General features: G+C 55.7%; 81 protein-coding genes, 1 pseudogene and 1 riboswitch (1 of these 83 running past the window's edge). Of the genes and pseudogenes, 44 read left to right on the plus strand and 38 right to left on the minus strand.

The window, feature by feature from the left end; all coding sequences use genetic code 11:
- The 3 genes from IEX74_RS11450 to IEX74_RS11460 form a co-directional block, all read right to left on the minus strand.
- Nucleotides 1-1,770: PKD domain-containing protein (locus tag IEX74_RS11450; RefSeq protein WP_262892035.1), on the minus strand; the 1,770-nt coding region annotated here is incomplete at its 3' end.
- Nucleotides 1,771-1,893: 123 nt separating this feature from the next.
- Nucleotides 1,894-2,544: an exopolysaccharide biosynthesis polyprenyl glycosylphosphotransferase gene (locus IEX74_RS11455; RefSeq protein WP_188814140.1), complete on the minus strand. Its 651-nt coding sequence runs from the start codon at nucleotides 2,542-2,544 to the stop codon at nucleotides 1,894-1,896.
- Between the two features lie 726 nt (nucleotides 2,545-3,270).
- On the minus strand, nucleotides 3,271-3,672 hold the full coding sequence (locus IEX74_RS11460; RefSeq protein WP_188814141.1) for a hypothetical protein: 402 nt from the start codon (nucleotides 3,670-3,672) through the stop codon (nucleotides 3,271-3,273).
- A 242-nt stretch (nucleotides 3,673-3,914) separates the two neighbouring features.
- On the opposite strand from IEX74_RS11460, the gene IEX74_RS11465 reads away from it, so the two are divergent.
- The 6 genes from IEX74_RS11465 to IEX74_RS11490 all read left to right on the plus strand — a co-directional run bounded on the left by IEX74_RS11465 (nucleotide 3,915) and on the right by IEX74_RS11490 (nucleotide 9,470).
- A complete protein-coding gene (locus IEX74_RS11465; RefSeq protein WP_188814142.1) occupies nucleotides 3,915-4,145 on the plus strand; it encodes a hypothetical protein in 231 nt (76 codons plus the stop codon).
- 186 nt (nucleotides 4,146-4,331) lie between these two features.
- Nucleotides 4,332-5,009 (plus strand): response regulator, encoded by a 678-nt coding sequence (locus IEX74_RS11470; protein ID WP_188814143.1) that lies wholly within the window; start codon nucleotides 4,332-4,334, stop codon nucleotides 5,007-5,009.
- A gap of 154 nt (nucleotides 5,010-5,163) precedes the next feature.
- On the plus strand, nucleotides 5,164-6,561 hold the full coding sequence (locus IEX74_RS11475) for a sensor histidine kinase (RefSeq protein WP_188814144.1): 1,398 nt from the start codon (nucleotides 5,164-5,166) through the stop codon (nucleotides 6,559-6,561).
- Between the two features lie 626 nt (nucleotides 6,562-7,187).
- On the plus strand, nucleotides 7,188-7,904 hold the full coding sequence (locus tag IEX74_RS11480; protein WP_188814145.1) for a carbonic anhydrase: 717 nt from the start codon (nucleotides 7,188-7,190) through the stop codon (nucleotides 7,902-7,904).
- 157 nt (nucleotides 7,905-8,061) lie between these two features.
- Nucleotides 8,062-9,006 (plus strand): NAD(P)-dependent alcohol dehydrogenase, encoded by a 945-nt coding sequence (locus IEX74_RS11485; protein ID WP_188814146.1) that lies wholly within the window; start codon nucleotides 8,062-8,064, stop codon nucleotides 9,004-9,006.
- A gap of 161 nt (nucleotides 9,007-9,167) precedes the next feature.
- Complete coding sequence (locus IEX74_RS11490; protein WP_188814147.1) at nucleotides 9,168-9,470, plus strand: hypothetical protein; 303 nt, start codon at nucleotides 9,168-9,170, stop codon at nucleotides 9,468-9,470.
- 102 nt (nucleotides 9,471-9,572) lie between these two features.
- On the opposite strand, the gene IEX74_RS11495 is transcribed toward IEX74_RS11490, so the two are convergent.
- Nucleotides 9,573-10,691, minus strand: coding sequence for an NAD(P)-dependent alcohol dehydrogenase (locus IEX74_RS11495; RefSeq protein WP_188814148.1), 1,119 nt, complete (start codon nucleotides 10,689-10,691; stop codon nucleotides 9,573-9,575).
- A gap of 252 nt (nucleotides 10,692-10,943) precedes the next feature.
- Nucleotides 10,944-11,774, minus strand: a complete 831-nt coding sequence (locus IEX74_RS11500; RefSeq protein WP_188814149.1) for a DUF1206 domain-containing protein — start codon at nucleotides 11,772-11,774, stop codon at nucleotides 10,944-10,946.
- 305 nt (nucleotides 11,775-12,079) lie between these two features.
- On the opposite strand from IEX74_RS11500, the gene IEX74_RS11505 reads away from it, so the two are divergent.
- The 7 genes from IEX74_RS11505 to IEX74_RS11535 all read left to right on the plus strand — a co-directional run bounded on the left by IEX74_RS11505 (nucleotide 12,080) and on the right by IEX74_RS11535 (nucleotide 18,704).
- Nucleotides 12,080-12,394 (plus strand): hypothetical protein, encoded by a 315-nt coding sequence (locus IEX74_RS11505; RefSeq protein ID WP_229755231.1) that lies wholly within the window; start codon nucleotides 12,080-12,082, stop codon nucleotides 12,392-12,394.
- Nucleotides 12,395-12,490: 96 nt separating this feature from the next.
- On the plus strand, nucleotides 12,491-15,028 hold the full coding sequence (locus tag IEX74_RS11510; RefSeq protein WP_188814151.1) for a type IA DNA topoisomerase: 2,538 nt from the start codon (nucleotides 12,491-12,493) through the stop codon (nucleotides 15,026-15,028).
- A 192-nt stretch (nucleotides 15,029-15,220) separates the two neighbouring features.
- On the plus strand, nucleotides 15,221-16,723 hold the full coding sequence (locus IEX74_RS11515) for a sensor histidine kinase (RefSeq protein ID WP_188814152.1): 1,503 nt from the start codon (nucleotides 15,221-15,223) through the stop codon (nucleotides 16,721-16,723).
- Nucleotides 16,692-17,087 (plus strand): response regulator, encoded by a 396-nt coding sequence (locus tag IEX74_RS11520; protein ID WP_188814153.1) that lies wholly within the window; start codon nucleotides 16,692-16,694, stop codon nucleotides 17,085-17,087. The genes IEX74_RS11515 and IEX74_RS11520 overlap by 32 nt, the downstream gene beginning before the upstream one ends.
- Nucleotides 17,088-17,155: 68 nt before the next feature.
- The gene (locus IEX74_RS11525; protein WP_188814154.1) at nucleotides 17,156-17,428 is read left to right on the plus strand and encodes a hypothetical protein; all 273 of its coding nucleotides are present in this window, start codon (nucleotides 17,156-17,158) and stop codon (nucleotides 17,426-17,428) included.
- A 27-nt stretch (nucleotides 17,429-17,455) separates the two neighbouring features.
- The gene (locus IEX74_RS11530) at nucleotides 17,456-18,493 is read left to right on the plus strand and encodes a hypothetical protein (protein ID WP_188814155.1); all 1,038 of its coding nucleotides are present in this window, start codon (nucleotides 17,456-17,458) and stop codon (nucleotides 18,491-18,493) included.
- On the plus strand, nucleotides 18,474-18,704 hold the full coding sequence (locus IEX74_RS11535) for a DUF2905 domain-containing protein (protein WP_188814156.1): 231 nt from the start codon (nucleotides 18,474-18,476) through the stop codon (nucleotides 18,702-18,704). Before IEX74_RS11530 ends, IEX74_RS11535 begins: the two co-directional genes overlap by 20 nt.
- A 4-nt stretch (nucleotides 18,705-18,708) precedes the next feature.
- Here IEX74_RS11535 and IEX74_RS11540 read toward each other — a convergent pair whose 3' ends face one another.
- Nucleotides 18,709-20,202: an SDR family oxidoreductase gene (locus IEX74_RS11540; protein ID WP_188814157.1), complete on the minus strand. Its 1,494-nt coding sequence runs from the start codon at nucleotides 20,200-20,202 to the stop codon at nucleotides 18,709-18,711.
- Nucleotides 20,203-20,333: 131 nt separating this feature from the next.
- Between IEX74_RS11540 and IEX74_RS11545 the strand changes: the two genes are divergently transcribed.
- On the plus strand, nucleotides 20,334-21,992 hold the full coding sequence (locus IEX74_RS11545) for an ArnT family glycosyltransferase (RefSeq protein WP_188814158.1): 1,659 nt from the start codon (nucleotides 20,334-20,336) through the stop codon (nucleotides 21,990-21,992).
- A 209-nt stretch (nucleotides 21,993-22,201) separates the two neighbouring features.
- Here the strand turns inward: IEX74_RS11545 and lysA are convergent, their stop codons facing one another.
- On the minus strand, nucleotides 22,202-23,344 hold the full coding sequence (lysA, locus tag IEX74_RS11550; protein WP_188814159.1) for a diaminopimelate decarboxylase: 1,143 nt from the start codon (nucleotides 23,342-23,344) through the stop codon (nucleotides 22,202-22,204).
- A gap of 254 nt (nucleotides 23,345-23,598) precedes the next feature.
- A riboswitch (SAM riboswitch) is annotated at nucleotides 23,599-23,690 on the plus strand.
- A 284-nt stretch (nucleotides 23,691-23,974) separates the two neighbouring features.
- On the opposite strand from lysA, the gene IEX74_RS11555 reads away from it, so the two are divergent.
- The 8 genes from IEX74_RS11555 to IEX74_RS23455 all read left to right on the plus strand — a co-directional run bounded on the left by IEX74_RS11555 (nucleotide 23,975) and on the right by IEX74_RS23455 (nucleotide 36,677).
- Nucleotides 23,975-24,754 carry a phosphoadenylyl-sulfate reductase gene (locus IEX74_RS11555; protein ID WP_188814160.1) on the plus strand — a complete coding sequence of 260 codons (780 nt, stop codon included), beginning with the start codon at nucleotides 23,975-23,977 and terminating at the stop codon, nucleotides 24,752-24,754.
- 116 nt (nucleotides 24,755-24,870) lie between these two features.
- Nucleotides 24,871-25,782, plus strand: coding sequence for a sulfate adenylyltransferase subunit CysD (gene cysD, locus IEX74_RS11560; RefSeq protein WP_188814161.1), 912 nt, complete (start codon nucleotides 24,871-24,873; stop codon nucleotides 25,780-25,782).
- Between the two features lie 131 nt (nucleotides 25,783-25,913).
- On the plus strand, nucleotides 25,914-27,203 hold the full coding sequence (locus IEX74_RS11565) for a sulfate adenylyltransferase subunit 1 (RefSeq protein WP_188814162.1): 1,290 nt from the start codon (nucleotides 25,914-25,916) through the stop codon (nucleotides 27,201-27,203).
- Nucleotides 27,204-27,389: 186 nt separating this feature from the next.
- On the plus strand, nucleotides 27,390-29,228 hold the full coding sequence (locus IEX74_RS11570; protein WP_188814163.1) for an assimilatory sulfite reductase (NADPH) flavoprotein subunit: 1,839 nt from the start codon (nucleotides 27,390-27,392) through the stop codon (nucleotides 29,226-29,228).
- A 477-nt stretch (nucleotides 29,229-29,705) separates the two neighbouring features.
- Nucleotides 29,706-32,609, plus strand: a complete 2,904-nt coding sequence (locus tag IEX74_RS11575) for a TonB-dependent receptor (protein ID WP_188814164.1) — start codon at nucleotides 29,706-29,708, stop codon at nucleotides 32,607-32,609.
- 13 nt (nucleotides 32,610-32,622) lie between these two features.
- Nucleotides 32,623-33,405, plus strand: a complete 783-nt coding sequence (locus IEX74_RS11580) for a DUF2490 domain-containing protein (protein WP_188814165.1) — start codon at nucleotides 32,623-32,625, stop codon at nucleotides 33,403-33,405.
- A 1-nt stretch (nucleotide 33,406) separates the two neighbouring features.
- Nucleotides 33,407-35,143, plus strand: a complete 1,737-nt coding sequence (locus tag IEX74_RS11585; RefSeq protein WP_188814166.1) for an NADPH-dependent assimilatory sulfite reductase hemoprotein subunit — start codon at nucleotides 33,407-33,409, stop codon at nucleotides 35,141-35,143.
- Nucleotides 35,136-36,677: a TSUP family transporter gene (locus IEX74_RS23455; protein ID WP_188814167.1), complete on the plus strand. Its 1,542-nt coding sequence runs from the start codon at nucleotides 35,136-35,138 to the stop codon at nucleotides 36,675-36,677. The genes IEX74_RS11585 and IEX74_RS23455 overlap by 8 nt, the downstream gene beginning before the upstream one ends.
- Nucleotides 36,678-36,766: 89 nt before the next feature.
- Here the strand turns inward: IEX74_RS23455 and IEX74_RS11595 are convergent, their stop codons facing one another.
- From IEX74_RS11595 to IEX74_RS11640, 10 genes are all read right to left on the minus strand, one after another.
- Nucleotides 36,767-37,525, minus strand: a complete 759-nt coding sequence (locus tag IEX74_RS11595) for a slipin family protein (protein WP_188814168.1) — start codon at nucleotides 37,523-37,525, stop codon at nucleotides 36,767-36,769.
- A 372-nt stretch (nucleotides 37,526-37,897) separates the two neighbouring features.
- Nucleotides 37,898-38,821: an MBL fold metallo-hydrolase gene (locus IEX74_RS11600; RefSeq protein WP_229755232.1), complete on the minus strand. Its 924-nt coding sequence runs from the start codon at nucleotides 38,819-38,821 to the stop codon at nucleotides 37,898-37,900.
- Nucleotides 38,822-38,954: 133 nt separating this feature from the next.
- Nucleotides 38,955-39,509 (minus strand): hypothetical protein, encoded by a 555-nt coding sequence (locus IEX74_RS11605; RefSeq protein ID WP_188814169.1) that lies wholly within the window; start codon nucleotides 39,507-39,509, stop codon nucleotides 38,955-38,957.
- A gap of 158 nt (nucleotides 39,510-39,667) precedes the next feature.
- On the minus strand, nucleotides 39,668-41,032 hold the full coding sequence (locus tag IEX74_RS11610; protein ID WP_188814170.1) for a M28 family metallopeptidase: 1,365 nt from the start codon (nucleotides 41,030-41,032) through the stop codon (nucleotides 39,668-39,670).
- A 193-nt stretch (nucleotides 41,033-41,225) separates the two neighbouring features.
- Nucleotides 41,226-42,431: a beta-ketoacyl synthase N-terminal-like domain-containing protein gene (locus IEX74_RS11615; RefSeq protein WP_229755233.1), complete on the minus strand. Its 1,206-nt coding sequence runs from the start codon at nucleotides 42,429-42,431 to the stop codon at nucleotides 41,226-41,228.
- Nucleotides 42,432-42,605: 174 nt separating this feature from the next.
- A complete protein-coding gene (bioA, locus tag IEX74_RS11620; protein WP_188814171.1) occupies nucleotides 42,606-43,898 on the minus strand; it encodes an adenosylmethionine--8-amino-7-oxononanoate transaminase in 1,293 nt (430 codons plus the stop codon).
- A 182-nt stretch (nucleotides 43,899-44,080) separates the two neighbouring features.
- Nucleotides 44,081-44,710 (minus strand): dethiobiotin synthase, encoded by a 630-nt coding sequence (gene bioD / locus IEX74_RS11625; RefSeq protein WP_188814172.1) that lies wholly within the window; start codon nucleotides 44,708-44,710, stop codon nucleotides 44,081-44,083.
- A 59-nt stretch (nucleotides 44,711-44,769) separates the two neighbouring features.
- The gene (locus tag IEX74_RS11630) at nucleotides 44,770-45,921 is read right to left on the minus strand and encodes an aminotransferase class I/II-fold pyridoxal phosphate-dependent enzyme (protein WP_188814173.1); all 1,152 of its coding nucleotides are present in this window, start codon (nucleotides 45,919-45,921) and stop codon (nucleotides 44,770-44,772) included.
- A gap of 181 nt (nucleotides 45,922-46,102) precedes the next feature.
- Complete coding sequence (gene bioB / locus IEX74_RS11635) at nucleotides 46,103-47,092, minus strand: biotin synthase BioB (protein WP_188814174.1); 990 nt, start codon at nucleotides 47,090-47,092, stop codon at nucleotides 46,103-46,105.
- A 122-nt stretch (nucleotides 47,093-47,214) separates the two neighbouring features.
- Nucleotides 47,215-47,772 (minus strand): sugar O-acetyltransferase, encoded by a 558-nt coding sequence (locus tag IEX74_RS11640; RefSeq protein ID WP_188814175.1) that lies wholly within the window; start codon nucleotides 47,770-47,772, stop codon nucleotides 47,215-47,217.
- Between the two features lie 485 nt (nucleotides 47,773-48,257).
- On the opposite strand from IEX74_RS11640, the gene IEX74_RS11645 reads away from it, so the two are divergent.
- From IEX74_RS11645 to IEX74_RS11665, 5 genes are all read left to right on the plus strand, one after another.
- On the plus strand, nucleotides 48,258-49,274 hold the full coding sequence (locus IEX74_RS11645) for an acyltransferase family protein (RefSeq protein ID WP_188814176.1): 1,017 nt from the start codon (nucleotides 48,258-48,260) through the stop codon (nucleotides 49,272-49,274).
- 965 nt (nucleotides 49,275-50,239) lie between these two features.
- Entirely contained in the window at nucleotides 50,240-51,274 is a 1,035-nt protein-coding gene (locus IEX74_RS11650; RefSeq protein WP_188814177.1) for a glycosyltransferase, read from the plus strand.
- 551 nt (nucleotides 51,275-51,825) lie between these two features.
- Nucleotides 51,826-52,803: a glycosyltransferase family 4 protein gene (locus tag IEX74_RS11655; protein ID WP_229755234.1), complete on the plus strand. Its 978-nt coding sequence runs from the start codon at nucleotides 51,826-51,828 to the stop codon at nucleotides 52,801-52,803.
- 188 nt (nucleotides 52,804-52,991) lie between these two features.
- Nucleotides 52,992-54,479, plus strand: coding sequence for a lipopolysaccharide biosynthesis protein (locus IEX74_RS11660; RefSeq protein WP_188814179.1), 1,488 nt, complete (start codon nucleotides 52,992-52,994; stop codon nucleotides 54,477-54,479).
- A 31-nt stretch (nucleotides 54,480-54,510) separates the two neighbouring features.
- Nucleotides 54,511-56,226: a hypothetical protein gene (locus IEX74_RS11665; protein WP_188814180.1), complete on the plus strand. Its 1,716-nt coding sequence runs from the start codon at nucleotides 54,511-54,513 to the stop codon at nucleotides 56,224-56,226.
- A 79-nt stretch (nucleotides 56,227-56,305) separates the two neighbouring features.
- Here IEX74_RS11665 and IEX74_RS23485 read toward each other — a convergent pair.
- From IEX74_RS23485 to IEX74_RS11680, 3 genes and pseudogenes are all read right to left on the minus strand, one after another.
- Nucleotides 56,306-56,602: pseudogene (locus IEX74_RS23485) on the minus strand (transposase); the annotation flags it as partial.
- A 239-nt stretch (nucleotides 56,603-56,841) separates the two neighbouring features.
- Nucleotides 56,842-59,247, minus strand: coding sequence for a T9SS type A sorting domain-containing protein (locus tag IEX74_RS11675; RefSeq protein ID WP_188814182.1), 2,406 nt, complete (start codon nucleotides 59,245-59,247; stop codon nucleotides 56,842-56,844).
- 528 nt (nucleotides 59,248-59,775) lie between these two features.
- A complete protein-coding gene (locus IEX74_RS11680) occupies nucleotides 59,776-61,173 on the minus strand; it encodes a T9SS type A sorting domain-containing protein (RefSeq protein WP_188814183.1) in 1,398 nt (465 codons plus the stop codon).
- A gap of 293 nt (nucleotides 61,174-61,466) precedes the next feature.
- Here IEX74_RS11680 and IEX74_RS11685 point away from each other — a divergent pair, with 293 nt between their 5' ends.
- Genes IEX74_RS11685 through IEX74_RS11695 form a run of 3 tightly spaced genes read left to right on the plus strand, consistent with a single transcriptional unit; the run spans nucleotide 61,467 to nucleotide 62,851 of the window.
- Nucleotides 61,467-61,619 carry a transposase gene (locus IEX74_RS11685; RefSeq protein ID WP_188814184.1) on the plus strand — a complete coding sequence of 51 codons (153 nt, stop codon included), beginning with the start codon at nucleotides 61,467-61,469 and terminating at the stop codon, nucleotides 61,617-61,619.
- A 48-nt stretch (nucleotides 61,620-61,667) separates the two neighbouring features.
- Complete coding sequence (locus tag IEX74_RS11690; RefSeq protein ID WP_188814185.1) at nucleotides 61,668-61,970, plus strand: transposase; 303 nt, start codon at nucleotides 61,668-61,670, stop codon at nucleotides 61,968-61,970.
- Complete coding sequence (locus tag IEX74_RS11695) at nucleotides 61,967-62,851, plus strand: IS3 family transposase (RefSeq protein ID WP_188814527.1); 885 nt, start codon at nucleotides 61,967-61,969, stop codon at nucleotides 62,849-62,851. The genes IEX74_RS11690 and IEX74_RS11695 overlap by 4 nt, the downstream gene beginning before the upstream one ends.
- A 791-nt stretch (nucleotides 62,852-63,642) precedes the next feature.
- Here the strand turns inward: IEX74_RS11695 and IEX74_RS11700 are convergent.
- Nucleotides 63,643-66,054, minus strand: coding sequence for a T9SS type A sorting domain-containing protein (locus IEX74_RS11700; protein WP_188814186.1), 2,412 nt, complete (start codon nucleotides 66,052-66,054; stop codon nucleotides 63,643-63,645).
- A 1,216-nt stretch (nucleotides 66,055-67,270) separates the two neighbouring features.
- Nucleotides 67,271-68,005 carry a YebC/PmpR family DNA-binding transcriptional regulator gene (locus tag IEX74_RS11705; RefSeq protein WP_188814187.1) on the minus strand — a complete coding sequence of 245 codons (735 nt, stop codon included), beginning with the start codon at nucleotides 68,003-68,005 and terminating at the stop codon, nucleotides 67,271-67,273.
- A 202-nt stretch (nucleotides 68,006-68,207) separates the two neighbouring features.
- Here IEX74_RS11705 and IEX74_RS11710 point away from each other — a divergent pair, with 202 nt between their 5' ends.
- Complete coding sequence (locus IEX74_RS11710) at nucleotides 68,208-68,846, plus strand: NUDIX hydrolase (RefSeq protein WP_188814188.1); 639 nt, start codon at nucleotides 68,208-68,210, stop codon at nucleotides 68,844-68,846.
- Between the two features lie 110 nt (nucleotides 68,847-68,956).
- On the opposite strand, the gene IEX74_RS11715 is transcribed toward IEX74_RS11710, so the two are convergent.
- Both IEX74_RS11715 and IEX74_RS11720 read right to left on the minus strand, forming a co-directional pair.
- Complete coding sequence (locus tag IEX74_RS11715) at nucleotides 68,957-70,375, minus strand: hypothetical protein (RefSeq protein ID WP_188814189.1); 1,419 nt, start codon at nucleotides 70,373-70,375, stop codon at nucleotides 68,957-68,959.
- 58 nt (nucleotides 70,376-70,433) lie between these two features.
- Complete coding sequence (locus IEX74_RS11720) at nucleotides 70,434-70,967, minus strand: 5' nucleotidase, NT5C type (RefSeq protein WP_229755235.1); 534 nt, start codon at nucleotides 70,965-70,967, stop codon at nucleotides 70,434-70,436.
- A gap of 284 nt (nucleotides 70,968-71,251) precedes the next feature.
- Between IEX74_RS11720 and IEX74_RS11725 the strand changes: the two genes are divergently transcribed.
- From IEX74_RS11725 to IEX74_RS11735, 3 genes are all read left to right on the plus strand, one after another.
- Nucleotides 71,252-72,646 (plus strand): Gfo/Idh/MocA family protein, encoded by a 1,395-nt coding sequence (locus IEX74_RS11725; protein ID WP_188814190.1) that lies wholly within the window; start codon nucleotides 71,252-71,254, stop codon nucleotides 72,644-72,646.
- Between the two features lie 259 nt (nucleotides 72,647-72,905).
- Nucleotides 72,906-77,327, plus strand: coding sequence for a CusA/CzcA family heavy metal efflux RND transporter (locus tag IEX74_RS11730; protein WP_188814191.1), 4,422 nt, complete (start codon nucleotides 72,906-72,908; stop codon nucleotides 77,325-77,327).
- Between the two features lie 165 nt (nucleotides 77,328-77,492).
- Nucleotides 77,493-78,698, plus strand: coding sequence for an efflux RND transporter periplasmic adaptor subunit (locus IEX74_RS11735; protein WP_188814192.1), 1,206 nt, complete (start codon nucleotides 77,493-77,495; stop codon nucleotides 78,696-78,698).
- Nucleotides 78,699-78,817: 119 nt separating this feature from the next.
- On the opposite strand, the gene IEX74_RS11740 is transcribed toward IEX74_RS11735, so the two are convergent.
- On the minus strand, nucleotides 78,818-79,993 hold the full coding sequence (locus tag IEX74_RS11740; RefSeq protein ID WP_188814193.1) for an MBL fold metallo-hydrolase: 1,176 nt from the start codon (nucleotides 79,991-79,993) through the stop codon (nucleotides 78,818-78,820).
- Between the two features lie 311 nt (nucleotides 79,994-80,304).
- Here IEX74_RS11740 and IEX74_RS11745 point away from each other — a divergent pair, with 311 nt between their 5' ends.
- Entirely contained in the window at nucleotides 80,305-80,727 is a 423-nt protein-coding gene (locus IEX74_RS11745) for a hypothetical protein (protein WP_188814194.1), read from the plus strand.
- A gap of 95 nt (nucleotides 80,728-80,822) precedes the next feature.
- Nucleotides 80,823-81,218, plus strand: coding sequence for a hypothetical protein (locus IEX74_RS11750; protein ID WP_188814195.1), 396 nt, complete (start codon nucleotides 80,823-80,825; stop codon nucleotides 81,216-81,218).
- A 24-nt stretch (nucleotides 81,219-81,242) separates the two neighbouring features.
- On the opposite strand, the gene IEX74_RS11755 is transcribed toward IEX74_RS11750, so the two are convergent.
- A complete protein-coding gene (locus IEX74_RS11755) occupies nucleotides 81,243-82,082 on the minus strand; it encodes an ion transporter (RefSeq protein ID WP_188814196.1) in 840 nt (279 codons plus the stop codon).
- Between the two features lie 92 nt (nucleotides 82,083-82,174).
- Between IEX74_RS11755 and IEX74_RS11760 the strand changes: the two genes are divergently transcribed.
- Nucleotides 82,175-82,612 carry a hypothetical protein gene (locus IEX74_RS11760; RefSeq protein WP_188814197.1) on the plus strand — a complete coding sequence of 146 codons (438 nt, stop codon included), beginning with the start codon at nucleotides 82,175-82,177 and terminating at the stop codon, nucleotides 82,610-82,612.
- A gap of 110 nt (nucleotides 82,613-82,722) precedes the next feature.
- Complete coding sequence (locus IEX74_RS11765) at nucleotides 82,723-83,370, plus strand: methyltransferase domain-containing protein (protein WP_188814198.1); 648 nt, start codon at nucleotides 82,723-82,725, stop codon at nucleotides 83,368-83,370.
- Nucleotides 83,371-83,439: 69 nt separating this feature from the next.
- Here IEX74_RS11765 and IEX74_RS11770 read toward each other — a convergent pair whose 3' ends face one another.
- Nucleotides 83,440-84,015 (minus strand): DUF1003 domain-containing protein, encoded by a 576-nt coding sequence (locus IEX74_RS11770; protein WP_188814199.1) that lies wholly within the window; start codon nucleotides 84,013-84,015, stop codon nucleotides 83,440-83,442.
- Nucleotides 84,016-84,266: 251 nt separating this feature from the next.
- Here IEX74_RS11770 and IEX74_RS11775 point away from each other — a divergent pair, with 251 nt between their 5' ends.
- A complete protein-coding gene (locus tag IEX74_RS11775; protein ID WP_188814200.1) occupies nucleotides 84,267-85,403 on the plus strand; it encodes a glycoside hydrolase family 43 protein in 1,137 nt (378 codons plus the stop codon).
- A 169-nt stretch (nucleotides 85,404-85,572) separates the two neighbouring features.
- Nucleotides 85,573-86,490 (plus strand): citrulline utilization hydrolase CtlX, encoded by a 918-nt coding sequence (gene ctlX / locus IEX74_RS11780; protein ID WP_188814201.1) that lies wholly within the window; start codon nucleotides 85,573-85,575, stop codon nucleotides 86,488-86,490.
- Nucleotides 86,491-86,614: 124 nt separating this feature from the next.
- Here the strand turns inward: ctlX and IEX74_RS11785 are convergent, their stop codons facing one another.
- The 11 genes from IEX74_RS11785 to IEX74_RS11835 form a co-directional block, all read right to left on the minus strand.
- Nucleotides 86,615-88,405: a RagB/SusD family nutrient uptake outer membrane protein gene (locus IEX74_RS11785; RefSeq protein WP_188814202.1), complete on the minus strand. Its 1,791-nt coding sequence runs from the start codon at nucleotides 88,403-88,405 to the stop codon at nucleotides 86,615-86,617.
- Nucleotides 88,406-88,418: 13 nt separating this feature from the next.
- The gene (locus IEX74_RS11790; RefSeq protein ID WP_188814203.1) at nucleotides 88,419-91,670 is read right to left on the minus strand and encodes a SusC/RagA family TonB-linked outer membrane protein; all 3,252 of its coding nucleotides are present in this window, start codon (nucleotides 91,668-91,670) and stop codon (nucleotides 88,419-88,421) included.
- Nucleotides 91,671-91,717: 47 nt separating this feature from the next.
- The gene (locus IEX74_RS11795; RefSeq protein WP_188814204.1) at nucleotides 91,718-92,398 is read right to left on the minus strand and encodes a DUF3826 domain-containing protein; all 681 of its coding nucleotides are present in this window, start codon (nucleotides 92,396-92,398) and stop codon (nucleotides 91,718-91,720) included.
- A gap of 206 nt (nucleotides 92,399-92,604) precedes the next feature.
- Nucleotides 92,605-93,945, minus strand: a complete 1,341-nt coding sequence (locus tag IEX74_RS11800) for a bile acid:sodium symporter family protein (RefSeq protein WP_188814529.1) — start codon at nucleotides 93,943-93,945, stop codon at nucleotides 92,605-92,607.
- 76 nt (nucleotides 93,946-94,021) lie between these two features.
- Complete coding sequence (locus IEX74_RS11805) at nucleotides 94,022-94,681, minus strand: aspartate/glutamate racemase family protein (protein WP_188814205.1); 660 nt, start codon at nucleotides 94,679-94,681, stop codon at nucleotides 94,022-94,024.
- Between the two features lie 62 nt (nucleotides 94,682-94,743).
- The gene (locus IEX74_RS11810) at nucleotides 94,744-96,078 is read right to left on the minus strand and encodes a four-carbon acid sugar kinase family protein (RefSeq protein ID WP_188814206.1); all 1,335 of its coding nucleotides are present in this window, start codon (nucleotides 96,076-96,078) and stop codon (nucleotides 94,744-94,746) included.
- The gene (locus IEX74_RS11815) at nucleotides 96,075-97,319 is read right to left on the minus strand and encodes a ribulose-bisphosphate carboxylase large subunit family protein (RefSeq protein ID WP_188814207.1); all 1,245 of its coding nucleotides are present in this window, start codon (nucleotides 97,317-97,319) and stop codon (nucleotides 96,075-96,077) included. The genes IEX74_RS11810 and IEX74_RS11815 overlap by 4 nt, the downstream gene beginning before the upstream one ends.
- A gap of 157 nt (nucleotides 97,320-97,476) precedes the next feature.
- Nucleotides 97,477-98,376 (minus strand): sugar phosphate isomerase/epimerase family protein, encoded by a 900-nt coding sequence (locus IEX74_RS11820; protein ID WP_188814208.1) that lies wholly within the window; start codon nucleotides 98,374-98,376, stop codon nucleotides 97,477-97,479.
- A gap of 137 nt (nucleotides 98,377-98,513) precedes the next feature.
- Complete coding sequence (locus IEX74_RS11825) at nucleotides 98,514-99,953, minus strand: sialate O-acetylesterase (protein ID WP_229755236.1); 1,440 nt, start codon at nucleotides 99,951-99,953, stop codon at nucleotides 98,514-98,516.
- A gap of 156 nt (nucleotides 99,954-100,109) precedes the next feature.
- Nucleotides 100,110-101,822 carry a pectate lyase family protein gene (locus tag IEX74_RS11830; RefSeq protein ID WP_229755237.1) on the minus strand — a complete coding sequence of 571 codons (1,713 nt, stop codon included), beginning with the start codon at nucleotides 101,820-101,822 and terminating at the stop codon, nucleotides 100,110-100,112.
- A gap of 600 nt (nucleotides 101,823-102,422) precedes the next feature.
- Nucleotides 102,423-106,841, minus strand: coding sequence for a DUF7619 domain-containing protein (locus tag IEX74_RS11835; protein WP_188814209.1), 4,419 nt, complete (start codon nucleotides 106,839-106,841; stop codon nucleotides 102,423-102,425).
- 597 nt (nucleotides 106,842-107,438) lie between these two features.
- Here IEX74_RS11835 and IEX74_RS11840 point away from each other — a divergent pair.
- The 4 genes from IEX74_RS11840 to IEX74_RS11855 all read left to right on the plus strand — a co-directional run.
- Entirely contained in the window at nucleotides 107,439-110,498 is a 3,060-nt protein-coding gene (locus IEX74_RS11840; RefSeq protein WP_188814210.1) for a SusC/RagA family TonB-linked outer membrane protein, read from the plus strand.
- 13 nt (nucleotides 110,499-110,511) lie between these two features.
- Nucleotides 110,512-112,266: a RagB/SusD family nutrient uptake outer membrane protein gene (locus IEX74_RS11845; RefSeq protein ID WP_188814211.1), complete on the plus strand. Its 1,755-nt coding sequence runs from the start codon at nucleotides 110,512-110,514 to the stop codon at nucleotides 112,264-112,266.
- A gap of 119 nt (nucleotides 112,267-112,385) precedes the next feature.
- Nucleotides 112,386-115,172, plus strand: coding sequence for an alpha-d-galacturonidase (locus IEX74_RS11850; RefSeq protein ID WP_229755238.1), 2,787 nt, complete (start codon nucleotides 112,386-112,388; stop codon nucleotides 115,170-115,172).
- A gap of 109 nt (nucleotides 115,173-115,281) precedes the next feature.
- Nucleotides 115,282-115,343: the 5' portion of an MGH1-like glycoside hydrolase domain-containing protein gene (locus IEX74_RS11855; protein WP_188814212.1), read on the plus strand. 1,510 nt of this gene lie beyond the right edge of the window; the window shows 62 of its 1,572 coding nt (coding positions 1-62); the start codon lies at nucleotides 115,282-115,284; its stop codon lies beyond the right edge, outside the window.

The raw sequence follows: 115,343 nt of genomic DNA on the forward strand, positions 1-115,343 counted from the left end.
GCCTGCTACCGCATTCGCCGGGTTTTCCGGCGTGCGTAGGTTACTGTTTGCATTCACCGTTACGGTTACCTGCGAAATGGCACTCTGGGCACCTAGGTTATCCGACACAACCAGCCCGAACACGTAGGTGCCGGCTACTAAGCCGGTTACGGTAGGCGTAGCTACGGTTTTGCTGCTGAAGCCAGCCGTATTAGGTCCGCTCACCTGACTCCAGAGGTAGGAGCTGATGGTGCCATCCGAGTCGGTGCCGCTGCCGTTGAGCGTCAATGCGCTGGTGGGCAGCGTAATCGTCTGGGCCGCGCCGGCATTGGCTACGGGAGCAGCATTGGCACCCGCCGCCGAAACGCGCGAGTAAGCCGAAGCCGGAATAAGCTGTTTGGCGATGTTTGGTCCGGCATAGCTCACTTGCAGGTTCTGGCCGCCGTAGCCTTGCAGATAAGCCACGGTAAGGGCGTGGGTACCGGCTTTCAGACCGATGGTGCTGGCAATCTCCCGGTCGCCGTGCGCACCGTCGTTGTCCACCAGCAAGGTCGAACCCATATAAATACGCGAGCCGTCGTCGGAGTTCGAGTAGAAGGTATATTGGCCGTCCGTTGGTACCGTCACGTAGCCAATGAACTGCATAGCGTAGCCATAGTCGCGCAGAGCAGGCGTGAGAGCGGGCGTCGAGATGGTACCGGTTTTAGTTGGCGTAAGCGTGCTGAAGGCGGGCAGTAAATCCCAGTAGCCTTCGTAGTATTTGTAGTCCAGACCGGCCACGGCATTCGCCGGGTTTTCCGGTGTGCGCAGACCTGAGGCTGCATTCACCGTCACGGTTACCTGCACGGGGTTGCTGAGTGTACCTAGGTTATCAGCAACCACTAGCCCAAACACATAGGTGCCGGCTACCAGGCCGCTTACGTTCGGTGCCACCACGGTTTTGCTGCTGAAGCTGGCGGTGCTCGGTCCGCTCACCTGGCTCCAGAGATAGGAGTTGATGGTGCCGTCGGCGTCGGTGGAAGCCGCGCCGCTGAGCGTCACCGAGCTGGTGGGCAACGTAATCGTCTGGGCCGCGCCGGCATTGGCTACGGGAGCGGCATTGGGCCCCGCCGTCGAAACGCGCGAGTAAGCCGAAGCCGGAATAATGGTCTTGCCAAAGCTAGGTCCGGCGTAGCTCACATCCAGATTCTGGCCACCGCCATCCTGGAAGAAGGCCACAGTAATAGCATGCGTACCGGCTTTCAGACCAATAGTACCAGTTAGCTCCCGGTCGCCGTGCAAGCCGTCATTGTCGACCACCAACGTGGAGCCGATGTACAGGCGCGAGCCATCATCGGAGTTGGTGTAGAAGGTGTACTGCCCGTCGGTGGGCACGGTCACGTAGCCGCTGAACTGCATGGCATAGCCATAGTCGCGCTGAGCCGGGGTGAGCAGTGGAGCGGTGATGGTGCCGCTCTTGGTAGGAGTGAGCGTGCTGAAGGCGGGCAAGGCACTCCAGTAACCCTCGTAGTATTTGTAGTCCAGACCTGCTACCGTGTTGGTCGGATTCTCTGGCGTGCGCAGGTCCGCAAACGCTGCAGAGGCTGCCGCGGTGGGCAGGCTCATCTTGCTCGTAGCGGCAAGGGCGCGGGGTGCTTTTGGCTGGTACGTCTTGGTTACAGCAACAATAGCCCGGGCCACGAATGGGCGGGCTATTGTGGTAAAGCTAAACGCAACCGCAAAGAGCAGCGGGAGCAGTAAGTACAGAATGAGGGGCCTTCTACGGTGGTAGAAGTTGTAAAAAGGATGCATGAGGGTGTGGTTGGTAAAATCAGTTAATTGTACTCTGGATAAAAAAAAGTTTGTTCTTAGATGTTTGGGATAGAGCGAGTATACCTAGGTGGGATAGATAAAAGAGCAGGAGAGAGCAGGGTACTAAAAAGCGTTTTCGCTGCCTTTGGCAGCTTGGTAAACAGTAAGAAAAATGATCTTCAGATCGAGGAAGAACGACCAGTTTTTGATGTAGAAGATGTCGGCATTCACGCGCTTGGCCATAGCGGCAATTTCCTTGGTCTCACCACGGTGGCCTGATACCTGCGCCAAGCCCGTGATGCCGGGCATCACGGCGTGGCGCACCATGAAGTTGCTGATGACGCGGGCGTAATCCTCGGTGTGCTTGAGCATGTGCGGGCGCGGACCCACCACCGACATCTCGCCGCGTAGCACGTTGATGAATTGCGGCAGCTCGTCCAGGCTGGTCTTGCGCAGAATGGCACCCAGGCGCGTGATGCGGCTGTCGCCGCGGCTGGCTTGCTTGTGGTCGGCATCGGCACTGGTGCGCATGCTGCGGAACTTGAGGCAGTAGAACGGCAGCCCGTTTTTGCCCGTGCGCAGCTGCTTGAAGAACACCGGTCCTTTCGAGTCCAGCTTGATGAGCAGCGCAATCAACGGAATCAGCCAGCTCAGCAGAAAAATCAGCACCAGTGATGCGAAGAAGAGGTCGAACGCCCTCTTGCTAAAAGAGGGGTGATGTACAGCAGAATTAGCCTGAAGTGCGACCGAAGGGAGAGAGAGAACTTGGTCCATAGCTTAACAGTTACGTCATATTTTTTATAAACATAGTGTAAAACTATTATACCTGCAAAAATTTGTGCAAAAATTTATTGCAATAAGGCTATTGCTGCGGCCAGAGAAAAGCGTTTATCGCACTTATCCAAGTATTTATAGAAAGTAAGCTAGGATGCAAGATGTTGTCAGGCTTTGGACGACGACCAGGTACTGCCTCATCTTGGCTAAGGAGTAGCATACTGGCAAAAGACAGCAACGGGAGGTGGCAGTCTTGTTCAAAAAATAGCCGGTTTTCCCGCTCTCCGAACAGCCAGCAGCGGCCGTGTACGATCATAAAAAAGCCTCTGCCACAGGCGGAGGCTTTTTCTAAAAACATACCAGCAGAAAACGGATTGTTACCTGCGTCGCATACTTACGAAAAGCAAGAGGCAACCGGATTGCGCAGGGCAGTTGTAAGCAGAGTTTTTTCGGTTAACCTAGGTATGCCGGAGGTAGGGGGCTGCGCAGAGCGGTGGGTCATCGGACCACCCAGGGCATTGGAAAAGTTTACAACTGCCAGCGGCCGGTGATGTAAAAAGCTGGCTTGAAAAAATACCATTCGCCGTTCTGAGTAGCTCGCAGCAAACTGCGGAGTGTGCCGCCCGAAGGGAAGCAGAAACGAACCTGCTTTGTCCGAGGCAACGCTCTGGGTCTGAGGGCTCTAGATTGCCCGCGCTGGGGCATTGCCTAGGGTGCTCAGGGCCACTATAAGCTTTGTTTCAGCCACGCGTAAGCAGTAGCCAGCTCCTCGAACATGATGACGATAGGACGGGCTACGAATTGCAGCCGGGCATCAATAGCACGGCGGTTCGACCACTGCGGCGAGTAGACCCAAGCCACATAGCGCACACTTTGTTGAACCAGGCAATCAAAAAAATTCTGGTTCAGCACCTCCGCGGCTACTTCCCAGCTGCTGGTTACCTGGCTGCTGTCGTTGAGGATCTTTTTGCACTCCCAGGCTTGCAGGCAACGCAAAATCAGCTCGAAGCCGGTGCGAACGGTGGTCTTGTCATGGTCGCCTTTCCATTCAATATACAGCCACTCATTCGGGTTGTCGTAGGAGATGGTAAGAGCTTGAGTATCAACTAATTTTCGGAAGGGTTGCATCTTAAACGAATGCGCGCGAAGCGCTTCACTGAGGGAAAGAGCTGCTGTAGGCTATCAGCAGTAAGCGGGCAGATAAAGAGCAGGAAAGAAAGCGCGTGCTGGTAGGATAGAAGCTTCCCTGGTGAAGGTAAGCAAGCAGACGGAGTACGGCAAAAAAGCAACAATCAAAGACAAGGTAGAATCTTTGCCAGTTGTACTTAATTTAAATAAATTTGGATAACAGCCGGCTAGATTCTACGCAAATGTCAGAGAATGAGGTTAATCTTCGCACAGCATTATACAAAGGAAATCAGGTGCAGGCTGGTCGCTGGCTGTCTGAGTTCGTGCAGGAGCACTACGCCACGCTCAAACTCACGGTGAAGCAACGTGCCTCGCTCCTGGTTATCTGTCAAACGGTCGTGGTGAGCAATCAGTTTCTTACGCCCGGCGAATTGCAGCAGCAAGTTTTGTCCTGCCTAAGCTATATCGTTTAGCTCATTGATGAGCTATTGATAATCAGGATATTGTGCAAAAGTAAGCTTAGGGCTAGGCTCTGGTCGACGACCACGAAAAGCTAGGTCGGTATGGTTGAGCTGCGCCGCTGCTCGGTGTGGTGGCGTATCTTGGGCGCGCAACCGCCGTAAGCTGTTGCATTGTGTGCCTGCCTACTGCTCCCTCCAATGAAGATTCTGCTGGTTGAAGATGAACCCAAAGTAGCTGCCTTTCTGCACCAAGGCCTGACTGAACAGCACTACTCCGTCGACCTCGCGCCGGATGGCTTGGTGGGGTTGCGCATGGCCTTAGCCAGCAACTACGATCTGCTGATCTTGGATACGCTGCTACCTAGCCTCAGCGGGCTTGATGTGTGCCGGCAGGTGCGGGCCCAGAATACGGCGGTGCCCATTCTGATGCTCACGGCCCTGGGCGAGACCGACGACAAGATCCGGGGCCTCGACGCCGGCGCCGACGATTACCTGGTCAAGCCATTTGCTTTTCAGGAACTACTGGCCCGCATTCGGGCGCTGGCCCGGCGCCGCCAGGAAACGCCCGCTACTACTGCCGTTCTGCGCTTAGCCGACCTGACGCTGGACCCTTCCCGTAAGCTGGTGCAGCGCGCCGGACAGCCCATTCAGCTTACAGCTCGTGAGTTTGCGCTGCTCGAATATTTGCTGCGCAACCAAGGCCGGGTTATTTCCAGGGTTGATATTCTGGAGCAAGTCTGGGAAACTTCCTTCGATACGGGTTCCAACGTTATCGACGTGTACATCAACTTCCTGCGCAAAAAAGTAGATAAGGACTTCACGCCCAAGCTCATCCATACGCTCGTCGGCATGGGCTATGTTATGAAAGAGGAGTAGGAGAGTGTTGAGTATTAAAGGTTGATTGCTCAATAACCTGCCTTTTTCGATTCAACATTCAACCTCCAACGCCACCACCAACGTGGACCTAGGTTCGCCAAACAACGTCTTTTACAAGTCAACCTTTAACACTCAGCATTCAACACTTTAACTCATGACCATTCGCACGCGCCTGGCTTTGCAGTTTGCGGCTATTCTAACCGTGACGCTCGTGCTGTTTGCGTTGGTTATTTACTTTTTTTCTTATTTCTCGTGGCGTCAATACTTTACGGAAAGCTTGTTTGCCAGGGCCCGTATTGTAGCGCACGTATACCTGGATGGTACCAACCGTGCCGACGAGGCTAGCCGGGCTTCCTACCGGCGCTATCTGCGGCAGTTTTACCGCACCTTGCCCGAAGAAGAAGTGTACGTGTACAATGCGGCCAATAAGATTGTGTTTCGCGAGGGGCAGAATAAAGCCTTGCAAGTACCGGCTGAGCTGCTGAATGCGGTGCGGGAAAAAGGCCGGGAGGTAGTGATAGACCCTGATTACCGGCAAACCGTGGGCATGCTCTACCGTGACGCGGAGCGCGGCGACTTTGTGGTGGTGGCTTCTTCAATGGATGTTGACACCCGCGAGCAGCTGCGCCTAGAGCGTCAGATTCTGGCGGCTGGCTTGCTCGGTACGTTTATTATTGTGGGCATTGGTGGGTGGTTTTTTGCCGGGCAGGCCCTGCGCCCCATGAAGCGCATTGTGCAGGAAGTCGACAGTATTCGGGCGTCGGATCTGCACCGCCGCCTTTCGCAAGCTGATGGGCAGGATGAGGTGTCGCACTTGGTGCAGCGCTTCAACAGCCTGCTCGACCGCCTCGAAATAGCTTTTGCCGGCCAGCGCACCTTCGTGCGCGATGCTTCCCACGAGTTGCGCACGCCCATCACGGCTGTCATCGGACAACTGGAAGTAGCGCTGTTGCAGGAGCGTACGCCGGGCGAGTACCGGCGCGTGCTGCAAAGCACCCTTGACGCCGCGCGCTTACTGAAAGACCTCACCAACGGGCTGTTGCAGATTGCGAAAGTGTCGGACGACCCCTCGCAGGTGCCGCTTTCCCTGGTACGCCTCGACGAGCTGCTGTTGCAGGCCCACGAAGAGCTACAGCGCCGCCACCCGACCTGCCGCATTGACCTGGATTTTGGCGAGCTGCCTACGGCCGCGTCGGCGGTGCCGTTTGGGGTGCGCGGCAACGAGGCCCTGCTGTTATCGGCAGTGCTCAACATCTTGGAAAATGCCTGCAAGTTTTCGGCGGGTTGCGGGCAGCCCATTATGGCGGTACTCACCACCGATGGGCGCATCGTGAATCTGGAAGTGCGCGACCAGGGCGTGGGCATGAGCGAAGCCGACCGCCAGCAGGTGTTTGTGCCGTTCTTCCGGGCCGCAGCCGTGCGCAATGTGCCGGGGCACGGCATCGGTTTACCCCTGACGGCCAAGATCATGGAGTTGCACGGGGGTATAATATCCGTGGAAAGCGAGCTAGGTAAGGGCACGCAGGTGCGGCTGGAGCTACCCGCTATGTAGCCTCAGGCTATCAAGCATTCTGGGGCCGTAATAGGCTGAAAAGCTAGGTTATGACTTGTTTCAAGAGAAGAAAGAAAGGTCCTCCTTGCGCTTCTTGCGCTTCTTGCGCTGATCGGAATGAGGGTTAATGGAACAAGTTCTATTAATCAGGAGCAATTGGTGTCAGCTGCTTGGATAAGCAACAGACCTGACTTTTTGAGCTGTGCTTTCAGGATGATAGTAGCTGTTTTCTTGCCTGAAGGAGATGTGAAGTAGTTGCTTTTTTGGTTTATTTGTAATTGTAAGTCAATGTGTTATAGTTTTTAATTTCCTTTTAACTCTCTTTTAATTTGGTATTAACGATTGCCCCCTAGACTTGTATCATCTCATACTAAAAAAGACATTTCTGGAGGCGGCTACCAGTTTGAAGTTAGCTCTGCGACGATGATAAAGCTTCTCTGGTGCCACGCTACCATCGCCTGCAACATCATCTGCCTGGAGTAGCGCGGCGTTGAACAGGTTGCCCTTGTTGAATAGTAAAACCCACCCACGTACACCCCTACTCTAGCTGCCGGCGCGGCAAGTGCTGCTAAAAATGCGCTTATTGCCGCAAGCAGTTCTCATCTTCAAAACCAACTTCTGCACTAATGCAAGATATCTTTAAAAACAACCGCGAATGGGTAAAAGAAAAGCTGGCTGCAGACCCTGACTACTTCAACCGCCTGGCTAAGGGGCAGAAACCCCGCTACTTGTTTATCGGCTGCTCCGATTCGCGGGTATCCGCCAGCACGATTACCGGCACCGGTCCCGGCGAAATGTTCGTGCACCGCAACATCGCCAACCTGGTTGTTCACTCCGATATGAACCTGCTGAGTGTGCTGCAATATGCTGTGGAAGTGCTTGGCGTACAGGATATTATGGTAGTAGGGCACTACGGCTGCGGCGGCGTAGCGGCAGCAGCGGCCGACAAGCAATATGGCCTGATTGACAACTGGCTGACGCACATCCGCGACGTTATCCGGCTGCACGAAGCCGAGTACCTGCGCATCAGCGATGAGGACGCGCGCCTGCGCCGCCTCGTGGAGCTGAACGTGATTGAGCAGGTGCGCAACCTGGCCAAAACCAACATCATCCAGAATGCGCGTAAAGGCCCAAACCCGCCGCGCCTGCACGGTCTGGTGTACGACATCCGCGACGGATTGCTGCACGATCTGAAAGTGGAGTCGGAGCTGGAGGAGTACGCCTACATCTACAAGACGAAGGCCCCGGCCGTGGACACTGCCGAAGCGCCAGAAGGTCAAGAACAAACAGCATCGGCAGCTTCCGAAACAGAAGAAGCTGTTGCAATGCATCAAGCTAGCTAGCATCACGTTCAGCCTAGACTGAGGGGAAAGGGCTGACGTGTTAAAACCACCGGAGACAGTTGTTTTCGGTGGTTTTTTTATGCCCAACTTTCCCGTCACGATACAACGAGCAACGCATGAGTTCGTACCATCGGTTGTACCTAGGTTGTATCAACTGATGAAAGCAATTTATTTTGAAGGCTACGGCGAAGCCGACGTGCTGCGGTACGGCGACCAGCCGAACCCTGAGCTGAAGCCCGACCAAGTGCTGGTCGCCGTGCGCGCCAGCAGCGTTAATCCCGTCGATTGGAAAATCCGGCAGGGCCACCTGCTGCCCGTCACGGGCCTGAGCTTCCCCAAAATTCCCGGCCGCGACATTGCCGGCGACGTGGTAGAAATCGGCGCGGCCGTAACCCGCTTCAAGCCCGGCGACAAGGTGTTCGGGATGCTGAGCGACGGCCTGGGTGGGGCCAACGCCGAACTCGCAGTACTGGCGGAAGAAGTGGCCGCCCATATGCCACCGAGCCTGAGCTACCAGCAAGCCGCGGCGGCGCCGCTGGCGGCCTACACGGCGCTGCAAGGCCTGCGCGACGAAGGTGGGTTGCAGCCCGGCGAGAAAGTGCTGATCAACGGGGCTTCGAGCGGCGTCGGCTCCTTTGCTGTGCAGATTGCTAAGGCCTTAGGCGCGGGAGAGGTGACGGCCGTGGTGGGCGCCAAGAACGTGGAGCTGGCCAAGGACCTAGGTGCCGACCACGTTATCAACTACAAAGAGCACGATTTCACGGCCGACAAAGACCGCTACGATGTCATTTTTGACGCTGTGGCTACGAGTACCTATTCGGCCAGCAAAGACAGCCTACGCGCGGGCGGCCGCTACGTGACGACGGTGCCCAACCCCAAGGACGTAATCAGTGGGCCCGCCTCCCTGCTCACAGAGAAGAAAATGAAAGCTGTATGGGCGCAGGCCCGCGGCTCCGACCTGGCTTTGATCGGTGAATGGCTGGAAGCCGGCAACGTGAAACCCCTGATTGACAAATCGTTCCCCTTGGCCGACACGGCCGAAGCCCACCGCTACAGCGAAGAAGGTCACGCTGTTGGCAAGATCGTGCTGGTAGTGGAGTAGAACCTAGGTCATAAAGTTGTTGCCACCTCGACAGTACCTTTTCTAAAAGGCCTAACGTATTGTCTGTGTTCATCATCCAACTTTCTCACAGCATGGAACAGCCTATTTCGCGGAAAGCGCACGGAGTTGCCGATTTGAGTTACATACCTATGGTTCTTGCTATGCCCAAGCTGGCTGGCTTCGAAGACGAAAAGACCGCCGTTACGATGACGCGCGTGCTGGCCGGAAACATCCTGACCGTTGGCCTATTCACGCGGGCCGAATGGGGTGTCTTCAAGAAGATACCGTTCAAGACGCACCTCATCCTGGACATTGCCGCCGGCGTGCTAGCGGCTGGTGCTCCTTGGCTGCTAGGTTTTTCTAAGAATAAAGCCGCTCGCAACGCCTTCCTGGCGCTGGGCGCAATAGAGATTTCGGCTGGTTTGCTCTCGAAGCCAGAGGAGATGCCAAAATACCGCGACTAATCCTCCCGACTTCAGCGAAGTCCAACACAAAAAAACGGCCTTGTAGTTGTTCCGGAAGGAACCGCTACAAGGCCGTTTTTTGTGCAAAAATCTAGGTCGTTGCTACGCCGCTTCCTCTTCCTTCAACGACTGCATGTCGATGATGTGGCGGTAGCGCACTTCCTTATCCAGCAGATCATCAAAGGCTTTGTTGATGTCCTGCATCCGGATCATCTGCACTTCGGGCAGGATGTTGTGCTCGGCGCAGAAGTCGAGTACTTCCTGCGTTTCGCGGATGCCGCCGATGATAGAGCCCGCCACCGAGCGGCGGTACGTGGCCATGTCCATGTTGTTGAGCGGCTTCTTGTACTCGCCTAGCAGTCCCACGGCCACGATGGTGCCGTCCAGGTTGAGCAGCGACACGTAGTCGTTGATGTCGTACATATCCGGAATGGTGTTCAGGATGAAGTCGAACGTGGCTTCGTGCTGCTTCATAGCCGCCGAATCGGTTGAGAGCAGCACCTCGTGCGCGCCAAAGGCTTCGGCATCAGCCTTCTTGTCCTTGGAAGTGGTGATGACCGTCACGCTGGCGCCCAAGGCTTTAGCTAGCTTCACGGCCATGTGACCTAGGCCACCTAGCCCCACGATGCCCACCTGGTCGCCGGCTTTCACCTTCCAGTGCCGCATGGGCGAGTAGGTGGTAACGCCCGCGCACAGAATCGGCGCGGCCTTGCTGATGTCGAGACCATCCGGGATGCGCAGCACAAACGACTCCTTCACGGTGATATTGGTGGAGTAGCCGCCGAAGGTGTTGGCGCCGCTGCCGTCGGGCTTCATCGGGCCGTTATAGGTGGCCGTCCAGCTCACCGGACCCTGGCAGTAGTTTTCCTCGCCGTGCTTACACGGCTGGCACTCGCCGCAGGAATCGACCATGCAGCCTACGCCCACAATGTCGCCCACCTTGAACTTGGTTACGGCGCTGCCAATCTGGGAGATGCGGCCCACAATCTCGTGGCCCGGCACGCACGGATACACTGTGTTTTTCCAGTCGTTTTTCACCTGGTGCACGTCGGAGTGACACACGCCGCAGTACAGGATTTCAATATGAACTTCGTCGCCCTGCGGCAGGCGGCGCTCAATTTCCATGCGCTTCAGGCCATTGAAGATGGAGTTGGTGGCGCCGTACGCGGGCGTTTTGATGGTTTCGACGGTGGCAGTGGCTTCGGCGGTGTTGGTTTCCATAGAAGAGGTTGGTTTTGGAGGGTGAACAGCGTGCTTTCCGGCCAAAAGCCAGAAAATCAGCACGCTATTGAAGCTTACGGCTGGGCCTTGCTGGGAGTTAATCGACCTGTAGCACGCACTAGCTAGCTTCTGTATACCTAGAAACTTCAACCGCCTCTTTCGCTTTTTCAACGACTGAAAACACGAATCCAGCTTAAACCTCGACTAATCAGGATTGTAAAATTGCCTTGATTATGTACGCCGCAACCTAGGTCAGAGACCCCGCAAAATGGGGAACCGGGCCTGAATGAACATGTAGACTCCATAAATAACCAACCCTAAAGCTACTATTCCTAATACATCCGGGCTCATGGCTTCCAGCGCCTGAAAGCAACCTTCCGTGTCACGTATCTCGTTGACGTTGGCGTGTTGAGCAGCCATGAAGCAGAAATATCCCATGATGAGCAGCACCACGCCGCGGGCACTGTAGCCTACCTGCCCCATGCGGTACACGAGCCGGCGCTGGGCGTAGGAGAAAGGGCTGTGCTGCACATCGGTATCGAACTTGCCCGACCAGGCCCGGTAAACCTGAATTGCGCCGGCACTCAGCACAACCAAACCGACCAGCGCCAGCAATTCTTGCCCGTATTCGTGGTGCAGCACACTCCGCAGGGCCGATCGACTAGCATCATCCTCACGAGGCAAGCGACCATACCAAGCTATTTTAGCCGCGTAAAAAGCCAGCATGGCGTAAAGCAGTCCGCTAAACACATAGAAGCCCCGGAAGGCCAAGCCTTTGGCAGCGGCTCCTTGTCTTTCCGTATCGAGCAAGGCTTGGGCAAGGCGCCACGCCACGTACCCCAGCAGGCCGCCCGCCACAAGCCACAGCAAAACCTGCCCCAAAGGCATGTGCTGAATGGTCTGGAACACTTCCTGCTGATTGGGCGTGTCGCTGCCCCGCACACCTAGGGCAGCCATCGTGGCGAGCACGCCCAGCACCAAGTAGACAAACCCAATAGAAGCAAAACCAACCCGCGCCCAGGCTTTAAGGCTCGCCGCAGGAGAAGGTAGAATAGTCGGAATAGAGGTGGTAATAGATTCCATTACAGTAGAAAGACGGTTTCTTACGCAAGGGGAACCTAGGTAGGTTATCCCGTAAACGTCGGCCGCTGGCGAAATCGTTAGGTTTACCTAGCTGCTAAAGCACAGACTATTGCTCGGCCGAATTTGCAATTCGGTCGTTGGGAGCTGTGGATTTGCAATCCACGAGTTGCTTGAGCAACTCACGTGGCTCTGTGCTACTAGGTTGTTCTGCCGGGGGATTATAAATCCGGCTGAGCGAGGAATTCTTATGATCGTCTCTCTTTTTCGTGAGGCAAATGGGCTCACTGTTAACTAGCTTCTGTACAATGCTCGTGAACCTAGAGGAAGAACAGTTTTTACTTGCTTACACTATGAGTAACATCTCGGAGCGTTGCTACTACGCTGGCTGGATGCAAGGGCTTGAATATGTCCTCTATCAGGCGCTACATACCGGCCCACGGCGTTATGGCCACTCAGAAATATCTGTTGAGGATATTACGGCATTAACACTGCTGTCAAAAAGAGGTCAATGTTGGATCTACATGGATGATAAGACAGAAGAAACAGCAATCAACCTTGAACTGTGGCATCGTAAATACACGGTTGATGTGGCTAGTAATCCGCTGCTTTTGCAAGGCTGAGAACCCAGCCTGAAAACGACTTTTTCTCGTCGTATCTTTGTTGATTCCTTGCTGAGCTAGCTCAGCAAAATCATTCAATCAGCAACACCCTGCGATTTGAAAGTTTGCATTGCCGAAAAGCCTAGCGTCGCCCGCGAAATTGCCCACGTCATCGGTGCCAACCGGAAGATGGACGGCTACTTTGAGGGCAACGGCTACCAAGTCACCTGGACCTTCGGGCACTTCTGCCAGCTGCGCGAACCCGAAGACTACCGCCCCGAGTGGAAGCGCTGGAGCATCCACGACCTGCCCATGGTGCCCGAGAACTTCGGCATCAAGCTCATGCGCCGCGACGACGGCGTGGTGCGCCAGTTCAACGTTATCAAGAACCTGCTGGCCAACGCCGAAGAAGTCATTAACTGCGGCGACGCGGGGCAGGAGGGAGAAGTTATTCAGCGCTGGGTGCTCACCGAGGCCAAGTACCGCAAGCCCTTCAAGCGCCTCTGGATTTCGTCTTTGACGGAAGAAGCCATTCGCCAGGGCTTCCAGAACCTGCGCGACGGCGCCGAGTTCGACCGCCTCTACCAGGCCGGCAAGAGCCGCGCCGTGGGCGACTGGCTCCTGGGTTTGAACGCCACGCGCTTGTTCACGCTCAAGTACGCCGCCGGCCAAAAGCAGGTGCTTAGCATCGGGCGGGTGCAAACCCCAACCCTGGCATTGCTCGTGGACCGCTACCACGAAATTCAGAACTTCAAGCCGGAGCCGTACTGGGTGTTGCGCACCGAGTACCGCGGCACCATGTTCAGCCACGTCGCGCCGCCCAAGAAAAGCAAAGCCGACGACGATGAGCCCGATGAAAAAGCTAGGTTGAAGGCCCGCGGCTACTTCGTGAGCGAGGAAGAAGCTAAAGCGGCCCTAGCTGCCGTGCAGCCCGCGCCGCTCACCGTAACCGGCGTCGAAATCAAGAAAGGCTACGAGTCGCCGCCGGCGCTGTTCGACCTGACCTCGCTGCAAGTGCAGTGCAACAACCAGCTAGGTCTATCGGCCGAAGACACGCTCAAGACGGTGCAGAGCCTTTACGAAAAGAAAGTAGTGAGCTACCCGCGCGTCGACACCACCTATCTGCCCGACGACCAGTACCCCAAGATTCCTGGTATTCTGAAAGGCCTGGGTGCGTACCACAGCCTCACCGCGCCGCTGTTGGCCGATAAAATCCGCAAATCGACGAAGGTATTTAACAACCAGAAAGTCACCGACCACCACGCCATTATCCCGACGGGTGCCAGCGCCAACGGCCTGGGTGGCTACGAATCAAGCGTGTACGACATTATCGTGCGGCGCTTCCTGGCGGCTTTTTACCCTGACTGCGAAGTGTCGAACACGACCGTAACGGCCGAAGCCGCCGGCTATCCGTTCCGCGTGCGTGGTCGACAAATTCTGAATCCTGGCTGGCGTGTGGTGTACGGCGACCCGGCTGCGCAGCAAGCACCCGCCACGCCGAAAGCCGGCACTGAAGGCGATGATGACGTGGTGAACACCGTGCTGCCTACCTTCGAGAAAGGCGAGAGTGGCCCGCACAAGCCGCGCCTCGACCAAAAAGTGACGCAGCCTCCGCGCGAGTACAGCGAAGCTATGCTGCTGCGCGGCATGGAAACCGCCGGCCGCAACATCGACGATGATGAACTGCGCCAGGCCATGAAGGAAAACGGCATTGGGCGACCTAGCACGCGGGCCGCTATCATCGAAACGCTGTTCAAACGCGGCTACATTCGGCGCGATAAAAAGAAGATCGTGCCCACACCAACGGGTGTTGAGCTCATTGGCCTCATTCGCAACCCCACGCTGAAATCGGCGGAGCTGACGGGGCAGTGGGAGCGGAAGCTGCGCCAGATCGAAGCTGGCAACCTGGATTCGGACCAGTTCCTGGGCGAGTTGAAGACGCTGGTGCGCGAAATGGTGCTGGAAGTGAAGCAGGACGGCTCGCGGCGTTCTATCACCGTTGGGGCACCGGAAGTAGCAGCCACGGCTGCTGCTAAAGGTGGCTCACAAGCGCCTGCGCCTAAGCCAGCTACGCCCGCTATTCCGGGCAGCCTAGGTCCATGTCCAAGCTGCGGGGCGGGGCACATTTTGCGGGGCAAAACGGCGTTTGGCTGCTCCCGTTTTCGGGAGAACTGCCAGTTTCGGCTGCCGGCCGACTTTGAAGGCAAGAAGCTGACGGATAAGCAGGTAAGTGCGCTGCTCACCAAAGGCCGGACGCCGGTTATTAAAAGCTTCGTGGATGATGCCGGCGCCAAGTTCGACGCGGCCGTGCGTCTCACGCCGCAACACAAATTGGAGCTGGTGCGCGCCGCCGAAAGCAAGCCGACCACGCCGCAAGACCCCGGCGTGATTCCGTGCCCCGTGTGCAAGCTAGGTACCATGCTGCGCGGCAAAGCGGCCTGGGGCTGCTCCCGCTTCCGCGAGGACTGCCAGTTTCGGGCGCCGTTTGAGTGGGGCGGCAAAACGCTGAGCGAGGTGCAGATGAGCCAATTGCTACGCAAAGGCAAGACCGGCGTCATTCGCGGCTTCTTGTCGCAACGGACGGGCGCGCGCTACGCGGCGGCCTTGCAAATCGGCGCCGATGGCCATATTGAACCCGTGTTTGAGAAGGAGTAAGCCGGCATTGTCCTGTAATAGGAATGGATTATAACAATGCCTAGCTTAGCTGTAGCAGATCCGGGCTTTTGTAAAAAACGTAGGTAAGTTTATTAAGAAGGGCTGTACTTTTGCTTGTGCTAACGGTAGTTGGTACGCACCAAATAGGGTTATACAACGGTGTAGTCTAGCATAATCAATCACTACGCAAAAATGAGTTACCTACGAGAAGAGCTTTATCAACTACAGAAAACAGATAGTGGGATTTTTGACTTTATTCAAGAATCTTCTTTAGGCGGGCTCTGGTATTGGGACTTGGCTACTACGCGCAACAAGTGGGCAAGTTCTAAATTCTGGAAAATAGTAGGCCACGAAACCGAAGCCTGGCACACCGTTTTGAGCCAGGAAGATCTGGCCGCTATTGAAGCGCATACGGAGGCATGCATCGCCAATCAGTCGTACAGCTACACGCAGTTGGTGCGGTGTACCCACCAGAACGGCACCAACGTCTGGCTGCATTGCTCCGGGCTGGTGCTCCGCGACATGGCCGGGCAGCCCTACCGCATGCTAGGTGTGCTGCTCGACATCACCAGGCAGCGCAACGAAGAAGTGTACACCCAGGAGCTGGCCAGCCACTACGGCTCGATCCTGAGCAACCAGTCCGTCTACATCATCAAGACCGATGCGCGGGGCAACTACACCTACGTCAACGATTTCTTCTACGAGCGTTTTGGCTACGATAGTAAGATCATCGGTACCAACTCGTTAGAGAGTATTGTTGAAGAGGACTGGGCCAAATGCCTGACCGTGGTGGGACAGTGCTTTGCGCGGCCGGAGGTGCCGCAGCAGGTTATCCTGCGCAAGCCTTACAAAGACGGCACAATCAGGTCCAATCACTGGGAATTTAAGGGCGTGCTCAACGGCGAAGGGCAGGTGGGCGAAATCCTGTGCGTGGGCTACGACGTAACGCTGCTGCTCGATAATCTCGAACGTTCGAAGCGGCTGCTGGAACTCACCAAGCAGCAGAATACGCGCTTGCAGAACTTTGCCTACATCATCTCGCACAACATCCGCTCGCACTCGGCCAACCTCACGTCGTTGGTGAAGCTGATGCAGAATGCTAAGAGCGAGGAGCAGGCCGCCATGTTTTTGCAGATGCTGAAAACCAGCACCGACAAGCTGGCCGAAACCATTGTGAACCTCAACGAGATAGTGACGGCCAACAGCACCTTCAACCAGCCGCGCGAGCCGCGCCTGCTGAGGCTGGAAGTCGACAAAACCTTGCAGGCGCTGAATATCCTGCTGCACGAAAGCCAGGTGACCGTGACGAACGACATTGCGGCCGAAGTGACGGTGAATGTGGTGCCCGCGTACTTGGATAGTATTCTGCTGAACCTGCTCAGTAATGCCGTCAAATATCGCTCGCCGGATGCGGCGCCCACCATCGCCATCGGCTCGTATGAGCAAGGCGAGTACACGGTGCTCACCATCACAGACAATGGCCTAGGTATCGACCTGACGCGCAACCGCAGTAAGGTATTCGGGATGTACAAAACATTTCATAACAATGAAGACGCCCGAGGCGTTGGACTCTTCATTACCAAGAATCAGATCGAAGCGATGAATGGTAAGATTGAGATAGAAAGCGAAGTGGGAGTGGGTTCAACTTTTAAAGTCTATTTTAATGAGAGCATTCAATCTGATTTATATAGTTGAAGACGACCTGATTACATCCACTATAACGGAGCTGATCGTCAGTCAGAACGATGCTTTTGGGGAGGTGAAGAAATACATGAATGGGCAGGAAGCGTTCAATGCGCTTCAGGTGGTGGCGCAGCAGCCCGCCGCAATTCCGGATCTGATTCTGCTGGATCTGAACATGCCGGTGATGGATGGGTGGGAGTTTCTGGAGGCTTTTTCCTCCTTGTCCTTGCAAAAAACCGTGTGCGTGTGCGTGCTGACGTCTTCCATCGACCCCGACGATATTGAGAAGTCGAAGCGCTATGCGGAAGTGAAAGGCTATTTCACCAAGCCGCTGGACGGCGACATGCTCAACCAGATTGCCGGGCTGGCAACCTAGGTAGGTTGTCCGTCCACGTTCAACGCCACACCAAGCGAAGTTGTCACTTCGTGCTACCTTCGCTGCTTATGGCTTCCAACCTCTTCACTACCCGCCTGCTGGGCTACCTCGTCGGTCTGGTGCCGCTCGTGGCTTTATTGCTGTTATTCCGCCAAGCCATTCCGCAGACGCTGGCGCTGGGCCTGTCTACCGGCGGCACGGTGGTGTCGGTGTGGGTGCAGCAAGCCGCCCGCAAGCGTCACCCCTACAACTTCAGGGACCCCGGCGAGTGGTGGGCGCTGGGCGTGTACGCGGCACTGGTAATAGCCATAATTGTGCTGGTGCAGCTTTTCTGGCAGTAACACGTAGGCACTCGAAAAGCTAGGTTTATGAGTGTCGCGCACACCTTGACAAAACTGTTGCTGCCAGGTTTATTTCTGGTCCTGGCGTTTTCTGTCAAGGCGCAGCTCCAGTCGATTATTCCGCAGCTTGTTATTCCGAGTGACGTTGATTCGCTGCGTACGGTGGCAGACGTAGAGGTGTGGATTGTGCAACACGAGCCGAGAAAGAACTACTTCTATCCTAGGTTCCTGGTTGATACCACATTGATACAGTTCGGTCTTGCCTGCCAGAAGCAGTGTGCCAAGCTGCTAGTCGAGCCGTGGGTAAAAGCTGATTTCGACGGCAACGGGTATGCTGATCTGCTGGTGTTACGTCGCAGAAGCTCTAAGTGGACCGAAGGAACGGAGCCGTGGCTATTTATGAACTACGGCAACCAGCAGTGCGAGCCCCGAAGACTGTACGGACGAGGACAAGGGCATTGTGAGCAGCCAACTGTCATCCGGCTGGAAAACAGACCAGCCATTGTCTACTTTCACGCCGTAACTCCTCTCAATAGTCAACCGGGGAATCTGGTGTTGCCATCAGTGCTTCAGCTAGATACGTTAGTGTTCCAACACGGGGCCTTTATGGAGTACAACCGGCATCCAAGTAAGCATCAGCTTGAGAAGATAGAAATAGCGAGCGGGTTGCACGACTATGATACCGCCACTGAAATCACCATTTTAGCGGATCGGACGGCTATTTATCGGCAGCTAAAGGACTATGGGGCTTGGGGGCCGTTTTCGTCGCCGCGGCCGGTTGGCTCCTTCCAGGCAACCGTAGATACGGTAAGCTTCAACCGGATTCAGCGGGTGCTCCAAATAATTAGGCTGCGAAACGCAACCGTGAGCTATACAGTCAATTGGACTGACGCAGGAACCGAGCATCTGCGCGTTAGCTACGATCAGGATAAAGTATTTGAAGTTGAGGATTGTGGGGAGCAGGGCACATTCGGCCTCAACCATCTTTACTCTTTGTTGTACAAACTACGCGAGACGCAGAAATGGCGCCCTATAAACGACAACAATGACACCCCAACTCGGTAAGATACTGGTTCTGATTGGCCTGGGGGTGGTGCTGCTCGGGGCTTTTCTCTGGCTGGGTGGCGGCAGCTGGCTCAGTTGGTTTGGCCGCTTGCCTGGCGATGTGCGCGTAGAGCGGCCGGGCTTCCGGCTCTATGCGCCATTCGGTTCGATGCTGCTGCTCAGCTTGTTGCTCAGCCTGATTATGTGGCTGGTGCGGCGGTTTGAAAGCTAGGTTTTTACCCGTTCACGGCCGGAGTCAGCGCGTGTTGTACCGACACCGTTTCTCCATACTGCACGATGTTTTCGATCATGCCGCGGAAGATGATAAAGTGAAACGGCACCAACGAGTACCAGTAAAGCCGCCCCGCCAACCCGTGCGGACGAAAAGCGGCCAGCTGCTCCAGCCGGTGGCTTCCATCTTCGTTATCCAGAATGCGGAATTGCAGCCATGCCTCGCCGGGCAGCTTCATCTCGGCGTAAAGCAGCAAACGGCGGCTGGTACGGTCGGCCACGAGTACGCGCCAGAAATCGAGTGGGTCGCCGGCGCGGAGCTTGGTAGGAGAGCGGCGGCCGCGGCGTAGCCCCACGCCACCCACAAACTTGTCCATGAGCCCACGGATGCGCCAGAGCCAATCCACTTTGTACCAGCCTCTTTCGCCGCCAATGCTCCACACGTTGCGCTGTACCTCATTGGGGTCGCGGGTGAAGCTGAGTACCTGCCGGTTCGTGAGCACGCCGTGCTGCGGAATCTGCACGAAGTCCATGTAGTTTTTCTTGATGACGCCGCTGCTCAGCGCGTCGCTCCAGCTGCTGATGACTTCGTTCTGCTCGATGCGCGAAAAAGCTAGCTCCAGGGCTTCGCGGTAACTCATGCACGCGTGCGGCACGACGGCTTGAATGCTGCGGCCAGCATCAGCCACGGTGTCATTACGCAGACTCTCCACCAAGCTTTGCGCCAACGAAAAGGTGGTACGCGTCACCAGAAACAGCCACCACGACGACAAACGCGGCGTGAGCACCGGCACCGTGATTATGTAGCGCCGGTAGCCGCGCACCTCCGCCAGCCCGAGCAGCATCTGCTTGTAAGTCAGTACATCCGGCCCGCCGATGTCGAACTTCTGGCCAAAGCAAGCGGGGTTGTCGAGCACGGCCGTGAGGTAAAACATGACGTCGCGAATACCGATGGGTTGGCAGCGCGAGTTGAGCCAGCGCGGCGTCACCATCACGGGCAGCTTCTCCACCAAATCCCGGATAATCTCAAACGACGCCGAACCCGAGCCAATGATAATGCTGGCCCGCAGCACCGTCAAGCTAGCTTTCGCGGCTTGCTCCAACACCGATTCTACCGCCTTGCGCGAGCGTAGGTGCGCCGAAAGCCCTTGGTCGTTCACGATGCCGCTCAGGTAGATAATCTGCCTGGCGGTGGCCTGGTCCAGATAATCAACGAAGTTCTGCGCCGATTCCTGCTCCGAGCGCACGAAGTCCTTGTCGTGGCCGCTCATGGAATGCACCAGGTAGTAAGCGGCATCCAGGTCGCGGGGCAGGTCACGCAGGGAGCTAGGTTGGAGCAGGTCGCCCTGCGCCACGGTCACGCGGGCGCGCAGACGCTCAGGCAGTTCGAAGCGACGCGGGTCGCGCACCAGGCAAACCACCTCGTGTTCGGCCTCCACCAGCAGCGGAAGCAGGCGTTGGCCGATGTAGCCATTGGCACCAGTGAGCAGGATTTTCATGGGCGGGCGAAAAAGGATGTACGTTGACAACCAGTTGGGATGCCGTTAGTTAGAAGAACACTTCATCAGCCCACTGCGCATTTGGCTAATATTGCAGCCGCTTTCCTTCTTACTTTCCGTCGAATTGCCTTATGAAGTCGTTGCCTATCACTTCCCGTTCCTGGCTCTGGTTGTTTCTGCTGGTGCTGGGGCTAGCTTTTCTGGTGAACATCGGCAGCTGGGGGCCGCTGGAAAGCAGCGAGGCGCGCTACTCCGAGATCGGGCGCGAAATGCTGACCGGACAAGACTGGTTGCACCCGCGGCTGCTTGGTATTCAGCACTTTCACAAGCCGCCACTTACGTATTGGCTGGTGGCGGCTGGCCTAGGTGTGTTCGGCGCGGATGCGGCGGCCGTACGGATTTTGCCCATCCTGGCCGTACTGTTGCAGATTTTACTGGTGTATGGCCTGGGTCAGCTGCTATTTCGTGGCGACCGGGGCCGGTCGTTGGCGGCGGCCATCATCTACGGCACGCTGCCCGTCGTGCTGATTTCGGCGCTCAACGTGACAACGGATGCGTACCTGGCCACGCTAGAGCTGGCGGCTACTTATGGCATTCTGCGCTACTACTATACGGGCGGCGCGCGGTGGCTGTACTTGTTTTGGATTGGGTTAGGGCTGGCTTTCCTGACCAAAGGTCCGGTTGGCTTTGTGCTGCCGCTGATGGCCGTTATTGGGTTTTACTTCAAGCAAGGGCAAACCCGCCGGCCGTTCACCCAGCATCACGCCCTAGGTACTGTGCTTTTTGTGCTGGTCGGTTTGAGTTGGTATCTGTACTTAGTGGCTGAAAATCCGGCCTTTGTGCGCTACTTTCTCTTTGAGCATACTGTGGAGCGCTTCGCCAACGCGGCCACCTTCAATCGCGCGAAGCCGTGGTGGTTTTATGTGGTGCTGGCACCCGCCACGAGCCTGCCGTGGTCGGTAGCCTTGATTAGCCAAGCCGTGCGCACACCCTGGCGCGACGTGCCGCAACAGTGGCGCAACGTGCTTATTTTCTGGGTAATACTGCCGCTCATCTTCTTCTCCATCTCCAAGTCGAAGCTGCTGCTTTACGTGCTGCCGATTTTTCCGGGGGTGGCGCTGCTGACCGTCTACTACCTAGGTCGCCTCACCGACGCGGTGCTGCACCACTGGTACGTGGGCATCATCACGTTTTATGGCTTTCTGCTGGCGATGCTGTGTCTGTTGCCGGTGATGGTGACTGTCTTTCCGCAGCTGCCATTGGAAATGAGTCCGCTCACGATTATCTGGCCGGCTGCGGGCGTCGTGGTGATGGTGCTGCTGCTTACGTTCTGGGAACAGGTGCGCGTCGCGCCGCGCATTTTGGCGGCTACGGTGGTATTTACCGCCACGCTGCTGCTCACGGCCAAGCCCCTCATGAATCAGAATGAGCTAGCTTTCAACGGCAGCCGACCGCTGGCGGAATTTCTGCGCGCGCATCACCTCACCGACCGGACTGTGTTGGTATACAATGAGTTGCTGCCTTCCCTGGCGTTCGAGCTAGGCAAGCTGCCGGTTTCACTCTACGACGGCAACGAAAGCCTTCACCGCGAAACGCAATTCGAAGCCGACGAAACGTGGCGCCGTAACCTCATCATCCTGCCCGACTCGCAGCAAGAGCCGTACCTAGGTAGCTTGCTCGTGCAGCATCCGGCGCTCCTAGTAAAAGGTGAGCTAAAAGAAGAGCGCAAGTGGATGCTGCGCTATTTCACGCAACAGGAAACCTTGGGAAAGTGGACGATCTACTGGTAATATCTGAACCACGGATTCGGACGGATTACACGGATTTTTGTGGACGATTCGGTTCTGTCCTCATCTCTTAATCCCGATTACAGTTTAAAACAGAAAAGCCTTTCCACAAGCGGAAAGGCTTTTTTGCTGACCAGAACCTAGGTTGTTACTCGTCCACAAAATCTGTGTAATCCGAAAAATCCGGACGAATCCGTGGTTCAGACAATAAGCTAGGCATAATACGCCGGCGCTTTCTCTCTCAAATTATAATGCGACGACATAACCTCGCCATAAGCACCGGCCGAGCGCAAAGCAATCAGGTCGCCGCGCTTGGTTTCGGGCAGCAGCACTTCCTGGCCGAAGCGGTCGGAGGACTCGCAGATGGGGCCGACCACGTCGTAAGGCTGCACGGAGCCTTGGCTGCTCAGGTTCTGGATGTGGTGGTGGCTGCCGTAGAGCGCCGGGCGAATCAGCTCGGTAAGGCCCGCGTCGAGGATGGCGAACTGCGTTTGCTGGCTGCGCTTCACAAACAGCACCCGGCTGATAAGCGTGCCGCACTGCGCCACCACCGCGCGACCTAGCTCCATGTGTACCTTCTGGCCGGGGCGGCGCACAAGGTGCTGCTGGAAAGTGCGGAAGTACGTTTCGAAGTCCGGAACCGGGTTTTTGTCGGGCGTTTGATAGTCAATACCCAGGCCGCCGCCCACGTTGAGGTGGGGCAGGGAGTAGCCCTGATCCTGAAGCCAGTCTTGCAGCTCGTTCAACTTCTGGCTGAGTTCCCCGAACACACCTAGGTTCGTAATCTGCGAGCCAATGTGGGCGTGCAGGCCAACCAGCTCCAGGTTGGGCAGTGAAGGCAGCTGCGCCACCACGGCCGGCAAATCGGATAAGCTAATACCGAACTTGTTGGCTTCCAGACCCGTCGTGATATAGTGGTGGGTGTGCGCGTCCACGTTGGGGTTTACGCGCAACGCCACGCGGGCACGGCGATTCTGGGCGCCGGCCAGCTCATTCAGCACTACCAGCTCCTCCACCGACTCCACGTTGAAGCACCAGATATCGGCGGCCAAGGCTAGGTTCAGCTCCGCATCCGACTTGCCCACGCCGGCAAAGACAATGTCTTGCGGGGCAAAACCGGAGTCCAGAGCGCGCTGCACTTCGCCGCCGCTCACGCAGTCGGCACCCAGGCCGTGCTGCCGGATGCGCTCCAGCATGGGCAGGTTGGCGTTGGCTTTCAAGGCATAATGCACGTGAAAGTCGCGGGGCTGAGCGGCTTGTTGCAAAGCCGTCAGGGTTTGCTCTAGCAGGGCTAGGTCGTAGTAATAAAAAGGCGTAGGGCGCGAGGCAAACTCCGCCGGCAGTGTGAAGGACATTCGGATAAAGCAGCGTAAAAACCGCGCGAAGGTACGGCACGCAGCGCGGTAAACAGCAGGGAAGTAGCGGCCGGTTTACGAATCTGCGCCGATTTTAAGGGGCTTATCGAGCAGAATACAAAGTCTGCCCGACAGGATTGGCCACCCACCTAAACCTGGTCGCAAAGCGCAGGGCATCCAAAAAATATAGTCTATGATTATTAAAAATCGGCTATTACCTTTGCGCCCATTCAATCTTTCTGACCAAAGGATTGTTTTTATACAGAGGCGTGGAGAGACAGGCTCGACGAAACGCCGACAACCCCCGGAACATCCGGAACGGTGCCAAGTCCTGATTATATAAAAACAACACAGCCGTGAAACTCTTGCTGACCCCCGCTGCCTATCCCACCACCTCTGCTTCCGTACAGCATGGATGTTGTGGCATGTGTATGGCCGGGCTCATGCGGTTTTAGTAACGTTTCGCGCATCATTTCCTCCTTTTCTTGGTTTATACACTGGTAATAGCCATTGAGGCTTAGCCAGACGTACAGCAGTAGCCACTTACAAGTTGGCAAACAATCAGGCCGGCCCGCTGGCCCTACTGCAAAACCGAGGCTAGCCCTCCAGAATCCTTGATTTCTTCTAATTATGCAACTACTATCTGAAGACCGGGTCAACGACCTGCGTCAGGAATTAGCCGGACGTAGTGCAGTTGAGATACTCACCTACGCCGCTTCTCTTTTCCCCGATAAAGCCGTTTTTTCGACTTCTTTTGGCATTGAAGACCAGATAATTAGCCATCTGATCTTTACCAATGATCTGCCGGTCAAGGTTTTCACGCTCGATACGGCGCGCAACTTCCAGGAAACTTACTCCACCTGGAACAAGACCCTGTTGAAGTACGAAAAGCCCATTGAAACGTACTTTCCGGACCAGCAAAGCATCCAGGAGCTGATGCTCAAAAAAGGACCGAACAGCTTCTACGAAAGCGTAGAAAACCGCAAAGAATGCTGCTACATCCGCAAAGTAGAGCCCCTGAACCGGGCGCTGGCGGGTCAGCAATTGTGGTTCACTGGCATTCGCGCCGAGCAGTCGGCGAACCGCCAGGAGATGCACCCGGTGGAGTGGGACGAAGCGCACCAACTCATTAAAGTACACCCGCTGTTTGACTGGACTTGGGACCAATGCTGGGACTACGTGCGTGAGCACGGCATCCCGGTGAACCCGCTGCACAAGCAAGGCTTCGTGAGCATCGGTTGCGCACCCTGCACCCGCGCCATTCAGCCCGGCGAAGATTTCCGCGCCGGCCGCTGGTGGTGGGAAGATCAATCGGCCAAGGAGTGCGGCCTGCACACGCACGGCACCCACGACGGCCCCGACCCGGTGGTGGAGCCGATAACCAGCACCACACCCACGCCGAGCAATTAAGCTGATTTGTCATTCCGAGCGATGCGAGGAATCTGAGTGAAAACCTAGGTATTGACCCAGATTCTCACGCTGCTCGGAATGACAACCTACTCTTTCTGAAAGTAACGAATCATTTCATGAGTACCTCTCATTTAGATTACCTCGACCGCCTGGAAGCCGAAGCAATCCACATCATGCGGGAAGTGGCCGGACAGTTTGAACGTCCAGCCCTGCTGTTTTCGGGTGGCAAAGACTCTATCGTGCTGACGCGACTGGCGGAAAAGGCCTTTCGGCCAGGGCGGTTCCCGTTCCCGCTGGTTCACGTTGATACGGGCCACAACTTTTCGGAGGTGCTGGCCTACCGCGACGAGCTAGCAGCCCGCCTAGGCGAAAAGCTGATCGTGCGCAAGGTGGAGGACACGATCAAGCAGCGCGGCCTGCGCGATGCTACCGGCAAGTTTCCGAGTCGTAACCCTTTGCAGACCTACACGCTGCTGGACGTAATCGAAGAGTTTGAGTTCGACGCCTGCATCGGTGGCGCCCGCCGCGACGAGGAAAAGGCCCGCGCCAAGGAGCGCATCTTCTCCGTCCGCGACGAGTTTGGCCAGTGGGACCCCAAGCGCCAGCGCCCCGAGCTGTGGAACATCTACAACGGCAAGATTCAGAAGGGTGAAAACGTGCGCGTGTTCCCCATTTCCAACTGGACCGAGCTGGACGTGTGGCGCTACATTCAGCGCGAAAATATAGCCCTGCCTAGCATCTACTTCGGCCACGAGCGCGCCTGCGTGGTGCTGCCCAGCGGCCAACTCCTAGGTTTGAGCGAACATCTTCAGCTGGATGAAACCGACGAAATCGTGAAGCGCCAAGTGCGCTACCGCACCGTCGGCGACTCGACCTGCACGGCGGCCGTGGAGAGCAACGCTAGCACCATCGACGACATCATCGAAGATCTGCTACTCGCCAAAGTAAGCGAGCGAGGCGCCACCCGCCTCGACGACAACATCTCGGAAGCGGGCATGGAAGACCGCAAGCGCAACGGCTATTTTTAAAGTGGTGAGATGGTGAACTAGTGAGATGGTGAGTGGATAACTGGACTGCATCAGTGCCTCTGCTTTGCTTATCTCACGCTTCACTTTCGACACACAACTCACCATTTCACCACTCACAATCTCACCTCCACATGGATCTATTACGTTTTATCACTTGCGGCAGCGTTGACGACGGCAAAAGCACGCTCATCGGGCGCTTGCTGTACGACAGTGACTCCGTGTCGCTGGATATTCTGGCGGCTCTGGAGAACAAGCCCACGGTACACGGCACCGTTGACCTAGCTTTGCTCACCGACGGCCTGCGTGCCGAGCGCGAACAAGGCATTACTATCGACGTGGCGTACAAGTACTTCACCACGCCGCGCCGCAAGTTTATCATCACCGACGCGCCCGGCCACGTGCAGTACACCCGCAACATGGTGACCGGCGCCTCCAACGCCGACCTAGCTATTGTGCTGGTTGATGCCCGCCTGGGTGTGATTGAGCAAACCCGCCGTCACTCGATGGTGGCCGCGCTGCTCGGCATCCGTCACTTTGTGCTGGCCGTGAACAAGATGGACCTGGTTGGCCACAGCCAGGAAGTGTTCGATAAAATTGTAACCGACTACGCCGAAGTTGCCAAACAGCTCCGGCTGACGAACGTGGTGCCCATTCCGCTGAGCGCTTTGCACGGCGACAACATTGTGGAGCGATCGGCGCACCTGACGTGGTACAAAGGACCTAGCTTGCTGGAACACCTGGAAAGCGTGCCGGCTACGGAAGAAGCCAACGTTCGCGATTCACGCTTCCAGGTGCAGTATGTTATTCGTCCGCAGACTGATGAGCTGCCTGACTATCGGGGCTACGCTGGTCGTATTCAGAGCGGTACGTACCGCAAGGGCGACAAGGTAACGGTGCTGCCCTCGGGGGTGGAAACGACCATTGAAGCCATCGAAATCAACCAGCAGGAGGTAGAAAGTGCGGTAGCGCCGCTGGGTGTCATCCTGCGTCTGACCGACGACGTGGACGTGAGCCGCGGCGATTCTATCGTGCCGGTGAAGCAGGTGCCGCACATCACGCGCGAGTTGGAAGCAACGCTGTGCTGGATGGCGGAAGCGCCGTTGCGGGGTGGTCGGAAGTTCCTGCTTCAGCACCACTCGGCGCTGGTAAAGGCCTCGCTGCCAACAATTCTGTACAAAATCGATGTGCAGACCTTCACGCACGTTGCGACCGACGAAGCCAAACTCAACGAAATTGTGCGGGTGCGACTGAAAACGGCCGCGCCCATTGTGGCCGACCCCTACCGTCAGAACCGTGATTCTGGCTCCTTCATCCTCGTTGACGAGCAAACGGGCAACACCGTAGCCGCCGGCCTGATTGAAGCAACTGACCCCGAGTTGTTTACCGAAGCAGAACCAGGAGCCCTAGCCTTCTCAATCTAAGGGTTGGTTTATCGTTTTTGGTTGTTTGTTTTTGGTTTTGGCTTGTTCCAGAACGTCATGCTGACGAGAGGAAGCATCTGACACGCACCGCAGAACGTCATTCCGAGCCTGGCGAGGAATAATGACTGGGAACAAGCCAAAAACCAAAAACAAACAACCAAAAACCAGAAATAAGAATCAGCAAACATGACATCTTTACAAGGCACAACTCTTCCCGCGGGCCTCGACGACGCAACGCTTCAGCAGCTCTCGGGCAACCTGACCGAGCAGCAGCTGCTGTGGATAAGTGGCTATTTCTATGGCCGTTACGCCGCAGGCAACGGCACCGCATCGCCGCAGACCGCGCCTGCTTCGACGGCTGCGGCACCTGCTCCGGCCACCGCGCCAGTGCCTACGATTACCGTACTTTTTGGCTCCCAAACGGGTAACAGTAAGAAAGTTGCGAAGCAACTTGCCGACGCTGCTACCGGCCGCGGCCTCAAAGTAGAGGTGAAGGACATGAACGACTACGCCACGCGTAACCTGGCCCAGGAGAAGCTGATGCTGGTTGTGGTGAGCACGCAAGGGGAGGGCGATCCGCCCGTATCGGCCGAGGAGCTGCACCAGTTCCTGTTCAGCAAGCGTGCGCCGAAGCTGCCCGAATTGCGCTACTCCGTGCTGGCCCTAGGTGATAAAAGCTATGTAGAGTTCTGCAAGATCGGTCGCGACTTCGATGAGCGCCTTGCCGAGCTAGGTGCCCAGCGCATCTCGGACCGCGTCGATTGCGACGTCGACTTTGAAGCCGCTGCTGAAGAATGGATTGAGGCTGTACTAGAGAAGATTACCAGCGAGTTCGCGCCCGCACCTGCGGCTTCGGCTGCGGCTCCCGCCGCAAGTGCTCCGGCCGCCGTGAAAGCGGAACCAGCTCCCACTGCTTATTCGCGTAAGCACCCTTGGGAAGCTAGGGTTCTGGAAAGTATTCAGCTCAACGGCCGCGGCTCGTCGAAGGAGACGTACCACTTGGAGCTGGACCTAGTGGGTTCGGGGCTGCACTACGAGCCGGGTGATGCGCTGGCGGTGGTGCCCGTCAACGAAGACCCCTTGGTGGAAGAGGTGTTGAAGGCCGCGCGCTTGCCCGAGGGCGAGTCGGTGAACCTAGGTACGGAGCGGCTGCCACTGTCGGCGGCGTTGGCGAACCGCCGGGAACTGTCGGTGCTGACGCGCGACGTGGTAGAGCGCTACGCTGCTTTGGCGCCGCACGCGCAACTGCAAGAGCTGCTGACTGATACGAAGCAACTACAGCCTTATCTCTACGGTCGCGACATCGCCGATCTGCTCACCGATTTCCCGGCGGAGCTATCGGCCCAGACGTTGGTGGAAACCCTGCGGCCGCTGCCGAGCCGGGCGTATTCCATTGCTTCCAGCCTGCTGGCCCACCCCGATGAGGTACACCTCACAGTGGGTGCCGTGCGCTACGAAGCCTTTGGGCGTCGGAAGCAGGGCGCCTGCTCGACGTTCCTGGCCGACCGCATAGCGGTAGATGACGTGGTGAAAGTGTTTGTGGAGCATAACGAGTACTTCAAGCTGCCCCAAAACACCGATACTGACATCATCATGGTAGGCGCGGGGACGGGCGTGGCGCCGTTCCGGGCTTTCGTGGAGGAGCGCGTGGAGCTAGGTGCCGCCGGCCGTAACTGGCTGCTGTTCGGCAACCCCAACTTCACCACCGACTTTCTCTATCAGACGGAGTGGCAGCAGTATCTTAAGCAAGGGAAGCTCAGCAACTTGCACGTTGCCTTCTCCCGCGACCAGGCCGAGAAAATCTACGTGCAGAACCGCCTGCTGGAAAACTCGAAAGAGGTGTACGGCTGGCTCGAAAACGGCGCCCATTTCTACGTATGCGGCGACAAAGTGCGCCTGGGTGCCGCCATCCAAACGGCGCTGACGGAAGTAGTACAGCGTGAAGGCGGCTTAGGTGCCGATGCCGCCGCCGACTACGTGCGTAACCTGAAAAAGCAGCGCCGTTACCTCGAAGACGTGTATTAAGAGAGTAAAATGAGCTAGCACAGTTGAGCGTAAAAGCTAGCGTAAGCGCCCGGTCATGCTGACGCGGAAAGCATTTTGGCTGCTTCTTCGTCACCACCTAGGAGTTGGTGCTGCAAGCCGGCTGCTCCGCGTCAGCATGACATTTTTAACAAGCGTGTTCAGTAAGTGAAGTTCCTCTCGCTTCTCCTTAAAAATAAGGAGGTCGCTCGTGCTCGCCCTGAAATTCAGCGGCCATAAGTAGAAAAGATACCGCTAAAATTTTACTAATGAACTCGTTACCCGTAATGGTGTGTGTTTTTCAGAAACGATGTTGTAGTCAGGGCTAGCTGCTGGTATTTGCCACGGCAGCGTTGACGGTCCGTCGGCGCTCGTCTAATAACGACGGCAAATACAGCGACAGGTGCCTGGCCGCCGCACGTTCGATTGAGCGGCCTTTCTGCTTACTCTTCTTTTCTTGAAAATTACAGATCATTGACAATGAGACACTACTATGCCTCACTCTGGCTGCTGCTTCTTTTATTGTTAACCAGCGCGGTATCCGCGCTGGCCCAGGACCCCATCATTGCCATCAGCGGCACCATCCGCGACAATAGCAACCACCAGGCGCTACCCGGCGTCACCATCAGCGTAAAAGGCAGCGCCGTAGGTACCCAAAGCGACGCCAACGGTGCTTTTGCCCTGAAAGAGCGGCTGCGCTTTCCCTTTACCCTGGTTTTTAGCTTCATCGGCTACGAAACCCGTGAAATCCAGGTCGCTAGTGCCAGCAGCCGCTTGCAGGTGTCGCTGGAGTCGAAATCGGTGCTGACGAATGAGGTCGTAGTATCGGCTTCGCGGGTGGAGGAAAGCCGCCTGAAGTCGCCGGTGGCCATTGAAAAGCTTGATATTCGGGCCATTAAAGAAACGCCGGCACCTAGCTTTTACGACGCCCTGGAAAACGTGAAAGGCGTGCAGATGACTACGTCGAGCCTCACGTTTAAAGTACCCAATACGCGCGGCTTCAATATCCCCAACAACTTCCGCTTCATGCAATTAGTGGATGGTGTTGATATGCAGGCCGCGACCCTAGGGGTGCCGCTCGGCAACGCTATCGGCCCGACGGAGCTGGACGTAGCCAGCGTGGAAATCACGCCGGGCGCAGCCTCCGCTTTGTACGGCATGAATGCCATCAACGGCATGGCGAACCTTACGACCAAAAGCCCTTTCACTTACCAGGGCCTGAGCGTGTACCAAAAGGGCGGTGTGAACCACGTAGATGGCATCGACCGCAAACCTAGCTTGCTGACGGAATCGGCGGTGCGCTGGGCGCAGACGCTCGGTCCGGATCAACGCTGGGCGTATAAGGTGAATCTGAGCTACTTACAAGGTACTGACTGGCTGGCGAACACCCAAACCGACCAAAACCCGCAGAACCTAGCCACGGCCAACCCGGCCTTTCCCGAACTATCGGGCGCTTACAATCCAGCGGCTGACTTGTGGAACCGCTACGGCGACGATACCAACTCCTCGCTGACGGTGAACATTCCGTACAACGGTAAAAGCCAGAACTTTACGGTGACGCGCACCGGCTACTACGAAAAGGACCTCGTGAACCCTGTGGTGCGCAACATCAAGGCCGACGCCAGTCTGCACTACAAGCTGACGGACAAGCTGGAGCTGAGCTACGGCTACCGCTTCGGGTTGATGGACGGCGTGTTTCAGCGCGGCAACAAGATTCAGTTGGATGGCGTGACGGTGCAGAACCACAAGCTGGAGCTGAAAGGCGCCGACTTCACGGTGCGGGCATATAGCCTGATTGAAAACACCGGTAACTCGTACAACCTCAATCCGTTGGCGCTGAACCTGGACTTGCAGAACGGCTCCAATACCGTGTGGGGCGCCAAGTTCAAGGATGCGTTGCAAAACTCGTTGAAGGGCGGTACTAACCTAGGTCAGGCCATGATAGATGCGCGCGCCGCCGCCGATGCTGGCCGCGCTGAGCCCGGCACACAGGCTTTCAAGGATTTGAAGGCGCAGATTGTGGCAACCAACAACTGGGACAGTGGCGTGAACGTGAAGGACGCGCCTATTCCCGGTGGGGCTGCCCTCACGCAGCGCAGCCGTACCTACCACACGGAAGGAATCTGGAACCTAGGTCAGCGCATCAAGTTTGCCGACGTGTTGGTGGGAGCCGACGCCCGCGTGTACCAGATTATTCCCGATGGCAACAACTTCGTTGATTTCAGCCGCCCCTTGGCTGATCGGAACCAGCCCGGTGGCGACTACGTGTATTACAAGAAAGTCGGCGGCTTTGCCCAGGCTACCAAGCTGTTGCTCGCCGACCGACTGAAGCTAACTGGTTCGCTACGCGTAGATTATAACCCGGAGTTTACGCCCAAAGTAAACCCGCGCATTGCCGCTGTGTACACGGTAGCCGAGAAGCACAACTTCCGCGCTTCGTACCAGAATGGCTGGCGCTTTCCGTCGCTGTTTGAGGCACTTTCTTTCGTCAACAACGGCAACGTGCGCCGCGTGGGTGGTCTGCCCCGCGTGAACGAAGGCCTGAACTACCTGCAAAACTCCTACACGCGCGCCTCCATCGACAAGTTCAACGCGGCTGTAAACGCCTATGTAGCAGCTAACAACGGCACCACTACCTCGCAGGCAGCTTTGCTTCCTCAGAACCGCGACCTGCTGCAAGTAGCTAACCTGCCCAGCGAGCAGCCTGAGCAGATCAACTCCTATGAAGTGGGCTACCGCAGCGTGCTCTTCGATAATAAAGTGTCGATTGACGCGGATGCCTACTACAACATCTACTCCGGCTTCCTGGGTCAGGTGGAAGTGAGCGTGCCGAAAGATGCGAGCGGCAACCAGGTGCCCGTGGGCTCGGATGATGCCGTGCTGGCCGCTGTGCGCAGCAACCGCGACGCCCGCCAGGACCGTTACCGCGTGTATACCAATGCCCGCAACGACTACCACAGCTACGGCTCTACGCTGGGCGTGAACTACAACTTCTACCAGAAGTTTACGGTGGGCGGCAACGTCAACTACAATAACATTTCTGCCAACGACCAGGCCGATATTTTCGTGACGGGCTTTAACACGCCGAAGTGGGCCATCAACGCCTCGTTTGGCAACCGCGAGGTGGTGCGCAACCTAGGTTTCAACATTGCGTGGCGCCGCCAGAGCACTTTTTACTGGGAAAGCCCACTGGCCAACGGTCGGGTGCCGGCCTACCAGACGGTGGATGCACAGGTTAACTTACGCGTACCGACATTGAAAACCACGATCAAAGTGGGCGGGGCGAACTTGTTAAACAACCGCTACATCCAGTACGCGGCCGGCCCGACCATCGGTGGATTATACTACGTGGCCCTGACGTTCGACAACACCGTGCTTCACTAAACCTAGGTCAAGGATGAAGCGGCTACTCTTTCTTTCGATTGCAAGTCTGCTACTGGCAGCTCAGCCTTTATGGGCGCAAAAGCAGTTTGTGCAGGAGCGCCAGACGTGGATAGGCGCGTTCAACCAAACGCGCTTTTCTCAGCACTGGGGCACCTGGACGGATTTGCACCTGCGCCTGCATGACCGGTTTGTGCACGACATGTTCCAGACGGTAGCCCGCATTGGACTCACGTATTACCTCACCGATGACGTGCGTCTGACGGGTGGTTATGCCTATGTGCATCATTTTCCGGATGGCGCCCGCCGTGTTGGTCAGCCGGAGCACCGGCCCTGGCAGCAGGTGCAGTGGTCTACCAAGTTTCCGAAGGCTAGGCTGATGCAGTGGGTGCGGCTGGAAGAGCGTTTTCGGCGTAATATCCGCAATAACGAAGAGCTGGCGCCGGGTTATAATTTCAACTATCGAACCCGCTTCAACATGGCGCTGTTCCTGCCTCTGACGCACCGCAACTTCGACCCCGGCAGTTGGCAACTGCTGCTGAATGACGAGGTAATGGTTAACTTGGGCAAGGAAGTGCGCTACAACTACTTCGATCAAAACCGTCTGTTTGCGGGCGTAGCATACCAAATAAGCAAACAGGCGCAGCTGCAAGCCGGTTACATGCACCTGTTTCAGCAACTCCCCGCCGGGGATACGTATCGTAATCAGCACACCATTCGGGTGTTCTATTTTCACAATCTGGATCTGCGCGCCAATGCGGCGCAGCCATCCGCAGTACCTTCTTCGCCACAACCTTAATATGGCTGATACCTCAAGTAATCCGAAGCTCTCCGAAGTCGAACATATCAAGACGGCCAGCAACTTTCTGCGCGGCACGATTGCCGAAAGTCTGGAAAACCCCATCACCGGCGCGGTTGCCGGCGATGATACCCAGCTGATTAAGTTTCACGGCTTTTACCAGCAAACCGACCGCGACCTGGAAAGCGAGCGGAAGCGGCAAAAGCTGGAGCCGCTCTATTCCTTCATGCTGCGCGTGCGGGTGCCGGGTGGCGTCGTGAATGCCGAGCAGTGGCTGCGCATGGATGAGCTGACGGTGCGCTACGGCAACGACACGCTGAAGCTTACCACCCGGCAGTCGTTCCAGATTCATGGCGTGCTGAAGCGCGATTTGCAGCGCACCATTCAGGGCTTCAACGAAGTGCTGCTCGACAGCATCGCCGGCTGCGGCGACGTGAACCGCAACGTGATGTGCTCGGCCAATCCGCACGAATCGGGCGTGCACAAGCAGGTGCACGAAGTGGCCGCGGCGCTCAGCCAGCACTTCACGCCCCGCACCACGGCCTACTGGGATTTGTGGCTCAATGGCCAGCAAGCCTACAGCAGCGCCCTCACCACGGAGCGGCAGGAGGAGCACACCGACCACGAGCCAATTTACGGCTCAACCTATTTGCCGCGTAAGTTCAAGATTGCGCTGGCCGTGCCGCCGCAAAATGACACCGACATTTTCGCCAATGACATTGGCCTGATTGCCGTTGAGGAAAACGGCAAGCTGATCGGCTTCAACGTCGCCATTGGTGGGGGCCTAGGTATGACCTTCGGGATGCCCGAAACCTATCCCCGTCTCGCCGACCTCATCGGCTTCGTGCCGGTGGAAGACACGGTGGACCTGTGCGAGAAGATCGTGACCATTCAGCGTGATTGGGGCAACCGTGAAAACCGCAAGTTCTCGCGCCTCAAGTACACCATTGACCGTGTCGGCTTAGATACGTTCCTAACCGAGTTGCGCCAGCGCTTCGGCCGCGACCTGACGCCAGCGCGTCCGTACCGCTTCGAAACGTCGGGTGATTCGTTTGGCTGGTCGGCGGGCGACGGCACGGGCAAAAGCCACCTGACCTTGTTCATTGAAGGCGGCCGCGTACACGATCAGCCGGGCTTTGAGCTAAAAACAGCGCTCCGTGAAATTGCCGAATTTCATACCGGTGAGTTCCGCCTGACCGGCAACCAGAATCTAGTGTTGGCTAACATCGAAAAAGGCCATCAGGCGCGGATTCAGGAAATCCTGGAAAACCGCGGCGTGTGGACCCGCACGCAGGAACAAACCGCGTTGCGGCTGCATTCTCTTGCTTGCACGGCCCTGAACACCTGCTCGTTAGCCTTCGCCGAAGCCGAACGCTACCTGCCGCACCTGCTCGACCGCCTCGACAAGGTTATTCAGGCCAACGGTTTGTCGGATGCCGGTATTCTGATCCGGATGACGGGCTGCCCCAACGGCTGCGCACGTCCTTACCTAGGTGAAATTGGCCTGATTGGTCGTTCGCCCGGCCGCTACAACCTGTACCTAGGTGCCGACCATGCCGGCGAGCGGATGAACAAGCTCTACAAAGAAATGGTGGATGAAGAGGCTATCATCCGGGAGCTGACGCCGCTGCTGGAAGCCTACGCCCAACAGCGTCAGCCCGCCGAGCGCTTCGGCGACTTTGTGATTCGCCAGGGCCATGTGAAAGCCACCACTCACGGACTGAACTTCCATGCCTAATACGCTGAACTCTGTGCCCACCGGAGCGGAAGCTAGCCCTGCGGCTGCCGCTCCCGTCCCGACCCCAACAGCTAACCCGCTGTTTCCGGTTTTCATCAAGCTGGAGCAGTTTCGGGTGTTGCTGGTGGGCGGCGGCAACGTGGGCCTGGAGAAGCTGACGGCCATTCTGCGCAATAGTCCCGCTACCGCCGTGACGGTGGTGGGCACCATCATCCGGCCCGAGCTGCGTGAGCTGGCGGCGCGCCACCCGCGCGTGCAGGTGCTGGAGCGCCCGTATTCCGACGATGACCTCGACGGCCAGGATTTCGTGTTTGCTGCCACCGACGACCCCGCCTTGCACCGGCACATCAAGGTGCAGGCGGCGGCCCGGCACCTGCTCACCAACGTAGCCGACACGCCCGATCAGTGCGACTTCTACCTGTCGTCGGTGGTGCAGAAGGGGGACCTGAAGATAGCCATATCTACTAACGGTAAGTCGCCGACGGTAGCCAAGCGCCTGCGGGCCGTGTTGGAGGAGACGCTCCCCAACGAAGTGCACGACCTGCTACAGCAGATGACGGCCATCCGCGGCCGTATTCAGGGCGATTTTGCTGAAAAGGTAAAATCCTTGAATGCTGTAACGGCCGAGCTGGCCGGCGGTCCGGCTTATGAGTCGCCGGCTACCATCTACTGGCGCCGGGTGGCTACAGGTTCGCTCATTGCGTTTGCGGCGTTTATCGCGCTGAATATTGCTTCTTACTACATCACCCTGCCACAGGTGTACGACGCGCTTAGCCACGGCGGCATGTTTTACGCCTTCGTGGCCGTGGGCTTCGGCGCGCAGATTGTAGATGGGGTGCTCGGCATGGGCTACGGCGTGGTCACAGCCATCAGTCTGATGTCGATGAACATTTCGCCGGCGGCGGTTAGCGCCAGTATCCACACAGCCGAAATGTTTTCGAGCGGCGCTTCGGGCTACTCGCACTACAAGTTTGGCAACGTAAACAAGCGTTTGTTCAAAGCCCTCCTGATACCGGGAATTTTGGGGGCAGTGAGCGGGGCCTTTCTCCTGGCTCGTTTCGGCGAAGAGTACGCGAAGTGGGTGAAGCCTTTCCTGGCTGTCTATCTACTTTTGCTCGGTATTCGCATTATTGTGCGCGCTTTCAAAAAGCAGGAGGGTCGCCGCAAAATTAAGAACGTAGGCTGGTTGGCCGCTGCTGGTGGCTTCCTCGATTCGTTCGGCGGTGGCGGCTGGGGGCCGTTGGTCACGAGCACGCTTATTGCCAAAGGCCGCACGCCGAGCTACGTGATTGGCTCTGTGAGTCTTACGGAGTTTTTTGTTACCTTCTCCAGTGCTCTGACCTTCTTCGCTACCCTAGGTATTACGCACTGGCAGATCGTGCTAGGTCTTATCGTGGGAGGCGTGGCCGCGGCTCCTTTCGCAGCTAGGTTAGCGGGCCGTCTGCCCTTACGCACGATGTTCGTGGGCGTGGGGCTGATGGTGATTGTGTGGAGCTTGTGGGCGTTGCGCAAGGTGTTCCTCAGCTTTATCTAAAGCCCGAATGCAAGCGTCGGCTTTCCCTCAACTCCACGTCTCAAGTATGACGATGCGGAGTTGAGGGAAAGCCGGCGTTTACTTTTGCCCTACTCCGTCGCTTTCGCCAGCTTCGTCAGGCTCTGGGCAGCGTGGCTGAACTCCGACGGAATCAGCACAATCGTGGTGGTATTGTTGTCGATGCCGATTTCCGAAACCATCTGCATCCGGCGCAACTCCAGTGCCATTGGGCTATTCTCCATCTGCTGAGCCCCTTGGGTTAGCTTGATGCTGGCTTCCAGCTCGGCTTCGGCCTTGATGAGACGGGCGCGCTTCTCCCGAATGGCTTCGGCCTCCCGCGCCATGGCCCGCTGCATGGATTCGGGAATCTCCACGTCTTTGATTTCAACTAGCTCAATCTTCACGCCCCAGCTTTCGGTAGCAGCATCCACAAGCTGCTGAAGCGTAGCATTGATTTGCTGACGGCCGCGCAGCACTTCATCCAGCTGGTGCTGCCCAATGATATTTCGCAACGCCGTCACCGCCAATTGGTAAACGGCCTGGTTGAAGTTGGCCACCTTGATAATGGCCGCGTCGGGCGCCACGACCCGGAACCAGAGCACCGCGTTTACTTTGATGGTTACGCTGTCTTTGGTGATGGTTTCCTGCTGCTCCAGGTCCACGGTTTTGGTGCGGATGTCGATGGTTTGTTGCCGCTCGATGATGGGGATGATCCAGTACAGCCCCGGTCCGCGCGTGCCGGTGAACCGACCCAGCCGGAACACAATGGCGCGCTCGTATTCCTGCGCAATGCGGATGCCGAGCAGGAGAAAGCCAACGATAATCAGAAGAATGGTAAGTGCAGGCATACCGGCAAAGACTAAGAAGGTGAAAGAAAGAAGGTTCGACGACCCAGCTAGTCCGCTGATAATGAGGTGAACTTGGCAGGCCGTGCCAAGCCAGGTCACAAAGCCAGTGCCACCCGCCAGGCTACGGAAAGCTAGCTTTCTTGAAAATGCTTCAGCTAGCCTAAAACGCTGATTAGTAGGGTGATTATCTAGACCCGTGCGGTTCTGCGCTTAGCATAGTCAGCCAACGCTTTCCATTTTGGAAAGGCGTTTCTTGTCGATTCAGTAAGCCAGGCTATATGGCAAGTAGCGCGGAAATCCGTTCCGCGACGAGCAGCGCGAGTATCCAAGCGTCGGAACTCGTTAGGGCTCGTCGCGGAACGGATTTCCGCGCTACAGCAAGAAACGTTGGCCCTGCTCCGGGAAGATCAGCTTCAAACCTAGGTTGTTAGCCCGCTGAAGCTGCTGTTGAATGCGCGCTTTATTATCACCCGTAGGTTTCAGGTGCGTAACGATGACGGGCAGGTTGCGTAGGGCTTCGGCGCCGCTGAATTGACCTAGGTTTGCCAGTTCCTGCAAGAGCAAGCGCGGCGTCAGATGCCCGAAAAGCTGCGAGTCGGGTTGCTCGTTGGGGTAAGAGACTTCGATGAAAATGCCTTTGAGCTTGTGGGTTTTCAGCAGCGGCGCTACTTCCTGCCATAAATAGTGCAGCTTCTCTGTCTTTTCCACAGCATCGGCGCCGGTGTCACCTAGGTAGAGCACGTACGCCGCCTGATTGCGCACGAGAAAGGCCGCGCTTTCGTACGGCTTGCCGTGGCTGAGCGGAAAAACTCGCACACTCATGCTGGTGCCGACCACGGGCGTTTCGGCGCCAGGTGTCAGCCGTTGATAGTGATACTTGTTCAACGCGGGCGGCGCGCCCGCATCCCCGAAGTTCGGCCAGCTTGCCCAGTTGAGATAGTGCGTTTGGATAGTTTCCAAGCAAGCCGGCTGCCCGTAGATGGTTTTGGCCGTGTCATCCGGCGCGTTGAGCAGCAGACCGGCCAAGTGGTCGAGGTGAGGGTGAGAAATAAAGTACGCTTTGATGTAGCGCCGCAGCACAACTTCAGCCGGTGCCTCAAAGGTTTTCGCCGCAATGGCCTGCTCTATCCCCGCGTGCAACGTGCCCGCATCCAGGCTGATGTAACTGGTTGAGTTAACCGGCGCCAGCAGGTAGGCAGATAAGTTATTTTCCGTAATACCGCCGTTCACACCTAGGGGCACGACCTGGAAGGTCGGCTGCGGTGGGCGTTGCGCGAGTGTGCTGATGGGCAACAAGAGTGCGCAGAGTAGTTGTGAAAACGGCCACAAGGCTAGGTGTAAGAAGAAGCTGTAGAGTGTATTCGAAAATAATGGTCATGCGGAGTTTTCCGAAGCATAACCATTCTGATTATAAACGTAACGGATTCTGTCAGCTAGACAGGGAATTTAGCTGGGTAGATAGAAGCTTCTCCTTTTTCGTTTCTTCTTGTAATTTGTTAGTAAAATAAATGAGGTAAAATGCAAGTAAATTAATGTTGAACGTAGCGACTTCCTTGTTGCTGTTGATGTTCAGCTGAAATTGAGAAAGAGAAAAGTTGAAGCTTAAATTGAGGTCGTTTGTGTAATTGATGCCAATTGAAAGAAAAATGCCTGCTGTAAATCTGTAAGTAAATCCAGCGATTGAAAAACTTATTAATTGCAGAACTTGGTTGAATAGTGAGAGTTTAAGTGGCTTTTTAATTCTACCTTTCAATAATTGCCAGCCACAATAAATGGAAAATAGATATAATGTTGTTATAAAACTAAATATAGTAAGCATGATTGCTGCTATTTTAGCTGTTTGTAGAAATATCCAAAATGCCAGAGTTATACCTAATACACCACCTGCAATCTGATAGTAGGCAAGCCATTTTAACTTTTTTTTGGTGTGCTTAGTAAGATATTTTTTCATTAATTTTTGTCTATATAATAATTTACGTGGCATATATTGAAAATATGTTGGAAATTTTATATTTCGACCATGCTGAGCCTGCCAAAGCATCTCTCCCGCCGAAGTAAGTTACCATAGAGATGCTTCGGCAAGCTCAGCATGACGTTCTAGCGAAACTGATACAGACCGCTTCATGCACGTATGAAAATTCTCTACCTAACCGGCTTCGGAATGACCGGCAAGCTCTCGTGCCCGGCTTCATCCACCGAGGCTACCCCGAAGATGTAGTTGTCTTTGCTGTGGGGCAGGTCGGCGGTGGTGCCGGGGAAGAAGAACTTCTGCTGCCACACGGGGCTGCTGGTTTCGCGCATTAGCACGTAGTAGCCTGCGGGTTTGCGGCCGGTTTTGGGGGCATCCCACTTCAGCTCGGTGCGGTTGGTGAGCTTGGCGGTGAGCACGCCCACGTTCTGCGGAGAATCCGGGGCGAGGGCTAGGCTCGCCATGGTAGCTAGGTTTACGCCGGTGTTTTTGCGCAGGAACTGATAATCCACGAACTCCGGGTTGTCGCCGTACACTATGCCGTTTTCGGTGCGCAAGTCCTGGTGCTGGTGGTTGAAGTTCTCGTTGGGCTCGGTGAAGCGCACGGCCGTGAAGCCCTGCTGATTAAAGGGCGTGTGGTCGCCGCCGCGCAGGAAACGGTCGGGGCGGTACTCCACCATCACGCCGAAGTCGGATACGTACTGCTCGCAGGCGGTTTTGGCGTAGCGAGCCAGCTGCCGGCTCGACGCGTCGTTTTCGCTGCTGAGCGTGCGGCGTAGCTGGGCCTGCTCCGGCGTTTCGGTGGCCGGCACACCCTCGCTGAACACCCGAATGTGTTTGTTGTCAGAGATTTCCGGGTCGTAGCCGTGGGAGTTGCCCACGATGTCGTTGTTGAGCATCCCCGCCACATTCCAACCTAGGTTCTTGGCTTTCTTGGCGAGGTAGCCGGAACCCAGCAGGCCCTGCTCTTCGCCCTGCACCGCCACGAAAATCAGCGTGCACGGGTACTGCTTCTGCGACATCACGCGGGCCATTTCCATCACCAGGGCCACGCCGGAGGCGTCGTCGTTGGCGCCGGGCGCGTCGCTGGTACGGTTCATCACGTCGGTCACGCGCGAGTCAAGGTGTCCGCTCACGATGTACACGCGGTTGTCGTTGGGGTCGGTGCCGGGCAGCGTGGCCATCACGTTGGCCATCAGCGTTTTCTTATCCACGCGCCGGCCGTCTGGGTTGAGCGTAAAGGTGTCCTGCTCCACTTTCAGGCGGTTGCCGCTGGCTTTGGCGTATTTCTTAAACTCCTGCTCGACCCAGTTGCGGGCCGCCCCGATGCCGCGCTTCTTGTCCTTGGTGTCGCTCAGCGTGTGGCGGGTGCCGAAAGACACCATTTTGCGGATGTCATCTTCGAGGTTTTTGGCCGAAATGGCTTCCACCATTTGCTTGATAGACGGGTCGGGCGTGGTTGGTGGGGCGCTTTGAGCACGCAAAAGCGAAGGGGCAAGGCTGGCGGCAGTAGCCAGAAATAAGTAAGAAAACTTCATAGAGTAGGTGTTGGAGGAACAGGATTTCAGCGGTTAGCTCTTGGCCGCCCGCTGTTAGTTTTTGCTTTGACGAACAAGGTTTGCCTCAACATTGACGGCGGTATTCTTTGAGCTGACTGCTTAAAGCTAAGCAGGTAAGCGAAGAATGCCTGATCTTTTTGTGACTTCAGGCCGCACAAAGCCGCTAGGCATTCTACGCCAAAGACACCAAGGCGCTGGCCGCGTTGCCCCCAAAACCCGCCGCGTTGATTAGTAATCGGCGGAGCGGGCGCGTAGGAGTGGGGCCTAGGTCGGTGGCGAATGGCACACTGGGCCAGGCTTGGGTGGTGAGCAGGTGCAGCGCATACTCCAAGCTAAGCGCCGCCGAAGCACCTAGGGTATGGCCCAGCAGCCACTTGTTAGAGGTGAAAGACGGTACATTCTCTCCGAAAATGGCCCTAATGGCGGCGCGCTCGGCGGCATCGCCGGCGGGCGTGCCGGGGCTGTGCAGCACAATGGCATCTACTGCGGCGGTTGTGCAATTGGCTTGGGTTAGCGCCTGACGCATAGCAATTTGGAAGTGCTGGCCGTCGCGGGAAAGGCCCGTTTTGCTGCCAATGGCTTCGAAACCGAATCCCACACTTTCCAGCCTGAAAATTGGCTTGTCTGGTTGAGCTAGCTTTTCCTGCTGTAGCGCCTGTGAGCTAGCTTTTTCGAGGGCAAATACCGCCGCTCCTTCGCCGAGCACGAACGTGGAAGGAGCGCCCGCGCCGGGCCGGCAGGGCCAATCTGCCTCCGCGAAAGGTGAATAAATGCCGATGGCGTGCATTTGCGCCAGCGTAAAATCCGTCAGCGGTGCTTCGGCACCACCGGCCAAAAAACGGTCGGCCATGCCGGCGCGGAGCCAGGCCAGGGCATTGCCAAGCGCCTGAAATGCGCTACTGCACGTGCTGGAATGGCTCAGGGCCGCGCCGCCGTGGGCACCCGCGTCGTAGGCGACCCAGCTCGCCACGTTGCCGAGGGTAGTCAGCGGCGAGGCCGCGACGGGCACGGTGCCGGCCGTCAGGAACTCCTCGTGGAATTGCTCTAAGCGGCCGGTTGCCCCGCGTGAGGAACCGATGCTGACGGCTAACGAAGTTTGTTTGTCTGATTCATTCCAAGTGGCTTGTTTTGTAGCCTGGCGGGCAGCCAGCAACGCAAGCAGCACAGTGCGGTCAAGCTGCCGGTAAGAGGGATGCTGCTGGCGCAATGCGGCTACCGCAGCTTCGGCGGCGGCGGGCAGAGCCGCCACGGGCAGCGCACGGGTACCTAGGTTGCGGGTGGTAAAGGTCGGACTGGGGGCCGCGTAGCCTTCTGAACCTAGGCCTAGGGCGGATACACTGCCGCGGCCGCGAATGATAATGAGGTCTTCAGCAGACATAATGTGGTCTTCAAATCAGGTAAATCGTCGCTGCGGGTAGGCGGTTGTAGCGCGAAGCTCCGGCTTCGCGCCTCGTTGAACGACTCGTCCGGTAGTGCTCCAGTGACTATCGTTCAACGATACGCGAAGCCGGAGCTTCGCGCTACAACTGGGCAACGACAACCGTTTGGACGCCTAGGGTATTTTACTAAGTACCAACTCCCGCATTTGGCGCATCACGCTGTAAATCAGATGCAATTCCTCGTCCGTGGTGCAGTAAGGCGGCATGGTGTAGATGATATTGCCGAGCGGCCGCAAAATAACCCGATTAGCAAGAGCCAACTGGTACAGCTCGTCGCGCAGGGAGCTGAAGTAGGTCGTGGTGGTATCTGCCTCAAACTCAAAGACCAGCACCGTGCCGAGCAGCCGCATCGCACGAATACCGGGCTGCCCATTCATCTCCTGCGCAAACTGCTGATGGGCCCGGTTGATGCGGGCCAGGTTGGCAGCGCACTCCGCCGAGCGGGTCAGCTCCATGCTTGCCAAAGCCGCGGCGCACGCCACGGGGTTAGCGGTGTAAGAGTGACCGTGGAAAAGCGTTTTAAGCTTGTCTTCACTCAGGAAAGCCTCGTACACCGGGGCCGTGCAGCTCGTTACGCCCAGCGCCATAGTGCCGCCCGTCAGGCCTTTGGAAAGGCACATCATATCGGGCTGACTAGCTAGGTATTCGCTTGCAAACAGGTGCCCGGTGCGGCCGAAACCAGTCATTACTTCATCGGCAATCGTCAGAATACCATAGCGTTGGCAGCAGACCATTAGCGCGTTCAACGCTTCGGGTGAGTAGGTGATCATGCCGGCGGTGCCGAGCAGCAGCGGCTCGAAGATGAACGCGGCTACATCGCCAAGCGCGGCTACGGCTTCGAGCTGGGCCAGGGTTTCGGCTTCGCGGCCGGGCGTGGGCACGTCGATAAACGCCACATCGAACAGGAGCGGCGCGAAGGGCGCGGTGAAGGCGCCGCGGCTGCTCACGGCCATCGCCCCGAAGGTGTCGCCGTGGTAACTGTCGCGGAACGCCACAATGGTTTTGCGCGGCCGACCTAGGTTATGGAAGTATTGCAGCGCCATTTTCAGAGCCACTTCCACGGCGGTGGAGCCGTTGTCGGAGTAGAAGATCCGGGCCTGGTTGGTGGGCAGAATCTCCAAAAGCTGCTCGGCCAGCTCCACGGCTGCCGGGTGCGTGAAGCCGGCAAATATCACGTGCTCAAGCGTATGCAGTTGCTGGCTAACCCGCTCGGCAATGTGCGGATTAGCGTGCCCGTGCAAGTTAACCCACCAAGACGCTATGGCATCTAGGTAGGCGGTGCCGTCTTCGGCGTACAGCCACGCGCCCTGCCCGCGCACGATGGGGATGGGCAGCGGGGCGGTTTGCATTTGGGTGTAAGGGTGCCAGATAACGGCGTGGTCGCGGGTGGCGAGGGAGGTTTTCAATGAGCAATGAGAAAGGAGCAATGAACAATTGGCTGTCGGCTATTCCGCTTGGGTTGGAGAAACGTCATGTCGACCAGCGGGAGACATCTCGCGTGCTATGGTAACTCCAATCGACAGGAAATTACGCCCGGAATGTCAACACGCGAGATGCTTCTCGTTGGTCGGCATGACGTTCTACTGGTTCACGACAACCCGAATGCGGCCCGGAATTCTTTGGCGTAGCGGCTCACAACTTCCGCGTTTACAGCTGGCTCCGGCAAAATTCTGGGCAACACAGGCACGCCGGTATGCTGCGTGATAAAGTCTTCAGTGGATGGGTTGGGCTCGCCATTAAACACGAGTCCGCGGACGGCCAGCCCGCGTTGGCGCAGCGCCTCCAGAGTCAGCAGCGTATGATTGATGCTACCTAGGTAGTGCCGCGACACGACCACCGTGGCCAGTCCGAGCTGCGCTATCAGATCGGCTACCAGAAAGCCCGGTGCCAGCGGCACGAGCAAGCCGCCCGCGCCTTCCACGATGAGGTGGTTATCAGTTTGAGGAAGCGTAAAGACTTCTGGATGAATGAGAATGCCTTCGGTGGCCGCCGCCAAGTGGGGCGAGGCGGGCAGCTGAAGGCGGTAGGCTTCCGGGTGAAAGTGAGAACCTAGGTTAGTGACCAGCTGCCGCACGGTGGCGCTGTCGGTGGTAGGCGCGAGGCCGGCTTGCACCGGCTTCCAGTAATCAGCGCCCAAGGCTTCGGTGAGAATGGCAGCAACGAAAGTTTTGCCGACATCCGTGCCGATGCCGGTGATGAATAAGCGTTCAGAAGTCATAAAATGAAGTGCATGTAGCGCGGATTCTGTAATCCGTGCATGGCATAAACAAACGCGGACTACAAAGTCCGCGCTACAGCCGCACGTAGCACGTCGGCCAAGGCCAGAATCTCCGCTTCGGTGTTGAAGCTGTGCACGATCAGGCGCAGCCGCTCGGTGCCGGCGGGTACGGTTGGCGACACAATCGGACGCACATCGAAGCCGGCAGTTTGCGCAGCCTGCGCCACGGCCCGTGCATGAGCCGGACCGTTGGCGGCAGCCGGAAAGAAGACGGGATGAATGACGTGGCTGGCTTTTGGGACGTGCAGCCCCGGCACAGCGTTCAGCGTTGTTTTCAGCAAATCGGAAAGCGCAAACAGCCGCTGGCGCTCTGCACCAAACGTCGGAAGTAGCTGGTAAGCCGCCGTGAGTGTTCTGAGGGTAATCGGCGGGAGGGAAGTGGTGTAAATGAAAGGGCGACTGAAATTGATGAGGAAATCGCGCAGCACGGCCGCGCCCACGACTGCTGCGCCCTGGCTGCCCAAGGCCTTGCCGAAGGTGAGCACGCGGGCAAAAACCTGCTCCGTCAGACCTAGCCCTACAACCAAACCTTCGCCATTTGGTCCGTACAGGCCGTTGGTATGCGCTTCATCTACAACTAAATACAGTCCTTCTTGCTGGCAAAAAGCCGCTAGCTCCCCCAGCGGCGCCTGGTCGCCGTCCATCGAGTACAGCGCTTCCACCGCCACGAACACCGCCCCACCGGGCGGCAGATTCAAGCGCCGCAACCGTCGTTCCAGATCAGCCACCTCGTTGTGCCGAAAGCTATACGCGGTGGCGAAGCTGCCCCGGATGCCATCCTTCACGGAAGCGTGGCTGGCTTCATCGTAGAAAATAACGTCGCCCCGCCGGGGCACAGCGGCGAAGAAACCTAGGTTGGCGGCGTAGCCGGAGTTGAACAGCAGGGCCGCTTCGCCGTGGTGAAAGCTAGCCAGATGCGCTTCCAAGGCTTCAGCTGCGGCCGAGTTGCCGGTGAGCAGACGCGAGCCGGTGCTGCCGGCCGCTTCTGCAACAGGCTGTTGCAGAACTGTTTGAAGAGCCTCAGAGCGGGCCAGACCTAGGTAGTCGTTAGAGCTGAAATCGATGCGGCTGGCGATGGTTGTGGTCAGGTGGCGGCGGGTGCCTTCGGCTTCCCGCTTGGCGAGCTGCTGGGTAAGGCGTTGGAGAAGCATGAGAATGGGTCGTTCAACGGTTTGCCTCACCCCCTAGCCCCCTCTCCGAAAAGGAGAGGGGGAACTAGCTTTAGAAGTAGACTGATAATCTAGAAAAAGCTAGCTCTAAAAACTAGAAGCTAGTTCCTCCTCTCCTTTTCGGAGAGGGGCTAGGGGGTGAGGCAAACCGTTGAACAATGCATTAAAGAGCTGCCAACACCGTAGCACCTACCGGCACGTCTTTGAACGATTTGCGCGGCGTCAGACCTAGGGTCGCAAACATCTGCTTATCAGCGTCGAAATCGGGGTTGGGGGTGGTCAGCAGCTTCTCGCCGGAGAAGATGGAGTTGGCGCCGGCCAGGAAGCATAGCGCCTGCTCCGATACCGGCATTTCCTGCCGGCCCGCCGAAAGGCGCACCATCGTTTTGGGCATCAGGATGCGGGCCGTGGCAATCATGCGCAGCATTTCCCACACGCTCACGCGGGGCTGGTTGGCGAGCGGCGTGCCCTGCACCGGTACCAGCGCATTCACCGGCACCGACTCGGGGTGGGCGGGCAGCGTGGCCAGCGTGTGTAGCATAGCTATGCGGTCCTCGTCGGTTTCGCCGAGGCCGATGATGCCGCCGCTGCACACCGAAATACCGGCTTTGCGCACGTGCTCGAGCGTGTCGAGGCGGTCGTCGTAAGTACGGGTGGTGATGATGTTGGAGTAGTTTTCGGCGCTCGTGTCGAGGTTATGGTTGTAGGCGTAGAGGCCAGCCTGCTTGAGGCGCTCGGCCTGGTACTCGTTCACCATACCCAGCGTGCAGCACACTTCCAGACCTAGGTTGTTCACCTCCGTCACCATGTTCAGCACCCGGTCGAAGTCGCGGTTGTCGCGCACTTCGCGCCAGGCAGCGCCCATGCAGAAACGGGTGCTGCCCGAATCTTTGGCGCGCTGAGCAGCAGCAATCACCTCAGCGTCAGGCAATAGCTTATGAGCTTGCACACCCGTGTGGTAGCGGGCGGCTTGAGGGCAGTAAGCACAGTCTTCGGGGCAGCCGCCGGTTTTTACGCTCAGCAGCGTGCACACCTGCACTTCGCCGGTGGTTTGATGTTCCTTGTGTACGGCGGCGGCCTGTGCCACCAGTTCCAGCACGGGCTGATGATAAATTGCGTTTACTTCGTCGAGGGTCCAGTCGGTGCGGAGCATTTTGGGTGCCGTTTGTGAGTTGCCAATTGCCAGAATAAAAAGCCCGCCGAGGCCAGTGGGGCATTTCGGCGGGCCGCAATTTAAGCGAGAAGTCGGGTTTGGCACATGAAGAAAATTCGGGCCTAGGTTGCGGCGTCCGGCAATTCCCGCAGCACCCGGCACGGATTACCGACCGCCACGGCATTGGCCGGAATGGAGCGCGTGACCACGCTGCCGGCCCCAATCACGGCATTGTCGCCGATGGTCACGCCGGGCATCACCAGCACGCCCGCGCCCAGCCACACCTTGTTGCCAATCGCAATCGGTTTGGCAAACTCCCAGCCGGCCACCCTAGGTTCGGCTTCTATCGGGTGCCCTGCGGTGCTGAGCACCACGTTCGGTGCCACAAACACGTCGTCGCCGATGGTAACCAGCGCGCAGTCCAGCACGACCAGGTTGTAGTTGGCATAGAAGTTCCGGCCTAGCCGGATGTTGTAGCCATAGTCGCAGCGAAACGCGGTTTCGATGTGCGCGTCGGTTTCGTAGCCCAGCAGCTCGGCCAGCACGCGCCTATCCAGCTCTACCGGCTGCTGGTTGTAGCGATGACACAACGTTTTGGCACGCAGACGTTCGGCAACCAGCTCTGGATCATTGGCTTGGTAGAGCTCGCCAGCCAGCATTTTTTCCTTCTCAGATGGCATGTTAAAGGGCTGCTTTCAACAGCTTGTTTTGGAAAAAGTGTGAATATTATTTGGGATAATAGCACAATGCTAGTACTATTGTTAAAATATCGCACTGATTATCTGTTGATTAAGCTTGGTAATAGTGCCAGCTTATAGTCGTTTGAGGCGGCGCTACTCAGTCATTTTCGCTTCGCATCAGAACAGAACTTTTATTAGTTCAATTGTATTCTGTCGCATCGTGTTCAAACCCAAGAACACGGGAAAAGCAAAGGCTTTCAAGCGTCAGAATCCGCTCCTGCCAGCTTCCTTGTACCGAGCGGGCTGCACCTAGCCTAGCCCATTTCCAGCACGCTTTCTTCCGGAACCGGCACGTTCCGAAGGGTGTCCTGTCGCTGCTCCGCTAAAACGAACATGCGCCTTGTCTCCGCTAAGTTGCATCAGAACCGACTACACCTATTGAGTTTTCTTTCCTTTTTTCCTCTTCCCCTTACTTGCCGCAGATCATGCTCAAACCTGGACTAGTAAGATTTATTCTGGCCTCCATTGTGGTGCTTTTCCACGTCGCCAAAGTAGTGTACCTAGGTACGCTTGCCGTGTACTGCTTCTTTATATTAAGTGGCTACTGGATATCCCTGATGTATGATCTTAAATACGCCAAACTGAATTCGCCTGTCCAGGAATTTTATACCAGTAGACTCTATAGGTTATTTCCTGTCTACTATCTATTTATTGCCCTGACGGCTGTAGTTACGCTTATTTTTGATTTTGATAAAGTCCGGCTGATTGCCGATATGCCTTTGGTGAAGCAGCTGGCTTTTTGGTTGTCCAACATTACGCTGCTAGGTTATAACCAGCTGATGTATAAACCAATTGCACCCGCTTGGTCCTTGGATATAGAAGTGCAGTTCTACATTCTTTTTCCCTTGGTAATATTGCTGATGGGCAAACGGATAAATAGAGTTGTTACGCTCCTAGGCCTAGCTTTAGTAGCTATTATCATCGAAACTGTTTTCCAAAATTCCTTTTTGCATGGCACTGTGTTGCCGTACCTGGTTTACTTCGCGATTGGTATTTCGTTGAATAAAGACAAGATTGTTTTCTCCAGAACAACGCAGCTAATTTGTAATCTGCTATTTGTTGCGGTGCTGCTTGTGCATTACTTGTCACCGGGTCTATTTCAGTTAGTGAAAGATTCCGAGACGAGTTATCACCTGCATTTCAGTCAGTTGGCTAGCTTGCTTCTGGTGCCATTGCTGGCCGGTAGCGTGCGCGTGAAAAGCAACAAGCTGGATAGAGCTTTGGGCGATATGTCGTATGTGCTATACCTGTCGCACTGGGTCTGGTTTATTCCCTACAACCATTATATCCAGAACCTGACTACAGTGCAGCGGCTGCCTTACATGGCTGCCTATCTGGTGCTTACTTTTGCCATGGCCTACCTGTTCTACCGGTATTACGACCGCCCGATTGAGGAAAGAAGAAGGCGCCTGGCCGAACAGAAAGAGCTAAGCCGCGTGTAGCACCACCCACCGTCGCTGGCTGAAATGGTTGGTGATACACACTGCACAATTTCATCTGCGTTGACGAACTCGGCAGTCCAGCAACTTGAGCAAAGGGGAGCAGGAAGCGGTTATTCTGCCTGTGCATTGCAATCGATGATGCGCTAGGAGTACAGCATGTAAGGATAAGTGTTCAAGCTAGTCAGGCTAAGTGGTCGTAGGCCAGCAGTGCCCAGATGACCCTAGCTTGCCTAGTGCTATCCAGTGACCGCAGTGAAGCCCCGGCAACACAGCATGGCGCATGCCCATCGCTATCCACCAGCAGCGGCTGACAGAAAGGGACACTCCACCTTCCTGTCAGCCGCTGCTGGTGTTATGCCGCTACAGGGTGGCTCCTAACTCCTACACAGTTGTCCATTATAGTGGGTGCTTGCTTATAGTTCTTCAACTAACGGAGTGAAGCCTAGGTTTGTAAGATGAGCCTATCAAATAGTACTTTGCTAAGCAGTGTGTAAATTTTTAACAATTTTTATATTAATTTGTATTTAAATGTCAGTTGCGTTAGTTTTGAAACGTGCCTGGCTGGTGAGTTAGCTGAGGTTTGTTATAAAAAATGTCTTACATCTAAAACAACCCAGACAATCGTTTGTGTTGCCTATAATGCTCATTTAAATACAGAAGGGATAAGCACCTGATCTGTATGGAGAGGGCATAGCTGGGCAGAAAACCTAGGTTAGGTACAAAAAGGTGTTCATGCACAAACTTTCGTGTTCGGCGGTAGCAAACGCTGCGCTCGCAAAAGCTCAGAATAGAACAAGAGAGACAATTCACTGCATCTGAGGAAGGTCTCTTTTTCAAGGGTTGTTGTAGTTTTTAATTAGCCAATAGCAGATAACCATGCTGCTAAGAAGAAGCTTGCCTAAGAAAATTCTGTGAATGCTGCCGCACGGCGTTTTGCATTTACCCTATTTATCTACTCCTGCCTCATGATTACATTAATTACTTCCAAGTTTCAGGACGAGCGCCCGGATTTTACGCTGTTGCAAGACTTTGAACAGTATTGCGCGCATCACAGCACTTGGCGGAGTAAGCAGGGGCCACTGCTCTTTTCACCCGCTATGCTTTCTTCCCGCTTTTATAAAGTCTTACATCTCACTTCCCGGCCTTTTTTTAAGGCATACAAGATGAAGGGTGCTTTTATTAGCCTGGGTTTGCCTTATCGTAATTATCTGTTTTCTAAAAATTATCCCTACTTCACGTTTGACTGCGATTTAAGAGTTTTATGGACCTACGATGTTTGGGAACCGCGTTATCAGGAAGTTGAAAACCTGGTGCGCGAAAGTGGTACTAATCTATTATTGCTTTCGAGCTTACAGGCAACGGAATATTTTAGAAACCTAGGTATTCCTGATTGTGCGGTGCATTGGGTTCCCGAAACAGTAAATACGGATGCTTACCGCTACAAACCTTGGGCAGAGCGAAGGATTGATATTTTATCATTCGGACGCTCTTATCTGGAATATCACAATAAGATTGTAGCGGGTTGTGAATTCCTGGGAATTGAATATAGATACCAGGAAAGAACTAACGCGAAGGACGTCGCAACACAGTGGGTGAAAACCCCTGACTATCAGTTTCCTACTGAGCAGGATTTTATTGATGGCCTTGCAGATGCGAAAATCTGCATTTGCTTTCCCCGGTCCTTAACGCATCCAAAATTGGCGGGCAATGTGTCGACACTGACCCTACGCTATTTACAGGCTATGGCCTCCAAGTGTTTAGTAGTAGGAGCAACTCCTTACGATGCTGAGAAGATTTTCGGTTACAACCCAATTGTGGAAGTTGATTGGAGTAACCCTATGGAGCAGATAGTACATATCCTGAAAAATCCTGAGGCATACCAGGAGCTAATAGAAAGAAACTACAAATTTGTCTGCGAGAATCTTCACTATAGAAATGCATTAACTGTAATCGATAAACTAGCAAATAAATACCTTGCTCCCGATGCCGTAATCAAGTAAAGTGCTTGTGATAGTGGAAAGGAGAATAGTAGAGAGATATAAATAAAATAAAGTTGACTATGGGCAAGTGTTTGTGAGATTAAAATTTAATAAGGTAGTATGATGCGCTAGCTTTTAATAAATAATTAATTGCTAAAAGTTGATAGCAAGCATCTGCTTGGTAGTGGCTGGGCTTGAACATTTGGGGTGACTGATGCACCTGGGATGCGTCATTTTATTCTGATTTGGTTAAATATTTTCGCAGCTCATTCTTTATGAAAATCACAGTCTTGCACACCAGTGGTAATAGCAATGTAAGAGCGATTCTTACTGCATTGGCACAGGCTAATATGCTGGCAGAATTTAATACCACGATAGCCATAAATTCAGCGGCGAGGTGGCTCCGATTGATGCCAGGGCAAATACGTAGCGAGTGTTTACGGCGTAGCTTTACCGTACCTGCTGAACAAATGTGGGCGCATCCAATGCGGGAGTTAGCTCACATGATGTTGCCGCGAATAGGACTAAAATGGTTTGTGCGACACGAGCTAGGATGGGCAAGCTGGGACGCCGTGCACCGAAGTTTTGATGCCGCTGCCGCCAGGCGCCTCGCCCAGCAGGTAAGAAAAAACCAGGTAGGGGCAGTCTATGCCTATGAGGATGCGGCGCTGGCTACCTTCACACGAGCAAAAGCACTTGGGCTGAAATGTATTTATGATTTGCCGATTGCCTACTGGGAAACGGCGCGCGCGCTTATGCTGGAAGAAGCTGAACGCCAACCTGATTGGGCTTGTACGCTGGGGGGAGGTATTCATGATTCGGCGGCGAAGCTGGAACGCAAGGAGCGGGAACTGGAGCTAGCCGATGTGGTAATAGGACCCGGGCAATTTGTAATTGACTCGCTACCAGCGTGGGCGCGCGGCAAACAATTAATTTCAGCTCCGTTTGGCTCGCCGACCCGCAGTGCTGACCTGGCACCGGCGACAGAAAAGGACACGCAGAACTCCCGGCGGCCACTCCGCGTCCTGTTTGTGGGAGGCATGAGCCAGCGCAAAGGGCTAGGCGATTTGCTCGCGGCCGTACGCTTGCTAAACCGGTCTGATCTGGAACTTGTAGTGATGGGTATTCCGATGACGATGGTTCCTATGGAGTTTTATCGGAATCAGTTCAGTCAGGCTCCGAATGTTCGCTATGAGCCGAGCCGTCCGCACGCGCAGGTATTGGAGTTTATGCGGACCTGTGATGTGTTCTGTTTACCCTCTATCGTGGAGGGGCGGGCTTTGGTGATGCAAGAGGCTATGAGTCAAGGCTTGCCGCTTATCATAACGCCCAATACCGGTGGCAGCGACCTGATCCAGGAAGGTGTTACTGGCTTTTTAGTGCCTATCCGCTCGCCCGAAGCCATTGCCGAAAAGATCGAATGGTTTCTCGATAATCGTTCGGCTATTCCGGAAATGGGCCGCTTCGCCCAGCTACATGCTGCCCGCTATACCTGGGAAAGCTACAGCAACCATATTGTACATGCGCTGGCAGATTACTTAGCGGTCTAAATAACTGGTTCCTATTCAACGTGCTGGCTTCTGAGTGCTGGTTCTGGCTAAGTACCCGCAACCTAGGTTGCTATTTATCAGAATCTGACGGTCGCTTTGCGCCTGCATTAAAATAAAATAAAGTGCCTATGTCAACAGCATCGCGCTTGGTTTCTGGAGGCATAGCATCATGGGCCCAGGTCGTAGTGATGATACTGGCCCAAATAGCCTTGGTACCCATCTATCTTTCGCACTGGAGTGTGACGATGTATGGTACATGGCTGGCCGTACAATCCTTGGCAAGCATTATCTCTTCGCTCGATTATGGGCACCACGAGTTTCTGGCTTATGAATTCCTGCGCATAGGGCGGGAGAATCGTCCTAGGTTAAGTCTGACCATCTGGTCGGGGGTGAGTATCGGTTTACTGATCAGTGTCGCGCAGATCGTGGTGGTTTTTTTGTTTCTGGCGACGGGTGCGCTCAACGGTTTGCTCGACAAAGCACAGACGATCGATGCGGACTTGTTGCACGACGCGGGCGTGGTCTTGATGCTACAGGCTTTCGTCTGGTTGCTCAATAACAGTGTGACCGGCCTGCTATTTCGCGCCCTCGCGCCCTTCGGTTACTTTCCGCGCATGGCGTGGTGGAACCTAGGAAGCTCAGTCGTTTCGGCAATAGCGCCGGTCTTTGCGGTAATGCTAGGTGCTAAGCTGCTGGCAACCGGTTTGGTTGTGGCAGTTGCCACCACGGTGTTTAGCATACCCATCTACATCGATTTGTTCCGCTGGCTTCGGCGGGAACAAATACCATTCTGCGCGCCATCACTGCGCCTTGGCCTACGGAATTTTTTCTACTCAACGGCAGTATCAGGTAAAGGGCTCCTGGAAAATGCCCGGCAGCACGGCGTGCGCCTGGTATTGGCGCCACTAGCCGGCGCCGCAAGCCTGACGGCTTTTTCGACCATGCGTACCGGCGCCAACATTGCGGTACAAGGCATGGGCACCGTTACGCAGCCCCTGATGCCCGATTTGATGCTCTTTCTGCATCAGCGCGACCAAATGCGCAGTGAGGCCGCCTTCAGTACCGTGTGGTTTGTGTTGGTAGCCGTGTTAGCGCCGGCAATGGTGGTGATACAGAGCTTTGTAGAGCCTTTTTATCTGCTCTGGACGCGGGGCCGTGTGCCCTTCAACCCGGCTCTTTTTGCCAGCCTTTCGCTGACCGTGCTGGTGTATGCCTTGGCTCAGCCCGCAATAGCCGTAGTAAGAGGGAATAATTTGCTCCGGCCACAGCTGTTTCTCTCGGCTTTGGCTGCCGTTGTGGTAGTCGGGGGCATTTATCTGCTCGTGCCCAACCTAGGTATTTTGGGGGGCGGAGTGGCGCTTGCGACTGCTGAAGTTGTTGCGGCCGTTGGCTACCAAATTGTAGCGCACCGCTGGTTACGCCGCAACGAGCTGAAATGGCCTAAACAGTATTCCTTTATTGCGACTACCTCCGTGCTGATTGCCGCACTAGCCATGGGCGCTCTGGTGCTATCACCGCAGGCAAGGTTTATTATTTTGCCTGTTGCCTTATTGCTGCTACTAGGAAATTGCTGGCAATACTGGCGGCTGTTGCCTGCCCTCATTCGGCAACACGTTGTTCGGATAGTAGGAAGCTTTCCCGGCGTGAGGAAATTATACGCATTCGGGAAATTGTGAACCGGGTTTATTTTTCCTTGATTAGAAAATAATGCAGCGCACGTCTTTGCTTAAGGGTAACTATTTGATTAATCATGCCAAGTACAAGGTGTGGTTTGCTCAAATGAATGATAATAAATTTATTGACTTAGTTATTAGTCGTTCATGGATGGCTATGTTTGTAGCAATCATTTATCAGAGTGCCTACTTTCCGGATTTATCTAATTTATTTGCAATCGGGTGTATTGTATTTGTTTGGTTTATTTTTACAAAATTATTTTTTCGTGCGGGGTTAATACGAGAGTACCCTTTGTCTTTTTTTATGATACTATGCTTTGTGGTTACGCAATTTTGCTTTCCACTTCTTTTTACGTCGCTAGAACAACATCCCGTCGTATTTAACCTGGTGCTTCCTTATCAGGTATTTTTTCATTCGACTGCTGCTTTTATTGTATTGCTTCTAACGCACGCCTTATACCGAACCTGGTTCAAGCAAACCACGAGAAATACTCCCCGTTTGTTTATTAAATTGGGCTTCTTCGACGTGCCCGCCGATTTGCAATTATGGCTGATGGGAGTAGTTGGACTTGCCGCTACTTTCTATGCTTATCTTTATTCTCCGGCTTCTATTGCTTGGCAGGTAGGAGGAGCGTCGGCCGGTGACAAAGCTGTGCAGGCATTACTACCTTTTTCTTACGCACCTTTTTATATCCCATTTAGTCGCCTATATGGCAAAACCAAACCATCGTCTGGCAGCTTAGTGCCTATGTTGGTCGCATACACCCTGCTGCTTTTTATCATCAGCATTGCCCGAAACAACCGTTCTGGATTTATGGTTGGTTTCTCCTCGGCCGGATTCACTTATGCGCTAGGTTTGCTGCTCGGAACTTATAAGATAAAGTTCTTCACGCTTCGGAATTGCTTTATTGCCTTGAGCCTAGGTTATCTTCTCACGGGACCGATGGCAGATATTGGTACTGCTATGGTTATCGTGCGCGGACAACGCTACGATCTACCTTATTCGGAATTGATAGCAGAAACTTTTCAAGTTTTCAGCGATAAGCAGGCTATCCAGCACTACCGGCTCCTCGATACCGAAGAAGCTGACCCAAATGGATGGGACGAACGGTATTTAAAAAATATATTCCTTTCTAGGTTCTGTAATATAAAATACAACGATAATAGCTTGGTACAAGCAGAAAAGATTTGGGAGTATAATCCTGCTATGTTGAAATTCTCAATAGATTACGTTTGGGCTGTCTTTCCCCAGCCAGTTTTGAATATACTTGGGATGACAGAAATAGATAAGGTTAAGCTCAAAGGAATTTCTTTTGGCGATTATTTATATTATACGGCCGGAGCTCCGTCAGAAGTGCTCGGTGGTTATAGGTTAGGCCACTTTGCTGGTACGGGCATGGCGAGCTTTGGGTGGTGGTATCTGCTGCTGTTCGGTGTTGGTATGCTGCCGGTTTTCTTTTTGATTGATAAGTTCTGCATGGCTATGCCCGCATCTGCCACGCCGCAGGAAAAGAATTCAACCGGTACTCAACTTCGCTTTAGTCTGTGTGGGTTGCTGATATTAGATTACATCTTTCATTTTATGCAACCTGAAACCGTGCTGTTCTTTACCAATTTCTTATTGCGTGATTGGCTCCAGCAGGTTTTTCTATACTTCGTGATGTACCAATTTACGCGCGTAATTGTCTGGCTGGTTTCCGGCAATGCTGCAAAACCTAGCCTACCAAGGTTCCATTCCTTATCTCGGTAAAAACTACAGAGCGGCCCTCTGTAGTTTTTAATTCTAAGCAACGTTGCACTCCGAGCTTGGTGGAAAATTCGGGTGAGCATCAGCAGGGAATGAACTCAGATTCCTCGCTTTGCTCGGAATGGCCAGGATCTACTTGTTCTACCGGTACTATGCACGCCAAGGCAGGTGTGGCTTCCTGTTCGAGGCTGCGTATCGTATGGAGAGTTGGGGCCACAGGCCTGTATGAATAGTACACGGCTGTCCAGTGAGGAAACTGATCGGGTAGCGCCCGCCATTGGCAGCCCGTGCGACACACGTAGAGCAAGGCATTGAACACCTGACGCAAACACAAACGTCGTTTGCGTTGCACCGGCAGCAGTAAGCTGATACCTTGCCACTGGAAGTCAGTAGGGGTTGATAGCCCTCAATCATAGTGTCAGCGGAACCTGGAAATTCTACTGGTAACTTACTGACTCGTTGCTGCTTTACGTCTCGTCTAATTTCCCCAACATGCTCTCAAGCAGGCGGAACTGTGGGTTATGTGAGTATCAGGTGAATTTGTCAACATTACTTATAACCAAGAAAGCGACCTTGTCTAAGGTCGCTTTCTTGGTTATAAGTAACAGGTAAGCTAGGCTACTGCTTTATTACGCGCAAGGTTTGCGGCCCTTGCAAAGTCTGGATACGAAGCAGGTACACACCGGCCGACTGGGAGCTTAAGTCTAAGGTAAGATATTGCAGACCAGCACTCACTGGCTTCGCAAAAGAAAGCACTTCGGTGCCCAGCATATTGGTAACCGTACCACGAACTGTAGAGGCTTCAGTAGCGCTTAGCGTCACGACGATTGGGCCGTTGCTAGGGTTGGGAACTGCGGTAATGGACACAGCCGCAGCGCTACCATTTACAGCAACAACTGGTGAGTAGACAGAGGTGCCGTCCCGGTCTACTTGGCGTAGACGATAATAAGCCGTTACGGCTGCTGGATGTCGGTCCTGTAGCGAATAGGAGTGAGTTGCCGAACTTGTACCAGTACCCGCTACTGTACCAATTACATTGAATGTCTGGCCATTTAGGCTACGCTCCAAGTCAAAGTAGTCGTTGTTTTTCTCGCTAGCCGTAGCCCATGTGCAGTTAACGACTCCGCCCACTCGGTTCGCATTAAAGGAAATCAGCTCCACCGGCAGCGGCTGGGACATATCTGACGATACACTGAAAGGCGAAAAGCTTGTGATATTAGAGCGTAAAAGGGCGTACGTACCGGAGGCGGATGTCATTGGTACAGCACCTACTTCCGTGGCAGTACGATCCCAGAAGCCATTCCGGAAGTGGGTAATAAAAGCTTGGGTAGGATCAAAATCAGCCGTCTGATCAGTGTTCTGCCACTGCATCTTGAGGGTAAGATTGGCATCACCTTTCACTTCCTCGCTCACAAACCATGTTTTACGAACGCTCTTTGTCTCCGTAACCGGTGAGCCAATGCCCGTATCGTTCGCATCATAGGTTGCAAACTTGCTGTCGGCTACCTGCACGGCAAACACATCCTCGGAACGAGGTGCTGATTGCTGCAAGGTAACGGGCAAATAGGCCGTAGCCGTGCCGACTGGAAATACGACTTCTGCGTTGTCGCTGAGCACGGACTGGCGCAGTTGGCCACCGTTATCAGCAATGACGTACGAATTGGCATTAGCCCCCGTCACTTTGCTTCCTTTGGTAATGGTAGCATTAAAAGCACCTAGCTTGAGCTTAGCATTGCTTAACTGCAAATCACCATTAACCAAAACGCTTCCTCCTAAGGCCTTTGGGCCCGAGCCTTCTAAGGTGAGCTTGCCGTAGCTGGCGGGCTTAATGGTGTGCGAAGCGGTGGCGCCCGCGTACACGACCGTGCTACTGGGAGCTAGCGTGCCGAAGGCCACGGGAGTGTTAGCAGCGGCATCCTCGATGCGCAAGGTCGAGCCATCGGCTATGTCTAGCGGTACGTTGAGGCCTGTGTTATCATCGAGCAGGAGCAATCCTGGCTGTGCTGGTTTATCAGTTTGAGCAGGCGTCCCGATGATGACTTTGGAGTTTGCCCCAGTGATTCCAGCTAGGTCGGCAGCACTCACGGCTCCCGCTATGTAGTACGTCTGGTTAGGTGCATTCAGGTTGGCGGGAGCCTCACCGGAAGTGCTCTGCCAAACCAAGGAGGTCGTACCAAAAGTCTGTGCGCCAGAATTGCCGCTGCGCAAACCGCTGATGCTGCCGCCTTGGGCGAAGAACGTGCTGGTCTGAGGTCTAATTGCTAGGTCGTCGATACTAACGCCGTTGCCATTTGTGGTAGGGTTAAGGATGTAATCCCACCGGATCATAATCTCCTGACCAGGAGCAATGTTGACACCTGTTAGTGTCGTTTGCACTACTCGACGGTTGGCCGGCGAGTTACCATCACGGTTATCAATCACGGTGCCGGTAGATGGTGCCTGAACCGTCAGTTCCGGTACCTTGGTCCATGGATCTCCTATTGCTACGGAGCTCAGGGACGCAAAATTCTCCCCTTCTACGCCACTGCTCTTGCGGTAAGAAACGTTTACGTATGCCGCGGCAGCATTCCCTGAGTTGTACCACTGCTCCATGGCATACTGAATCTCCAGGTTTTCAATCGTTTTACTGGTACCATTCTTAAGGCGTATGCCCGCGTAACCAACGCCCGTATACGTCCCGGTTTCGGCGATGCCACCAAAAGCCCGATCGGTTTCCCCAGCCTTACCAAAGTGGTAGTAATTGCCGGATTCGTTGGAGCCGTCATTGGCCGAAATCTTTGACGGATAAAACGAGCCGTTACCATACTGCGGATCAGCCTGGGCTTCTGCGTACACGCCTACCATCGAAGGAATGGACGTGGTGCCGTAGGTGAGGGGCACATCCCCCGTCATGGCATCGAAGTCCTGCGTGTAAGGAGCTAGGTTGCTATCCGTGAATACATATTGCGCCGTAGCTGGTAGCGCACTACCCAGTGATAGAGCTAGTGAGGCAAGTGTAGAAATGCCAAAGTAAGTTTGCTTCATTGAGTGGAATAATGGTTGTATAATTTATGATTATTTTAATCCTAATAGCTGTTTTTAGCAGAGAATTAAGACTTGTAATGTAAAAATAAAGCTATAGGTTGAGTGTAGAAAATTCTAATTTTTAGATATTTATGAAGATCTGGGTCAAATTCAATCCTGTACTGACATAGTGCAGACTGATTGGGTTATTTTCTTTGTTTCATGTACTACTAATCGATCCAGATATAAAGCCGGCTTCTAAAAAGCTGGGATAATCGCCTAATACCTAGCTTTAGCCAGTATCGTACTAGGCTATTGTACCCCCAAAGCTAGGTGTAAGCACTAGTGACCATTTCTTAGCAGGTCCTACTAAGCCGACACAATGTTGAAAAAGGGAAGTATGCTGCTTTTCTTGGAAGCAGGGCGAGTTATAGCCGTGCTAATAAATGCTAAAAAGATGGTGCATACTTCCGTACTCAAGAATAGCTGTGTCTGCTGCTACGTACCAGCTTCCTCCCTTAGCCCCAATGGATTAAGGCAGTAAGTGAGTTATTCTTGCTTCAGGAGCTTCTGCCTCGTCGAACGACCATCCACTACAATTTCAAGCAAATAGATTCCTGTTGGTAGGATAAGAAGGTCGTCTAATGTAGCACTGCCACTTCCTAGCTCGTCGGTCCGGAAGAGATGCTGGTATAAAGGTCGCCCATCTATAGCCCATAGCCGGGCTTCAGCATGAGCCGCTCCACTTGGCAGTTGTAACTGCAACGTCTGTCGAAAGGGATTGGGAGTAATCAGAAGTGGTTGCCCTGTTGCCCTGCTCATCGACACTGTCACTACGGGGGAATAGGCGCTGCGACCATCCAGGTCGAGTTGGTGCAGGCGGTAATATACCAAACCTGTAGTCATTGGTCGGTGTTGGTAAGTATAGTCCGTATTAGTGGTTTTGTTGCCGGCTGCGACTACGCGGCCGACGGGTGTGAAGCTCCGACCATCCATACTGGCTTCCACCACGAATGCTTCTGAATTCAGTTCGCTTGCCGTGCGCCATGTGAGTTGCACTTGGCCGTCCACTTGGATGCGGCCGTTAAACGAGGTCAACTCCACAGGTAATACCGTTAAAGCACGCGTGTTATACGCAACAAACGCAACATCACTGTTTCCACTCAACTGAATCTGGAACGTAGCAATCCGGCTGTAATCACTGGCTGGAATGTTAAAAGTAGCAAAGTCAGCAGTCCATAAGCGCAAGTCTCGAGGTGTCTTGGTGAAGCCTGCTGCTAGAACCATCGGGTTCTGAGAAGCCTCGTAAAAGTCTGCGAGCCAACGCCCCACTACTGGAAAGTTACTGTCGTAAGTAACGGTCACGGACTTTCCAACTATTGCATCTGTCGCATCACGAAAGCTATACACGTCGGAAGAGCCCGCTGGATCGGCAAACTGCGTGATCAAAATGTCTGGTATACCATCGTTAATTGCCTTTGCTTGAACCTCACTCACGGGGAAAGTGAGCGTACCGGTGGGAATATTGGCGACCCCAGTCCCGAGATCCAGCCCTTGGGGGCCGTCAGTCAGATAGCGGGCCAAATCCCGAACCGGTGGTGGATTACTGACACCATTATCTACTTTGTCATAGAGCTGACCCAATCCTATTTTGGTATTGCTCGTTGGGGCCGTGCTGATGGTTGCTACAGGCAGTGCCCGGTACTGACCCGGCGTGAAGGATATTCCGTTATTAGTTAGTCGTGCATCGCTAACCCCGGTCGAGTAGCGAACGTTGTTGGTGAGGAACGAAAGCAGGTAATGTGAGCTGTCCGGCTGAACACTGTTGGTGAATGTCGTGGCCGTACCCGCATTTGCACTGCGCCAATAGCCGTTGTACGTAGTTATCACTTCCGTTACATAGTTGACGCTTTGGGCTTGCACGGATAATGCCGCTGTCCAGGCCAATAGACTTAAGGTAGTCCTTCTTATCATAAGCTATTTTCCTAGCAGGAAGTAGATAAAATGTAGTAGATCGGCCAGGTGGAAGCTACTAGAGGCGAAGCGAATGTCGATCAGCTAGCTAATAAGGTGGGAAAAGGCTTCTACTTCAATAAAGTGCTCCAATAATAGACGGGACAAAAATAGTAGTACTAGCTATTTCTATTCTTTGGAAAAATTGTCTATTTACTTGGAAGTATACTTCCATCGACAGGCATGTAGCTAGGAAGTGTTAACAGTGAATAGCTTGCTTCATGGAAATGATGCTAACCGAAGGGCAGTGGGCGCGGATTGCGCCGCTTTTACCGGGGCGGGAGGGCACGAGCGGGGGCCGCGGGCGTGACAACCGACAGTTTGTGGAGGCCGTGCTCTGGCTGGCGCGCAACGGGACCCAGTGGCTGTATATTCTTTGAGGTGGTCTAGGTAAGGTGGACAGAAGAAGGACGTATCTTTCTTCTGCCATGACTGCAAAAAAGAACGGGGCGTCGCCCGATAAACGGCGTAAGTACGATGCAGCCTTCAAAGCCGAGGCTCTGCGCCTAGCCGAGGAAAGCCGCTCCACCCAAGCCGCCGCTCGTGAGTTAGGCATCAATCCCAAACTGCTCTATCGCTGGCAGCAGGAGCAAGTAGTGGCCGAGGTAGGCAGTGTGGAAGTGGCCCGTGATCCAGAGGTACGTGCTCTGCGCGCGGCTAATAAACGGCTGACGCAAGAACTGGATATTTTAAAAAAAGCCTTGGTCATCTTCGGCCAGCCGACGTCGTGAGCGTGTACCAGTACATTGCGCAACACCAAGCGCGCGTGTCCGTCCGGCAACTCTGTTCCGTGTTGCGGGTAACCACCAGTGCTTACTATGCTTGGCGGGCCAAGATACGTCGGCTGACTGTTGTGCCGGCGTGGCAAGTAGCGGTGCGTCAGCTCTTTGCTCGACATGCCCGGCGCTATGGCACCCGTCGACTGCGGGTCGAATTGGCTGCGCAGGGGTACTCGGGAATCGGTCGCCGAGGCATGCGGCAGGTCCTGGCTGCTCACGGCTTACGGGCGCAGCAGCCCCGTTCGTTTGTCCCCCGCACCACCCACTCCGACCCGGCTGTGCGGGCTGCGCCCAACCGCCTGCTGGGGCAGCCAACTCCCACGGCCCCCAACCAGGTGTGGGTGGGCGATATTACGTATCTACCCAAACAGGGTGGTGGTTGGCTGTACTTAGCCACTTGGCTGGACCGCTATTCGCGCAAAGTCGTGGGCTGGGATGTGCGCGCGACCATGCCGGAAGACTTGGTCAGCGAAGCACTTCGACGTGCTCTTGTAGTGCGGCGGCCAACAGCCGGGCTCGTGGTGCATTCTGACCAAGGTAGCCAATACGCAGCGACTCGCTTCAAGCACTTGCTAGCCTGCCATGGGGCCGTGCAGAGTATGAGTCGACGAGGCAACTGCTACGATAACGCCCATGCTGAGTCGTTTTGGAGCCGACTGAAAACCGAACTGCTCGACGGTGGTAGTTTCGGTAGCTTAGCGGAAGCGCGGCTAGAAATTAGTCACTACATGGCCTACTACAATGCCGAACGGCGACATTCTGCCCTCGGCTACTTGGCTCCTAATCACTTCGAAACCCAACCAAAAACAACGTCCCAACTCTGTCCGGCTTAGCTGGACCACCTCACTTAGGTCTTTAGCCATATAGTTCAGGTCCTTTTCGGTGCCTCTGAAAAGACAGCAGGCTCTACAGGGACGGAATTATGACCTTAACCATAGTCCCATCTCCTGTAGAGCCTGTGCTTGCCAGTTCTGATTATTTCCTCTGCTATAGGTGCCAGTATATTCTCCTCTTATCAAAAGGCTTACTAGCTCGCTGCATGGTGCCTGGTAGGATATTATCCACCAGCTTACTAGGTGCAGCCCCGCTACTTACTAGCCATATTACTCTGCTGGGAGTGAATTTTCTTAAAGTAATAGACCCTGTACTTAATCAAACCATGTCACATTTCACAGTGTATTTGGTCGATATATTCTCTCCAGAGGAAACAGATTACGGCTTATTGCTGAACTTATATATATATTATAATGGTATAATATAAGTCACAATTAGCTAGCTCTAGACCTTTTACCAGGGTAGGGAGTGCATTACTTTTGAGCTATAGAAACTCTTTTCCTCGTGCCATCTGCTTTGTTTTTCCTTACTCTTCTTCTTTGCTTCGTGGCAGATGCACGCGTTGATTCTTTAGCAACGCGTGCAATAGATTTCAGCCGAGGTTCTAAGAAGATTGGCAGACAGATAGGGGAAAGCCATGTAGCATTACCGCCTGCCTCGTCGCAAGCTTGCTGATAGGTATGCCATCTTCAATTAGCCGTTCCTTATCCGTGGGTATAGAAAATGGAGCATCTTTAGCGGTGCCTACTCGGGAGCTTGTAGCTTACATCCTCTCTGACACGGCAAACAGCTATTGCTTAACCACACGCAGGGTTTGCAAGCCCTGTGAAGTGCGAACTTGGAGTAGATACATCCCAGCAGGTTGCGCGCTTAAGTCTAGCATGATGGCCCGAGAATCAGCATTTGCTAAGTGTGTAAAGCGCAACACTTCCTTACCAGCTATGTTCATAACAGTTCCTTGGACAGCAGTGGCTTCAGAAGCGTTGAGGGTTATAGCAACAGGACCTGCACTAGGATTAGGTGCTACTGTAACAGCTAGCTCTATAGATTTGCCATTCACAGCTACAGTCGGTGAAAGTGTTTCTGTGCCATCGGTGTCTACTTGACGTAGGCGGTAATAAGCCAAAGTGCTAGCTGGTTGGGAATCTACCCAGCTGTAGTCGTGACGAACGGAGCTGCTACCCGTGCCAGCAACCTTGGTCAAGGCGCGAAATGCTATACCATCTAGGCTACGTTCTACGACAAAGTGATCGTTGCTTACTTCAGTCGCAGTGGCCCAGGTACAGGTTACGGCGTTGGTCGTCCGTTTGGCAGTAAAAGTAATTAGCTCGACAGGCAGAACTGTGGGAGGCGCTGCATTCAGTGAGAAGGGGGAGAAATCTGTTACTCCTGTGCGGGTAAATTGGTACACTTTATTAGTTGAGTTTACAGCTACTGCCTTACCCTTCTGCTTGGTATCGTTATCCCAAGTGTCGTTGTGATAGTGACCCACCATCACCTGAGCTGGACTCATGCCGGCGGGCAGTTCGCTTTGCAGCTTTATCGTAACGTTAGAGTTACCTAGCTCATCTTCGCTGATATACCAGGTGTGATCTACATTCGTAACAGATTTCGGCAGTAATTTTCCTGCGCCTTTTTCCCCTTTTCCTGCGCCTTTCTTATCATCAGTGTTTAACGGAGTTTTAGTGTAACTAGTAAATAGGCTGTCGCTTACAGTGATACCGAATACATCTTCCGTAGCGGTTGGGACTTGTGAAAGCCATGCTGGGTTATAGGTGTATTGCCCTACTGGAAACAGAACCGCAACGTTGTTATTAGATACCGTCTGGCGAAGTGCTCCTCCAGCATTGGTACGCACATAAGCAGTGCCGTCAGTTGTTACTGATCCTCCTTTCAATACTGTCAGGTCATAGACCCCAACTGCAAGGATACTGTTGCCAGTCAGACTAAGCGTGCCATATACAGAAATGTTGTTTGCCAGTGTCTTGACACTATTGCCGTTTAGCTTAAGGTTACCGAAGTTCTCACAGGTGATAGCAACGTTTGAACGTGTAGTGTTGTAGTAAACAGTACTGGTAGGGCTCAGTTTGCCTAATATGGGCAGGTTGCCGCTTTGACCAGTAATCTCTAATGTGCTGTTATTCGCTACATCAATCGTAATAGCAGGCTTATTATCAGGAGTCATTACTGCAGATACTACGCTTGGGCTGCTGCCGTCGCCTAGGATCAGTTTTGAGTTGGTGCCGCTGATGAAGTTGCCCGGTATCGTTACCTGTCCGCTGGTAACATAGTAAATCTGGTTGGCGGCTGCGAATGAGGTTGGCTGAGCGTTACTCTTAGAAGCCCAGCTACTTAGCTGATTTAGGTTTCCCTTGCCAGCGTAATAGAAAACGTTAGAAGAGACTGTCCCTGGGCCAGTTGCTACACTGCCTGCCTGTGGCGTGATAGTCACGTCATCAATAGCTAATCCGTTGCCATTCGTGTCTTTATTCAATGCATACTTCCAGCGCAACACTACCTCCTTACCGTTAGTTAGGTTGAGTCCACTGATAGTTGCGTTTAGCACCCGCCGATTGGCAGGGGAGTTGCCATTCTTGCTGGCGACAACTGTAGCTGTTGAAGGAGCAGCTACGCCTAGAGCCGCTACATTCACCCAAGTGCCACTCTGCATTGCACCAGCAAAGGTGGTAGCAGGTAATTGGTAATCAAAGGTTACTTGTGCTTTATCAACTTTACCGGAGTTGTACCACTGCTCCATAGCATAGCCTACTTCCAGGTTTTCAATGGTACGACCGGTTTTGTTGACAAAGCGGATAGCTACGTAGCCATTGCCGATCATTGGATAGCCACCAACCATAAATGTCGTTGCAATGCCACCGAAAGCCCGCTCAGTGCTACCCGCTATACCGAAGCTGTAGTAATTAGCTTCGGGGTGTTGACCACCGTCGTTACCATAATAAGGGACGGGAGTGTCTCCTTGTGGATAGGCACCAAGACCATCTAAAACGGCCTGTGCATATACTCCTGGCAAGCTAACGTTATTCTGAAAGTTCTGCTGAGTGGTAGTATTGCTTGACAAGCTATTAAAGTCCTGGGTATAGGGGCTAAATCCCATTATGGGAACTTGCGCCAGCACCGGTGTAGCAATTCTTCCAAAAGCTAGCACTAGACTAACCAAAAGTACGAAGGAGGCCTTTTTCATAGTTGAAAATTGTATTTTTTTTGCAGACAGGTGTACTTAGTAGAGAGGGTTGCTAAATGTGGCGACAAAGATAAGGCGTGAGCTATATATGTATTTGTAAGTATATATACTGATTTTTATATAATGTAAATATTAATATTGATGTATAAATTATAATTATAATTATATAATTTTATACTGTTTTAACAAGACCCTGATTGTCAATTGATTATTTAAATACAAGCAATCGATATTAATGGCTCTTGTTTGAATAATTCCTTGACTACCGATAGTGTTGACAAGGCTAAGTGAAAAGTGAGTTTAGTATTAATCCTATTTCTAAAAATGGGATTGTGCCCCATTTTGATTCTCTTCTTATAGTATAATCAACCCTTTTAAAAACCAGAATTTTTAATATAGTTTGGATTAAATAGCCATAGCAAAGCATTTTGTAGTGGTGACGACAGTAAGGAATCATATCCAAACCTAGGTAGCAGAATGGCTTTAGTGGTATAGTACCTTCTCTGACTCTGCTATAGAAAGCCTTACTTAAGCAGTAATAAGGTAGATGGTAAGTAGCGTACGCACAGCTAGTACTATTACCAAAGCGACTCCTTTATTTCTTGCGTCAGAGTTCCTGATCTAAAGGCCTGCTTCTATGAGTAGAATTAAGCCTTGCAAGAGCTTCTCCTGAAGCTGTTACATTATTGAGTGTAGATGTTCTGAGTAGGGTTATCTGTCGATGTGTATAGAAGTGTTTAACTATAGAAGGTGCCTTCTGCCTCATCTGCTTGCAGATTATAAGGAGCCTATTTCCATACGGCCAAGACACAACTGTACTCAAAATGGCAGTAGATGCGTAGGATAATTAGGTGCGCTAGCCGTATTGCTGTCGGCAAAGTAGTACAAGCCTGATTGGAAGGCGCGGCAGTAAGGAGGGGAGGAGTAGCTCTTGCTCGATCTAAACCTAGCCTTCGCGAGGCGGACAACGTACCAGCGCCGGGTGCCGCCCCGCGAGGGCTAGGTTGTTTTTGCCGGCTATGTTCTACTCATAGTTTCAGCACCATTGGGGCTAGCTTCGCAACCCTGCAATTAGACTAAATAGCACTAATAAGCCCCTTTCGTACGTGCTTCGGAATAGCTGCGGACCAAAGTGTATGCTTAAGAAGCAAGGTCTATATAATAAAACACGGGCCGCCCCAAGCGGAGCGGCCCGTGCCGTTTGTAACTTCTAAACCTAGGCCAGTGTGTGGTACACTGCCTGTACGTCGTCGTCCTCTTCAAACTTCTCGATGAGGTTCAAGACCTCTTCGGCTTGCTCTTCGCTGAGGCTGACGCGCGTGTTTGGGATGCGCTGGAGCTGGGCGCTGATTACGTTCAGATTCTTCTCTTCCAGGGCTTTCTGCATCTGGCCGAAGTCGGTGAAGGCGGTTTCGACCACGATGAAGTCCTTTACATTGCCGTGCTCGTCTTCTTCCTGGTCGGTGTACACGTCTTCGGCGCCGGCATCGATCAACTCTAGTTCCAACTCGTCGACGTCAACACCTTCGGCGGCTAGCTTGAACACGCCTTTGCGAGTGAAGGTGTAGTCGGAGGAGCCGGCGGTGCCAAGGGCGCCGTTGCCGCGGTTGAAGTACATGCGCACGTTGGCCACGGTGCGCACGGGGTTATCGGTGGCCGTTTCGATAACGATAGCCACGCCGTGGGGGGCGTACCCTTCGTACACAACTTCTTGATAATCTTTCTCTTCGCGGCTGCTGGCGCGCTTGATGGCGGCGTCCACGCGGTCCTTGGGCATATTCACGCCTTTGGCGTTCTGGATGGCGGTGCGCAGGCGGGAGTTGGTGTCGGGGTTAGGGCCCGATTCTTTCACGGCCATCACAATTTCGCGACCAATGCGCGTGAAATCCTTGGACATTCGGTCCCAGCGCTTCATTTTCCGGCCTTTGCGGAATTCAAATGCTCTTCCCATTTATAAAAGTAACTGAGTGGTTGAGTGACTGCGTGCTTTTGGGGCCGGTGGGTGGCACCAAAAGGAGTTGCAAGTTAGCAGAAAGGCCGGCCGGGCGCAATTTGGTAAGACCAGTAGCGCGGACTTTGCAGTACGCGCCCGGAACAAATAGAGCACCTAGGTATAGGGCCTAAGATGCACCGTCATTTTCTATCTTGCCCGCATGAAAAACACCGATTGGCTCACCATCGCTCAGCGCCTGCAAGCGTTGGCGCAAGCCGGCCTTACCTACAGCCAAAACGTTTATGACTTGGAGCGTTACCAGGAGCTGCGCGACATAAGCGTGGAAATACTAGGCAAGCTGACCGACGAGCCGGTGGAGAAAATCACGAATCTTTTCGCCAACGAAGTCGGGTATCAGACGCCGAAAGTGGACGTGCGCGCCGTGCTGTTTCGCGGCACCGACGAGATTCTGATGGTGCAGGAGAAAATCGACGGCGACCGTTGGACCTTGCCCGGCGGCTGGGCTGATGTCGGCTACACGCCCTTCGAAGTAGCTGTAAAAGAAGCCGAAGAAGAAACCGGCCTGCAAACCGAAGCCGTGCGTCTGCTGGCGCTTTTCGATAAGAAAAAGCACGCCGCGCACCCGCCGCAGCCCTGGTACATTTATAAGTGCTTCGTGCTGTGCCGGGCTGTTGGCGGTAGTTTGCTCGAAAGTACTTCCGAAACCAGCGGCGTGCGGTGGGTCCACGAAAGTGAAATCCCGAACCTGGCTTTGTCGCTCGACCGCATCACGCCGGATCAGCTCGCCACGATGTTCGCCTTCGCCCGTCAGCCCGATTTGCCGACGCTGTGCGATTAGAATAGGGCTGAGACATACAACGCCTCTTGTCATTCCGAGCAGCGCGAGGAATCTGAGTAACAGACCTAGGTTGCAACTCAGATTCCTCGCGCTGCTCGGAATGACAAGGATTAGTTGAAGTACACTTGGTACTGCATCACGACTGCACTCCGGCGCGCATCCACCCGGTTGTCGCCGTTGGCTTGCACGAGGTACACGGGGCGGTTCTGGTAGCTGACGGTGAGCTTGGACGTGTGGCCCACCAGGAGCCAGTTGATGCCCGCGTCGTAGTAGTTCAGGTCGTCGGCGAGACGCTTGTAGCGGGCGTGCTGGTAGCTGACGTAGGGCATGAAGGTGGTCGTGCCTAGCAGGTTTTCTTTTAGCTTGTAACCTAGCTGCGCATAGAGCACATTGCCGGTGCCGTAGAGTGGGGCGGCATTGCCGTAGGTAGCGCCCGCGCCGACGATCTGATCGGTAGTGGTGGATGCTTGACCATTGGCGGGGTTCATCGGACCTAGGTAGCGCAGGTAGTTGGGGCCGTAGTCGAGGTGCAGGCCGGAGGCGTAGAAGCTGATGCTCGGGGCGTCCGGCTCGGTGCCGATGGGCGCATCGTAGTACACATCCACCGCAAACTGCTTCATGGCGTGCATCACCGTGTCGGGGCGGGTGGCCTCGCGGGTCCAGGTTGCCTTCGGCTGCGCGATAAAGCCCGCCCCGATGTTGAACACGCGCTTCTTACCTAGGTAGGTGCCCGCGTGATAAGGCGTGAGGTTGCTCTCCTGATCCAGGAACTGCCACTGAAAATAGCCCTGAAACTGCGGCTCTGGCGGTGTGCTGGCGAACGTGGCGTAGGGTGCAATAGCGGTGCCCCGCGCAATGATGAGCGGTTTGGAGAGGGCCACGCGGTAGTCGAGCTTGCTGAGCTTGCCCTTGGCGTAGATGCTGAGCTTGCGCCCAAACTGGTCGTTCACGTCATTGGTGGTTTCGGCAACCAGGGGCAGATCGATGCCCATAATGGAGCCCACCGACGAAGCCGTAAAACGCGATAAGCCGTTCCAGGCACCTAGCCCGGCCCCCAGTGAAAGGTTGTTTTTCACCACCGCGTACTCGCTTACGGCATCGTGGAGGAAGAATCCTGCTTTTCGCTCCGACAGATAGCTGAAGTTGTTAATGCCGATCTGCGAGTAGATGAACACGCGGTCGGTGAGCTGGCCATAAAACTGAATGCGGAAGCGCCGAATGCCCACGTCGAACGTCTGGTTGCGACCGAACCCGTTCACCTGCGTGCCGGGGTTGCTTTGGTTGTAGCGCGCCCACACCTGGTTTGCCAGCGTAAGCTTCACGTAGTGGCTCGCGTCGTCGTTCAAGGCTAGCTTGCCGTCTTTGAGCGGGAAGGCCGTTGGGCGAGGTGGCTGAGTTTGAGTAGCTTGGGCACCTTGGGTATCGGGTGGTGGGGCGGCAGGCGAGTTGGGTTGGGTTTGGGCGGCCGCTAGCAGAGGCAGCGCGGTCAGGGAAAAAATGAGGGGGAAGTGGCGGAAAATTTGGGCCATCTAGGGGAAATAAGGGAATGGATGAGGTGTTATACCAGGATGCAGCCGGCAGGTTTTGCTACACTCCAAACAACTCGGCCACTTCCAGCCAGCTGTTCACGCGGCGGTAGCGCGTTTCGTGCACGTTATGGTGAGAAGTAAAGAGGATGCCTTCGCCCCGGAAATCCTTGAAATTATAGGCGTGGTCGTCGATGAGGTAGTCGGCGTTGATGATGCTTTTGTCGCCGCAAAATACCACATGGCTCGTCGGGATGAAGTCGAAATGCTGACGGAGCCAGTTGAACTTCTCGCTAAACGACAGCGGAAAACCCATAGCAGCGGTGGCAATAAACAGCTCGTAGCGCTCCGAGAGGCGTTGCAGCACTTCTTGGCTGTCGGGCATTACGGGCAGATCTTCGAAGAAACCCACGGTATCCAGGTACTGGCGGAGGTGCTTTTGATTTTCGGGCGCTACGGCTTCGAGCAGGCGTTTGCCATGCAGGTGCTCGGGCGTGAGCAGCACGTTAAAATCTCGGTGGTACCAGTCAGTGAAGCGGTGAACGGCGTCAGCGATGACTTCGTCCATGTCAATGGCAATGCGCTCTTTGGGCATGAGGTGATTTGGTGATGTGGTAATAGGTTGATGTGCTGATTTGGCAATTGGTTCAGGCAAGAAACCATACTACGAACAAAGCTAGGTTGCTGACGCAGGCTGGGCTCATTTTGCCCGTAGTAATTCGATAGATAACCAACTCGGTAGCATGTCCGTAGAACGGCCACTACTCTCTCCTTCAAAAAGGCCCGTCCATGTTATTGGCGGGCTTTTTTTGCTACAGTCGGTACGAGCAATTCGGCCAGCTAGGTCCGCCAATCATCCATCTTATTCTCGGTTACGCTATGAATCAACTGACAAGTGCCATGCAGAGTTTGCTGGCGCAGGCGTCCACGGAAGTGTCGCGCAAGGAGTTTCTCCAGTACGCAGGTCGCGGCCTGGCGGTGGGCATGGTCGGTGGGCTGGTGGCTTCGTGCCAGAGCAACTCCGGCGACCAAACCACGACTTTCACGGGTGCCAGTGGCCAGCAGGTGCCCTCGTCGGAGCCGGTGTCGCCGCCGGCTAAGGTGCCGAGTGCTGTCGATCAGCCGATTGAGTTGGAAGCCTGGAAGTCCGACGCCGACCGCCAATCGCCGCCCCCGCCAACGCCGCTGCCGCCCGACGAGCGGGTGGGCTACGCGCTGGTGGGCCTAGGTCACCTGACGCTGGAAGAGCTGCTGCCGGCCTTCGGGGAGTGCAAGAAATCGAAGCCGGTGGCGCTGGTGAGTGGCTCGCCCGAGAAGCTAGCCAAGGTGGCCAAGCAGTACGGCATCAAGCCCGAAAACTGCTACAGCTACGAGAACTACGACAAGCTGAAAGACAACCCGGCCGTGCAGGTGATTTATATCGTGCTGCCCAACTCCATGCACGCCGAGTACACCATTCGCGGGGCGCAGGCCGGCAAGCACATTCTCTGCGAAAAACCCATGGCCAACTCCGTGGCTGAGTGCGAAGCTATGATTGATGCCTGCAAAAAAGCCGGCCGCAAGCTCATGATTGCCTACCGCATTCAGTACCAGCCGCACAACCGCATGGTGCGCAAGATGGTGCAGGCCAACCAGTTCGGCAAGCCCAAGCTGATTGATGCATTCAACACGCAAAGCTCGGCCAACCCTAGGCACTGGCGCCACAAGAAAGCCTTGGCCGGTGGCGGCAGTCTGCCCGATATTGGCCTGTATTGCCTGAATACCGTGCGCTTCGTGCTTGGTACCGAGCCCACGGAGGTTTCGGCGTACACCTACAGCACGCCCGGCAACCCGCTGTTCACTGAAGTGGAAGAGCTGTGTTCCTGGCAGATGCGCTTCCCCGACGGTGTCGTTGCCAACTGCTCCACGCATTATAATGCCCACGACTCGCGCCTGTACCGGGTGATGTCGGAGCGCGGCTGGATTCACCTCGATCAGGCGTTTGCCTACGAAGGCCAGCAGCTCAAAACCTCCCACGCCGACGGCATGACTGAGCGCACTGAGCAGATTACCCTAGGTTCTAAAAATCAGTTTGCCACCGAAATCGACCACTTTTCGGAGTGCATTCTGGACAACAAAGACCCGTACACGCCCGGCGAGGAAGGCTTGCAGGACCACCGCATTATGGAAGCCATTTACCAGTCGGCCAAGGAAGGCCGGCCGGTGAAGCTGCCCGCCGTGAGCAAGCGCGACGCCTTCCGCGGCCCCGAACCGAAAGAGGAGAAGAAAGCCTAGGTGTAGCGCGAAGCTCCCGCTTCGCGCATCATTGAACGATAACCGTTGTACCGACCTAGGTCGAGTCGTTCAACGATGCGTGAAGCGGGAGCTTCGCGCTACATGTTCTGCTGGGTCGTGCTACAAGCTGGCGAAATCCTACAGTGAGGCGTAACTTGCGGGCTTATTTAAGCACAACCTAGGTTTATCCTGCTGGTTTTCAGTAGATAGCCAATTAGCCTGACTAACCTAGGTCTGCTCTCCCGCTTTTCATTTCGCTATGCTTTCACGAATTATTGCGGCCAGTATTCACAACAAGCTGCTCGTGGCCATGATGGTTGTGGCGCTTGCGGTGTGGGGCAGCTATTCGGCCATGAACCTGCCCCTGGATGCCATTCCGGACATCACCAACAACCAGGTGCAGGTCATCACGCAGTCGTCGTCGTTGGCGGCGCAGGAGGTGGAGCAGCTGCTCACGATTCCGCTGGAGATGCAGCTGCGCACCGTGCCCGGCGTGACGGAGATTCGCTCGATTTCGCGCTTCGGCTTGTCGGTGATTACCGTTGTCTTTCAGGATGATATTGATACGTACCAAACGCGGCAGCTCGTCGCTGAGAAGCTCACGGCCGCGCAAGCCAACCTAGGCCCCGACCTAGGTACGCCCAGCATGGCCCCGATTACTACCGGCCTGGGCGAGATTTTTCAGTACAGCATCAGCGTTAAAAAAGGCTACGAGAAGAAGTACTCGCTGGCCCAACTGCGCGACGTGCAGGATTGGCTTGTGAAGCGACAGCTGGCCGGCGTGCCGGGCGTGGTCGACGTGAGCAGCTTCGGTGGCTTTGTGCGACAGTACGAAGTAAGCGTGAACCCGGAGCGGCTGGCCGCGGCCAACGTGACCATGCCCGAGCTGTTTGCCGCCGTGCAGCAAAATAACGCCAACACCGGCGGCGCGTACCTGGAGCGCGGGCACAACGCGTACTTCATCCGGGGCGAAGGCCGGGTAACGTCGCTGGCCGACATCGGCACCATCGTGGTGAAGCAGGCCAGCCAAAACGCCCCGCTGCTGGTGCGCGACGTGGCCGACGTGCGCTACGGCCACGCCGTGCGCTACGGCGCCATGACGCGAAACGGCAATGGCGAAACCGTGGGCGGCATCGTGCTCATGCTCAAAGGAGCTAGCTCCGAAGCCACTATTAAAGGAGTGAAAGCCAGGGTCGCGGAAATTCAGAAAGCGCTGCCGCCGGGTTTGGTCGTTACGCCCTTTCTGGATCGTACGAAGCTGATTGACAAAGCCATCCACACAGTAAGTCGCAACTTGGTGGAAGGCGGCGTAATTGTGATGGGCGTGCTGCTGCTCTTGCTCGGCAACTGGCGCGCGGGGCTCGTGGTGGCCTCCATGATTCCGCTGTGCATGTTGTTTGCGCTGGGCATGATGCGCCTGTTTGGCGTGTCGGCCAACCTGATGAGCCTAGGTGCCCTGGATTTCGGGCTGATTGTCGACGGGGCCGTTATCATCGTGGAAGCCACCATTTTCCACCTCGTGCACACGCGGGAACAGGCCGCCCACGAGACAATGGACGACATCACCAAAACTGCCGCCACGCGCCTGATGCGCTCGGCGCTGTTTGGGCAGTTCATCATTCTCATCGTGTACTTCCCCATTCTGGCCCTCACCGGCATTGAAGGCAAGATGTTCCGGCCGATGGCCCTCACGGTGAGCTTTGCCATTATCGGGGCCATGTTGCTGTGCCTCACCTACGTACCGGCCGTCACGGCCTGGGGTTTGCGCAAAGACATTAAGGAGGAAGGCACCCTAGCCGACCGCATTATGAAGTTTCTGTACCGTGGCTACAGCCCGCTCATCCACAAAGCACTAACGATTCGCTGGCTGGTGGTGGGCGTGGCCGTGGCGCTGCTGGCAGTCGGCGGGTTGCTGTTTGCGCGCATGGGCGGCGAGTTCATTCCGCAGCTTGATGAGGGCGACTTTGCCGTGAACGTGACGCTGCCTCCCGGCAGCTCCCTCGACCAGAGCATTGCCACCACCACGCAGGTACAGAAAATCTTGCTCAAGCAATTCCCGGAAGTACAGCAAGTGGTGGGGAAAATCGGCACCTCGGAGATTCCCACCGACCCCATGTCGTTCGAAGACAGCGACCAGATTGTGGTGCTAAAAGACCGTGCCGACTGGACCAGCGCCAACTCGCGCGAGGACCTAGCCAACAAGATGGATCAGGCGCTGGCCAACGTGCCGGGCGTAACGATGGAGTTTCAGCAGCCGATTCAGATGCGCTTCAATGAGCTGATTTCGGGCGTGAAGTCGGATATCAGCATCAAGATTTATGGCGACGACCTCGATGTGCTGTTTGAAAAAGCCAACGAAGCAGCGGCTCTTATTCGACCACTAGCGGGCGTAGGCGACCTGAAAGTGGAGCAGATTGCCGCGCTGCCGCAAATGCGCGTGACCTACGACCGTCAAAAGCTAGCTCAATACGGCCTGAGTGTGGCCGACCTGAACACGCTCGTGCGCGCCTCTTTCGCTGGTGATGTAGCCGGCGACGTGTACGAAGGCGAGCGGCGCTACGACCTCGTGGTGCGCCTCGACTCGGCCCACCGCCGCCGCCTCACCGACCTGCGCGACCTGTACGTGGACGCGCCCAACGGCCAGAAAATACCGCTCGATGAAGTAGCCGACGTAAATTACCGCAACGCGCCCGTGCAGGTGTCCCGCGACGACGCCCGGCGCCGCATCAATATTGGCGTGAACGTGCGCAACCGCGACGTGCAAAGTCTTGTACAGGAAATTCAGCAAAAGCTAGGTGCGCGGTTGAAGCTGCCGACGGGCTACACGCTGAAGTATGGCGGCGCGTTTGAGAACTTGCAGCAAGCCAAATCGCGCCTAGCGGTGGTGGTGCCGGTGTCGTTGCTGCTGATCTTCTTCCTGCTGTATCTGTCTTTCCAATCGGCCAAGCAGGCGCTGCTGATTTTCACCGGCATTCCGCTGGCAACTATTGGCGGCATCCTGGCCTTGTGGCTGCGTGGCATGCCATTCAGCATCTCGGCGGGAGTGGGGTTCATTGCCTTGTTTGGGGTGGCCGTGCTGAATGGCATCGTGCTGGTAGCCAGCCTGAACGAGCTAGCTGCCGAAGGCGTAGAGAAAGTACGCGACCGGGTGCTGCGGGCTACGGCGGAGCGGTTTCGGCCGGTGCTGCTCACGGCGGCGGTGGCGTCGCTGGGCTTTTTGCCGATGGCTTTGTCAACGTCGGCGGGAGCGGAGGTGCAGAAGCCGCTGGCAACGGTGGTTATCGGCGGACTGATTTCGGCCACGCTGCTGACGCTCTTGGTGTTGCCGGTGCTTTACACGCTGTTTACCAAAGACGGCGAGCCAAACCCGGTTGATGCCGCCCGCGCCAGCCAAAAAGCCAAAGACGCAGCCGAAACTGGCGCGCCGAGCACCGCGCCCGCCTTCACGATGCTAGCTATTTTAATTATAGCAAGCAGCCTGCTTCACAGCGTGCAAGCGCAAAACACGCTGCCTTCCACAACGGCCAATCAGCCCACGGGTGCCTTGTCGTTGCAGCAGGCGCTTCAAACCGGGCTAGGGCAGAACCTGTCGTTGCAAACCGCCGCGCTCCAGACTGAGCAGGCCCGCGCCTTGGTCCGCACCGGCACCGACGTGCCGCGTACGGTCGCCGATTTTCAGTACGGCCAGATTTCGGGGCCGTTCAACGACCGCAGCTTCAACATCATTCAGCAAACCGCCTTTCCTACTTTGTACGCGGCGCAGCGCCGTTTGCTGGAAGGCCAAACCCTCACGGCCGAGCAGCAGGCTCGTATCCGCCGGCGCGAGCTGACGCAGGCCATTCGGAGCAGCTACTACCAGGTGCTGGTCAGCTACCGCCGCATTGCCCTGCTGCGCCGGCAGGATAGCCTGTACCGCCGCGCCGCGCATGCCGCCCAGATCCGTTATCAGGTGGGCGAGACGAACCGTTTGGCGCAAGTGTCGGCCGAAGCTCGCGCCCGGGAGGTCGAGAACCGTTTGCTTACCCTCATTTCTGACCTAGCGGTGCAACGGCAGCAACTAGGTCAGTTGCTCGGGACAGGTGCCCCCGTAGCCGTGGACACGGCCGCGGTGCTGGTTGCCTCACTGGCACCTACCGACACGGTGGCTCTATCATCTGACTCGAACCCGACCCTAGGTTTGCTGCGCCAACAAGCTACCGTGAGTCAGCAGCAGGTGCGCGTGGAGCAGCTGCGGCGCCTGCCCGATCTGCGGGCCGGTTATTTCGTGCAGAGTATCAATAAGGTAGGCGGCTATCAGGTGGCGCAGCTAGGCGTGGCCGTGCCGCTGCTAGGTGGCATTCAAAAGGCGCGGATAGCCGCCGCGCGCGTTGGGCAGCAGGTCGCCGAAGGGCAGCTAGCCTACGCCAACACCCAACTGGCCAGCGAACGGCGCGCGCTCATGCAGCAGTTGCGGCGGGCACAGGCGTCGTTGCGCTACTACGAACAGAGTGCCTTGCTTCAGGCCCGGTTGATCCTGGATACGGCCGAGAAAACCTTCCGTGCGGGCGATATTGAATATGTGGAGTACGTCGTGAATACGGAGCCCGCCTGGCAGATTCAGGAGAACTACCTGGATCAGGTGCGACAATACAACGATTTGGTTATCAATCTGCAAACGCTGTCGGGCGCGGATGCGCCGTAAGTTGTTTCGTAAACAGGCTAGGTGTTTCAGAGCGTGCTTGGATTTTGTAAAAACGCCACATAGAACGTCATGCTTCATCTGGCGTCCGCCTGTCGAAGCATGACCTAGACCTAGACCTAGACCTAGACTTTCAGATAAGCCCATCAGCGGCTGCAATTGCTCTTCATGAACAACCTATTTCCTCTTTCTCTTCCGACTTTTACCACCATGCTAATTGGCGCGGCGCTGGTGGCAACTGGCTGCTCATCGCCCAAAAGCGAGGCTGCACTGCCCGAAGCGGCTGAGGCACCTGCCCCAGCCGCTAGCCCCGATGAGGTGCAGATTTCGGCGGCGCAGCAGCAAGCAGCTGGTATCGAAACGGGTAGTTTTCAGTGGCAAAACATGACCACTGAAGTGCAGGCCAACGGCTCGATTGAGGTGCCGCCGCAGAACCGGGTTTCTATCAGCGCCATGATGGGCGGTTACGTGCTGTCGGTGAGCACGTTGCCGGGGCAATCGGTGCGTGCGGGTGCTGCCGTGGCCGTGTTGCGCCATCCTGATTATCTTAAGCTTCAGCAAGATTACTTGCAGAGCCGGGCTCGCGTCACGTTTTTGAAAGAGGAGCTAGCACGCCAACAGGTGCTGGATGCCGAAGACGTAGGTGCCAAGCGCAAGCTCCAGCAGGCCCGCGCCGACTACGCCAGCGAGCAGGCCGCCGAGCGGGCGCTGGCCGCGCAAGTGAAGCTGCTGGGCTTATCGGTAGCCAGGCTCAACACGGGTTACATTGCCAGCAGCGTGTCGCTCACCACGCCCATCGGCGGTACGGTGAAGGCTGTGAACATCAACCCCGGACAGTACGTGAACCCGCAGGATGTGCTGGTAGAAATCGTGAACCGCGACGACTTGCACCTAGAGTTGAAGGTGTTTGAGAAAGACGTGGCGAAGGTGCGGGTTGGGCAGCCCATCTTGTTCACGGTGCAAAATCGGGGAACCAATGAGGAGTTTAAAGCCCGCGTGTTTCTGGTCGGGAAGGCCTTCGACGACGATGCCCGCACCGTAAGCGTGCATGCCCACCTGGAGCCCGAGCGCACCGATTTGCTGCCGGGGCAGTTTGTGGCCGCCCGCATCCAGACGGCCGGCGCCCGCCAGCGCACGCTCCCCGAAGACGCCTTGGTGCAAGCCGGTGGCTTCAGCTACGCCTTCGTGCGCACCAACCAAAGTGCGAATGGCCGCGCTACCTTCCGCCGCGTGAAAGTACGCACCGGCCCTAGCCTCGCCAACGCCGTAGCCGTGACGCCCCTGGAACCCATTCCCGACACCACGCAGCTCGTGCGTCACGGTGCGTATTTCATCAGTGCCGAGATGGGCAAAGGACAGGGAGGGGATGAGTGATTATCATTTAACATCTACCATTTAACATTTATCAGGTCGTTGAGCATGTAATATCATTAGGTATACTCACCTGATGACCAACAACTGTTAAATGTTCAATGGTAGATGTTAAATGATAATCACTCGTCGTAGTCGACTTCGTCAGTTCCGCGCTCTTCGCGGCCGGTGCGGGTGAGGCGTGTGAAGCCGTGGCGCACATCGGTGTAGGCCGGCTTGGTGGCTTTTTTCTTCTTGCTGTTCATCAGCAATGCGGCCGTAACGATCAGGGCAACCGTGGCGGCGCCGACGATAGCAGCTTGTTGGGGCAGTTTGTCTTGTGGCATGGGAGGGAGATATTGTACGCCGTCTGCATCAATGCGGGCTGATTCCGAGACGTAGCGGCCGTGCTTGGGCGTGGGGAAACTTTGAGCTAGAGCAGTCAGGCCGGCCGCCGCTTCGGGGCCTTTGATGACAGGGCCGTGGCCGCAGCCGATGGCCTGCGGTTCAAGGTTCGACAGCTCGACCACGGAGGCGTGCACCGATTCCCAGTCGTAGTTGAAGGGCGCGCCGGCCACGCTGATCTGGGGCTTTTGCAGCAGCAGGGAAGGCACCGATTCGTGGTTGGCCGTAGCAAAGGCGTCGGCGCCGAGCAGCGTTTTGTCCTCAGGCCGGAAGAGTGCTACCTGGCCGGGCGCGTGACCGGGTACGTGCAGCCACTGCCAGCCGGGCAGGAACGGCGGCTCCGAGTCTTCGGTGGGCAGCGCCTGAATGTAGTCGGTGAGCTGAAACGACTGGGGCGGAAAAAAACGACTTACAAAAGCCAGGCTACCACCGTTTTCCACCGTCGGATCGGCCGGCGGGTACACGGCCTTGCCCATGAGGAAAGGCAACTCCAGCGGGTGCGCAATGATGGGCACTTTCCAGTGTTCGGCTAGCTCCTGAGCCGAGCCGGCGTGGTCCATGTGACCGTGGGTGAGCAGGATAGCTTCGGGGTGGCTGCCGGGGTAAAACAGCTCGTCGGCGGCGGCAATAATAGTTTTGGCGCTGCCAGGCAAACCGGTATCGACCAGCACCCAGCGGCTCGGGTCGCTCGTTTCGACGAAGTATAAGTTGACAAAGCGTTGGATGGTCAGCTGCGTGACGCCGTGGGCTACTTTTTCCATAAATGACAGAATCAGCGAGAGTTGAGGGTTGGTAAGCCAATACGCAAACCTAGCCGTTGAGGTCGAGCCGCACGGTAAAATAGCAGGGGAGCGAAAGTCGATTTTGCTGCGTACAAACCTAGGTTCGACAGTCGCCGCAAGGGCGTCGAGCAATGATAAGTGCTTATGTTGATGGCTCTGTCGACCAGCGGGAGAAATCCGGGGTGCTTCGTCAGCACGTCGTTCCGGGCAGCGCGAGGAATCTGGCGTGCTGGTGCTGGAGCCGTAATTCTGGTCGACTAACCTTCAACGACTGCACGCGAGATTTCTCCCGTTGGTCGAAATGACGTTCGCTTTGCTATGGCACTGAGTCGGGTTTGAAGGATATATAGAAAAAATATTTTATTTCAGAGAAATAGCCGCAACAAACTCCGTAACTTCGGGCTTATATCTACTTCATTCCTTCTATTATACTACTTCGACCTATGAAAAAGCTGGTGCTTCTCTCGGCAATGCTAGTTTGCAGCAGCTGGGCTTTCGGACAAACCAAGTGCGCCGACTATGATCTGAAAGTGTATCAGAACGGGCAAGAGGTAGATATGAAAAACAGCCCCTTAGTCTCTTCGCTCAGCTTGGTTCTGGTGAATGATCCAGACTGCGCCCAAATGGCGGCGTGTCAGTTTAGAAGCGCGGAGCTGACCTTGGTGCGCGAAAAAACGCCCGTGCTGCCAGCTATCATAACTGATAAGCCCGACGTAGACCTCACCGAGTTCCAGAAAGTGTATCAGCCCGGCGACCGGCTCGTTATCGAAGTGGAAGGCAGCACGGACGAAGCTCCTGCAGACCCAGAACAGGAGGAGCAGGAGACAGTTGGCTACTCGGTGGTCGTGAACTGGTCTTTGCAGTAAAGAGTAGCAAAACCTAGGTGCGCGCTAGATACTATTCTGTGGTGGTCGTGGGTTATATGAACGTGGCAAATCACTTGTTGCCACCGGGTTTTGTAATGCGCCGTCTTATGAAAAAGCTAGGTATGCTCTTGGGAGTGCTGGTGGTGTGCAGCCGCGCCTTCGGCCAGACGAAGTGCCCGAATAACGTTGTAAGGGTGTACCAGAATGGGCAGGAGGTAAATACGAAAGGCAGCGCGCTAATCCCCAAAATCAACCTGGCTATTACCAGCGACCCGGCCTGCGGCGCGGCTACCACCTACCCGTTCAAGCATGCTGAGATAACCCTGATCCGTGGCAAATATCCGGTGTTGCCGATTTACAGCGTTACGAAAGCAGAAGTGGATCTTACCCCTTTTAAAAAGTGGTACAAGCCCGGCGACCGGCTATTTATCGAAGCCTGGGGCGGGGAAGCAGCTCAGCGGGCTCAGGTTAACTGGATACTGGATAAATAGCAGACAATCAACGGGAGACCTAGGTTACAGCTTCTCGCCGCAGCGCCAGCAATATTCTGCGTCGGGGCGGTGGTCGCCGGCCTGGCAGACGTGGCACACCACCTGCTTGTAAACTGGTACTGGTGGCGCAGGGCTGGCCGGCATTGCCATCTGGGCCGACACAATGCCGGTGGGCACGGCAATGATGGCGTAGCCCATAATCATGAGCACCGACGCCAGCGCCTGACCAAGTACCGTGACGGGCGAAATATCACCATAGCCCACCGTTGTGACCGTGACGATGGCCCAGTAGATGCTCTTGGGAATGCTCGTGAAGCCGTGCTGGCCGCCTTCAATCACGTACATGAGCGTACCCACGACGATGGTCAGCGTAAAAACGGCTGTCAGAAACACCAGAATCTTGTAGCGGCTGGCCTTGAGCGCCGTCACGATAAACTCGCCCTGCCCCACAAACTGACCTAGCTTGAAAATACGAAATACCCGCAGCAAGCGCAATGTGCGGATAACCAGCAGGTAGCGGCTACCGGCCAGCACCAGCGTGAAGAGTGTAGGCACGATGGCCAGAAAATCGATAATGCCAAGCAGACTCAGCGCGTAGGCCAGTGGGCGGCGCACCACGGCCAACCGGATAAGGTATTCTAAAGCAAACAGACCGGTGAAAATCCACTCTACAATGCGCAGGTAATAGCCATATTCGGCATCGATGGAATGCACGCTTTCCAGCATCACCGCTACCACACTCAGCACGATAGCCAGGAGCAAGGCAATGTCGAACGCCCGGCCTGCCGGCGTATCCGACTCGAAAATGATGCTGTACGCGGTGCGTTTCCAGCTGGATTCGGTGTCTTGAGGACGAATTTCCATAGAGGGTAGCAACAGGGAGTCGGAGCTAGCTTACGCAGCAAAGGGCAGACTGAGATAGTACTTTCAACGTCTGCGTACGTACATGCGCTGATATGAACTATCACTTACTCTGGATTATACCCCTTGGCATCGGCGGCTTTGTTGCCTTATGGTGCTTGGTCGTGAAGCTGGTTTCGTTCATGGGGTGGCACCAGCTGGCGAAGCGCTTTCAAACTGACGGCTTGCCAGCAGGAGCGCAGATGCGGTTGCAGCGGGCGCGGATTGGGGTGGCCAACTATAAAGGAGTGCTGACGGCAAGCGTGAGTGCCGAAGGCATGGGGCTGAAAGTGGGTTTCCCGTTTCAGATCGGGCACCCGCCGGTGCTGATTCCGTGGGCGGCATTTGGGCCATTTCGCGCCGAGAAATTTCTCTGGACTACCTTCTACACTACGACCATCAGCACCGGTAACGCTAGCACCAGCAACCTAGGCTTTGTTAGTCAGCCGTTAGTAGAAGCCGCGCGGCCTTGGATTCGGGTAGAGGGGAAATGAGCTAGCCCACTCCGGCAACCTAGGTTAGGCAAAAGCTAGGCTACTTAAAAGCAATACCAGAGCGACATCCGGTGCATATAGTCGTATAGCTACGGACTTATTAGCTACCCATGACTTCAGAAACCAATCAGCCCTTCCCGGAGAATATCTTCCGCCGCCAGGATGAAACGCCCGACGCGCAGTTTTACCAGGTGCCGCGCTTCGTGACGCACATCGACGCAGGTGCTATTGCGGCCGTCACGCAGCTCTACCGCGAGTTTTTTCCGAGCAATAGTGCCTTGTTGGATCTGATGAGCAGCTGGGTGAGCCACCTGCCGGCCGAGGTGAAGTATGAACGCGTGGTAGGCCTAGGTATGAACGAAGCCGAGCTGCGGGGCAACCCGCGCCTGCACGCGTATGTGGTGCAGGACCTCAACCAACAGCCTGTGTTGCCCTTCGAAGCCGCCAGCTTCGATGGCGCTGCTATCTGTGTATCTGTTGATTATCTCACCAGACCCGTGGAAGTGATGCGGGAGCTAGGCCGGGTGCTGCGGCCGAAGGCGCCGCTGGTTATTACGTTTTCCAACCGCTGCTTTCCCTCCAAAGCCATTGCTGCCTGGCACGCCCTCGACGACCACGGGCATATGCAACTAGTCGCGCAGTACCTGCGAGCCGCCGGCAACTGGCACGCCATCGAACTGCTTGACCGCAGCCCCCGGCCTGGGCGCAGCGACCCGCTGTTTGCGGTGATAGGGCGGGCTGGTGCCGCGTCGGCGTAGAGGCACATCGTTGTGGCTGCCAGCTAGTTGAACGCGGCGATTGTGCCTAAGGTCACCTCCGGACGCTACTTAGCGCTTCTCGGCCGCCGAGTTCTCGGCCGAGAAGCGCTTCTCGTTCTCGGCTATGGTATCCAGCACTTTCTCAGGCAGAACGTTATTCGTCAGTTCGTCTATTTCGGGGTCGTGCGCTTCCGCAATGTCCATCTTTTTGGCAATTTCCGTCACCAGCGTAATCAGGCGCGTGATTTCGTGCTCACTCAGCAAACTCACCTGCAAATCCAGGTTAGCGCGCTGATCGGCCATTTCTGCCATCCGGTTCTGGCTGATCAGCACGAACGTCGACAGGAAAATAGCTTCCACCGACGCAAACATGGCCAGCACCACAAACGACGGATCGAACGGCTTCAGGCCCAGCCAACCTAGGTTCCAGACGATCCAGAGGCCAAACAGCGCCAAGTGAATAAAGACGAAGCTCATGCTGCCGGTGAAGGACGTAACGGCATCGGCAAGCTTGTTTTGCCAGGTGCGTTTTCGGTCCTCATTGCCTTGGCGCTTTAATAGCGCCTGAATGTTGCGCTCGACAATCTGGGCCATGCCGGAGGGCGGGGTAAAGCCAGCTTTGGGCTGTTGCTGATCGGTATTCATGAGTACTTGCTGCTTACAGTAGCTGTTTTATACGACTCGCGGACGTTTCCAACTGTGGCTGAGCTTACGTTTTTGTTTGTTGGCCTACGCAATGTTGCGCTGGTTTTGCTATCACAATCGGTTTCGTTACTTGCGGAAGCCGGTAAGTTTGAAAAAGCCCCAAAAGCTAGGTAACTAGCCCTATTGAATAGCGCAGCAGAAAGCCCGGCTTTCTGGTATCTTGCCGGTATAATCTCAACCAAACCCTTACAATGCGTACCCACCGCACAGCAAAATTCCTCGCCCCCGCGCTACTGGCCTCCCTGGCCCTGGCCAGTGCCTGCCAGAGCAACAGCCCCAAAACCGAAGGTGAAACCGCCGCGGCCGGCACCGCCGCCGACTCGGCCCAGCAGGCTCCCGCAAGCGACTCGACGGGTAAGAAGTTCCTCTCGCAGCCGCTGGTGCGCGACATCTTCACCGCCGACCCGTCGGCGCACGTCTTCAACGGCAAAATCTACATCTACCCCTCGCACGACATCGAAACGGGGATGCCGGAGAACGACAACGGCGACCATTTTGCCATGCGTGACTACCGCATCCTGTCGATGGACAGCCCCGAGGGGAAAGTGACCGACCACGGCGTCGCGCTTGATGTGAAGGATGTGCCGTGGGCGAAGCGCCAGATGTGGGCGCCCGACGCGGCCTTCAAGGATGGCACGTACTTCCTGTACTTCCCCGTGAAAGACAAGCAGGACATCTTCCGCATGGGCGTGGCAACCAGCAAGAGCCCTACGGGGCCGTTCAAGGCTGATCCGCAGCCGATTCCGGGCAGCTACAGCATCGACCCGGCCGTATTTGCCGACACCGATGGCAATGCCTACATGTACTTTGGCGGCATTTGGGGCGGACAGCTCCAGCGCTGGCGCACAGCCAAATACGACTCCACCATTGCTCCGAATCAGCCCGCCAACGAGGTGGCTATCGGCCCACGCTTTGCCCGCATGAGCAAAGACATGCGTAAGTTCGACGGCCCGGTGCAGGAGATTAAGATTCTGGACGAAAACGGCAAGCCTCTGCTGGCCGGCGACACCAAGAAGCGCTTCTTCGAGGGCGCCTGGATGCACAAGTACAACAACAAGTACTACCTCACGTACTCGACCGGCGACACGCACCTGCTGGTGTACGCCATCGGCGACAAGCCGCAAGGCCCGTTCACGTATAAAGGCGTGCTGATGAACCCCGTACAGGGCTGGACCACGCACCACTCCATCATCGAGTTCAACGGCAAGTGGTACATTTTCTACCACGATACGCAGCTCTCCAACAAAACCTGGCTGCGTAACGTCAAAGTCACGGAGATGAAGCGCAACACCGACGGCACGATCGAAACGATCAATCCGGAAGGCTAGCCTGTAGCGCGAAGCCTGTGCTTCGCGTGTCGTTGAACGACTGGCTACTAGGTCGTACTAACGTCATCGTTCTGCGATACGCGAAGCGCAGACTTCGCGCTACATTCCAAACGGCCTCTTCGCTTTAAGCGGGGAGGCCGTTCATTTTGTACCTAGCTTACGCCGACTTATGCAAGCTACCTCCACCGTTTTCCTCGTGCGCCCGACGCGGTTTTCTTTCAATGCTGAAACCGCCGCGTCCAACTTCTTTCAGCAAAACCTAGGTGGCCTGACGCCGGAAGTTATTCAGGCGCAGGCTTTTGCCGAGTTCGATGCGGCTGTGGCAACGCTGCGGGCAACAGGCGTGCAGGTGCTGGTGTTTGAGGATACGCCCATGCCGCCCAAGCCCGACGCCGTGTTTCCGAACAACTGGCTCACCTTGCACCCCGACGGCCGCGTGCTGCTCTACCCGATGTGCGCGCCCAACCGTCGCCCCGAGCGTCGGCCCGATATTCTGGCAAAGCTAGGTCAGCAGTTCACCATCACCGAAGTCGTTGATCTGTCGCACCATGAGCAGGAGGGAAGGTTCCTGGAAGGCACGGGCAGCATCCTCTTCGACCACACGCACCGTGTAGCCTACGCCTGCCTCTCGCCGCGCACCGATGCAGCCTTATTCGCCGAAGTTGCTGCCAAGCTAGGTTACCGGCCGGTGCCTTTCCACGCCCACGATCAGCAAGGACAGCCAATCTATCACACCAACGTGATGATGTGCATCGGACCTAGGTTTGCGGTGGTGTGCCTGGCCAGCATCACCGATGCGCGGGAGCGGTCGGCCGTAAGTGCTTCGCTTACGGCAACCGGGCACGAGCTGGTAGATATCACGCTGGAGCAAGTCGCGCGTTTTGCCGGCAACATGCTTGCGCTGCGCGGGGCTGCTGCTGAGCTACTGGTACTCTCCCAGCAAGCCTACGACGCCCTCACCACCGCACAACGACAGACCCTAGGTCGCTACGCGGAGCTGGTACCGCTGGCTATTCCGACCATCGAAACCATCGGAGGCGGCAGCGCCCGGTGCATGTTGGCGGAGGTGTTTCTGCCGGAAGCGTGACGCGGCACCTGGTCAGATAAGAGCGACGCCCCGGTAAAGCCGGCCGTAGGGGCCTGACTTACCGGGGCGTCGCTTTTTTAGCGGTATTTGTCTTTTGCTTCTTGCAGCAGCTCAACCTAGGTTCTTACTGCAAGGGGTCGAAGGCGCCACCCCAGTCTTTATTCTGCACCAAGCTAGGGTTGTTGTCGATAGCCGACTGCGGGATGGCGAAGAAGTAGTAATTATTCTTCCAGTTGATGGAGTACTTCGTATCCAGGTCTTTGAACTTGATTTCGAAGTAGTTCTTATACGCTTCATCCAAGTCCACATTATCGCGGTTAGCGGCGAAGGTAGAGGGTACCCCGGTCGTTTTGAGGTTGATGGTGACGCCCTGGCGTTTCTTCCCATTCAAGGTTTTCTCAATCAGCTTCCAGCGGCGCAAATCCCAGAAGCGCTTGCCCTCAAAGGCAAACTCAACCTGCCGCTCGGAGAGAATGGCGTCGAACATCTCGGCGCGGCTCATGCCGGCTTTCAGGCCGTAGTTGCCGTCGGCGCCTGCTTCGATGCCGGCGCGCTTGCGGATGGCTTTCAGCTGCGTGTAGCCTTCGGCCGTGTTGTTTACGCCGCAGGCGCTTTCGGCCAGGTTCAGCAGCACTTCGGCGTAGCGGATCTCAATCCAGTCGGTGCCCACAAACTGCGCATCAGCAATACCGACAGTAGGGTTAATGGCTTTTCGCGTGTAGAAACCGGTGTTGCTAGCTCTGGCTTCTACCGTCTTGCCGCCGGCGAAATACGTCCATACTTTATAGGAAGTGTTGCCGTTCAGGGGCCAGGTGGCGCCGTTGTAGGCAATGGTTTTGCCGAAGCGCGGGTCGCGGTTTTTGTAAAACAGCTGGTCGGAGTAGCTGTACTTGGTCGATTCGCCGGGTTTCTTGCCGTCGAGCATCGGGAAGGCTTTCACCATCTCCCAGGTGGGCTGCCAGGAGCCGCCGCCCGTGCCCGTATATGAGGGCCGGGCCCCGTTGTCGTAGGAGTTACTTTTCTTGCTCTGGTCGCCGGTGGCGGTGTTGAAGCCCGTTATCATGACGGCTTCCGGGTTGCTGTTATTCTCCTGAAACCAAAGCTGATCGAAGGAAGAATGCAGGCCCGCGCCGTTGGCGCTCAGGATGGCTACGGCTTGTTTGCCGGCGTCGTAGGCTTCCTGCCATTTGGCTTGGTTGTCGGTTGGGTTGAACTGTGGACTGGCCGCATACAGCAGCACGCGGGCCTTGAAGGCAGCCGCGGCGCCCTTCGTAATCTTGCCCCATTCGGCGGAAGCAGTCCACTTGCCAGGCAGGAACATGATGGCCGAATCCAGGTCGCTCTTGATTTGCGAAAAGGTTTCGGCGGTGGTGTTGCGGGGCAGATAGGTCGCCTCGCGGGCATCGGGCCCTACGGCGTCGAGCGGCTTAAGCACCAGCGGAACCCCGCCGTAAATGCGGACCAGATCGAAGTAGCGCCAGGCGCGGAAGAAGTAGGCTTGGGCCCGCAGCTTGTTCTTGGTGTACTGCGGCAGCGGGCCATTGTTGGCCGCCGCCAGAAACGCATTGATAATGCGGATCTTACCGTAGTTGCTGGTAGCATTCAGCGCGGTGCCGAAGTCGGCTACATCGTTGAGCTGAATGGTGCCTTCAAAATACTTGCTCTCGCCGGCGCTTTCATCCGACAGAATGCTGGGGTTCGTGCTGGCCAGGCCTGTCGTGCCGATACCCGCCCAGAGTGGCAGATTCTGGTCGTAGATATAGCTCAGGTTCAGGTCGGCCAGCGTCGAGTCTTTGAAGATCAGGGCTTCGTTGGTGGAACCTAGGTCGATTTTATCCAGCGCCTTTTCGCAGCTGGTCAGCAGCATCAGCAGGGCGGCGCAAGCCGTAGCGGCAGTTTTATAGCAGAAGTTCATCTCGGTGGGAAGATTATAGGCCAATGTTCAGACCCAAGGACAGCGAGCGGATGGTGGGGTAGGCATCGTAGCTACCCGAATACACTTTGTAGCTGTAAGGATTGTAGAAATTGAGCGGGTTCACGGCTACGAAGAACACCTTCAGGCTGCTCATGCCGATGTGGCTGGCGATGTTGACGGGCAGGTTGTAGGAGACGGTGGCGTTGCGCATCCCAGCCGAGAAGGCATTCCGGAACCAGAACGACGAGTTGACGTCGTAGCTCTCCACGTAGTAAGGATTGGGATACGCCGCATTGGGGTTATCCTTCGTCCAGTGGTCGGCCCAGAACTCGGGGCGGTTGGAGGTAGCTGTGGCCTGCTTGCGGGCGGCGCCCTCTACCTGAGCCTGGCCGCCAAACGAAGCCCCCATTACTACTTGCACGCTCAGGCCCCGGAAGCTCAGGCTAGGATTGAAGCCAACGCTGTAGTGGCTGTTGGCACGCTTGGCGATAATCTCCTGGTCGGCATCCGTGATTATACCATCGGGGGCGGTGTAGTTGCCGTCGGCGTCTTTCGGGCCGCGGATGTCCTGGTAGTAGAGCATGCCCGCCATGGGCTTCTTGCCGAAAATCGTATAGTCCTTTTGGTTCTTCTCCTTTTGATTCACCGCGTAGTTGTCGGCTTCTTCCTGGCTGCGGAACATACCTAGGTAGCGGTAGCCTTCAATGCCTAGGTCAGTGGAGCGCCCGGTGGGGTCGTTGTACTGCCCAATCTTGCCTTTCTCCACGTCGACCTTGATGTTCTTGGCGTCGTTCCAGGTGAAGAATGTGTTGATGCGGTACGACCAGTCCTGGGTGATGCGGTCGGCGTAGCTCAGTGATATTTCGTAGCCATAGCCGTTCACGGTCGAGAAGTTCTCCGACGGCAGCGTGGCCCCGATCAGCAGTGGCGCCGAGGCGCTCAGGGCCGTCAGCATGTTGTAGCGGTGGTCGTAGAAGGCATCCGCGGTGAACGACAGGCGGTTGTTGAGGAACTGCATGTCGATGCCGGCGTTGTACTTGATGTTGTCGTCCCAGCGCGCCTTGCGGTTGGCCATCGCATTGTTGGGCGAAGCCGTCAGTGTACGGTCACTGTTGCCGCCAAACACGGCCCCTTTGCCTTGCTGAATCTGGTAGCTGGCCAGCCAGTTGTAGGCCCTGGTAGCATCACCACCTAGGTGCCCGACGGAGCCGCGGAGCTTGAGGAAGTTGATTGCCCGGATGTTGTTCTTAAAGAAGGACTCGTCGGAGGCAATCCAGCCCGCCGACACCGACGGGAACGCGCCCCAGCGGTACTCCGGCGCGAAGTTGGTGGAGGCATCGTAGCGCACCGAGGCTTCGAGCAGGTAGCGGTTGTCGAAGTTGTAGTTGACGCGGCCGGCGTAAGAGAGCGTCCCCGATTCCGATTCTGACTCATTGGCCGTCTGCGTGCCGATGGCGTAGCGCATGTTGTCGAGGCCGCCAATGATGACGCCCTCCGCCATGGCGGCTACGTTATCCACGTGCGTTTCCGATTGCTCGAAGAAGGCAATAGCCGATACCTGATGCCGCCCAAACTTGCGGTCGTAGTTGATATAGCCGTTCAGCTGATAGCTGTCGAAATAGCTAGGGTTCATCCGCACCCGGTCGCCGTTGTTCAACGATACAACTTTCGGCGGCGCGCCACCCGTCGGCGTGCCGTAGATATGCCTGTGCCCGCCTGTCATCGCGTACTGGTACACGTTGTACTTGGTGCCGTACTGCTTACCAAAGCTGTTATCCATGGTTTTGCTGTACACGGCGCGCATCTTCAGCCCTTTGATAAACGGCAGCTCGTAGTCGATATTAGCGTTCAGGTTCAGGCCCGTGTTGCGGGTAGCGGTGTAATTGTTCGACTTCTGCACCTCAAAGAAGTGGAAAGCATCAATTGAGTTGGCGTTGCCAGTGGAAAGCAGGACGGGCAAGCCATCAACATAAGCCGGATTGAACTGCGGCGTGAAGAGCAAGCTCTTCATGTCGTTCTCCGCATTCTCGCCGCCCTGCTTGAGGTAGTACATCTTCTTCTGGTACAAATCCCCGCTGAGCGACAAGCCTGCCTTCAAACCACGCGTGACGTTGACATCGGTGCTGGCCCGGAAGGTCCACTTGTTAGCGTCGACGTTGTCGAAGTTGGCGTTCTGGTAGTTATAGGAAACGCCCGCGAAGTAGGTTGCCCGTTCGCTGCCGCCGCTTACGTTCAGGGCGTGGCGCGTCACCATAGCTGGTTTCCAGGCCTGCTTCAGCCAGTTGGTGTTGTTCTGCTGGAAATGATCCAGCTCGTCCTGCGTGTAGATCGAGTTATCCGTATCGAGCTTGCCGCCAGCCCTGTTCATGTCGTTGAGATAGATGGCCTGCTGATAGCCATTCATCATGGAGGGCAGGCGCACGGCATCCGCCGAACCCACCGAGCCGCTGTAGCTGAACTTAGGAGCGCCTGCTTTACCGCGGCGCGTGGTCACCATCACCACGCCCTGGTTGCCTCTAGCGCCATAAATAGCAGCAGCGGCGTCTTTCAGCACTGAAATTGACTCAACCTCCGATTGGTCGAGGATGTTGAAGTCGTCCTCCGTCCGCACAATGTTGTCGATAACGAACAGCGGGCGCAGCGTCCCGCCATCTTTCGACAAGATGATAGGGTTACGCACCGTAATCTGGCCGTTGTCGCCGGGGCGGCCGGTGCCGCCGCTCACGCCCACGCCCGGCATCTGGCCTTGTAGCGCCGTCGATAAGCTGCCCACGGGCAGTTCCTGAATGGTTTTCATATCCACGGTAGCCACCGAGCCGGTCAGGCTAACCTTGGTTTGGGCCCCGTAGCCTACCACCACCACCTCATTCAGCGCGGCCGCATCGTCCACCAGCGTCACGGTGATGATGGGGCGGCCATTCACGGCTATTTCCTGAGTTTTGAAGCCAATGGAGCTGAATACCAGCGTTTCCTTGCCCGTTTCCAGTTCCAGCCGGAAAGAGCCGTCGGGGTTTGTAACGGTACCGTTCTTGGTGCCTTTCACCACCACCGTCACCCCCGGAATGCCGGCGCCTTTCGCATCTTTTACCGTTCCTCCCACGCCGTTGGCGACTGAGGCGGCCAGCGCGGAGTGCAGAGTCGTGGGTTCGCTGCCGGCAGCATAGGTGGGATTGATGCCCAGCAGGAAGCCGGCCAACAACGCACAGGCCAGGCGAGTTGGGGGGCTAAGGGTGGGAGGAAGCTGCGCTTGTAGAAGATGGATCATAGCAAATGGATGGGAGTGAGGTGTTAAAATCCTACAATCGGGAGGGGTTAGTTGCTGGCGTTGCCAGCGGCGGCGCGGCGTTCAGCCCAGTCTTTGCCTGCTTGCTTCATGTCGATGCCAGCGGCTGACAGGTAGTTGTTGATCTTGCCTTTATACTTGCCGAACCAAGCGTGTTTCTCCTGTGACGTGCCGCCATCCATGGCGTGCTCACGGGCTTCGGTCAGCCAAGCCAGGATCTGGGTTTTCTGGGCTTCAGTCAGGGTGGGCAGCATCTCCTGGTAGGCCCGCATCGTGAGGGGCAGCACGCCGTAGGTCATGCCATCCTTCACCTGGTCAACCTGCTCCGGCGTTAGGGCCTTCGACAGCTTGCTCACGTACTTCTTGTGCAGCTTCGCTACGTCGGCAGTAACGGCGGCCTCGATTTTCTGCTTTTCGGCAGCCGTGCTTTCATCCTGCGGCTTGGCTTTAAGCGCGGTAAGCTGCGTCTTTTTGTGCTCGTAAATCTCGTTGAGCTGCCGATACTGCCCGGCAATCAGGTCGCGCACCTGGGGCGCTTTCTTAGCATCCAGCCCATTAATCTTCTCGACAATCTTACCGGCGCGCTCCGTAATCGTGCGGGTATAAGCCGCCTCAGCTGTTTCGGTTGGCTGCGCTTGTGCCCAAGCTAGACTAGGGGTGCTGGCAGCGAGAATTCCGGCTAAAAATAAGCTTCGGATAATGTTTGGCATGGCTGGTTTGTAACTGCGATAATGACAGCAAGTTACGTCCTCACCCCAGGGAGGCGCATCCAGATTTTTACCAACTTATTGTAGGAAATTGTCATAGATGAAGCTTTCATGAACGCTAATCGAGCGTGAATGCTAACATCGGCAACTTCCGGTTGGGTTTGTGCTACTAGAAGGATACCGCAAACGTTACCGGAAAAACCGCTCAATCACCGGTTAAGCTGACCTTCGGCAATAGCTTCGACCACCGGCAGGTCCGGCGCAGTCTGTCCTTCGGCTGGCACCGCGTGCCTACGCCAGTAATTTGCCAGAATGGAGCCCGAAATATTCATCCAGGGGCTGAACACGGCCGCCGGTAGCCCGACGGTACCTAGCTTGCCCATGCTGCCCGCCAGGCCCGACGCCATGCCGCCGTTTTGCAGCCCTACCTCAAAGGCAACCGTACGCGCCGAGTTTTTATCCAGGCGAGCCAGCCTACTGAACCAGTAGCCAAAAAAGTAACCAGCCGCGTTGTGAATCACCGACGTAAGAAACAGCAGAAATCCAACGCGCAGCAGGTTGTCGCGCCCTGCGGCCGTCGTAACGGCGGTGAAGTAAATAATGCCGAACATTGACAGATAGGGCATAATGGCATCAAGCTTCGGGTAGCCTTTTGCTACTTGATGGTAGACTACGCCCACCACCAGCGCCGCCGCCAAAAAGCCCAGAACTTCCAGCATCTGAAGGGCTTCGGGGCTGCCAATGCTCGTTTCAAAAAAGCGCCACAAGCCACCTAGACCCAAAGCCGCCAGCCAAGCTATTGAAAGGAAAGCTAGCCCCCACACGGTGCGTCGACCGCGGGGCGAAGCCGTCTTGAGATAGTCGTGCAGCAGGGCCGCAAAAATCGGAACAATAACAATTTTGATGATTTCCATCATCATGTTCACGAACTTGATTTCAATCAGTGTGCCGGCTAATAGCTTCAGCAGCAAGGGTGTTAGGAAAGGCGCAACCAGCGTAGCCATGGCTGTCACGACCACCGACAGCACCATGTTGGCCCGCGCCAGGTACACCATTACATTAGAAGCTAGCCCACTCGAACAGGAGCCAATCAGGATGATGCCGGCCGCAATTTCGGGCTCGAAGTGAAACACTTTCGTGAGCAGCAAGCCCATGAGCGGCATCACCGAAAAGTGGCAGAGCAAGCCAATCAGCACGCCTTTGCCGGTGGAGCCTAGCCCGGAAAAGTCGCGGATGCTCATCTGAATGCCCATCCCGAACATCACCAGCTGCACGACAAACAGAATCAGCCATTTGTTGCGCAAATCGAAGTCGCCCCACTTCGTGAAAGCTGCTGGATAAACCATGCCTGCTACCACCGCCACGATGATCCAGGCCGTATACTGATAGGGTCGGAGCAGCGGTATAGCCTTGATGCCTAGGGCAAAACTAACGGCCAGAATAACAGCCGCTGGTTGCCAAAGCGCCGCTTCCTGTCGCACAATACCCGCCAGCAACACGGCCACTGCTACGCCACAAATAACTAAACAGAGCTGGGAAATGCGGTTCATCATTGAGGAATAGCAGGATTGTTTTTGTTACATTTTGCGCCGCTGAACTGCGTAGAGACGCAAAAATATTGCGTCTCTACAGCAGCTCTTTCGCTAGGTGCTTCACCGCAATAGCTGGGCTCGCTAGAATCGGTACTTTCCTGTCGGCTTCATCGAGCGTGTCGACTACCCGTGCCATGGAGGCTTGTGCAAGCAGGACCACGTCTACTTTGGTCACGAGGTCTTTCAGAGCCGCGGCCACCATGGCGTCGTGCTGGGCCGCGTCGCCGCTCATCAGGGCATCGAAAGCGCCTTCGCACAGCACCGAGGTAAGCTCGATGTCTTTGCCGGCCAGCACGGCGCGGCGCTGCACTAGGTCGCTGGTCGGACCTAGGGTAGTGGGTAAGGTTGCAATGACGCCAATGCGTCGGCCAGCCTGGACGGCTTGGTCGGCCATGGGCTGATCCACGCGCAGCACGGGTACTTTGGTCAGCGCGGCCGACGCCTCCACGGCCGCCCCGATGGAGGAGCAGGTCACGAGAATGTAATCGGCGCCGCCTGCTTCGGCCGAGCCCACGTAGTTCACCACGCGCCGGGCGTTGTCGGGTGTCAGCTCACCCTCCTTAATAACCTTCTTGATCAGGCTGTCATCGATAATGTTAAACGTCTGCACGCCCGGCAGATACTCGTTGCAGAGCTGTTGAAAAACCGGCACCAAGGTGGCCGAAGTATGAATGATTCCTAAGGTTTTGGTCATATACAATCTTGGTTTTTGACAGTGAAGAACATGAAGCTTTGACTTTCTGATGTGCTAACTTCCTACAATCTTCCTTCGAGGAGCACCCCGAAATAATCCGGCGCACCCACCTGGCCGCCTTTAAAGTTTACTTCGACGTGGTGCAGAGGCGAACCGGGGGCAGCAGCCCGACACAGCGGCGCCCCTGGGCAGAGCGGGGCTATCATTTCCACGGCTTCAATGCCCATGGCGCGGGCGGCATAGCTGGAGGTATCGCCGCCCGCCACTACGACTCGCTGAATGCCAGTCTGCTGCGCTATTTCTCTCCCGATCACACCTAGGATGGTACCTAGCTTTTCGGCGGCCAAACTTTGCTCGGGTGGGGCCGCACTACCATTTGTGTGCACCACCACGCTTTGACCCTGTTTAAGTAAAGCAACGGCCGCTTGCTGGTAGCAGCGTACTTCTGAGCTCATATCTTCCTGAGCCGCCAGCCGGTGAGCATCCAGCACAACCTCGGCAAAACCGTTGGCCTTGGCCCAGGCTATCTGCCCCGCCGTAACGGGCGAACAGCTTCCCGACAACACCAACAACGGCGCCGCCCGGCCAGGGCTAGGCCATTCCGTTACCGGCGTCAGCACGTTGTTTTGCGCCCAAAACTTGCCCAACGCCATTTCCACGCCCGACGACCCAACGGAGAACAGCGGCTTTTCCGGCGTGGTGTAGTAGTCAAGCGTCTCGCCAATGCCTAGCAATTGTTCCTCATACAAGGCGTCAAACAGGATAACTTCGGCGCCTTCCTGCACCTGCGCGGCCAGCGTTGCTTGAATCTCCGGTTGTGGCTTCGCGATTTGCAGAATGTCGAGCAGACCTAGCTTTTTGCTGGTTTGCTTGGCTAAGTGCAGCCGCAAGTCACTCTCATCGGCCGGCGTGATGGGGTGCTGGCGCATCGACGGATGCCGGTCGAGGCGGAAGATGGCGCCGTTGCTGCCGATTCCCATGCGGGCAAATAGATTTCCGAACACACAATACCGACCTAGGGTTGGCGCCGCGACCAGCAACGGCACGAACTCGTTGCCGAAAACCGTCTGTCCTACGTCAATGGCCCGGCCGATGCTGCCAATCATCGGCGATGAATCGAAGGTAGAGCACACCTTATAATGTACGTGCCGGGAACCTAGCTTTTGAAGGTCGGCAAAAGCTGCTTGCAACGTGGTTTGCATAGCCTCGGGCGGCATGGCGCGGGTCAGGCCGGCCACGCCGATGGCGTTAAGCTCGGGGTAGTTGGCTAGCTGCGCCAACGTCGGCGGCTCGATGAACAGCGCCGTTTTGGCCCCAGCCCGGCTGAGGAACTCCAGCGCATCGGTCGAGCCAGTGAAGTCGTCGCCGTAGTAGGCAAGGAGGAGGGGGCTGTTCATTGGCCGCCAAACTTTTCGACCGACTTCGCAAACTCGGGGTACTGATGGGCGGCTTCCGGCACGCTTAGCCCATCGACGGCCGCCTGCCAGGCTTGCTGTAGCGCCAGCACGCCCGCTTTCGGACCCATCGGGTGAGCCAGGATGCCGCCGCCGGCCATGTAGAGCAAGTCGGTGGTTTGAGTGCGGCGGTAGGTTTCGGGCGCCTGCCCGCCCCACTGCCCTGACGACACCACTGGCAGCACCGAATAGCCGCCCAGCAGCGGCGTCAAACAAGCCTTAATAGACTGCACCACACTATCATCCGACTCCCAAAACTTGTTCTGAATGCCGTTGACGTGAATCTGATCGACGCCCGCCAGCCGCCACAGTTTCTGATACGCCATAAACTCGATACCTAGCAACGGGTGCCGCGTCAGCATGCCCCAGCCGTTGCGGTGCCCGTGAATAGCCAACGCGCGCTGGTCGCAGATTTTCTTGGTGCCGGCCAGGCCCACACTGTTCAGACTGACCATGGCGCAGGTGCCGCCGCTGGTCACCACTTTCTCGTAGCGGCGCAGCATCTCGTCGATTTCGCCGCTGATGTTGAAGGCATACATCACCTTCTTGCCGGTGCGGTCGGCGTGGCGGTTGACGACGTCCATCACCGCGTCCACGCGTGCCTCGAAGGGCGAGTTGGCGGCAGCGGCTTGCAGCTCATCATCCTTCACGAAGTCGATGCCGGCTTCGGCAAGCGAGGCGACCAGGTCGGCGGTTTGCTGGGGCGTCAGGCCGATGCTAGGTTTGATGATGGTGCCAATGAGCGGCCGCTCGTACACTTGGGTTAGCTCGCGGCAGCCTTCAATGCCGAACGCCGGTCCGGCGTAATGATCTGCATACGAAGCGGGTATATCAATATCCAGCAGCTTCAACCCGGTAAACTGGCGGATTTCATACAAGTTGCCCTGCAGGGTAGAAACGAGCACCGGCAGGTTATAGCCAAAGTTCTCAATCGACCACGACACCTTTACCAGCGCCCGGGTATACACGCCCGAACCCTGCGCGGGGCTCGGTATGGCGGGTTGCTTAACCGTTTCCAGGTGCTCCACCGACTCCACGCGGGCGGCAAACCGCTGCTTCAGTTCCGCCGTTTCGCCCGGCACCGCCACAAACGTCCCAGACGACTGCTCGCCCGCCAGCACTGCCGCGGCGGCTTCCGGGCTGAAGGGTGTTTCGATATAGTAAGTAGCGGTGATGCGTTCCATGAAGTTGGTGTTGTAGGAACGCGCCACGGCGCGTTCAATCGTTGCTGACGCGTCCAATCATTGCCGACGCGTTCAATCGTTGTTGATACGTTCAGTTCTGCCAAAAATCGTTCAGGCGGTGCAGGCGCCGAACGCGCTGTGGCGCGTTCCTACGTAGTTAGCTAGCTTGGAAAATCGACTTCAGATAGGCCGTATTCGCGCCGAAGTTCTTCTTGACGTTGCGCGGGTCGTTGGCGTCGCGCGAGCGTTCAATCACCAGCCAGCCTTGCCAGTTCATGTCGGTCAGGGTCTGCTTCACGCGGTTCATGTCCAGGCGCGTGTTGTTCTGGAGCCACACGCCGTCTTCGTCGGTGCAGTGCATCTGGCAGATCCTCTTGGGACCTAGGATCTTCAACTCCTCGTTCAGGTCGCGACCAGCTTTCAGCGGATTCGAGAAGTTGAAGTAAATCTGGATGTGCTTGGAGTTGATGTCGTGCAGCAGCTCCACCTCACCTTTGGCATCCAGCGCCGTTTCAATGCCGATAACAACGCCGGCTTTCTTCGCCATCTTACCCACCACTTTCAGACGCTCCACGATGGCGGGGCGCAGCTCGGGGTTCTTCACCAGGTCGCCTTGAGTGCCGAGGGGCAGAAACGCCACCTTCACATTCATGGCCTTCATCGTGTCGATGCAATCCTGCACCATGCGCTGGTACGTGGGGCGGGTGGCAAACGACTGCGCGTAAAAACCCGTCATGGCCAACGAGCAGATTTCCAGGTTCAGCTCCTTGGCTTTATCGAGAAACTGTTGGCGGATTTCCGGCTTCGCCAGCTGACTATCAAACGTTTCACGCTGACCTAGGCCGCCCATATCAATTTCAACTCCATCGGCCCCAATGTCTTTGGTGAGCTGAAGGGCACCTAGCTTTTGCCGCTTCAGAATCATCAGGTCTACCACGGCAATCTTGTAGGTGAGCTTTTTCGGCTTGGCCTTTAAGAGGTTAGGCAACAACAAGCCCCCGGTAAGCAGCAGACTGCTTTTTAGAAAAGTGCGACGGGTGAGGGAGTTAGTGGACATGGGGGCGAGGAGGATTGAGGACGTTTTTAGCCCGCAGAAGGCGCAGTGTTTTCGCAGAGGGCGCAGAGTCGTTCTAGAGCAGCCTCAGCGTCTTCTGCGAAAACACTGCGTCCTCTGCGGGCTAAAAACGCATGGGTTTACTTGCTAGCTTTCAGTTCTATATCTGGCTTATCGGTGCGGAAAGGCCGAGCCGGCAGGCCAGACGTCGAGAACAGGTTTGGTTGTGCGGCCTCGTCCCAGCCGAAGCGGACGGCCACCGGGCTAGGTACACTCTTCGCCGAAACCAGCACCTGCTTTCCCTTTATGCGCGCCTGCGCCGGCACGAAAACACCATCGGCACCAGCTACCATAAAGTCGGTAAGAGGCTTGCCATCTTTGCTGATCAGCCGCCCGGTCGTTGGTTCAAATGAAAGCGTAGCAACCTTGCCTTTCACCGTCATGCTGCGGTACACCGGCGAGACAGATATATCTTTCCATTCGTAGGTAGAAGCCAGAGCCAGCCGCGCCAGCCGCCGCCCGATTTCCCACTTATAAGGCGGGTGGATGTCGCTGAGGTTGGTAGCTAGGTCCGTCGTGACGATCAGGCCAGTGTTAGGCACTTGCAAGACAGCTTCTTGCGCCTCCCTGAATTTCGGCAGCGTTTCCTTGGACCGTACCACCGTTGAGGTCGATTCGGAGTACTTGAACGGGGCGAGCTGCACGTAGTAGAAGGGCAGGCCAGGGTCGTGCCACGCGGCGCGCCAGCTCTGAATCAGCGTCGTCATCTTGTGCGTGTAGGTCGTCGTTTCGGACAGGAAACAGTTGGTCTCGCCTTGGTACCACAGAAATCCTTTTACCGTGAACGGCGCCAGCGGCCGGATCATCGGCTCGTAGAACTTGCCGGGGTCGCCCTCCACTTTTTGGCTGGCATAGTAAGTGTCCGCCTGAAACGCTTCCACCGAAATCCAGGGCTCGATGCGGCTGCCGGGCACGGCCGATGAAATGACGCCCACCGGCACCCCTAGCTTTTGGTGCAGCTCTTTGGCGAAGAAATAAGCCGGCGCCGAAAACGACCGCAATGCCGAATCCTGGGCGATGCTCCAGCCGCGGTGCAGCGAATCGGGCTTGGCTAGCTCTTTCCGGTTGACCAGGAAAATGCGAATGGCCGGGTCGTGGGCGCGCTCCAATTCATGTACGGCGCTGCTGTCGGCGGTGGGCGGCAGCTTCACTTTGCTGTTTTTGCGCATGGTGTACTCCATGTTCGATTGGCCGGAGCACAGCCACACTTCGCCCACCAGCACGTCGTGCAGCCGGATGGTGTTGCTACCGCTGATGACCAGTTCGGCCGGCACAGCGGAGGCCGCCAGCGGTTGCATCGTCACCTGCCAGTTGCCGGCGGCATCCGCAACGGTGCGCGGCTGCTGCCCCGCAAACTGCACCGCCACCGACTCGCCCGGCGCCGCTTTGCCCCAGATGGTTACGGGCTTATTGCGCTGCAACACCATGTTGTGGCCCAACACCCTAGGCAATACAATCCTAGCCTGCGCTGGTAGTGCCAAGGCAAGGAGCAACACCCAGAATAGTCCGTTTTTTAGCATTCTCTTAGGTTTGCGCGGCTTGTAGGAACGCGCCCCGGCGCGTTCGTCGTCCGCGCCGCCCGCATGACCCTGGACGAAAATCAATTATTGCTCAACGGATAGTAGGAACGCGCCGTGGCACGTTCCTACTATCCGTTGATGCTCCTAAAACCTAGGTTATTTCTGGCTTATCGTCTTGTCCGGCGAAAAGGCCTTGGCCTCTTTCTTTCGGCTCACCGACTTCGATGACGAGCCTGAGGGTTTCACCTCCTTAATCGGCACCACGCTGTTGAGGTAGTTTTCAATGTTGGTGTAGCCGTCCTTGCCTTTCACGAGGCTAGCATCGGTGGCGCTGTTAGGGTTCAGGCCGTGCTTCTTTTCGTAGTCGTCGGGCATACCGTCTTTATCCGAGTCCGTGTAGGGCGTGCCGGCGTAGGTTGGGTAGCCGCCCACCTGAATGGGGTCGGTGATGATGCCTTGCTTGTACGAATCGATGGGCAGGCGGCGGTGCTTGAACTGCGTGGTGGGCAGCGCCACGCCTTCTTTGTAGTCAATCTTGCCGGTTTGCACCTGCTTCACTACCCGCGTATCGACCGGGTCGCGCTTCGGGAGGGTAGCACCAGCGTTTTCCAGCACGTAGGAGTAGGCTTTTTCGGCAGGCACGATGGTCAGCTCCGGCATTGGCAGGGGCTGATTTACCCGCATGTTGGCCGTGTACTCGCCCGCATTCGGCAGCTCCTCCACCTGCACGCCACCATCCCAGTTGTCCTTGGTAACCTTGGCATTACCATCTACAATATTGCCCTCCACGTAGGCGCGGCCGTAAGTATGATACTTCAGCTTGCTGCGGCCCGATTCCGGCTTGAGAATCCGGTGACCGATGGGCGTGTCTTTCGGCGTAGAAGGGCCGGGCTTGTAGTAGTTGTTGATAATATTGTACATGGCCCGGTAGTCGCCGCCGTCGGTGGAGCGGTGCACCCAGTTGAATACCACGTTGTTGGCGAAGTTGAAAATGCCGTTCCAGCCAATCGACGGGTTGCGGCCCGCGTTGTCGGCCCACAGGTTGCGCATAAACGTGCAGTTCTCGCCACCCAGGGTGCTGCCAAACGCGTGATTCCAGGTGTCAAGCGACTCCGAGAAGATCGAGTTCTGAATGGTGATGTTCACCGTACCTAGCTTCTGCTCCGGGATGCCGGTGCTGTCGTTGTACATGTGGCGGTACATCGACATGTTCTCGTCCAGGCCCCAGCTGGCCGAAACGTGGTCAATCATGATGTTGCCGATCGGGTTGCCCCCGATGGCGTCGTCGCGGCGGCCCACGTTGGTTTCGCCCCGGCGGAAGCGCATATACCTGATAATCACGTCGTGGGTGTTAATCCAAACTGATTCGCCCGCCACGCACACGCCATCACCGGGCGCCGTCTGGCCCGCAATGGTGATGTAAGGAGCGCGAATCATCAGCGGGCTTTTCAGGCGAATAATGCCGGCCACGTTGAACACCACCGTGCGGGCGCCGCCCTGCTCGCAGGCTTCGCGCAGCGTACCGGGGCCGCTGTCTTCCAAACTCGTCACGACATACACCTTGCCGCCGCGGCCCCCAAACGAATGAGCGCCACCGCCTTCAGCCCCCGGAAAAGCTAGCAGGGGCGACTGCGGCAGATCAATCGGGCGGGCTGCCCACGGAATGTAGGGCTTGCCTTGCAGGGCTTCCTGCTTGATAATCGGGTAGGCCTTATTCCAGGCAATATCCGACTGGCGCCGGGCCTCGGTCATGAGCGCATCGCTGGCTTTCTGCACGTCGGACGGAATCTGCGGATACTGCGCCAACGCAACCTGTTGCGTCGATACGAAAGCGGCTAAGGCGCAAAAGGAAGCAAGGTGTTTTTTCATGAACTGCGTGGGTTTTTTAACCGCAGCTAAGTAAGACTACAAAACCCGCCGACACCTATACCATTTTTTCGACCCTCTGTAGGATATTATCATTCGTGATTGTGGAGGTGCGTAACTGGCTTGCTCAGAGGCAAAAGCCGGAGAATTTTGCCTCTGAGCCAGTTCATGATAGGCGGTGAAGATGCTAGAAGAATAGCAGGGCTTGCAGCTGATTCATCCTAGCTATTTGGGCCACCTTTTATAAGAGAATCAATTCTGCTCTTTTGGATTTGCCTGGGTAAGATAGTATAGCGACTTTCTCTGCCAGGCTCTCGCTCGATACGTGCTACTATACCGCTTTTCAAAGCCGACTTGGGCCTGATGGTATTACTCTGAGAGCTAGATTTCACCTTCTTGTCGGCTATGGTAACATGTTACAATAGCAAGGGGATATTCTATAAAAGTGTCTGAAGTTTCTCCAATACTTCTGACCTAGGTTACTTCGAGGCAGGCTGCCCCAAAACACATAAAAAAGCCTGACCTAGGTTCTGCTGAGAGCAGAACCTAGGTCAGGCTTTTTTATAGCTTGGAACCGTGTGCTTCGCTTCGGGTTAGCTAACGTTAGTAAAGGGTAATACGCTTCAGAACGGGCCCGCGAGCAGTGTGAAAAACAAGCAGGTAAAGCCCCGTTTCGCCGGCGGCAAACGGCAAGGATAGACTGGTATTCCCGTTGAGATGCAGATCTACGCTCGTCACGAGCTTCCCAAGAGCGTTATATACCTGTACTTGCTCCACCGCGAAGTCAGCTCGAAGCCAGTCGAGGGTGACGGCGCCGTGTGCCGGATTAGGATACACCGCAATAGATTCCGCCGCTGTCAAAGCTACCAAAGTAAAGGGGCTGGCTGTTTGATTGCGCCCGCCTTTGCCTGAAATGGTGATTGGCCCGGAAGTAGCCCCCTTGGGTACTCGGATGGTGGCGGTGGTGGGCGTAGCGGTCAACACCGGCGCCGGAATACCACCCACGTACACGGTATCGGCTAAGCCATCTACCAGAAAGTTCAGGCCCGTTAGAGCGAGTGTTTCGCCGACACTGCCCTGGGTGGGAGCAAAGGAGGTAATAGTAGGAGGGGGGAGGAAGGTAAATAAGCCAGTAGATAGTGCCTGACCTCCCGGCGTCGTGATCTGCAACAGGCCCGTTTGCGCGGTAGAGGGTACCCGTACGCGCAGACTGCTGCTCGTAGCCTCTAGCACCGTGGCTGCGCCGCCGCCTACCAATACGGTGTTGCGCTCAGTTGGGGCAAAGCGGCTGCCCGTTACGGTAACAATACCCCCCGCTTTGCCTCGCGCCGGGCTGAAACTTGTAAGCACAGGCGGATACCAAACGACAAATTCTTGCGCGCTTTCTGTTTGCCCACCTAAGGTGTTGATTCTGACCTTTCCAGATTGGGCACTTGATGGCACTACTACCTGCAACTCGGTAGCCGTGGCTTGTTGCACCACGGCAGGTACGCCATTAAACCAGACAGTGTCGTAGGTGGCTGTATTGGCAAAATGACTGCCCCTGAGCCTGACTACGCTACCCGGAGTGCCTTCCGGTGGCATCATAGCGGTTAGCGTAGGCGGCTGGTAAACGGTGAAAGCTTGTTGGCTGCGGCCAGCGCCTTCCTTCGTAACTACCTGAATAGAGCCTGTAGTAGCGGTAGCGGGCACGCGTACGGTCAGCGTAGTGGCGGTGGTACTGAGCACTGACGTAGGCACGCCATTAAACAACACTGCGTTAGCGGCCACCGAGGAGGAAAAGCGTTGTCCGGTGAGCGTAACGAGCGTGCCGGCTTTGCCCTGGGCCGGCGTGAATTGCAGCAGCGAAGGAGAGGCTAGCACCGTCGGATACGTTAAAGCTACCGCGGGCTCTACCTCTAAGGGTAGATCGTAAATTCGGTTTGTGGTGGTATTAGTGCGAATGGGCGGATTGTAATCGAAGAAAATATCCGCGTTGTTTTCAATCAACGCCTTCGCGGGCAACCCTGCCTTGGGCTGAACGCTGAATTGTACGAACCCATTGCTGCCCACCGCGTCGCGCTTGCTCGGAGGTAGGTTGATATTCAGGAACGTAAAGGTGAGCACCGGCCGGCCATGACCAGTTACAGCCAGGCGATAAGGATGAGAAGCCGCCGTAACGCGCAGGGTTCGTAGGTCGAGGTCGGAAGCTAGGGTGTCCACTACTTCTACCCGGTAGGCATCATCGCTGCCCGTGTTCTGAAAGCGCACCTCATACTGTAGCGGCACGCCGGTAGGTGTATAGTGCTGGGCTGTAACGCCCGCGGGCACCACCTGCTTGTCATTCGGATCATAAGAGTCCAGAATTGGCTTGCAGTCTTCTGCTATTTCTGGTCTGGGAGTATTTGGGGGCAGGGCGAGCATATCAGAGTTCGGCTCGCCGGTTGCACTCAGCGAGCGAACTTCCACGGTGCTGCTGGCAATGCGCTGCGTCGGATGTCCTGTAGGCTGGTCGGCTTCTACCCGCACAACCGGTCGACTAGCGGGAACGCGCAAGACCAAACTGTCGCCGCCAGCCAGCCAATACCGATGCTGAAGCGCAAGCTCACTGTTCTGATAAACCCGTAAAGCTAGGCTGTCGCGCATATCAACCGAGGTCGTGTTGCGTACCACGAAGCGCGCTTGATTATTCGCCTGAGTACGGCCCTGCACGGCTACGGAAGCCACAGGACCAGTAGCGGAAGCCGGAGCTGGATAGACGTTAAGGGGCGCAATCCACGCCTTCGTGCACACGGTCAGACCCCGCAGATCAGGGTTGCCGCACACCACCGAGTCTTGCAGCACGATGGTTCCGGCGGCATTTGGCAGCAAAGTTCCTACCTGAAAAACGTAGTTGCCGGCAGCATCCCGGGTGTAAGGAGCGCCCGCCGCAACCAGCACTACCTCCGGGGGAAATGCTACCGTGACCGTGGCATTAGGAGCCGCCGCGTAGCCGCTGTTGCTGTACGAAACGGTAGTAGTGTTGCGGAAACAGCGCCGCCGCCGATTAGAGGCAATATTTACGCGCAGAAAAGGCTTCGTGCTGACCAAGTTGCCGAAATCAGGTCCGCTTTTGCTGCTGCCATAACCTTGAAAAACAAGCGTGGCAGGCGTGGAACAAAGAGGCGTAATGGTGCGCCCTGGCTCAGGGCTAGGTACAAGCTGCTCGACGGTATAAGTGCCCGCACCCACAGCAATCGTATACTGGCCATTCTCGTCGGTAAGACCATAATAGTTGCCGGGCTGCGCCACCACGGCCATGTTGGGCAGGGCTAGCTCGCCGGCATCACGCGCGCAGTTGCTGTTGAGGTCCTGAAAAATGTTACCCGTAATGAGGTTGTCCTTGGGAGCTTGATCGGAAGTGTAGAAGCGAATCAAATCGCCCAGGATAGAAACCAAACTGCCGCTTCGGTGAGAAATGGCGAGCTGGCCCTGGTAGATCTGCGGAAGACTGGTGCGCATGCCCGTTTTGGCATCGTAGACTTGCACACCGGGCAAAAGCGGGCTGCTTACGTAAGCATTGCCGGCCTTATCTACGGCTAGTTTCACCCAACCCTCCGACTGGGAGCTGCCCGCCGTAACACGCTCTCCTAACTCTCGTACCAGCTGGCCGTTGGGCGTGAACTGCTGCACGCGCTTGCCATTATTATCGGTTACATAAATGAAGCCTCTGCCATCCAGCGCCAGCGATTTAGGCAGCAATAACTGGCCCGCGCCGGTACCTCGAGTACTGATATTAGGCAAAAGTTGTCCTTGTGGACCGAGCTTCCGCACGCAGCCGCCATAATAGTCGGTTACGTAGATGTTGCCGGCCGCGTCTACTGCCATTCCTGCTTCCGTGGACTCATAGCCGATAGTGCTCTTAAGAACAGTAAAACGCGCAAGCTGACGACCATCAGGAGTCATCTTTGTAATCTCATTCGCGTTTGTAAGCATATATATATTACCAACCAGGTCCAGAGCTAGCGCCTTTACGTTCATAGGAACGACTCCAACTCCTAACTGCCCGATCAGCTGCCCCATAGCGTTGTACTTACCGATGCTTAGTAAGCGCGAATCGTAGTAATAATAGTTGCCTACAACGTCGAAGGCTCCCGGACCTAGGGTTTTGAGGTTGCCCCACGTACCCACTAAATTACCCGTCGGATTGAACTTGTGAAGCTTGCTATTACCGTGGTGGTCGCGGTTGGTAGCGTACAGGTTCCCGGCCGGGTCAAAAGCCAAGGGAGTGAGTGTGCCGTCAAAAAGATAAGCACCAACGGGGCCTACGTAGGTTCCGGTTGATGTAAACTTCAGGATTGATGAGCCCTCGGAGCTAGTCACGTAGATGTTACCAGCTGGGTCGATGGCAATAGTTGCGGCCTCATCGTAGGACGGCCGAGATGCAGCTACCGGAATAGTTTGCAGCAACGCGCCCGCGGCTGAAAGCTTCGTTACTTTGAAGTCTTCGTTGTAGATATAGATGTTGCCGATGGCATCCAGCGCCACATCCATAGGATGAAGCAGACTAGTCGTACCCGTTTCGCTGTAGACAAACAACAGCTTACCGTTAGTATCAAACTTTTGCAGACGATTGTTGGCGGTATCGGCCACGTAGATGTTGCCGTCAGCATCTACCGTTATGCTGTTGGGATAGATAAACTGACCAGGGTTGCGGCCGGATGAGCCAAACTGAAGCAATAAGCGGCCAGTTGGGCTGTATTTCTCGATGCGGCTGTACGTGTAATTGCAAACGTAAAGGTTGCCTGCGGCATCCACGCCCATGCTTTTGCCACCGTTGTAGTTTTCTAGCGCAATAGTCTGCACCAACTCCCCACTAGGGGCTAGCTTCGTAATGCCAGGGTTGTCGAGCACATAGATGAAACCTTCCTTGTCGACGGCCACATCACTAGGAAAGGAGACAGGCGTACCAACCGTTTTGGTGAGTGAAAAGGATGGGGTTTGACCGAAACAGACCAGCTTAGTTGCCCATAGTAGTAAGAAGAGGAGTAAAGGTTTACGCATAGAAGAGGAGGTGTAGGAACAATAGGTTATTCAAATGTATATATAAAGGTGCTAAGCTGCTTTGTATTTTACTGGCGCACAGCCTAAGTAGAAACGCTACCCAAAAAGAGGATGACCCTGTAGCTGCAGAAGTTGCGGCTAACTGATGTAGGTTCCTTGGGCAGGGTTGGGTAAAACTGATAGGGTTAGGCAACCTAGCTTTTTGATAAACTAAGTCGCCGACAAAATAAGCCGAGATAATAAGGTGTCATGTTTAAGAGCGCACGTTGGTAATATTAATTTATATTGTATAATTTTTTGCAAAGACAATTTTATATTTAAAATAGTAAGTCCTTTGTAACATGTATTAATGATTATTAGTGTAGTACTCGAAGTGATATAAGTTGATTATTATCAAAGTATTTAGATAATTTATTGGTTATGTATTGATTATTATCTGGTATGATGAACTAGGGTGGCTGCCAATGCTAACTTCCTATAATGGTTTGAGAAAATGATATAAAGCAGTGGGGTGTCACAAAATTACTTTTGACGTTGCGCCTCCTGTTCCTTGCAGTGGGGTGTAAGCTTCGTTTTCACTCCATCCTGCATTATTCTATGAAGCAATTTTCTCTCTCGTTGTTTCTCCTGCTGTGGGTCACAATGATTGGTTATGCCCAAACGCGCAGCGTCACCGGCCGGGTGGTCAGCGCCGACAAAGCAGAACCCCTAATCGGCGTAACCGTCGTTGAGAAAGGAACTACCAACGGCATCTCCACCGATGTCAAAGGCGAATTTGCCCTGAACGTGGCTGGTAACCAACGCGTGACGTTAGTCGTCAGCTACATCGGCTACAAATCGCAGGAGGTGAATGTGGCTGCTGATCAAGCTAGGCTCGACATCCGCCTGTCCGCCGATGCGGCGGCTTTGGATGAGGTCGTGGTTATCGGCTACGGCACCGTGAGGAAGCGTGATCTGACCGGTTCCGTGTACTCCGTCAAGTCCGATGATATTGTGCAGACGCCTACGCACAACGCGGTGGAAGCCATTCAGGGCCGGGTGCCGGGCGCCGATATTGTGCGCAACTCCGGTGCCGCCGGAGGTAGCTCTAGCATTTCGATTCGTGGTACACGCTCCATCAGCAATGCTGGCACCGGTGCCGCCAGCAGCGTCGACCGCAACAGCCCGCTCACCATCATCGACGGCTTTCAGGGCGGCAACATCGCCGACCTGAACCCCAATGATATTGAGTCGATTGAGGTGCTGAAAGATGCTTCTTCCACGGCCATCTACGGTGCGCAAGGTGCCAATGGCGTCATCATCGTGACTACCAAAAAAGGCGCGGCGGGCAAGATAAGAGTCTCGTACAATGGCTACTACGGCGTAAACAACTACCGATTTCCAAAATCCAGGATCGGAGACGACTACCTGAACCTGCGCCGCGAAGCCTGGCGGGCAACCGGCGAATGGAGCAGCCCCGATGACGACGCTAAAATCTTCCCCGACGTGGGCGAATACGCGGCCGTGCAAGCCGGCCAGTGGGTCGATTGGGTTGACTTAGCAAAGCGCAATGGTACCCAGCAAAACCATTCCGTGTCGTTGCGCGGCGGCTCCGACAACACCAAGGTGTTTGCCTCAGCGGGCTACTTTCGCGAGGAGGGCATGTTGCGCAACAACAACTACAACCGCTACAACCTGCGCCTTAACGTTGACCAGAACATCAGCAAGATCATCAAAGCTGGTTTTCTGAGCCAGATTACTTATTTCAAGCAGAACGACCGCCAGAACCCGCTCGGCCAAGCCACCTCCATCAGCCCCCTGGGCGTGCCTTACGACGAGAACGGCAACATCAACGCGTACCCAATTCAGGCCGACCAGACCCGTGTCAGCCCGCTGGCCGATGAGCGCGGGCTGTTTGTCGCGCGCGACAACACCATCCGCACTAATATCATTGCTAATGGCTACCTGGAAGTTACGCCGGTAAAAGGTTTGTCATTCCGCTCCAACTTTGGCACGAACCTGACATTCAGCCGCCGCGGTATTTACAACGACAGAACGTCTTTAACGCAGGCCAGCACCCGCACGTCGGTTGCATCGACGGAAACGAATTTCAATCGGTTTTATAACTGGGATAATATTCTGAGCTACACGAAAGATTTCGGTAAGCACAATTTTACGATTACCGGAATTACCAACTACATCCAGAGTGATAATGATAATACATATGCGAGCGGTACCAATCAATTACTCGCGTCGCAATTGTTTTATGATTTAAGTTCGACCAGCACTGCCACTACCCGCACCATTCGTTCACCATATGTAGGGTCGAAAAATATGGCGTATGCGGGCCGCGTAAATTACAGCTACCAGGGTAAATATCTGTTGACGCTGACTGGTCGCTACGATGGCGCTTCGCGCTTGGCGGAAGGAAATAAATGGTCGTTTTTTCCTTCCGCTGCCCTTGGCTGGAATATCAGCGACGAGAACTTCCTGAAGGACGTTGAAAAAATTAGTAACCTAAAAATACGGGCTAGCTATGGCGTGGCTGGTAATTATGCCATCGACCCATATGGGACGCAAAGCGTGTTGAGCGCCAGCTCTCGCATGGGCTTTGGCGACGTGCCAGCTACTGCGTATTTGTTTCAGCCTACCGTGGGTAATCCGAGCCTGGGTTGGGAAAAATCGGCTACTACCGATATTGGCCTGGACCTAGGTATGTTCAACAACCGCGTGAGCGCCACGGTAGATGTGTACGATACACGCACATCAGATATACTGCTGCTGAGGCCATTGCCGATTTCGTCGGGTGTGCAGCAGGTGTACCAGAACATCGGTGCGACGCGCAATAAAGGAATCGAATTTGCCCTGACGACGCAGAATATTCAGGGTAAAGATTTTAAATGGTCCTCGACAATTACGTTCTCGCGCAACATCGAGGAAATCACTAGGCTGATCGACGACAAGGATATTATTGCCTCGAGTAACCCCGAAAGTAATTCGCTGCTGCTCGGTCATCCGATTCGCTCATTCTATACCTACAAAAAGCTAGGTATCTGGCAAACGAATGAAGCCGATATTGCCGCACAATATAAAATCGGTAATTACACCTTCAAGCCTGGTGACATTAAATTGGCTGATTTGAACGGTGATTTTACCTTTAATGCCAGCGACCAAACGTACATCGGTTCGAACGTGCCAAAATGGGTAGGCGGTTTTCAAAATACGTTTGCCTACAAAGGATTTGATTTGAACGTATTTCTATTTGCGCGCTACGGGCAAATGATTAATGCCGAATTCCTGGGGCGCTATAATACGGCGGGCACGGGTAACGGTCCGGCAATTATTGATTACTGGACGCCGGAAAACCCAACAAATGATTTTCCGCGGCCAAGAAGAGGCACCACGCTTAGCTCGTACCAAGGCTACACCGGCTATCAGGCGCTGAATTTTGTGGATGGCTCTTATTTTAAAGTAAGAACGCTGACCCTAGGTTACACCATCCCGAAAGGAATAGCGGGTAAAGCACTACTGGAAAATGCCCGCATTTACGCCACGGCTTCCAACCTTTTTGTGCTGGCAAAAAGTCATTTAATTAAAGATTATGACCCAGAAAGAGGCGGCAGCGAATCGACGCCGTTGAGCCGGCAATTTGTGTTTGGGGTCAATCTTAGTTTTTAACTGAGCTACGGAAATGAAAATAAATAATAAGCAGATTATTTTTTCCCGTGGGCTGGCTTTGGTGCTGGCTCTGGGCCTAGGTGCCTGCAACGACCTCGACGAATACAACCCCTCCAACGCCACCGCCGACACCGTTTGGAGCACTCCCGAGGGCTTCGTGACGGTGGTGAACGGCGCCTATTCCGAGCAGCGCTCGTGGTACGGCAAGGAAGATGGCGAGTTCATGGGCGAATCGGGGACGGACCTGTGGTTCAACCGCGACAAGAATACCTACGCCGGCCAGCTAACCCAATACGCGGGCCTCACGCCCCTGCAAGGCAACCCCAACCGGGCAGCTTGGACCTTGCTGTGGAGATCGATCAACTTGTGTAACGCCGGCATTAACCGCATCAACGAAGCCGGCTTCACCTCGGTCCAGGAGAAAAACCAGCGCGAAGGCGAGCTGCGCTTCCTGCGGGCTTACTATTACTGGCACGTCGTGGAGACATGGGGCGGCGTGATGCTGCGCACCGAAGAAACGAAGGAGCCAATTGTGACGGCTACGCGCAGCTCGGTTAGTGCTTTTTATGACTTGATTATCAGTGACCTGGAGTTTGCGGCGGCCAACCTGCCCGTGAGCTGGGGCAACGAGTACAGCCGCGCCACCAACAAAGCCGCTATGGGCTTTCTGGCGCGGGCGTATTTGTCGCGGGCCTACTATTCGAGCGGCAGCGACGCGCAAGGCTTTTTCACGAAGGCGCGCGACATGGCCAACAGCGTCATCACCCGGAAAGCCGAGCTGAAAGTAGATTTGTGGCCTAGCTATGCCGACCTCTTCAACCCGACCAACAACAAAAGGCAAGGGCGCGACGGAGGCGAGGCGCTGTACGTAATCAGCAACTCTACGAACCAGAGCCTCAACTACGACGACCAGGGCAACCGCCTGTTTCAGGTGTTTCAGACGCCCTACAACGGCAAGCCCGGCCTGGAGCAGAGCCTGGCGTACGGCTACGAAAATAACCGCCGCCTGATGCCCACGCTGACGCTGCTGGACCTCTACGACGCTACCAAAGACAGCCGTTATGAGGGCTCTTTCCAGGAAGTCTGGCTGGCTAACAAAGCCTACACCTGGACCGCCGCCGACGTGAAAACCTACAGCAAGGATGCTAGCCTGGTCGGCAAGCAGGTGAAAGTGGGCGATACGGCGCTGGTTATCACCAAGCGGGCTCTTCCCAATAAAAGCCTGAAGTCTTACGTGGTGTACGACCGCAACGACGTGTACGCGCCGAACCGCACCATCCGCGACGGCCTGAACTTCGTGACGCTCAAGAAGTTCTTCGACCCGAACCGCTCGGCGCCCAACGTGCAGGCCGGCACCAACGACGTGGTGGTGATGCGTCTGGCCGAGATGTACCTGATTTCGGCCGAAGCCGAGTTTCAGCTAGGTAACCGCGCCGCGGCTGCTACCATGATCAACGTGCTGCGGACCCGCGCTGCCAAGAAAACGCCCGTGAACCAGACCACGGCTATGCAGATAACCGCCGCCGACGTGACGCTCGACTTCATCCTCGACGAACGCGCCCGCGAGTTTGCTGGCGAGAACATCCGCTGGTTCGACGTGAAGCGCATGAAAGGCGTGCGCAGCGGCGACGACTTCGTGAACTACATCAAGCAGCGCAACCCCGACATCACGCAGGTGCAGCCCTTCCACGTGCTCCGGCCCATCCGCCAGGAAGAGCTGAACGCGCTGACCAACGGCGCGGAGTTCGGCCAAAATCCAGGGTACTAACTGTCATTCCGAGCTAAGCGAGGAATCTGAGTTAAGACCTAGGTGGATAAACCCAGATTCCTCGCTTAGCTCGGAATGGCAGGCTGCAAATCTTTTCTTCTTCTATAAAACAGCGCATCTTGCACTTCTCTTTCCTGAAACAAGCGATTAATAATCTGCTGTTTATCAGCTGCTTTCTGCTGCTATGCGCATCTAGGTCTTATGGGCTTGCTAACCCGGTGAAAGGCCAGTCGCGCACCATTGTAATTCCGAAAGCCGCGCACCCGCGGTTGCAGTTTGGCGCTCAACGGCTAGCCACGGCGCTGCAAGCAGCGGGCTACCAGGTGAAGGTGGTGCAGCAAGACAAGCCAGCCGGCAAGCAGGGGCTGATCATTGTGGGGATGCAAGGGGATGAGCTGTTGAAAAAAGCCAACGCCACCTACCAGCTAGGTGCGGCCAGAACCTTAGCGAAAGAAGGCTTTACTATCAACTCGGCAAAAGATAACGTGCTGGTAATCAACGGCGCCGATAACTCGGGCGCCCTGTACGGCTGCCTGGAGCTAGCCGACCAGGTAAAAGAGAAGAAGACGCTGCCCGCCCAAATTACCCAAATCGACCAGCCCGAAATGGTGCTGCGCGGTACCTGCATCGGCGTGCAAAAGCCAACGTACTTGCCCGGCCGCGGCGTGTACGAATACCCCTACACCCCCGAGGTGTTTCCGTGGCTCTACGATAAAGAGCTGTGGGTGAAGTACCTCGACATGATGGTCGAGAACCGCTACAACTCGCTTTACCTCTGGAACGGGCACCCGTTTGCGTCGTTGGTACGCTTGAAGGAGTACCCGTACGCGGTAGAAGTAGACGAGGCGACTTTTAAGAAGAACGAAGAAATCTTCGGCTTTGTGACCAAGGAGGCGGATAAGCGCGGTATCTGGGTGATTCAGATGTTCTATAACATCATCGTTTCCAAGCCTTTCGCCGAGCACCACAACATCAAAACCCAGGACCGCAACCGGCCTATCGTGCCGCTCATTGCCGATTACACGCGCAAATCGATTGCCGCTTTCGTGGAGAAGTACCCGAACGTGGGCCTGATGGTGGCGCTAGGGGAAGCGATGGAAGGCGTGGGCCAAGACGACGTAGATTGGTTTACCAAGACCATCATCCCCGGCGTGCAGGACGGCTTGAAAGCCCTAGGCCAGACTACGCAGCCGCCCATCGTGCTGCGCGCCCACGACACCGACGCGCAAGCCGTGATGAAAGCGGCGCTGCCCATCTACAAGAATCTGTACACGGAAGCCAAGTTCAACGGCGAGGCCCTCACGACTTACACGCCCCGCGGCCCCTGGGCCGAGCTGCACCGCAACCTAAGCCGCATCGGCACGGTGCAGATCGAGAACGTGCACATCCTAGCCAACCTAGAGCCCTTCCGCTACGGCTCAGCCGACTTCATGCAGAAGAGCGTACAGGCGATGCACAACGTGTACGAAGCTAACGGTTTGCACCTCTACCCGCAAGCCTCGTACTGGGATTGGCCCTACACCGCCGACAAGGTAGCGCAGCGCCAATTGCAAGTAGACCGCGACTGGATCTGGTACAAAGGCTGGGCCCGCTACGCCTGGAGAGCCAACCGCCCGCGCCCTGCGGAAGTGAACTACTGGGGCAACTCCATCGGCGAGATGTACGGCTGCGACGAACAAGCCGGCAAAGCCATCTTGGAAGCCTATGAAGAATCGGGCGAAATCTCGCCTAAGCTCCTGCGCCGCTACGGCATCACCGATGGCAACCGCCAGACGCTGACCCTAGGTATGCTGATGGGCCAGCTCATCAACCCGAACCGCTACGGCTTGTTCACGCTGCTTTATAACTCGGAAGCGCCAGAGGGCGAGATGATTATCGAGTACGCTGCGAAGGAAGCCGCCCGCCAGCCGCACATCGGCGAAACGCCCCCGCAAGTAGCCGACGAAGTGGTGGTGCACGGCCGCAAGGCAGTGGCCGCCATCGAGAAGGCCGCGCCGAGCGTGACGAAGAACAAAGAAGAGTTCGAGCGCCTCAAAAACGACATGTACTGCTATGACGCCATGGCCAACTTCTACGCCGAAAAGGCGCGGGCCGCCGTGCAGGTGTTGCGTTACAAATACTCCAACAACGTAGCCGACCTAGAGCTGGCCGTGCCGCCCTTGCAGCGCAGCATCGAGCATTTCAAGAAGCTGGTGGAGCACACCCAAAACGCTTACCTCTACGCCAATAGCATGCAAACCTCCCAGCGCAAAATTCCGATGCGTGGGGTGGATGGTACCTACAAAACCTGGGTGGAAATGCTGCCAGTGTACGAGAAGGAGCTAACCAACTTCCGCCACAACATCGACTCGCTGAAGGCCATCAAGCCCTCGGCCCAAGCCAAGAAGCTCGTTGTTCTGAAGAACGCCCCGGTGAACGTGCTCAGCAAAGTCGAGGGCTACTACACCATTGCTCCTGGCCAAGAGGTGTTTGCCGATACTACCGCGCAGATCAAGGAGTTTGCCCCGGAGCTAGTGGGATTGAAAGGGGTGCTACTCTCCAAAGCTAGCCAGCAGCGCCAAGGCACGGAAGTGAAGTTTTCGACCACCAAGCCGGTGAAAGTGCTGGTGGGCTACTTCGAGAAAAAGGGCAGCGGCTACTTGCAAGCGCCCCAACTCGAAACTGATGCCACCGCCAACGACTTCGGCCAAGCCGACACCAAAACCGCCCATGCCCTGCTGGTTGGCAAGCTGCCGCCCGTGAACGTGCATACGTTCTCCTTCAAAGCCGGCACGCACACCTTGAACCTAAACCGAGGCGCCTGCCTGATCCTAGGCTTCATCGACGGCAACCAAGACGTGCGCACCTACGACGCTGGCCTAGGTACGGGCGGGGAGAAAAAGGAAATCGACTGGCTTTTTGAGTAAAGTGTCATTCTCCAGTCGGGCGCAAGTAGCGCGGACTTTGTAGTCCGCGGCGTGAACAAGCTAGGCGCGGACCACAAAGTTCGCGCTACATAAAGAGGTAGTACAAACCATGCATTTACGAACCAAGCTTCTTCTCTCCTTCGCTTGCCTAGCCCTGTGGCAACGGCCGCA

The organism is Hymenobacter cavernae, assembly GCF_014641455.1.
GTDB classification, from domain to species: Bacteria; Bacteroidota; Bacteroidia; order Cytophagales; family Hymenobacteraceae; genus Hymenobacter; species Hymenobacter cavernae.

Excerpts from the sequence above, each read along its gene's own strand:
- IEX74_RS11660 (WP_188814179.1), top strand. The coding sequence starts at position 52,992 with ATGATACTGGCCCAAATAGCCTTGGTACCCATCTATCTTTCGCACTGG.
- IEX74_RS11715 (WP_188814189.1), bottom strand. The coding sequence starts at position 70,375 with ATGGCCCAAATTTTCCGCCACTTCCCCCTCATTTTTTCCCTGACCGCG.
- IEX74_RS11605 (WP_188814169.1), bottom strand. The coding sequence starts at position 39,509 with ATGCCACGTAAATTATTATATAGACAAAAATTAATGAAAAAATATCTT.
- IEX74_RS11675 (WP_188814182.1), bottom strand. The coding sequence starts at position 59,247 with ATGAAGCAAACTTACTTTGGCATTTCTACACTTGCCTCACTAGCTCTA.
- IEX74_RS11630 (WP_188814173.1), bottom strand. The coding sequence starts at position 45,921 with ATGCTTCTCCAACGCCTTACCCAGCAGCTCGCCAAGCGGGAAGCCGAA.
- IEX74_RS11575 (WP_188814164.1), top strand. The coding sequence starts at position 29,706 with ATGAGACACTACTATGCCTCACTCTGGCTGCTGCTTCTTTTATTGTTA.
- IEX74_RS11610 (WP_188814170.1), bottom strand. The coding sequence starts at position 41,032 with ATGAAGTTTTCTTACTTATTTCTGGCTACTGCCGCCAGCCTTGCCCCT.
- IEX74_RS11495 (WP_188814148.1), bottom strand. The coding sequence starts at position 10,691 with ATGGAAACCAACACCGCCGAAGCCACTGCCACCGTCGAAACCATCAAA.
- ctlX (WP_188814201.1), top strand. The coding sequence starts at position 85,573 with ATGCAAGCTACCTCCACCGTTTTCCTCGTGCGCCCGACGCGGTTTTCT.
- IEX74_RS11770 (WP_188814199.1), bottom strand. The coding sequence starts at position 84,015 with ATGAATACCGATCAGCAACAGCCCAAAGCTGGCTTTACCCCGCCCTCC.
- IEX74_RS11480 (WP_188814145.1), top strand. The coding sequence starts at position 7,188 with ATGCAAGATATCTTTAAAAACAACCGCGAATGGGTAAAAGAAAAGCTG.
- IEX74_RS11565 (WP_188814162.1), top strand. The coding sequence starts at position 25,914 with ATGGATCTATTACGTTTTATCACTTGCGGCAGCGTTGACGACGGCAAA.
- IEX74_RS11460 (WP_188814141.1), bottom strand. The coding sequence starts at position 3,672 with ATGCAACCCTTCCGAAAATTAGTTGATACTCAAGCTCTTACCATCTCC.
- IEX74_RS11665 (WP_188814180.1), top strand. The coding sequence starts at position 54,511 with ATGCAGCGCACGTCTTTGCTTAAGGGTAACTATTTGATTAATCATGCC.
- IEX74_RS11515 (WP_188814152.1), top strand. The coding sequence starts at position 15,221 with ATGAGTTACCTACGAGAAGAGCTTTATCAACTACAGAAAACAGATAGT.
- IEX74_RS11835 (WP_188814209.1), bottom strand. The coding sequence starts at position 106,841 with ATGCGTAAACCTTTACTCCTCTTCTTACTACTATGGGCAACTAAGCTG.
- IEX74_RS11730 (WP_188814191.1), top strand. The coding sequence starts at position 72,906 with ATGCTTTCACGAATTATTGCGGCCAGTATTCACAACAAGCTGCTCGTG.
- IEX74_RS11585 (WP_188814166.1), top strand. The coding sequence starts at position 33,407 with ATGGCTGATACCTCAAGTAATCCGAAGCTCTCCGAAGTCGAACATATC.
- IEX74_RS11690 (WP_188814185.1), top strand. The coding sequence starts at position 61,668 with ATGACTGCAAAAAAGAACGGGGCGTCGCCCGATAAACGGCGTAAGTAC.
- IEX74_RS11765 (WP_188814198.1), top strand. The coding sequence starts at position 82,723 with ATGACTTCAGAAACCAATCAGCCCTTCCCGGAGAATATCTTCCGCCGC.
- bioD (WP_188814172.1), bottom strand. The coding sequence starts at position 44,710 with ATGACTTCTGAACGCTTATTCATCACCGGCATCGGCACGGATGTCGGC.
- IEX74_RS11535 (WP_188814156.1), top strand. The coding sequence starts at position 18,474 with ATGACACCCCAACTCGGTAAGATACTGGTTCTGATTGGCCTGGGGGTG.
- IEX74_RS11760 (WP_188814197.1), top strand. The coding sequence starts at position 82,175 with ATGAACTATCACTTACTCTGGATTATACCCCTTGGCATCGGCGGCTTT.
- IEX74_RS11710 (WP_188814188.1), top strand. The coding sequence starts at position 68,208 with ATGAAAAACACCGATTGGCTCACCATCGCTCAGCGCCTGCAAGCGTTG.
- IEX74_RS11815 (WP_188814207.1), bottom strand. The coding sequence starts at position 97,319 with ATGGAACGCATCACCGCTACTTACTATATCGAAACACCCTTCAGCCCG.
- IEX74_RS11705 (WP_188814187.1), bottom strand. The coding sequence starts at position 68,005 with ATGGGAAGAGCATTTGAATTCCGCAAAGGCCGGAAAATGAAGCGCTGG.
- IEX74_RS11800 (WP_188814529.1), bottom strand. The coding sequence starts at position 93,945 with ATGAACCGCATTTCCCAGCTCTGTTTAGTTATTTGTGGCGTAGCAGTG.
- IEX74_RS11645 (WP_188814176.1), top strand. The coding sequence starts at position 48,258 with ATGCTCAAACCTGGACTAGTAAGATTTATTCTGGCCTCCATTGTGGTG.
- bioB (WP_188814174.1), bottom strand. The coding sequence starts at position 47,092 with ATGCTCCGCACCGACTGGACCCTCGACGAAGTAAACGCAATTTATCAT.
- IEX74_RS23455 (WP_188814167.1), top strand. The coding sequence starts at position 35,136 with ATGCCTAATACGCTGAACTCTGTGCCCACCGGAGCGGAAGCTAGCCCT.
- IEX74_RS11745 (WP_188814194.1), top strand. The coding sequence starts at position 80,305 with ATGAAAAAGCTGGTGCTTCTCTCGGCAATGCTAGTTTGCAGCAGCTGG.
- IEX74_RS11790 (WP_188814203.1), bottom strand. The coding sequence starts at position 91,670 with ATGATCCATCTTCTACAAGCGCAGCTTCCTCCCACCCTTAGCCCCCCA.
- IEX74_RS11580 (WP_188814165.1), top strand. The coding sequence starts at position 32,623 with ATGAAGCGGCTACTCTTTCTTTCGATTGCAAGTCTGCTACTGGCAGCT.
- IEX74_RS11465 (WP_188814142.1), top strand. The coding sequence starts at position 3,915 with ATGTCAGAGAATGAGGTTAATCTTCGCACAGCATTATACAAAGGAAAT.
- cysD (WP_188814161.1), top strand. The coding sequence starts at position 24,871 with ATGAGTACCTCTCATTTAGATTACCTCGACCGCCTGGAAGCCGAAGCA.
- IEX74_RS11845 (WP_188814211.1), top strand. The coding sequence starts at position 110,512 with ATGAAAATAAATAATAAGCAGATTATTTTTTCCCGTGGGCTGGCTTTG.
- IEX74_RS11455 (WP_188814140.1), bottom strand. The coding sequence starts at position 2,544 with ATGGACCAAGTTCTCTCTCTCCCTTCGGTCGCACTTCAGGCTAATTCT.
- lysA (WP_188814159.1), bottom strand. The coding sequence starts at position 23,344 with ATGTCCTTCACACTGCCGGCGGAGTTTGCCTCGCGCCCTACGCCTTTT.
- IEX74_RS11545 (WP_188814158.1), top strand. The coding sequence starts at position 20,334 with ATGAAGTCGTTGCCTATCACTTCCCGTTCCTGGCTCTGGTTGTTTCTG.
- IEX74_RS11485 (WP_188814146.1), top strand. The coding sequence starts at position 8,062 with ATGAAAGCAATTTATTTTGAAGGCTACGGCGAAGCCGACGTGCTGCGG.
- IEX74_RS11820 (WP_188814208.1), bottom strand. The coding sequence starts at position 98,376 with ATGTCCACTAACTCCCTCACCCGTCGCACTTTTCTAAAAAGCAGTCTG.
- IEX74_RS11775 (WP_188814200.1), top strand. The coding sequence starts at position 84,267 with ATGCGTACCCACCGCACAGCAAAATTCCTCGCCCCCGCGCTACTGGCC.
- IEX74_RS11640 (WP_188814175.1), bottom strand. The coding sequence starts at position 47,772 with ATGCCATCTGAGAAGGAAAAAATGCTGGCTGGCGAGCTCTACCAAGCC.
- IEX74_RS11570 (WP_188814163.1), top strand. The coding sequence starts at position 27,390 with ATGACATCTTTACAAGGCACAACTCTTCCCGCGGGCCTCGACGACGCA.
- IEX74_RS11805 (WP_188814205.1), bottom strand. The coding sequence starts at position 94,681 with ATGACCAAAACCTTAGGAATCATTCATACTTCGGCCACCTTGGTGCCG.
- IEX74_RS11725 (WP_188814190.1), top strand. The coding sequence starts at position 71,252 with ATGAATCAACTGACAAGTGCCATGCAGAGTTTGCTGGCGCAGGCGTCC.
- IEX74_RS11525 (WP_188814154.1), top strand. The coding sequence starts at position 17,156 with ATGGCTTCCAACCTCTTCACTACCCGCCTGCTGGGCTACCTCGTCGGT.
- IEX74_RS11520 (WP_188814153.1), top strand. The coding sequence starts at position 16,692 with ATGAGAGCATTCAATCTGATTTATATAGTTGAAGACGACCTGATTACA.
- IEX74_RS11720 (WP_229755235.1), bottom strand. The coding sequence starts at position 70,967 with ATGCCCAAAGAGCGCATTGCCATTGACATGGACGAAGTCATCGCTGAC.
- IEX74_RS11555 (WP_188814160.1), top strand. The coding sequence starts at position 23,975 with ATGCAACTACTATCTGAAGACCGGGTCAACGACCTGCGTCAGGAATTA.
- IEX74_RS11785 (WP_188814202.1), bottom strand. The coding sequence starts at position 88,405 with ATGAACTTCTGCTATAAAACTGCCGCTACGGCTTGCGCCGCCCTGCTG.
- IEX74_RS11475 (WP_188814144.1), top strand. The coding sequence starts at position 5,164 with ATGACCATTCGCACGCGCCTGGCTTTGCAGTTTGCGGCTATTCTAACC.
- IEX74_RS11750 (WP_188814195.1), top strand. The coding sequence starts at position 80,823 with ATGCGCCGTCTTATGAAAAAGCTAGGTATGCTCTTGGGAGTGCTGGTG.
- IEX74_RS11685 (WP_188814184.1), top strand. The coding sequence starts at position 61,467 with ATGATGCTAACCGAAGGGCAGTGGGCGCGGATTGCGCCGCTTTTACCG.
- IEX74_RS11505 (WP_229755231.1), top strand. The coding sequence starts at position 12,080 with ATGCTCGTGAACCTAGAGGAAGAACAGTTTTTACTTGCTTACACTATG.
- IEX74_RS11470 (WP_188814143.1), top strand. The coding sequence starts at position 4,332 with ATGAAGATTCTGCTGGTTGAAGATGAACCCAAAGTAGCTGCCTTTCTG.
- IEX74_RS11595 (WP_188814168.1), bottom strand. The coding sequence starts at position 37,525 with ATGCCTGCACTTACCATTCTTCTGATTATCGTTGGCTTTCTCCTGCTC.
- IEX74_RS11500 (WP_188814149.1), bottom strand. The coding sequence starts at position 11,774 with ATGGAATCTATTACCACCTCTATTCCGACTATTCTACCTTCTCCTGCG.
- IEX74_RS11540 (WP_188814157.1), bottom strand. The coding sequence starts at position 20,202 with ATGAAAATCCTGCTCACTGGTGCCAATGGCTACATCGGCCAACGCCTG.
- IEX74_RS11830 (WP_229755237.1), bottom strand. The coding sequence starts at position 101,822 with ATGAAAAAACACCTTGCTTCCTTTTGCGCCTTAGCCGCTTTCGTATCG.
- IEX74_RS11530 (WP_188814155.1), top strand. The coding sequence starts at position 17,456 with ATGAGTGTCGCGCACACCTTGACAAAACTGTTGCTGCCAGGTTTATTT.
- IEX74_RS11700 (WP_188814186.1), bottom strand. The coding sequence starts at position 66,054 with ATGAAAAAGGCCTCCTTCGTACTTTTGGTTAGTCTAGTGCTAGCTTTT.
- IEX74_RS11825 (WP_229755236.1), bottom strand. The coding sequence starts at position 99,953 with ATGCTAAAAAACGGACTATTCTGGGTGTTGCTCCTTGCCTTGGCACTA.
- IEX74_RS11735 (WP_188814192.1), top strand. The coding sequence starts at position 77,493 with ATGAACAACCTATTTCCTCTTTCTCTTCCGACTTTTACCACCATGCTA.
- IEX74_RS11615 (WP_229755233.1), bottom strand. The coding sequence starts at position 42,431 with ATGTCTGCTGAAGACCTCATTATCATTCGCGGCCGCGGCAGTGTATCC.
- IEX74_RS11840 (WP_188814210.1), top strand. The coding sequence starts at position 107,439 with ATGAAGCAATTTTCTCTCTCGTTGTTTCTCCTGCTGTGGGTCACAATG.
- IEX74_RS11490 (WP_188814147.1), top strand. The coding sequence starts at position 9,168 with ATGCCCAAGCTGGCTGGCTTCGAAGACGAAAAGACCGCCGTTACGATG.
- IEX74_RS11755 (WP_188814196.1), bottom strand. The coding sequence starts at position 82,082 with ATGGAAATTCGTCCTCAAGACACCGAATCCAGCTGGAAACGCACCGCG.
- IEX74_RS11810 (WP_188814206.1), bottom strand. The coding sequence starts at position 96,078 with ATGAACAGCCCCCTCCTCCTTGCCTACTACGGCGACGACTTCACTGGC.
- IEX74_RS11795 (WP_188814204.1), bottom strand. The coding sequence starts at position 92,398 with ATGCCAAACATTATCCGAAGCTTATTTTTAGCCGGAATTCTCGCTGCC.
- IEX74_RS11650 (WP_188814177.1), top strand. The coding sequence starts at position 50,240 with ATGATTACATTAATTACTTCCAAGTTTCAGGACGAGCGCCCGGATTTT.